Source organism: Acidiphilium multivorum AIU301, from assembly GCF_000202835.1.
Taxonomy (GTDB): domain Bacteria; phylum Pseudomonadota; class Alphaproteobacteria; order Acetobacterales; family Acetobacteraceae; genus Acidiphilium; species Acidiphilium multivorum.
Genome location: NC_015186.1, coordinates 2947501 through 3059742, shown reverse-complemented (window position 1 = coordinate 3059742; position 112242 = coordinate 2947501). Strand labels below are relative to the sequence as shown.

The following is a 112242-nucleotide window of genomic DNA, read 5'->3' as shown; positions in this document are numbered from 1 at the left end:
GGTCGATCACCGTGTCCGCCGCGCTGTCCTGGCGCGTCGCCGCGCCGCTGATCTGGTCCATGGCAAGCTCCTTCGCCGCAGCATATGGGTTTGCCATCGTGGGAAGGTCAAACCCGCGCCCCCCGCGCCGCGCATCCCTGCCCCCATCCGCCGGCCTTGACCTTTCCCCGTGGGCAATCGCCATTTGCATCATGCATCGCATGAAAAGGAGCGAACCATGATCGAGCTCAATGTAGAGGGCATGACCTGCCAGCATTGCGTCCGCGCCGTCACCGAGGCGGTGCGCACCGTCCATCCCGGCGCCGAGGTCGCGGTCGATCTCGAAACCGGCAAGGTGCGGATTCCCGCCGCCGCGGCGCAGGAGCAGCCCGCCCTTGTCGCCGCGATCGAGGAAGAGGGCTACAAGGTGACATCGTCACCCTGAACCCGGAGCCCGGCGCTTGCCCGTCCGTCACCTTCTTCTCGTCGGCGCCGGCCATGCCAGCATCGAGGTGCTGCGCAGCTTCGCGCTGGCGCCGGTGGCCGGCCTGCGGCTGACCGTGCTCACGCCTTCGCCCGCGCTCCGGTATTCGGGAATGCTGCCCGGCATCGTCGCCGGCCATGCCGATCCGGCGGCGGGGACGATCGACACGGCCGGCCTCGCCCGCGCCGCCGGCGCCGCCCTCTGCGTCGACCGCGCGAGCTTCGTCGATGCCGGCCGCCGCCGCGTCTTCCGCGATGGCGGCGATCCGGTCGATTACGACCTGCTGGTGCTCGATGTCGGCGCCCCGCCGGCCACGCCCGACGCGCCGCAGGCGCTGCCCGTCCGCCCGGCGGACGAGCTGCTCGCCCGCCTCGCCCCGCTCGACGAGGCGGCCGCGCGCCCCGCGCCGTTCCGCATCGCCGTGGTCGGCGGCGGCGCGGCGGGGGTGGAACTGGTCTTCGCGCTCGAAACCCGGCTGCGCGCCCGCCGCGCCGAAGCCGGCGCCGACCCGGCGACGCTGTCCTTCGTCCTGCTGCCCGGCCCGTTCGGCCTGCTGCCGACCCTGCCCGCCGGCGTCGCCCGCCAGGTCCGCGCCCTGTTCGCCGCCCGCGGCATCGAGGTCGGCCCGTCCGGCCTCGCCGGCGCGCCGAAGGACGGCGCGATCCCGCTCGATGACGGCTCCCGGATCGAAGCCGACGTCTCGCTCTGGGCCAGCGGCGCCGCCGCCCCGTCCTGGCTGCGCGGCGGCGGCCTCGCCACCGACGCGAAGGGCTTCGTCGCCGTCGCCCCCACGCTGCGCTCCATCTCGCACGAGAATGTCTTCGCCGCCGGCGACATCGCCGGGTTCGGCGGCATGAAGGTGCCGAAATCCGGGCTTTACGCGGTCCGCCAGGGCCCGGTCCTGGCGGAGAATCTCCGCCGCCATGTCGATGGCCGGCCGCTCCGCCCGTTCCGCCCGCAGCGCGCCGCCCTCTACCTGCTCGCCACCGGGCCGGACCACGCGATCGGCACCCGCAACGGCATCGTCTTTTCCGGCGCCTGGGTCCGCCGCTGGAAGGACCGGATCGACCGCCGCTTCATCGCCCGCTTTTCCACGCCCTGACCGGCTTTCCGCGCCCCCGCCCGCCATTCCGCCCCTTGCTCCGCCGCCCGATCCGCGCCAGAGACGTCGCGGTCCAGGAACATCGCAAGGAGGCGGAAAGCCAGACATGAGCGAAACGGTTCACGACATCCTGCGCGCCCATGCAGGCGCCCGCGCCATCGCCGCGCCCGGCCGCGCGCCGCTGTCCGGCCCCGCCCTCGCCGCGCTGGCGGAGGAGGTGCGCGCCGCCCTGAACGCCCGCGGCATCGGCCGCGGCGACCGTGTGGCCATCGTCCTGCCCAACGGCCCCGCCGCCGCCACCGCCTTCGCCGCCATCGCCGCGATGTGCTGCGCCGCCCCGCTCAACCCCGCCTACAAGGACCAGGAATTCGAATTCTATCTCGACGACCTGAAGCCCCGCGCCGTCATCGTCGCCGCCGGCGCCGACAGCCCGGTGCGCGGCGTCGCCGCCAAACTCGGCATCCCCCTGCTCGACCTCGCCGAGGACGAGTCCGCTCCGGCCGGCGCCTTCACGCTCGACGTCTCCGCCCTGCCCGAAACCCCCGCCGCCAACCCCGGCCCGGCCGAGCCCGAGGACGAGGCGCTGGTCCTGCACACCTCCGGCACCACCGCGCGGCCCAAGATCGTCCCGCTGCGGAGCAAGAACCTCGCCGCCTCGGCGCGGCACATCGCCGCCAGCCTGGCGCTCGCGCCGGACGATCTCTGCCTCAACGTGATGCCGCTGTTCCACATCCACGGGCTGATCGCGGCCACCCTCGCCTCGCTGCGCGCCGGCGGCGCCGTCTGCTGCACGCCGGGCTTCAACGCCTTCCGCTTCTTCTCCTGGCTCGAGGAGGAAAACCCCACCTGGTACACGGCGGTGCCGACCATGCACCAGGCGATCCTGCTCCGCGCCCCCGAGGACGACGCGGTCAGGGCGCTCGCCAATCTGCGCTTCATCCGCTCCTCCTCCGCCTCGCTGCCGCCGCAGGTGATGGCGGCGCTGGAGCAGAAATTCGGCGCCCCGGTGATCGAGGCCTACGGCATGACCGAGGCGGCGCACCAGATGGCCTCCAACCCGCTGCCGCCGCGCGCCCGCAAGGCCGGCTCGGTCGGCATCGCCGCCGGCCCCGAAATCGCCATCATGGACGATGACGGCACGCTGCTGCCGCAGGGCGAAACCGGCGAGGTCGTCATCCGCGGCCCCAACGTCACCGCCGGCTACGCCGCCAACCCCGAGGCCAACGCCAAGGCCTTCACCAATGGCTGGTTCCGCACCGGCGACCAGGGCATGCTCGACGCAGAGGGCTATCTCTTCCTCACCGGCCGGCTCAAGGAGCAGATCAACCGCGGCGGCGAGAAGATCAGCCCGCTGGAGGTCGATGTCGCCCTGCTCGACCATCCGGACATCGCCGAGGTCTGCACCTTCGCCATCCCGCACGACAAGCTGGGCGAGGAGGTGGGCGCCATCGTCGTCCCCCGCGCCGGCACCGCGCCCGACCCGCAGGCGATCCGCGATTTCGCCGCCGGCCGCCTTGCCGCCTTCAAGGTGCCCCGCCGCATCCTGATCATGGAGGCGATCCCCAAGGGCCCGACCGGCAAGGTCCAGCGCGTCGGCCTCGCGTCCCGCCTCGGGATCGAGGCATGACCAGCGTCTGCGTCTTCGGCGCCGGGGCCATCGGCGGCCTCGTCGCCGCCCGCCTGCAAGCCGCCGGCACCGATGTCTCGATCGTCGCCCGCGGCCCGCACCGCGCCGCCATCGAGGCCAACGGGCTTCTGCTCCTCTCCGGCGGAGAAAGAATCCTCACCCGCCCCCGCGTGGCCGATGCCGCCGAGCTCGGCCCGCAGGATTACGTTCTCGTCACCCTCAAGGCCCAGGGCATCGAGCCCGCCTTGCCGCAGCTCCGCCACCTGATCGGCCCGCGGACCACCATCATCGCCGCGATCAACGGGATCCCCTGGTGGTACACCTACGGCCTGCCCGCCCCCTTCACCGACCGGCGCATCAAGGCGGTCGATCCCGAGGGCGCGGTCTGGGCCGCGCTGCCGCCGGCGCAGACGCTCGGCTGCATCGTCTATCCCGCCGCCGAGATCGTCGAGCCCGGCGTGGTCAACCACACCTATGGCGACCGCTTCATCCTCGGCGAGCCGGACGGCGCCCGCACCGAGCGCGCCGCCCTGATCAGCCGCCTCATGATCGACGCCGGCCTCAAGGCGCCCGTCCGTCCCCGCATCCGCGACGACATCTGGGTGAAGCTCTGGGGCAACATGGCCTTCAACCCTATCAGCGCGCTGACCGGTGCGACACTCGACGTCATCACCTCCGATCCCGGCACCCGCGCCCTCGCCCGGTCGATGATGCTGGAAGGCGCGGCCATCGCCGAGGCGCTCGGCGTCCGCTTCGCCATCGATGTCGAAAAGCGGATCGACGGCGCGGCCGAGGTCGGCGCGCACAAGACCTCCATGCTCCAGGACCTCGAGCGCGGCCGCCCGATCGAGATCGAGGCGCTGCTCGGCGCCGTGGTCGAGATGGCCGGCTGGGTCGATATCCCGGCGCCGATCTCCGCCTCGGTCCTCGCCCTCGTGCGCCAGCGTGCCAGAATCGCGGGCGTCTGATCACGCTCGCGTGAATTACGCATAAGTGAACGCACGAAGTGGCGATCTGGTAATCCGTCTCGAATATTAAACCTTCGGCGCCGAACAGTCGTCGGACCCGCCCGCGTCGCGCCCACCGCCGGCGCGGGCTCAATCAAACAATAGAGAGACGCCCAGTGACCCCAACATCATTCGCGCTCACGCAATCCGCTTACGTGCCCCTCGGCCTCGCCTTCTTCGGCCTCGGCACCGGCTACCTCATCTTCGGCCCGCAGGAACTCTTCGGCTTCCCGGCGAAATCCGAGTCCAGCGAACTCACCAACGGCTGGTGGGGCTTCTGGATGCCCGGCATGCTGCAATTCCTCTGCGGCACCTACATCCTGGTCGGCCTGACCTGGTTCAACGTCTTCGGCGTCGGCGCGAAATCCACCCCGCTCTACGCCGCCGGCATCGAAACCACCGTCTTCGGCATCCACTGGCTGGCGATGGGCCTCAGCCGCATGCGCGGCGGCTCGATCGTGCCGAACGGCTTCATGAGCGTCGCCTTCTTCCTCGTCGCCCTGCTCGGCCTCATCGTCTTCAAGACCGCCGGCGACGGCCCGGTGACGCTGCTCTTCGCCGGCCTGATGGCGGTGTATTTCTTCGAATTCTTCTACTGCTTCGACCTGTTCATGCCGCTCAGCCGCAAGGCCCTCGGCCTCGTGCACATCCTCACCGGCCTGCTGCTGATGTATCTCACCTACGGCATCGTGCTGAACCTCTCGCTCGGCTGGCACGTCTACATCTGACCCGCACGCCCAACGCCTGAGCACACGGCCGGAGTTCTGCTCCGGCCGTTCTTCATTCCGCTCCGGAGTTTTTGCTCCGGCCGTTCCTCATTCCACGCCCCAAAAACCCGCCCTCGGTTGCCCGCGCGCCGCCCCCCACCTATACGGGCTGCAAACTCCGCACGCGCACAGGAACTCCCGATGGCCAGCTACCAGTACGTCTACGTGATGAAAGACCTCACCAAGGCCTTCCCCGGCGGCCGCGAGGTCTTCAAGGGCATCACCCTCTCCTTCCTCCCCGGCGTCAAGATCGGCGTCCTCGGCGTCAACGGCGCCGGCAAATCCACCCTGCTCAAGATCATGGCCGGCATCGAGAAGGAATTCGGCGGCGAGGCCTGGGCCGCCGAGGGCGTGCGCGTCGGCTACCTCCCGCAGGAACCGCATCTCGACCCGACCCTCACCGTCGGCGAGAACGTCGCCCTCGCCTTCGCCGACATGCGCGCCGCCCTCGCCCGCTTCAACGAGATCTCCGAAGCCTTCATGGAGCCGATGGACGACGAGAAGATGAACGCCCTTCTCGCCGAACAGGCCACCCTCCAGGAGAAGATCGACGCCGGCGACGGCTGGGAGCTCGACCGCCAGATCGACATCGCGCTCGACGCCCTCCGCTGCCCCCCGGCCGACAGCCCCGTCACCAACCTCTCCGGCGGCGAGCGCCGCCGCGTCGCCCTCTGCCGCCTCCTCCTCGAGAAGCCCGACCTCCTGCTCCTCGACGAACCCACCAACCATCTCGACGCCGAATCCGTCGCCTGGCTCGAAAAGACCCTGCGCGCCTACGCCGGCACCGTCATCCTCGTCACCCACGACCGCTACTTCCTCGAAAACGTCACCAACTGGATCCTCGAACTCGAACGCGGCCGCGGCTACCCGTTCGAGGGCAACTACACCTCCTGGCTGGAGCAAAAGCAGAAGCGCCTCGCCCAGGAGGAAAAGGAGGAATCCGCCCGCCAGCGCGCCCTCAAGGAAGAGCGCGAATGGATCGGCGCCTCCCCCAAGGCCCGCCAGGCGAAAAACCAGGCCCGCATCAGCCGCTACGAGGAAATGCTCGCCAAATCGACCGAGCAGGTCTCCGGCGTCGCCGAAATCGTCATCCCCCCCGGCCCGCGCCTCGGCGGCACCGTCATCGAGGCCCAGGACCTCCGCAAGGGCTTCGGCGACAACCTCCTGATCGACGGCCTCTCCTTCAAGCTCCCCCCCGGCGGCATCGTCGGCGTCATCGGCCCCAACGGCGCCGGCAAGTCCACCCTCTTCAAGATGATCACCGGCGTCGAAAAACCCGACGCCGGCACCTTCACCGTCGGCGACACCGTGAAACTCGGCTATGTCGACCAGTCGCGCGACAGCCTCGACGACAACAAGACCGTCTGGGAGGAAATCTCCGGCGGCACCGACGTCATCCACCTCGGCAAGCGCACCGTCGCCTCCCGCGCCTATGTCGGCGCCTTCAACTTCAAGGGCTCCGACCAGCAGAAGAAGGTCGGCATCCTCTCCGGCGGCGAACGCAACCGCGTCCACCTCGCCAAAATGCTCAAGGGCGAACACAACGTCATCTTGTTGGACGAGCCAACAAATGATCTTGACGTCGACACCCTCCGCGCCCTGGAAGAAGCCCTCGCCGAATTCGCCGGCTGCGCCGTCATCATCTCGCACGACCGCTGGTTCCTCGACCGCCTCGCCACCCACATCCTCGCCTTCGAGGGCGACAGTCACGTCGAATGGTTCCAGGGCAACTTCCAGGACTACGAGGAAGACAAACGACGCCGCCTCGGCGCCGACGCCACCGAACCCCACCGCATCAAATACCGCCCCCTCACCCGGTAGCCAGCGGATGCAGGGTCTTGGTTCCGGGCCCACGCAGGGGGTTCCACCCCCTGCACCCCCGCCAAGGGCTGAGCCCTTGGAACCGCGCTCGCGTTTTGGTTTTGGGGAGGGCGTGTCCCTGCCTTTACCAAGGCAATTGCCCGGATGCCCTCCCCAAAACCAAAACGAATGGATTCCAAAGGCTCCGCCTTTGGCGGGGTTCAGGGGCGGCGCCCCTGATGGGGTCCGGGGCAAGGCCCCGCCATCTCCATGACCGCCAACCCCGCCTGGCGCGTCACCACGGCGCGGCTGCGACTGGAGCCGGTGAACTGGGCGGACCGCGACGACCTGGTCGCCCTGAAAACCGACCCCCGCGCCTTCGCCATGATGCTCGGCGGCGTCCGCACCGCCGAGCAGGCCACGGCGGAACTGGCGGAAGACATCGCCGCCTGGGGCGCGCAAGGCTTCGGAATCTGGACCATCCGCGGCCAGTCCACCAACGCCTTCCTCGGCATCACCGGCCTCGCCGACCGCCCGGACGGCCGCGGCATTGCCCTCCGCTTCGCCCTATGGCCCGAAGTCCGCGGTGCCGGCCTCGCCCGCGAAGCCGCCAGCGCCGCCCTCCGCTACGGCCACGACCGCGCCCATCTGCCCCGCATCATCGCCGTCGCCCGCGCCGACAATTTCGCCTCCCGCACCGTCCTCGGCGCCATCGGCATGACCGAATCCGATTCTTTTCTCCGCAACGGCGTGCAGATGCTGGTGTATGAGAGTGCGAGTTAGATGACGTGTTTCGGCTATTGATCAAGAGAATATTGACAAATTTCTAAAAATCTGAGTTGGAAAAAAGGTTGATCGATTCGTTTGAATGAGGTATAAGAGGAATAATCCAATTTCGGTTGGAGGGAGATCGTGAACGCGATCGGCGGGGGCTTTAGGCCCCCGTTGCTTTTACGGAAGCCATTTTTTGCCCCATCCTTCCTTGTTGAAAGTCGTCGGATGACGGGCATATTTCCATCCCTCTAAAATATCGACGATCTTTTTTCCATAATCATTTGGTAATTGATCGCCTTTTTGCTCATATTTCAAAGCTTTAAAGCTAGGATAGGCGATTAAATCTACGATTTGCATCGCTGGACAATTCTCTTTTTTTGAAACGAATTTAATTTCTTTTGAAGTAAGGTGTTTTTGCACAATTTTGGCTGGTATGTGCTCCGTGCCTTGTTCGTATATATTTTGAAAAGCAACTTTTACTTGCTTGTCTGCTTTCGGATACCTTTGCTCAATAACAACATCCCCGACATGCTCATTACGCCTCATCCAAAGAACATACCGCTCAACAAGAGTCTTTAAGCAATAATGATATGGATGAAATAGCCATTCACCGCGCGTTTTCACATATTCGAATTTATCTATAACTACAGTTGATATAAGATATGGAAGCTGACGAAGTAAAATGAGCATTTCAGCATCAAAGCGGTTTCGCAATGCATCGTCATTTAGAATAATGAAGTCCTTTTCGCGGCGTAAAATTTCGCGACGATGTAGTACTATAGCGTCCGATCCATTACCAAAAATGCTTGTTTTAAAATCGGCTAAACGAGGAATAAATCGGCTTTCATAAAGGTCGATCCTCGTAAGGAGAGACGTCAGACTCAGATACCTCTGATTCTCGTCGTGCGACGACGGCTTAAGATCGTCGTTTCCTACCTCATCGATGAAGAGACGGCATCGATTCATTGTAAGCGAACTACTAACGCACTACGTTTTTCAAAAAAGTTGTCTTGCACTTTGATATCGATTTTATGGTTGTGGTGCCTGAATATTTTCAATCAGTAAAACATCATAATCGAAAAACAGCAAGATCAATCCTGAGGCCAACGCCGTTGTTGCCTGCGCGGCGCAAGACCCCGGATGGACGCTGAAGGCGCAAGGATATGACTATGGACGACTTGGAACCCGACCTCGCCGACGCGCTGCAACGGTGCGAGTCTCTGCTCGCCGGGCGTCCGGGCTTGCCGCCCCTCGTCTCCATCCGCAACCAGCTGATCTATCTTCAGCAAGTCTGCGCCGGAACCGCCGGGCCGGAACGGCTCGCGGAGATCATTCTGGGCCTCCTCGCTGTCCGCGAAGTCGAGGGCTGGGACGATGAACTGGCCGACCTCCTCCACTCGATCCAGGCGGCGGTTAACCGGCGCGCCACACCGCTTGCATAAGCGCGCCCAGCCCTGTGACCGCTGTCACAACCAAACCGGCTCGGCCCCGCGCTGCGATTGACGATCGCTGCCGGATCGTAATCATATCCTTGCTCGCGCCCCGAACCCCGGCGCAACCGGTCGCTTCACCGCCCATCACCGGGGCAAGACGCCCCATGGAACTCGTCCATGACCAAGGTAATGTTCATCCCCGCGGACCCGAAAAGTGTCTTCATCACCATGGCCCACCACGAATACGGCAACCAGGCCTTCGGCGGCCAGCCCGGCATCAACAAGGCCCAGCTCGTCGTCGATGACGATCTCCTGAAGGGCCGCTCGTCCATCGTCGTTCGGTACGATGGCGGGTCGGACCCCTATTTCAGCAGCTTCAACACCGCGCAAATCTACATTCGCGGCCACGGCATGCCCGGCTCCCCGACGATCGAGGTCGCCCGCAACGGTGAAAAGATCCATTACACGGAAGTCGTCCAGCGCCTCATCACCACCGGCCTGAAACGCGAATTCTTCGGCGATATCAAGTGCTTCAACTGCCACTCGGCTGAAGGCCGGGTTGATGATTACGGCAACTACCATCCCCCCTTCGCCCAACTCATCGCCGATGAAATGTTCGCCCGCGGTTACAAGTTCTGCAAGTTCTTCGGCTATGCCGACGCCATCGACTCCTTCCCCGCCAGCTTCGACAAGGGCGCCAACCCGCCCGATCCTGTCCTGCACAAATACCGTCGTGGCCCCGCGGGTCTGGGCAATCTCGGCCGTGCCAAAACCGGCCGCAAAGAGTTCTCTCCCAAGCCCCGCCCCCTCTCCCTGAAAGGCCAATTCGCCAGGAAATTCTTCAACTAATGTCCCGCCCCTGAAACTCGTGTGTGAATTTCAGGGACAATCAGGCCACTATACTGTTGTTTTTCCTCGTATCCCGATCGGAGCGGACAACGAAACTCGATTGATGAGGAAGATGGAGCGCCTTACGAGCCGTTTGGATCGGAAGGCGCTCTGGCCCTTGCTTGCTCGGCGGCGGAGCGTTCGTCCGGCCGCCACTGCGTTCCAGAATTTTTTAGAGCATCATCCGATCAGATGGAGTCATCTGATCGGATAAAGATGCTCTGTTTATCAATATGATAGAGCACTACATCCGATCCGAAGGGATCGGAAAGTGCTGTATATGCCGTTTCACGAATTGAGCAGGATCAAGGCGCGCGCGCCGGCGTCGTGGAATACATGCACGCTCGATACCAGTATGGAACGAAGGCCATGCGCACCCTCGTCGTCTATTATTCCCGCACCGGCACCACCGAACGCATCGCCCGCATGCTCGCCGCCGAGTTCGGCGCCGACATGGAGCGCATCCGCTGCCCCGGCTGCGGCCCCGGCGGGCGCGGCCTGCTCCGCACCATCCTGATCGCCCTCGGCCTCATCGAACCGCCGATCTCCTCCGCCGCCTACGACCCCGCCACCTACGATCTCGTCCTCGTCGGCACCCCCGTCTGGGCCTGGTCCGCCGCCGCCCCCGTCCGCCTCTGGCTCCGCCGCGAGGCCCGCAACCTGCCCGAATACGCCATCTTCGCCACCGCCGGCGGCTCGTCCTTCCGCCGCGCCTTCGCCGCCATCGAAACCCTCGCCGGCAAGCCGCCCCGCGCCACCCTCGGCCTCTCCGCCGAAGCCATCTGCTCCGGCCGCGACCACCTCGCCACCCTCCGCTTCTCCGAAGCCCTCCGCCCCGCCCACCAGCGCCTCTTCGCCTGAGCGCGAAACATCGCCCTTGCCCACCCCCGCCCGGTCGTGTTCATGTTCCGTTCATGCACGCCGCGCTGGCCCTCCGCTTCGCCGCCATCGTCCACGCCCTCTGCCGGGCCGTGGCCGCGCGCGGCGCCCGCGGCGCGCTCGCGGCCCCGGTCGTCATCCTGCTCTGGCTCCGCCTCAACCGCGCCTCAAAGCGGATCGACAGCCTCGCCGCCCGGCTCGATGCCGCCGGCGGCGCCCTCCCCGCACCGAAGCCGGATCGCCGGCGCAACCGCCCCGCCCGCCGGAGCAAAACCCTGCCGCGCCGCTTCGCCTGGCTGCTCCGCCCCATCCCCGAGGCCACCGCCGCCGCCTCCCAGCTCCGCCACCTGATGGCGGACCCGGCCTGCGCCGCCCTCCTCGAAGCCGAACCCCGCTTCGGCCGCATCCTCCGCCCGCTCTGCCGCCACCTCGGCATCCGCCCGCCCGCCAGCATCGCCCCCCGCGAGCCACCGCCCGCGCCCAGGCGCCCCAAACCGGCTCCCGACCCCGAATTTATCCCCGAAATCCCGACACACGCCGCCCCGCCCGCGCCCCGAATCCGCCCGCGCGCGCAACGCCCCGTCCGCGCGCCCCCGCGCCCGGCCTGACCCCTCGCTTTTCCCGGAGAAAAAAACCCGTCAGGCCGCCTGCGTGCCGTCCGACGGGCGCGCCCGCACGCCGAAATACTCGATATACGGCGCGAACCGCGGCCGCAGCCGCTCCACGTTGATCCCGAAATCCGCGAGCCGGTAGCGGTTCCGCCCATAGCCGCCGCGCGGCGCGGCATCGAGATGCGCCCGCATCGCCGCCTCCGCCGCGGGCGAGAACGTCTCGCCGAAATGCGCGTAGATGCCCGACACCGCCTTGATCGGGTCCGCCGTCAGCGTCTCGTACTGAATGTTCACCAGCCGCTCCGCCGGCACCGCCCCGCTGCGGTCGAACTCCACCAGACGCCGCGCCCCGTCGATCCACCGCTCCGTCACCTGCCGGCCGATCTCCGCCGGGTCGATCCCGCGCAGGAACGGCCGCCGCAGCACCTCGGTCATGTGCGCGACCGAGGCGAACACATGCACCGGGTCCCGATGCACGACGACGAACCGCGCATCCGGATAGGTCTGCAGGATCGCCTTCACCGAAAACGTGTGCTCCGGGCATTTCAGCGCCCAGAATCTTCCCCCGGTGCCGTGCTGCATCGCCTGCAGCCACTGCCGGTGAAACGCGAAGGCCGGCGCATCGTCCTGGCTGTCGATCCAGGCGGTGTAGCTCGGCACCCGGAACGTCGTGTCGAACCGCAGCGAGTGGAACACATGCGCGGTGATCTCGCTGCATTCCTGCGGACTGTCGGCGTCGATCGGGTGAATCGCCGGAAACTCCGGCGCCATGCCGGCGAACATGTCGAGCTGCCGGTCGGTCTTGCGCGCCACGGCGCTCGCGCGCGGATCGAACCCGCGCGGCCGCGGCGCCGGATACAGCGTCTGCCACACGCGCGGCACCAGCACGTCGGGGTCGAAGCCGAACAGCGTGTGCAGGAACGTGGTCCCCGACCGCGGCAACCCCATGATGAACACCGGCGCCCGCACCGGCTCGCGGCCGATGCCCGGGGTGGCGGCATGCATCCGCCGGATCGTCTCGGCGTTGCGGACCAGCCGCGTGAGGTCGTAGCGGACCGAGACCCGGCCAAACAGCGACAGGCTGGTCTCCGCCGCGATCGAGGCGGTCAGCCGCTCGAGCCCCTCGCGCGCGAAATCCGGCAGCGTGCTGCCGCCGGCGGCCTCGATCGCGCTTGCGTCGATTGCCGGAATGCCGCGCGGCAGCACCGCCTCCGCCGCGCCGAACCCGGCCGAGAGCAGCCGGAAGCGCAGGCTCTTGCCGGGTCGTTTCACGGGCGGTTCGGGTACCGGGTCGCGCGGCATGCTCAGCTCACTTCCGTTCGATCAGCTCGATCTTGTAGCCGTTCGGGTCCTCGATGAAGGCGATCACCGTCTTGCCGAACTTCACCGGCCCCGGCTCCCGCGTGATCTTCACGCCGGCGGCGCGGAGCTTCTCCACCGCACCGTATATGTCCGGCACGCCGAGGGCCAGATGTCCGAAAGCCGTCCCCTGGTCATAGCTGTCGACGCCGTAATTGTAGGTCAGCTCGAGCACCGTGTGCGAGGCCTCGTCGCCATAGCCGACGAAGGCGAGCGTATACTTGCCGTCCGGCACGTCGTTGCGGCGGAGTTCCTTCATGCCGAGCAGTTCGGTATAGAATTTCACGCTCTCGTCCAGGTTCCTCACCCGGATCATCGTGTGCAGATACTGAAAATCGCTCATTCCCGTTTTCCTTCGTCCCATCTTGCGGCGCCGGGGTCGATGCCGAGCAGGAACAGCCCCGCCGCCTCGGCCTCGCGCACCATTACCTCGCGATCCATCAATATGGCGCCCTCGGCCTCGAATGCGATGCCGCGCAACCCAGCCTCCACCGCGCCCCGCACGGTTCGGACCCCGAGCGTCGGCAGATCGGCGCGGCGCTCCTGGCCGGGCTTGACCAGCTTGACCAGCACGCCGCCGGGCCCCGGCCGGCGCAGCGTGGCGGCGCGGGCGAGCATGGCATCAGTGCCTTCCGCCGCCTCGACCGCGAGCACGATGCCCTGCTGCACGACCGCGCCCTGGCCGACATCCACCGCCCCCAGCGCGCGCACCACGGCGATGCCCCGGGCGATGTCGGCCAGCGCCGCCGCATCCGGCGCGGCGCCGGACAGCAGCCCCTCGGGCGCGAAAACCTCGCTGATCACCTCATGCGCGCCGAGCACGGTGAAGCCTTCCTCGCCGAGCACCCGCACGATCGCGGCGAGGAAGCCGTCATCGCCGGCGAAGGCGGCGCGGCCGATGCGCGCGAGCAGCCTGGCGCCCACCGCATCCGGCCGCAGGTCGAACAGCGAGGGGCGCCTGACCGGGCCGGCGAGGACGATCTCGCGGCAGCCGGCGCGTTTCAGCGCGTCGATCGCCGCACCGACGGCGCCGAGGCGGATCGTCTCGTGCGGGAACGGGGCGACGACCTCGGGATCGGCATGGGCGTCGAGGGCGACGATGAACACGCCGCGCCCCGCGGCGCGGGCGGCGGCGGCCACCTGGCCGGGCAGCCTGCCGCCGCCGGCGACGATGCCGAGCGGGCCCGCCGCCGATCCGCTCATGCGCGCGCTGCCGTCATCGGGCGGTCAGGCCTCGGCGTCGGCGTCGTGGCGGGTGGTGCTGCGGATCAGGCCGCGCTTGCTCGGCGCGTCGATGAAGGTGAGGATCTCGGCGAGATAGGGATCGTCGCCGGCCTCGCGGCGCAGCATCTCGACCCGCGCGGCGAAGGTGCCGGCGCCCTGGAACAGCAGGCGGTAGGCGTTGCGCAGCCGGTGCTGGCCCTCCTTGTCGAGCCCGCGCCGGCGCAGGCCGACGATGTTGAGCCCGTGCAGCCGCGCGCGGTTGCCGATCACCGAGCCATAGGGGATCACGTCCGCCTCGACGCCGGAGGCGCCGCCGACCATCGCGCCGGTGCCGATCCGCACGAACTGGTGGATCGCGGTGGCGCCGCCGATGATGGCGCGGTCGGCGATCTCGACATGGCCGCCCATCACCACGTTGTTGGCGATGACGATGTTGTCGCCGAGCGCGCAGTCATGCGCGACATGGACCACCGCCATCAGCAGGCAGCCGGCGCCCACGCGGGTGATGCCGTGCCCGGTGACGGTGCCGCGATGGATCGTGCAATGCTCGCGGATGGTGCAGCCCGGGCCGATCACCGTTTCAGTCGGCTCGCCCCGGTATTTCAGATCCTGCGGCGCGAGGCCGATCGTGGCGAAGGGGAACACCTTCGTTCCCGCGCCGATCCGCGTGTGGCCGTCCGCCACCACGTGGGAGACCAGTTCGACGCCGTCTTCGAGGACGACGTCCGGGCCGACGACGCAGAACGGGCCGACATTGACCCCCGCGCCGAGCGAGGCCCGCGGATCGACTGACGCTGTGGGGTGGATCATCCCTCGCCGGCTTTCTTGTCCATGATCATCGCGGCATAGGTCGCCTCGGCGACGGCGACGCCATCGACCCGCGCGACGGCGTTGAACTTCCACACATTGCCGCGGTTGCGCTCCTTCGCGACATGGATGCGCAGCACGTCGCCCGGCACCACCGGGCGGCGGAATTTCGCGCCCTCGACCGACATGAAATAGACCACCTTGCCGGCTTCCTCGGGGCCGAGGGTTTCCACCACCAGCACGGCGGCGGTCTGCGCCATGCTCTCGATGATGAGCACGCCGGGCATGACCGGGTGGCCGGGGAAATGGCCCTGGAAGAAGCTCTCGTTGACGGAGACGTTCTTCACCCCGATGGCCGAGACGTTCGGCACCAGCTCGACCACGCGGTCGATCAGCAGGAACGGGTAGCGGTGCGGGATCGCGCGCATGATGCCGGCGATGTCGACCGTCCGTCCTTCCGCCTGTTGCGCGCTGGTGTCCGTCGAGGTTCCGTCCATGTCAGAGCGTCCGCGTCCCGTTCCTGTTGTGAATGATCCGGTCAGGATTCCGCATCCCGCTCCGGCTCCGGTTGGGCCGGAGAATGCCTCAAACCGCCGCGCCGTGCAAAGCGCCGGACCGCCGCGACCTCGCGCATGAAGTCCTTCGCCGGCTGGGCCGGGCTGCCGAGCATGTCGATCCCCGGCTTCACGTCCGACATCACGCCGGCCTGCGGGCCGATGCGCGCGCCCTTGCCGAGCGTGACGTGGCCGGAGATTCCGGCCTGGCCGGCGAGGACCACGAAATCCTCCAGCGTGGTCGAGCCCGATATGCCGACCTGCGCGACGATCACGCAGCAGCGGCCGATGCGCACGTTGTGGGCGATCTGCACGAGGTTATCGATCCGCGTGCCGGCGCCGATCACGGTGTCCTGCGCCGAGCCGCGGTCGATCGTGGTGTTCGCGCCGATATCGACGTCGTGCTCGATGATGACCCGGCCGAGCTGCGGGACGGAGAGAAACCCCTGTTTCGTGGTCGCGAAGCCGAACCCGTCCTGGCCGATGCGCACGCCGGGGTGGATCGTCACCCGGTCGCCGATCAGGGCGAAGCCGATGCTGGCACCCGCGCCGACGCTGGTTCCCGCGCCGATCTCGACGCCGGGGCCGATGACGGCGTGCGGGCCGATGCGGCTGCCGGCGCCGATGCGGCTGCCTGCGCCGATCACCGCAAAGGGGCCGATCTCGGCCGAGGGGTGGATCTTCGCGGCGTCGGCGATCACCGCGCTCGGGTGGATGCCGGGCACCGCCTCGGGCGCGGGGTGGAACAGGGCGCAGGCCCTGGCCCAGGCCTCGTAGGGCGCGTCGGTGGCCAGCGTGGCGGCGCCGGCGGGGGAAGCGGCCGCCATGTCGCCGCGCAGGATGACCGCGCCGGCCTTCGTCGCCGCGAGGAGGGGCAGATATTTGCGGTTGTCGAGAAAGCTGACATCCGCGGGGCCGGCGGTTTGCAGCGGGGCGACGCCGGTGAGCTCGCGCGCGGCGTCGCCGGCCGGCTCGGCCCCGGTCGCGGCGGCAAGCTCCGCCACCGTGAAGGGGCCGCGACGGGCGAAGAAGCGGGGGTCGCCCGGCCGCGGGTCCGCCGTGCCGCTCATCCGGCCTACTTCTTCTTCTCGCCCTTCGACAGGTTCGGCACCACGGAGGGCGGCACCGCGACCGAAGGCAGGATCTTGTTCAGCTGCTCGGTGACTTCCTTGGTGATGTCGAAGGCGTTCACGTTCAGCGCGACCTGCGAGCGGTGCAGCACCAGGTTCATTCCGTGCGCCTGCGACACCTGGCGGATCACCGCGATCAGCGAGCTTTCGATCTTGCCGAGCGCCTTGCGCGCCGAGAGCTCGATGGCGACGTTGCGGTTGTGGAAGTCGACCTGCGCCTGCTCGATCTCGGCCTGCAGGTGCTGCTCGCGCGCGGCGAGCGTGGCCTTGGAGAGCTTGCCCTTCTCGGCGGTGATGGTGTGCTGCTCCTGCTCCCAGCGCTTCTGGTCGGCCTGGGCTTCCTCGGCCAGCTTCTTGCGTCGGGCGTTGATGATCTTCTCGACACCCTGGGCGGCGGTCGAATTCTGCATGACGTCGGGCACCGAGAGCACGCCCATCACGGCGGCGGGCGGCGACTTTTCCTTGGGCAGCGGGGCGAGCTGCGGGATGGGCGGGAGCTTCTCGGGCGGAATCTGCTGCACGCCGGGCTGGCCGACGGGCGCGGGCTGCGGCTTGGGCAGCGGCGCGTGGATCGGGGCGGTGTGCGGCGCCTCGGCCTTCGGCTTCGGGATGAAGTAGCCCTTGCCGTTCTCCGACTGGGCGTGGCCGACGCCGAGGCCGGCGCCGAACGCCATGATCAGGGCCGGAAGCGCCAGACCGGCGCGGATTTTCGCGATGCGTGTCACGTGATCAGAACCTCGTACCGAAGGAAACGCGGAATTGCTCGACCTGGTCGTATTTGTATTTCTTGATCGGCTGGGCATAGGACAGGTCGATGAGCCCGAACGGGGTGTTCCAGGCCACGCCGACGCCGGCGGAGATGCGCGGGGCCGCATTGTCGTAGACCCCGAGCGTCTGGCCGTTCACCGTGATCGGCGAGACGCCGGTCAGGCTGCCGATATCGGTGAAGGCGAAGCCGGAGACGCCGAGATCGGGGCTGACGGGCAGCGGGAAGTGCAGCACCGTGTCCTGCGTCCAGATGAAGTTGCCGCCGATGCTGTCGCCATATTGCGTGTCGTGCGGGCCGGCGCCGCCGGTCTGGAAGCCGAGCATGCTGTCGCCGCCGAGGAAGAAGCGGTCGGCCAGGGTGGTGCGGTAGCCCTCGATGCCGAAGATCTTGCCGACATGGCCGTCGAACTCCAGCACCCAGGCCTTGTCGCCGAAATAGCGCTCGAGCGGGATGTAGTAGGCGCCGCGCGCCTCGAGGCGGATGTATTTCGCGGTGCCGCCGAGGCCGGCGAAGTCGCCGGACAGCGCGAGGATCTCGCCGCTCGAGGGATCGATGCGGTTGTTGCGGTAGTCGAAGGTGAGGGTGGTGCCGAGCTGCGAGAGCGTGGTCTTGCCCTCCTCGCTCAGGATGTAGAGGCTCGCCGAGCTGGCGATGTTGTAGATGTCGCGCGTGCTCAGCGTGTAGGTGAAGGCCTGGCTGACATGGTCGTTGTAGCGGAAGCCGAGCCGCAGGTCGCCGCCGATCGAGCGCTCGCTGAACACGTAGGCGGTGGAGTTGTAGGTGTCGGTGCGGAAGAGGTCGAAGCCGGCGATCAGGTTGCGGCCGAGGAAATACGGGTTGGTCACGCCGAGATTGAACTGCGTGCCCTTCTGCGCCAGCAGCGCCGAGATCGAGGCGCTGATGCCTGTGCCGAGGAAGTTGTTCTGGCTCAGCCCGATATTCGCCAGCGCGCCGAGATCGGTCGAATAGCCGCCGCCCAGCGAGAACTGGCCGGTCGCCTGCTCGGCGACATCGACATCGAGGTTGACGCGGTCGGGCGTGCTGGTCGGCGAGGTGGCGATCTTCACCCCGTCCTGCTTCTTGAAATAGCCGAGATTCTCGAGGTTCTGCTTCGACTGGTCGACCGCGTCCTGGTTGTAGGCATCGCCGGGGGCGAGTTCGACCTGGCGGCGGATCACCTGGTCCTCGGTGCGGGTGTTGCCGCGGATCACCACGTCGTTGACGTAGACCTTCGGCCCCTCGACCACGCGGAAGGTGAGGTCGATCGTGTGGTTCGCGTGGTTCTCGTGCACGTCCGGCACCACCTGGGCGAAGGCGAAGCCACGGTTCTGCGCGGCCTTCGAGATGTTCTTCACCGCGGTCTGGATCGCGTCGCCGTCGAAGATGTCGCCCTTCTCGATCGGCACCAGCGCGCGCAGCGACTTCGCCGAAAGGTTCGTCACGCTGCTTTCCACCTTCACCGAGGCGATGTGGTAGCGCGGCCCCTCGTCGACGACGAAGGTGAGGAAGAAGGACTTGCGGTCCGGCGCGAGCTGGGCGGTGGCGCTCTTCACCTTGAAGTCGGCATAGCCGTGGTGGAAGTAGAAGCGGCTGAGCAGCGCCTCGTCGTATTTCACCCGTTCGGGGTTGTATTCGTCGCTGCTGGAGAGGAAGCGGAACCAGGCGTTCTCGCGGCTCGAGATCACCTCGCGCAGGCGGGTCTGGCCGTAGTGGCGGTTGCCGATGAAGTCGATCCGGCTGATCAGCGTCTCCGGCCCGTCATGGCAGCGGAACACCACGTTCACCCGGTTTTCCGGCAGCTTCACGATTTCGGGGGTAACGGTCGCGCTGTAATGGCCCTGCTTGGCGTACTGGTCGAGGATCGTCCGCGTGTCGGCCGCCGCCGCCGCCGGGGTGAACACCGAGCCGGGCTTGAGCGAGACCACCTTTTTCAGGTTGGCGTCGGTCAGCACCGAGTTGCCGCGGAAGAACACCTGGTTGACCACCGGGTTCTCCTGCACGTCCACCACCAGGTCGTTGCCCTGGCGGGTGAGCGAGACGGTGTGGAACAGGCCGGTGGCGTAGAGCGTCTTCAGGCTCAGGTCCATCCGCCGCTGGCTGAAGCGGTCGCCGGGGCGGAGCAGGATGTAGGAAAGGATGGTGCTCGCATCGATGCGCTGGTTGCCGCGCACCTCGATGGCGGCGATGCGCCCGCCCGTCGCCGCCGCCGCGCTGTGCGGCAGGGTCGCGGCCGGGGCGACCGGAGCCAGGAACACCGGAGCGAGGCACGCCGTGGTCATCAGAGCCAACCGCAGTCGCCGCAAGGACTGTCTCCCCATCACACGAAGTCACCAACCGGACGCGGGCCTCTCCCGCATCCGCACAGACAAGCGGCCTAGCCGCAACCGCTCCGCGCCGCAAGGGCAGCGCCGGGCTAGCGTCCGGTCCATCGCGCCTCGATGACGCGCGCGCCGGGCGGAATCGGCATGTCCGCCACCTGCCTTTCCTCGCTCTTGCGGACGGCGTGCAGCAGCACGAAGAGCACGGCGGTGTTCAGCATTCCCGGCGGAATCCACTGGATGATGCCGCCCAGCATCTGGTCCTTCATCGGCGAGACCGAGGGGTAGAGCCGGCCGCAGAGATCGTAGAAATTGTAGAGATTGGTCGAGGTCAGCGCGATGTAGGACGAGGCGGCGATCTGCGGGAACATCGGCAGGAAGCCGGCCGCCATCCGCGTGAGGTAGGAATAGCCGGCCTCGGCCCGGGGCCGCGGGTCGAGCACCACCAGCCAGAACAGCAGGCCGGAGAGGATCATCGCGATGTTCATGAAGGCGTAGAGCGGCGGATTGATCATCGAGGCGAAGTTCACCCCGGGGATCAGCCAGACATCCGTCGTCACCAGCATGATCACGATGGCGACGGGCGGAAAGCGCAGCGCCCGCAGCGCCGCCCGCGCGGCCGGCCGCTCGCAGAGGCGGATCAGCCCGGCCGGCACGCCGGCGGCGAGCACGTCGCGCGGCCAGGAGAAGGCGATCAGGAACGGCGCGAACACGCCGAACGTCGTCTGCTGCACGCGGTTGAGGAAGAACATGTGCTGTGCCGCGTATTCGAACCGCGTCTGCCCGACGAAGTAGATCGCCGCCACCCCGGCATAGAAGGCGAGGATGCGCCAGCGCGCCGGCCGCGTTTCGCACCGGGCGAGGCCGCGGCCGTACCAGAAGGCGGCGAGCAGCGTTCCGGCGAAGATCGGGGCGTTGAAGATGTAGGGCGCGAGATAGGGCAGGCCGGCGGGCACCATCCGCTCCGCGAGATCGAGGGCGGCGCCGAGCACGGCGATGGCGATCAGCCCGCGCGCGTCGGTGCGGTCGAATTCATGCCGGGTCGTGTTCATGCGCCGGGTATGGTCTCAGATCGGCACCCCGGCAAGCACCTTGCTGGTGCGGATGGTCTGCAGGGTCTGCACGCGGGTGACGTTGGGGGCGGCGGTCAGCCGTTCGGTGAGCTGGTTCTCGTGCGCGGCGTCGCGCGCGACCATGCGCAGCAGAAAGTCGCCGCCGCCGCGGATCATGTGGCACTCGCGCACTTCCTCCCAGCCGCCGACCAGCGCCTCGAACGCGTCGAGCACCGCCTGGCGCTGGCTGTCGAGCCCGACGATGGCGAAGAGCTGGATCTGCCAGCCGAGTTTCAGCGCGTCGGTCTCGGCGTGATAGCCGCGGATCAGCCCGGCCTCCTCCAGCCGGCGCACCCGGCGCAGGCAGGGCGGCGGCGAGATGCCGGCGCGGCTCGCCAGCTCCACGTTGGTCATCCGCCCGTCGGTCTGCAGCTCGGCGATGATGCGGCGGTCGATGTCGTCGAGGGGAGGGGCCTCGGCGGCGGAACGCGGCAGGGGCTGGCTGGCCGGGGCATGCGGCATGGATTTCACCGGTGGAAAGAGTTGATCGCGTGACAGAGATAAAAGGGTAATATAATTGCATTGCTTCGGAGTGTGAATGCGGTGCGACGAAAGGTGGAATTCCCGCCATCGCGCCCTTAACTCCGCATCAGAGGTGCATGAAATGGCGGATCAGGCTACGATCGAGACGAAACTGCTGATCATCGGCGCGGGGCCGGCCGGCTACACGGCGGGGATCTACGCCGCGCGGGCGAACCTCGCCCCGGTGATCGTGGCCGGGCTGCAGCCGGGCGGGCAGCTCACCATCACCACCGATGTCGAGAACTATCCCGGCTTCGCCGACGTCATCCAGGGCCCCTGGCTGATGGAGCAGATGCGCGCCCAGGCCGAGCATGTCGGCACCCGGATCGAATACGACATCATCACCGAGATCGATCTCTCCGCCCGCCCGTTCACCGCGCGCGGCGATTCCGGCACGCTCTACCGCGCCGACGCGGTCGTGATCGCGACCGGCGCGCAGGCCCGCTGGCTCGGCCTGCCGTCCGAGCGGCAATACCAGGGCGCCGGCGTCTCGGCCTGCGCGACGTGCGACGGGTTCTTCTATCGCGGCCGCGAGGTCGCCGTGGTCGGCGGCGGCAACACCGCGGTCGAGGAGGCGCTCTACCTCACCAACCACGCCACCAAGGTCACGCTGATCCACCGCCGCGACGCGCTGCGCGCCGAAAAGATCCTGCAGGACCGGCTGTTCGCCCATCCGAAGATCGAGGTGATCTGGGACCATACGGTGGAGGAGATCATCGGCGCGGGCACGCCGGCCGTCGTCACCGGGGCGCGGCTGCGCGACGTGAAGACCGGCGCGGAGCGCACGATCGCGGTGGAGGGCGTGTTCGTCGCCATCGGCCACGATCCGGCGACGGCGCTGTTCCGCGGCAAGCTCGACATGGACGAGGAAGGCTATATCCGCACCGTGCCGGGCACGGCGCAGACCTCGGTGCCCGGCGTCTTCGCCGCCGGCGACGTGCAGGACCGCGTCTACCGCCAGGCGGTCACCGCCGCCGGCACCGGCTGCATGGCCGCGCTGGAGGCGGAGAAATTTCTTGCGCACCACGCGCAAATCGAACAACAGGCTGCATGAGACGATATAAAAGACGGCCCCGAACGCGGCCGGGAAAGGGAAGCTCACCGTGACAGGCAATCACATGGACTGGGACAAGTTGCGCGTGTTTCACGCGGTCGCCGAGGCGGGCAGCTTCACCCATGCGGGCGATGTGCTCAACCTCTCGCAATCCGCGGTGTCGCGGCAGATTTCGGCGCTGGAGGAGGCGCTGGCGGTGCCGCTGTTCCACCGCCACGCGCGCGGGCTGATCCTCACCGAGCAGGGCGAGCAGCTCAACCGCACGGTGCGCGACGTCTTCGCCAAGCTCGCCATGACCGAGGCGCTGCTGGCCGAGAGCAAGGAACGCCCGGCCGGGCGGCTGAAGGTGACGACGACGCACAGTTTCGGCGTGGTCTGGCTCGCCCCCCGCCTGCGCGCCTTCCTCAAGCAGTATCCGGACGTCAGCATCTCGCTGCTGCTCGACGATGTCGATCTCGACCTCGCGATGCGCGAGGCGGATGTCGCGATCCGCATGCATCCGCCCCGCCAGCCCGACCTGGTGCAGCGCAGCCTGGGCGAGATTCGCTGGCAGATCTTCGCCTCGGAGGATTATCTGCGCGAGGTGGGCAAGACCCCCGAGCGGCCGGAGGATCTCGACGATCACCGCCTGATCCTGTTCGGCGACCGCAAGCCGCCGGTGGCAGACGTCAACTGGATCGCCAGCATCGGCCGGCCGGATGGCGCCGCCCAGCGCGCCGGCGCGCTGGAGGTGAACTCGCTGCAGGCCATGCTGGTCGCCATCCGCAGCGGCATCGGCATCGGCGCGGTGCCGGACTACCTGACGGAAGACACCACCGGCCTCGTCCGCATCCTGCCGGAGGTGAAGGCGCCGAAGATCGACATGTATTTCGTCTATCCCGAGGAATTGCGGAACTCGAAGCGCGTCTCCGTCTTCCGGGACTTTCTCGTCACCGAGATCGGCCGCCGCTGAACGCGCCGCCGCCCGCCGCGCGCGGGCGGCGGGCCATTGTCCTGGCCTCATGGGTGGGGCGCACGGCGGGAACTGGCGGGATCTTCCGCCCGGTGCCAGAGTTTCCGCCATGCGAATGGCACCCGACCTGACGTTTCTACCGGCATGTTCATGAGGGTCCCGCGCCAGGCGGCGGCATCGCGCTGGGCCTTGCTCGTGCTTGCGACCGTGGCGCTGTCCCTTCTGCTGGCGCGGGTGGGGGTGCCTTCCGCGGCGCTGTTCGCGGCGCTGTTCGTCGCCACCGCGCTTGCCCTGGCCGGGCTGGCGCCCGAGGGCGTGCCGCGCGGCGCGACGCTCGCGGCGCAGGCAGTGCTCGGCGTCGTCATCGGCGCGCTAGTCCGTGCCTCGACGCTGCGCGCGCTCGCCGCCCATGCGGTGCCGGTGGTGATCGTCACCTTCATCACATTGCTGGTCTCGATCGGCGCCGGGCTGCTGATGGGGCTGCGCCGCGATGTGGACGCGACGACGGGGGCGCTGGCGCTGACCACCGGCGGCGCCTCGGCCGTCGTGGCGCTGGCCGCCGAACTCGGCGCCGACATCCGCATGGTCGCGGTGGTGCAATATCTGCGCGTCGGCTTCGTCACCGCGACGATGCCGCTGGTCGCCGCCTTCGTGTTTCATGCCGCCGGGCATCCGGCGGCGGCGCCGCGGCCGGCCGGGCTGGCGGGGCTTGCCCTCGTCGCCATCGCCGCGCCGGCCGGCCTGGTGCTCGCGCGCCTCACCCGCATGCCGGCCGGGCCGCTGCTCGCCCCGCTGATCGTCGCCGCCGGGATCACCCTCACCGGCCGCACCGGCGGCGCGAGCGTGCCGTTCCCGATCGTCGATCTCGCCTATGCGGCGATCGGCTGGCAGGCCGGGGTGCGCTTCACCCGCGGCCGGCTCGCCGAGATCGGCCGCGCGCTGCCGACGGCGCTGGCGCTCATCCTGCTGGTGAACGTGATCTGCGCCGGGCTTGGCGTTCTGCTCGCGCATCTCGCCGGCGCCTCGGATTTCGACGGCTATCTCGCCACGCTGCCCGGCGGCATCTATGCCGCGCTGGCGATGGCGATCGCCGCCCGGACCGACGTGACCTTCGTGCTCGCCGTGCATGTGCTGCGGGTGGTGCTGGTGATGTTCACCATGCCGCTCTTCGCCCGCCTGCTGCGCCGCCGTGCCGGCTTGAGCGGCTGACTATTCCGCCGCCGCCGGCAGTCGCGGCGCGGCTGCCGGGGCCGGCGCGATGAAGGCGGCCTCGCGCTCCGCCCAGCGTGCCCCGGCGGCGGCGAGGTTGCGCGCCTTCACATGGCCGAAGCCGCGGATCTCGGCGGGAATCGCGGCCAGCGCCAGGGCGGCGGCGAAGTTGTCCTCGGCCAGCATCAGCGCGATCCGCCGCGCCGTGGTCTCGTAGCGGCCGATCAGCGCGCGCTCGCCCCGCCGCTCGGCGCTGTGGCCGAACGGGTCGAGCACCGTGCCGCGCAGCACCTTTAGCGGCGCCAGCGCGGCCAGCGCCTTCAGCATCCAGGGGCCGTATTCGCGCTTTTGCGGCAGGCCGGTCACCTTGTCGCGCCGGGCGAGCAGCGGCGGGGCGAGGTGCAGGCGGATATCCCGCGTGTCGGTGAAGGTGCGCGCGAGCTCGGCGCGGAATGCGGGACGGGAATACAGCCGGGCGACCTCGTATTCGTCCTTGTAGGCCATCAGCCGGTGCAGCGTGCGCGCCACGGTTTCGGCGAGTTCCGTCGAGTTTGGCCGCACCGCCCGCTCGGCCTCGCGCACGGCGGCGACCGTCTCGGCGAAGCGCGCGGCGTAGCGGCGGTTCTGGTAGGCGGCGAGATCGTCGCGCAGCATGTCGAACAGCGCGTCGAACCCGGAAGGCTCGGCCCCCGGCGGTGCCGCCACCGCCGCAACGGTGCTGCGGTCATGCGCCGCGGCGCGGCCCCAGGCGAAGGCGGCGAGGTTGAGGGCGACCGCCTGCCCGTTCAGCTCCACCGCCTGCGCGATCGCCGCCCGGCTCACCGGCACGAGCCCGCGCTGCCAGGCATAGCCGAGCAGGAACAGGTTGGTCGCGATCGCGTCCCCCATCAGCGCGGTGGCGATCGCGGTGGCCTCGATCGTGTCGAGATGCGCCTCGCCCACCCGGCGCGCGAGGGTCTGCCGCAGCCGCGCCATCGGCAGCGAGAAGGCGGGGTTGCGGGTGAACTCCCCGGTGATCGTCTCGTGCAGGTTGACCACCGCCCGGGTCTGTTCGCCGAGGCAGTCGAGCGTCTCCCGCTCGCCGGCGACCAGCGCGTCGCAGCCGAGCAGCAGGTTGGCCCGGCCGGCCGGCACCCGCAGCGCCTGCGCCACCCCGGCCGCCGCCCCGAAGCGCAGATGCGAGACCACGGCGCCGCCCTTCTGCGCGAGGCCGAGCACATCGACCACCGAAACCGGCGTGCCGTCGAGATGCGCGGCCACGCCGAGCAGCGCGCCGATCGTCACCACGCCGGTGCCGCCGATCCCGGCCACCACCATGTCCCATTCCGGCGGCGGCAGCGCGGGTTCGGGCAGGTCATCGGGCGGGGCGGCGCGCGTCGCCTCCGGCCGCTTCAGCCCGCCGCCATGCACGGTGACGAAGCTCGGGCAGAACCCCTCGACGCAGGAGAAATCCTTGTTGCAGGCGGATTGGTCGATCGCCCGCTTGCGCCCGAACGGGGTTTCCACCGGCACCACGGCGATGCAGTTCGACACCAGCGAACAGTCCCCGCAGCCCTCGCAGACGCGCTTGTTGATGAAGGCGCGCTTCGCCGGGTCGGCCATCGTGCCGCGCTTGCGGCGGCGGCGCTTCTCGGTCGCGCAGGTCTGGTCGTAGACGATCGCGGTGACACCGGGGATCTCGCGGATGGCGCGCTGGATCGCGTCCAGCTCGCGGCGATGGGATACGGTGACGCCGGGCGCGAGATCGGCAACACCCCGGTATTTCTCCGGCTCGTCGGTGACCACCTCGATCCGCCGCACCCCTTCGGCGGCGAGTTCGCGGGTGATCTGCGGCACGCTCAGCGGCCCGTCGACATGCTGGCCGCCGGTCATCGCCACCGCGTCGTTGAACAGCACGCGATAGGTGATGTTCACCCCGGCGGCGATGGCGGCGCGGATCGCGAGCAGGCCGGAATGGTGATAGGTGCCGTCGCCGATATTGGCGAAGACGTGCCGCTCGGTGGTGAACGGCGCCTGGCCGATCCAGGCCGCGCCCTCGCCGCCCATGTGGGAATAGACATCGGTCGCGCGGTCCATCCACGTCGCCATGAAATGGCAGCCAATGCCCGCCATCGCCCGCGAGCCCTCCGGCACTTTCGTGCTGGTGTTGTGCGGGCAGCCGGCGCAGAAATGCGGCACCCGGTGGGCGCCGAAATCGAGCGCGTGGCCGGCCTTGATCGTCGCGGCGAGGTGCGCGAGCGCCGCCTCCCGCGCCTCGTCCGGCAGGAGGCGCTGCGCCCGCCGGCCGAGCCCGAGCGTCACATCGGCGGCGGAGAGGTCGCTCTCGGCGCGGAACAGCGTGGCCCCGGTCTCGTCGCGCTTGCCGACGATGCGTGGCGCGCCGGCCATGCCGTAGAGGATCGCCCGCAGCTGGTCCTCGATCACCGGCGCCTTTTCCTCGACGACGACGATCTCCTCCAGCCCGCGCGCGAACTCCCGCACGATCCCGGGCTCGACAGGCCAGGTCATGCCGAGCTTGAGCACGCGGGCGAAGCCGAGCCCGAGATCGGCCCGCGCCTGCTCGACATCGAGAAAGGATTTCCCGGCGGTGACGATGCCGAGCCGCGCGCCGGGGGCGGGTTCGACGATGCGGTTGATCCGGTTGGCGGCGACGAAATCCATCAGCGCCGGCCGGCGCAGGCCGAGCACCCGCGCCTCCTGCGCCAGCACCGGCTCGTGCAGCCGCATCGCGACGCTGTCGGGGTCGATGTCCGGCAGGATGATCGGGACATCGAGGCCGGTCTCGACCGAGGCGGTGCAGTCGATGATTTCCTCGACCGTCTTGAACCCGACATAGAGGCCGGAATGGCGCGAGGCCGCCCAGCCATAAAGCCCGAGTTCGAGAATGTCCGCCACCGAGCTCGGCGCCAGCACCGGCACGCCGGCGGCGATCAGCGCCGGCTCGCTCTGATGCGCGACGGTGGAGGATTTCGCCGCATGATCGTCGCCCGCGACCACCAGCACGCCGCCGTGGCGGGTGGTGCCGGCGTAATTGGCATGCTTGAGCGCATCGCCCGAGCGGTCGACGCCCGGCCCCTTGCCATACCACATGGCGAACACGCCCTGGTGTGTGGCGCCGGGGAAGAGCGGGACGATCTGGGTGCCCCAGATTGCGGTCATCGCCAGGTCCTCGTTCACGCCGGGGCGGAAGACGATGCCCTCCGCCGCCAGCACCGCGGCGGCGGCATGGGCCTGGATGTCGACCGCGCCGAGCGGCGAGCCGCGATAGCCGGAGAGAAACCCCGCCGTGTTCAGCCCCGAGGCCGCATCGCGCCGGCGCTGCGCCAGCAGCAGGCGGATCAGCGCCTGGGTTCCGGTCAGGATCACCCGTCCGGGGCCGGGGCGGTAGCGGATGTCGAGCATGGTGTCGGCGGTCTTCATGCGGAATTTCCCCCGCCCGGCCTTTGCGCCGGGCTTTTTATCCGCTGCGAATTATGCGCCGCGTGATCGAAATTTGCGAGCAAAATCAGGTTTTTGTCCGGATCGTAACGGCTTGCCGATCGCTGCGCGCGGCGGTGCCGCGCGGCAATCCCGCTGCCCTCGCGCCGCGTGGATCGCGAAATTTTATTGCGCGGGGGACGAGGCGGCCCGGATGCCGCGCCGCATCATCACGGAAACGTGATTTCGCCCGCGCCGCGCGGCGCGGGGGCAAAACGTCAGTGGCCGATCGCGGCGGGTTCGGCGTCGGCCTCGTCGGTGTCGGTGCCGTCGGATGCCACGGTTTCGCGCAGCGGCGTGTCCTCCACCCGGATAGCCGCGACGAGGCCGAGCAGGGCGAAGCCGGCGGTGATCAGGAACGCCGCGTGGAATGCCGCCGGCAGCGCCGGGTTCGCCGCCATCGCGCGTTCGGCCGCGGCGCCCGGCGCGTCGATCTGCCGGCCGAGGCGCAGCAGCAGCACCGCGCCGGCGATGGTCGCGCCGAACGCGCCGCCCATCGCCCGCAGCAGCAGCAGCGTCGCGGTCGCGGCGCCGACATCGTGTCGGGTCGCCGCATTCTGCACCGCGACGAGGTTCGAGGGCAGGACGAAGCCGATTCCGAGCCCCATGACGAAGCAGTTGAAGACGACGAGGCCGAGCGGGGTCGCGCGCGGCAGCAGGCCGAGCAGGACGAAGCCGGCGGTGCCGACGACGAGGCCGCCGATGAGCAGCTTGCGCGTCCGCCCGGTGCGCCGCGCCACCTGGCCGGCGGCGTAGGCGCCGATCGTGCTCGCGATCATGAACGGCATGATGTCCCAGCCGGACTGCGCGGCATTGGCGCGGTAGACCAGCTGGAAGAACAGCGGCAGCAGGAAGATCGCCGAGAACATCGCCAGCGCCGTGAGGAACCCGATCCCGACCAGCCGCACGAAGGAGGCGCTGCCGAACAGCCGCATCGGCAGCAGCGGGACGGCGGCGCGCGCCTCCCACCGCCAGAGGGCGGCGATCAGCGCGAAGCCCGCCGCGAAGATGCCGATCACCGGCGCCGAAAGCCACGGATAGTTCCGCCCGCCCCAGGACAGGCCGATCAGGAAGGCGGTGACGGCGCAGGTGAGCAGGGCCGCGCCCTCGTAGTCGATCCGCCCGCCGCGTGCCACCGTCCTGAGCTGGCGCAACCCGATCTGGCTCAGCACCAGCGCGGCGAGGCCGAGCGGCACGTTGAACCAGAAGATCCACTGCCACGAGAGATGATCGGTCACCCAGCCGCCGACCACCGGCCCCGCGGTCGAGGCGACGCCCCAGGTCCCGGCCATGTAGGCTTGGTACTTGCCGCGCTCGCGCGGGCTGACCACGTCGGCGATCGCCGCCTGCGCGATCGCCATCAGCCCGCCGCCGCCCACCCCCTGCAAGGCCCGCCCGGCGATCAGCCAGGGCAGGGTTTCTGCCGTGGCGCAGACGCAGGAGGCGAGGACGAACAGCGCGATCGAGGGGATCAGGGTCTGCCGCCGGCCGAACTGGTCGGACAGCCGGCCGTAAAGCGGGGTCGTCGCCGTCGAGGTCAGCAGATAGGCCGTCACCACCCAGGAGAGATGGGAGAAGCCGTGCAGCCCCGCCGCCATCGCCGGCACCGCGGGGATCACCACCGTCTGGTCGATCGCCGCCAGCAGGATGCACAGGATGATACCGGAGATGACCTGAAGCCGTTGCCTGTGCGTGTATTCCATGGGTCCGTTCGGGTGGCGCCGGGAGGGGCGATGAAAACGAGGCGCGACAGATTGCGCCGGTCTCGCGCGGCAGACAACCGCGCGCGAGGGGCAGCAACCCTGTCATGCATCGCGCCGGAGCATTTGCAAGCCGTCCGGGCAGCGCTTAACCTATTCGTCAACATCGAGATCAGGGAAAGTTTTCGCTCCATGCCCCTCAGCCATGCCGAATCCCGGCAACTGCTCCACCTGCGCGACATCGCGATCCGCGGCTATCTGCGCGCCGACGGCCTCGTGGACATCGAAGCCCACATGAAGGACACCAAGACCTACAGTTTCGGCAATCACGACCGCGGGCGGATCAACGCCGGCGAGGCGCTGCACGGGATGGGTCTGCGCCTGACGATCGACGACAAGCTCACCGTCGTCCGCGCCGAGGCGGCGATGGACGACACGCCGCACGCGATCTGCCCCGGGGTGGCGCCGAACTTCGCCGCGCTGGCGGGGCTGACGATCGGCAAGGGCTTCCTCAAGGGGGCGATGGAGCGCGTCGGCGGCACGGCCGGCTGCACCCATCTGCGCGAGCTGCTCCAGCAGGTCGCCACCACCGCGATCCAGACGATGTTCTCGATCCGCGCCCACAAATCGGCGCGCGAGGGCGGCACCACCGAGGACCGCTGGGACATCCCGAGCGCCCTGCTCAATTCCTGCCACGCCTATAACGAGCAGGGGCCGCTGGTCGCCAAGGTTCGCGCCCGGGCGGAAGAGCGCCGGCGCGAGGCCGAGGCGGCGGCCGAATAGAGCGATGCACGCCGTCATCTTCGAGGTCAGGCCGAAGGACGGCCGGCTGGACGACTATTTCGGCCATGCCCGGCTGCTGCGGCCCGAACTCGAAGGGATCGACGGGTTCATCGAGAACATCCGCTATCGCAGCCTGACCCGGCCGGGCTGGCTGCTCTCGGTCTCGCTCTGGCGGGACGAGGCGGCGCTGATCGCCTGGCGCCGCCACGCCCTGCATCACCGCGCCCAGGAAGAGGCGCGGCGCGCGCTGTTCGCGGATTATCGCCTGCGCGTCGGGGTGGTGGCGGAGGCGGACTCCGCAGGCGTTTCGCTCCTCACCGCGCGGCGCGAGGGGGCGGCGGGCATGACGGCGGAGGCCCTGGCCCGCGACCTCGGGCTCGACCCCGCGGTGCCTGGCCTCGTCGGCTGGGACGTGTTCGAGGCCGTCCTCACCCCGGGCGATGTTTTGCTCCTCAGGAGCGGAACGGGAGCCGGGGCGGGCGAGGGGGCGTCGCACCGGCTGGTGCGCGTCATCCGCGACTACGGCATGACCGACCGGCGCGAGGCGCCGCAGCATTTTCCCGACGAAGCCGGCCGGGCCTGACGGCGGGGAAGGGGATCAGACCCCGAATTTCGCCCGCACCGCCGCCTGCTGTTCTGTCGTCAGCAGCCGCGGGTTGAGCCCGCGGGTGAGCAGGTGCAGCTTCGCCGTCTCCTCCAGCTCCTCCATCGCGAACACCGCCGCCTGGAGCGACGTGCCGGCGACGACCGGGCCGTGATTGGCCAGCAGCACGGCGCTGTGCTTGCCGGCGAGCCCGCGAATGGCATCGCCCACCGCCGGGTCGCCCGGCACGTGGAACGGCACCAGCGCCACCTTGCCGACGCGCATCATCACATACGGCGTCAGCGGTGGCAGCGCCTCCGCCGGGTCGATCTCCGGCAGCATCGAGAGGGCGACGGCGTGGGTCGAATGCAGATGCACCACCGCGCCGGCCTCTGGCCGCGTGTCGTACAGCGCGTCGTGCAGCGGGATTTCCTTGGTCGGCTTGTCGCCGGAAACCAGCCGGCGGTTCGCGTCGAGCCGGGCGATGCGCGCGGGGTCGAGAAAGCCGAGCGAGGCGTCGGTCGGCGTGCAGAGCCAGCCGCCATCCTCCAGCCGCACGCTGATATTGCCCGAGGAACCGGGCGTCAGCCCCCGCTCGAACAGCGACCGGCCGAAGCGGCAGATCGCCTCGCGCAGCGCGCTCTCGCTCATTCCGCCCGTTTCACCCCGTTGGCCTCGGCGATGAAATCGGCCAGCATCGGCACGAAATCGTCGCCCCGCCCGGCGCCCACCGCCTGGGCATAGGAATTGCGCACGGCGGCGGCGAGCGGGTTGGCCGCGCCCTGCGCCACCGCGAAGGCGTTGAGATAGGCGGTGTCCTTCAGCGCGTTGTTCAGCGTGAACTTGTGGGCGTTGCGGTCGCGCCCGACCACGTATTGCATGAAGGTCTGGTAGAAGCCGCAATCCATCCGCCCGCCGGCGATCACGCTGTGGAAGGTCTCGGCCGAAAGCCCGGCCTTGGCGCCGAGCATCAGCGCCTCGGCATAGAGCGCGCCATAGCCCATCGAGAGGAAGTTGTTCAGCAGCTTCATCGTGTGGCCGGTGCCGGTCTGCCCGGTATGGATCACGCGCTGGGCGAAGGTGTCGATCACCGGGCGCACGCGGGCGACATCCTCGGCGGCGCCGCCGATCATCACGTCGAGCGTGCCTTCCCAAGCGTCCTTCGGCGTGCGGCCGAGCGGGGCGTCGAGCAGGGTGATGTTGCGCGCAGCGAGGCTCTCGGCGAGCGGCACCGTGACCGACGGATCGGAGGTCGAGCAGTCGACGATGGTGAGCGTCCGGCCGGCGGCGGCGAGGCCGTTTTCCCCCTCGGTCACGGCGCGCACCTGCGGGCTGCCGGTGACGCAGAGGAACACGATGTCGCTCGCCTCGGCGATTTCGCGCGGGGTTTTCGCTTCCTTCGCGCCGCGGCCGATCAGGTCCTCGACCGGGGCGCGGTTGCGGTGCGCCATCACCGTGAGGGCGTAGCCGGCCTCGACGATGTTCTTCGCCATGCCGTGGCCCATGAAGCCGACGCCGATGAAGCCGATGGAGGGTTTTGATCCGCTGCCCGACATTCCTGTTTCTCCCGATATCCGACCGCTCCTGTATAGGAGCGGCGCGGTGGTAGCGCAACCAGGTTCTGACAGCGCTACCATCTTGCATGGGACGCCGATCTCCGCGATAGTCGCGGCATGAGAGGAACCCGCGCACGCGGTGCCACGGCCGATGAAGCGAAACAGGCGACGGGCGAGGCCTGCGCGGCGCCGCGCCGCACCCGCCGCCGGCGCGCCGCCGTGACGCTGAACGAGGTCGCGGCGGGCGCGGGGGTTGCGCCGATCGCCGTCTCCCGCGCGCTCAACAATCCGGCCTCCGTCTCCCCGGCCCTGCGGAGCCGCATCGAGCAGGCGGTCGAGCAGCTCGGCTACGTGCCGAACCGCATGGCCGGCGCGCTCGCCTCGGCGCGCACCCGCGTCATCCCGGTCATCGTGCCCTCGCTCTCCAATGTCGTCTTCGTCGAGGTGATCGAGGGCATCCAGGAAGCGGTCGAGGCGCAAGGCTACCAGATGCTGCTCGGCAGCACCGGCTACGATCTCGGGCACGAGGCGGCGCTGGCCGCCACCCTGCTCGGCTGGGCGCCGCCGGGCATGATGGTCGCCGGCCTGCGGCACGAGACGCGCACCGCGACGCTGCTGCGCAACGCCGGCATCCCCATCGTCGAATTCATGGAAACCGGCCGCGCGCCGATCGACATGAATGTCGGCCTCTCGCATGTTCGGGCCGGTGCCGCGATGGCCGAGCACCTGCTCGCGCGCGGCTACCGGCGCATCGGCTTCGTCGGCCTGCGCATGAAGGACGATTACCGCGCCCGCCAGCGCTATGACGGGTTGCGCCGCCAACTCGCCGGGAAGGCGGCCGTCGTGCTGTTCGACCGCGAGGGCGGGGCCGGGCAGGGCGGCGGCCAGCAGGTCGGCTGGGACGCGCTGCCGGACCTGCTCGCCATCACCCCGGCGCTCGACGCGCTGTTCTTCGCCAATGACGAAATGGCCGTCGGCGCCCTGCTGCGGGCGCGGCGCGACGGGACCGACGTGCCCGGCCGCATCGCCATCGCCGGCTTCAACGGCCTGCCGATCGCGGCGCTGACGACGCCGACGCTGACCACCATCGTCTCGCCCCGCAAGCAGATCGGCCGCGAGGCCGCCGCCATGCTCCTTGCCCGGATCGCCGGGCGGGAGCCGACCACCCGCCGCCTCGATGTCGGTTTCACGCTCGAGGCGGGCGGCAGCACATGAGATTCAGGAGAACGGCATGACCATCGCTTCAGCGGACGGACGGCAATGAGCGCGGGCGAGGGCAGGGCGGCCGCCGTCATCGGCCTCGGCTCGATGGGGGGCGGCATGGCCGCCGCCCTGCTGCGCGCCGGATTCTCGGTCCGCGGCTTCGACGTCGTTCCCGCCAATCTCGAGCGTCTCGCTGCCGCCGGCGGTGCGCCGGCCGCATCCCCCGAGGCCGCCGCGCGCGGTGCGGAGATCGTCGTCAGCGTCGTCGTCAATGCCGAGCAGACCGAGGCGGTGCTGTTCGGCGCGGCCGGCTGTGCCGCGGCGATGGCGCCGGGCGCGGTCTTCATCTCCTGTGCGACGATGGCGCCGGAGGCCGTCCGCGCCCTGGCCGCCCGGCTGGAGGCGATGGGCATCCACTATCTCGACGCGCCGATCAGCGGCGGCACCGCCCGCGCGGCGGAGGGAAAACTCACCATCATGGCCTCGGGGAGCAAAGCGGCCTTCGCCGCCGCCCGCCCCGCGCTCGACGCGATGGCCGCCACCATCCACGAGCTGGGCGACGAGCCGGGCACCGGCGCCGGCTTCAAGATGGTCAACCAGCTCCTCGCCGGCGTGCACATCGCCGCCGCCTGCGAGGCCGTCGCCTTCGCCGCCTCGATGGGCCTCGACCTGCGCCGCGTCTACGAGGTGATCACCGGTTCCGCCGGCAACAGCTGGATGTTCGAGAACCGCGTCCCCCACATTCTCGATGCCGACTACGCCCCGCGCAGCGCGGTGGACATCTTCACCAAGGATCTCGGCATCGTGCTCGACATGGCGCGGCGCGGCCGGATGCCGGTGCCGATGGCCTCCGAAGCGCTGCAACTCTTCCTGATGACCGCCGCCGCCGGCATGGGGCGGGACGACGATGCCTCCGTCGCCCGGCTCTTCGCCCGCATCGCGCCGATCTCGCTGCCCGAACCGTCCTGACCCCATCTGCCTGATCCGGAGGGCCCCATGCCCCGCTTCGCCGCCAATCTCTCGATGATGTTCAACGAGGTTCCGTTCCTCGACCGCTTCGCCGCCGCCGCGGATGCGGGGTTCGATGCCGTCGAGTTCCTCTTTCCCTATGAACACCGGCCGGAGGAAATTGGCGCCCGCCTCGCGAAGCACGGGCTGACCCAGGCGCTGTTCAACCTCCCGCCGGGCGACTGGGCGGGCGGCGAGCGCGGCCTCGCCGCACTGCCCGGCCGCGAGGAGGAGCTTGCCGCCGGCACCGCCCGCGCGCTCGACTATGCGGCGGCGACGGGTGTGACCCGCCTGCACCTGATGGCCGGAATCGCCGACCCCGCCGACCCCGCCGCCCGCGCGCGCTATCGCGACGCCGTCATCCGCACCGCCGAGACGCTGGCCCATCACGGCATCGACCTGCTGCTGGAGCCGATCAACGGGCGCGACATGCCGGGCTATTTCCTCAACGATATCGACGCGGCGGCCGCGTTCATCGCGGGCCTCGGCATCGGCAATGTCCGCCTCCAGTTCGACATCTATCACTGCCAGATCATCCACGGCGACGTGACGATGCGGCTGCGCCGGCTGATCCGCCAGATCGGCCATGTGCAGATCGCCTCGGTCCCCTCGCGCCACGAGCCGGATGGCGAGGAGCTGAACTATCCCTTCCTCTTCGACGAGCTGGACCGGCTCGGCTATGCCGGCATCGTCGGCTGCGAATACCGCCCGCGCGGCCGCACCGAGGACGGCCTCGCCTGGTTCGCGGGGCGCGGACGATGAGCCTGCGCCTCGCCTGCATCGCCGACGACTATACCGGCGCCTCCGACCTTGCCAACACGCTCAGCCGCAACGGCCTGCGCACGGTGCAGACCATCGGCATCCCCGCCGATGGCCTTGCCCTGCCGGAGATCGACGCCATCGTCGTCGCCTTCAAGATCCGCTCGGTGCCGGCGCGGGAGGCCGCCGCCGCCGCCCTCGCCGCCGCCGAGTATTGCACGGCCCGGGGGGCCGGGCATGTCATGTATAAAATCTGCTCCACCTTCGATTCGACCGACGCGGGCAATATCGGCCCGGTGACCGAGGCGCTGGCGGCCCGTGCCGGCGGCCTCTCCGTGCCGGTCTGCCCGGCCTTTCCCGAAACCGGCCGCACCGTCTACCAGGGGCATCTCTTCGTCGGCGCCGTGCCGCTCGCCGAAAGCCCGCTCAAGGACCATCCGCTCAACCCGATGCGGGATTCCAACCTCCTCCGCGTGCTCGCCCGCCAGTCATCCCGCCCGGTCGGCCTCGTGCCGTTCGAGGTCGTCGAGCGCGGGGCGGCGGCGATTTCGGCGGCGCTCGATGCGGCTTTGGGCGAGGGCAGGGGGGCCTGCATCGTCGATGCCATCGCCGAGCGGCATCTTCTCGCCCTGGGCGAGGCGGCGCTGCGCCGCCCGGTCTCGACCGGCGCGTCCGGCCTCGGCCTCGGCCTCGCCCGCGCCATCGCCGGCGGCGCCGCACCGGCCGCCGCCCCCGATTTCCCCGCGCCGGAAGGGCCGGCCGCAATCATCGCCGGCAGCTGCTCGGCGGCGACGCTGGACCAGATCGCGGCGGTGAGGGGGCGGATACCGATCTGCCATCTCGACGCCGACTCCCTGCTCGCGGGCGACATGTCCGCCGCCCTCGACTGGGCCGGTGAACTGCTCGATTCCGGCCCCGTCCTGCTCGCCAGCTCGGCGACGCCGGAAGCGGTCGCGGCGCTGAAATCCGCCCATGGCGCCGAGGTCGGCGCGCGGATCGAAGCCGCCCTCGCCACCCTCGCCGCGGGGCTCGCCGATCGCGGTGTGCGCCGCCTGATCGTCGCCGGCGGTGAAACCTCGGGCGCGATCGTCGACCGTCTCGGCATCCCCGCCTTCGAGATCGGCGCCGAAATCGCCCCCGGCGTGCCGCTGCTGCGCAGCATCGAGCCCGAGCCGCGTCTCTTCGCCCTCAAATCCGGCAATTTCGGTGGCCCCGATTTTTTCCCCCGCGCCCTCGCCGCCATGGGAGTTGCGCCGACGCCCGGCGCGGACTAAATCTCGGCTCGCGCCATGCGGGTATGATGTAATGGTAGCCTGTCAGCTTCCCAAGCTGAACGTGCGGGTTCGATTCCCGCTACCCGCTCCAGCGCGATCCCCTTGCTTCCTGCCCGAATTGCCGCCGCTGTGATGACCCGGCTTGTTTCGGGTCGGGACGCGTGCTGCCGGGCGCTCCATTGTCCGTTCGGTCGCGGCGGGAGGACCGGGTCGTGAAATGGCGTCTGAAGCGCGCCGCGCCGAGCCGCGCGAGGCCGGTGCTCGGGATGTCGTCATGGGTCGTGCCGGCTTCGGACAGCGTCGTGGCGCCGGCAAGACCGTCCAGCGCCGCGAAGGGCGCTTGCAGGTGATCGTCCTGTAGATCGCGGTTGGCGTCGGTCCGGCACGATAACGGCAGCGGCGCCCCCGGAGCACGATCCGACCGTTCCGGATCTGATCGTGCTCCATGATGTTGATCATCAGAGTGTCTTTATCCGATCGGATGATGCTCCAGGACCAGAAAGGCCGCGCGCTCCGCGATTCACCGCTGCACGTATAGCCGTCGCATCAATCTGTCTCTCCGAATGATCCCACCTTTCGGCGATCCGGTTCGCGCAGGCAAGACGCGGCGCGATTCGGGGGTTTCCGCGCTACTGACGGACCGTTTGCCATTCTGCCCAATCGGCTGGTATTGTCATTTGCATTAACGTTACCGCGGAAAGCCACTCCGCCATTTCACGACGGCCGGCGCCAGGCGGGCCCGAAGATATTTGGAGTTCGAGATGCCGGACCTGTTGCCGGGCCATGTCTTCCGCATGCGGATCGATTTCGGTTCGTCGCGGCCCGACGCCCGCCGTTTGTTCCTTGTCGCGACATTCGTGTTTCTCAGCGGCTGGTGCGGATTGCGCCTGGTCTATGCGACCCCGATGGGCGAGGTGGCGGACGAGCCGTCGCATATCGCCCGGGCCGCCGGGCTGCTCGATTTCGACATTCTTGGTCACCGTGCGGTCATCGGCCATACGCAGGTCTCGGGTCTTTTCGTGAATGACGGGGTCCTCCGCGCCAGCCTGTCGGAATTCCGCCCGCTCCGGCATCGGCTCCTGACCCCGGCGGACCGCGCCAGGGCGGCGGCGATACCCTGGTCTTCCGGCCCGCCCGTCTATTTCGTGGCGAGCGGGAGCATCGAATATCTCCCGGTGCTGTACATGCCCGGCGCGCTGGGGATCGCGGCGGGGCGGCTGATCGGGCTGCGTCCGCTCGGCGCGCTTTATCTCGGCCGCGTCTTCATGCTGCTGGGTTATCTCACGCTGGGCGCGCTCGCCCTGTTCATCGCGCGGTTCGGCGCGGTGCTGCTGTTCGCGCTGCTCAGCCTGCCGATGACGGTTTCGCTCGCGGCGTCCTTCAACCAGGACGGCATGATCATCGCCACCTGCGCGCTCGCCGGCGCCCTGCTCACCCACGACCCGGCCACGCGGCCGGCGTTCCGCTGGCTGGCGGCGGGGCTGCTCGCGATCATGGTCTGCTCGAAGCCGCCCTATGGCCTGCTGGTGTTCTGCGCCGCGATGCCGGTGATGGAGCGCGGCCTGTGGCGGCGGCTCGTCGCGGCCGGGCTGTGCGGGATTCCCGCCACGATCTGGCTTGCCGTGATGATGCGGACGAGCTTCGTGCCGCGCGACGTCACGCCCTACCCGGCCGGACCGCTCTGGCCCGGCCGTCCCGGCCAGATGTTCGACAGCATCGACGTGATGGCGAACCTGCATGTCCTGCTCGCCCACCCGGCGCAGATCGTGGCGATACCGGTCCGCTATGTCGAGACCTATTTCAATGTGCTGGTGGCCGAGTTCATCGGTGATCTCGGCTGGCTGAACGTTCCGATTCCATCCTGGCTGCGCGAGGCCTGGCTGGTCGCCCTGCTGCTGGCCTGCTGCGCCGTGCCGCTCATGCAGCGCCGCGGGGCGCGGCGCTGGACGCTGCCCGATGGCGGCTTCACCCTGTCGCTCGTGCTGGCCAGCGTGATCGCGGTCTGCCTGTCGCTGTATGTGTCATGGACGCCGGTCGGCGCGACGATGCTCATGGGCGTCCAGGGGCGGTATTTCCTGCCGCTGGTTCCCTTCGTTCCGCTGCTGGTTCCGCGCCCGTCGCCGCGATGGCGGGCATCCGCCCTGCCGGCGCCGCTCTCGGCCGCGCTCGGGTTCGTCCTGGTCGCCCCGGTCCTGATCCTGTCGGCCGTCGACATCGCCGTGCTGCCGGCGGTGATCCGGCACAGGTTCTGGTAGGCGGCATCCCGTGGCCCACACTCCACGAGATCCGGCATGATGGACAACTGGCCGCAGGAGCCGCTCCGGTCGCGCTCGCCGGGCCCGCCGCCGCCGCGGGTGGCGCGGATCGCCGTCGTCATTCCGAGCTATCGCGTGACCGCGCATATCCTCGACGTGCTGGCGCGGATCGGCCCCGAGGTTGCGGCGATCTATGTCGTCGACGACCGCTGCCCCGACCGGTCGGGGGATTTCGTGCAGGCGCATTGCGCCGATGCGCGGGTGAGGGTCATCCGCCGCCAGGATAATGGCGGGGTCGGCCTCGCGACCATCACCGGCTACCGTCAGGCCATGGCGGATGGCTGCGACATTCTCGTGAAGATCGACGGCGACGGCCAGATGGACCCGCGCCTGCTGCCCCGCTTCGTGCGGCCGATCCTCGATGGAACCGCCGACTACGCGAAGGGCAACCGCTTCTTCAATCCCGAGGACGTGCGGTCGATGCCGGCGGTGCGGCTCGCCGGCAATGCGGTGCTGTCGTTCATGACCAAGCTCTCGTCCGGCTACTGGAACATCTTCGACCCGACCAACGGCTACACCGCGGTCCATGCGCGAACGCTGGCGCAGCTTCCGCTGGAGCGCATCGCCCCGCGCTATTTCTTCGAATCCGACCTGCTGTTCCGGCTCGGCACGATCAGGGCGGCGGTGATCGATATCCCGATGACGGCGGTTTATGGCGAGGAGCGCAGCCATCTGCGGATATTCCGCGTGATTCCCGCCTTCCTTGCCGGGCATGCGCGCAACTTCGCCAAGCGGATCGTCTACAACTACGTCCTGCGCGACTTCTCGATCGCCACGCTCGAACTGGCATTCGGTGCGCTGATCCTGGTGTTCGGCGTGATCTTCGGCGCGTGGAACTGGGCCATCAACGCCTCCCGCGGCATCATCACCAGTTCGGGCACGGTCATGCTGAGCGCGCTGCCCATCATCGCCGGACTGCAGATGATCCTGTCCTTCATCAATTACGACATTCTGTCGGTGCCGCGGCGCGCGCTCCACCCGTTTCTGTCCGCAGGCGAGGACGAAGGTGATCGATAACCTGATTCTGCTGCTGTTCACGCTGCTGATGGCGAGCGGCCAGCTCCTGTTCCGCAAGGTGGGGCTGGACCTGCGCGGCCATTCCCTGGCCAGCGGCGTGCCCGTGCTGCTGCGCGCGCCGGCGCTCTACGCGGCGCTCGCGCTTTACGGCATCGCGACGCTGATCTGGATCTGGATCCTCTCGCGCGTGCCGCTCAGCCGGGCCTATCCCTATGTCGCGCTGGGCGTCGTCCTGGTTCCGCTGGCGTCGCGCGCCGTCTATGGCGATGCGATCCGCCCGATCTTCTGGCTCGGCGCGCTGCTGATCGTGGCCGGCATCCTGGTGACGCAGCTCGGCAGCTCCGGCTGATCGCGCCTTCGCCTATCCCCAGTCGCCGAGGTTCACCGCGCGCGCCCTGCGGATGACGAAGCCGGCCCAGAGCGCGAAGGGGAGCAGCGGCGCGAAGACCACCAGCGGCTTCCACGCCGTCGCCGCGTTGAGGAACCCGATCACCACAACGCCGCCGAACGCCGCGAACCCCCAGTAGACCACCGCGACGATCCGCGGATCGACCCCGGCGCGGTGGGCGACCTGATACAGATGCCCGCGATGCGCCCGCGCGAGGTTCCTGCCGGCCAGGGCCCGCCGCGCGAGGGTGAAGCTCACATCCAGCAGCACGCCCGAGAGCAGCAGCGGCACCACGAGGAACGAGAGCGGGACGTGCTGGTAATGCGTCGCCGCGAGCCCCAGCACCGCCAGCATGAAACCGCAGAACTGGCTGCCGACATCGCCCATGAAAATCCGCGCGCGCGGCCAGTTGAACGGCAGGAACCCGGCCACGCCGCCGGCCAGCAGCAGGGCCGTGGTGTAGACGAAGAAGCCGCCATGCAGCCCGGCGATGCCGGCGAGGAACAGGCAGGTGACCAGCGTCGTGCCGGCCGCGAGACCGTCCAGCCCGTCGATGAAGTTCATCGCATTGGTGACGAACAGGATCCAGCCGACCGAGAGCACCGGCCCCGCCGCGCCAAGCGCCACCCCACCGATCAGCGGCAGGTCGAACCGCACCGCCGAAATCCCCGATCCCACCGCGACCACGGCGGCGACGCACTGCGCCCCCAGCTTCACCGCGAAGGGAAAATCCTTCAGGTCGTCGAGCAGCGAAACGGCCGCGATGAGCGCGGCCGCCGCGATCACCCCGAGAAACACCGGAGCCGCGAGGCGCGAGACATGGCCGTAGCGGTACAGCAGCAGGATGCCGAGCATGAAGGCGCCGACGATGCCGACGCCGCCGGATTTCGGCATCACCCTGGTGTGCGCCTTGCGGGCGTCCGGCCGGTCGGGAACGCCGATGGCGATCATCAGCCGCACGACGAAGCCTGAAAACAGCGCGAGGCCGGCGAACAGCGCGAGATGGCGCGGCAGGGCGAGTGTCGCAATGCCCGGATGGGCGAAATAGGGAACCGTGTTCATGCGGCGCGGACCATGACCGAAGTTCGGGCCGGCATCAATTGCGTCCGCTCACCCGCTGTTTGCGGCCGCCCCGGTGCCGGGCATGAACGCGGCGCCGTTCTCCCGCAGGAAGCCGAGCAGCGTGGCCGAGGCGGGCATCGTCGTCCGTTCCGCGAGATGCACCGCATACCACTGCCGCACCACCGGCGTGCCCCGGATGTCGAGCCGCGCCAGCCGGCCGTCGCGCAGCTCGGCGTCGACGGTGTGCGCCGAGAGGAACGCGATGCCGAGCCCGGCCATGACGGCCTGCTTGATCGTCTCGTTGCTGCCGATCTGCATGCCGATGCGCGGCGAAATGCCGGCGGCGGCGGCGTAATCCTCCATCAGCCGGCGCGTGCCGCTGCCGGCCTCGCGCACCAGCAGCACCTCGTCGTTCAGTTCCGCCGGCGGAATGTCGCGCCGCCCCGCGAGGCGGTGGCCCGGTGGGGCGATCACCACGTGCGGATGGTCGCCGATCAGGTCGGCGATCACCTTCATGTCGGTCGGCGGCCGGCCCATGATCGCGAGATCGACGTCATGCTGCGCGAGGCCGGCGATGATCTCGTCGCGATTGCCGACCGTCAGCTTGAGCTCGATCCCCGGATGCGCGGCGGCGAAGGCGGCGAGGGCGCGCGGCGCGTAGTATTTCGCCGTGCTGATGATGCCGACATGCACGGCCCCGCGCTCCGCCCCGCTCAACGCCGCGATGCCGGCCTCGGTCTCGCGCAGCACCGCCTCGATCCGCGCGGCCGACTCGGCGACGATCCGCCCCGCCGCGGTCAGCGCCATGCCGCCGGTCGAGCGCTCGACCAGAGGCACGCCGAGCTGGTCCTCGATCGCCTTGATCTGCAGCGTTACCGCCGGCGGGGACACATGCAGGTCGCCCGCCGCCCGCGTCACCGAACCGTGGCGGCCGAGTGCGGCGACGGCGCGCATCTGCCGAAGCGTGATGTTCATCATCCGATGAAAGTAACGCTTAATTTTTCCTCCGGCAAATTAAGCGTTTCAAATTTTTGCTCTTTCGCCATCCTGCTTTAAGGCGGGCGCTTCGGTTGGTGCCCTGGGAGCGGGAATGCGGCAGTTCGACGTGATCATTCTGGGCGCTGGGGCCGCCGGGCTGATGGCCGCCATCGCCGCCGGGCGGCGCGGCCGCCGCGTGCTGGTGCTCGACCATGCGCCGGAAGCGGGCCGCAAGATCCTGATTTCGGGCGGCGGGCGCTGCAACTTCACGAACATCCATACCGCGCCGGACCGCTTCTTCTCGGAGAACCGGCGGTTCTGCGCCTCGGCGCTCGCCGGGTTTTCGCCGCGCGACTTTCTCGCCATGGTCGAGGCGCACCGCATCGCCTGGCACGAGAAGACGCTCGGCCAGCTGTTCTGCGATGGGCCGGCCCGCGCCATCGTCGCCATGCTGCTCGCCGAATGCGCGGCCGCCGGCGTGGAAATCCGCACGCTCTGCACCATCACCGAGGTCGGCGGCGGGCCCGACTTCCGCCTCGACACCTCGGCCGGCCCGTTCGCCGCCGGATCGCTGATCCTCGCGACCGGCGGCCTGTCGATCCCGAAACTCGGCGCGACCGGCTTCGCCCACGACCTCGCCGCCCGCTTCGGCCTTCGCATCGTCGCCCCGCGCCCGGCGCTGGTGCCCTTCGTGCTGGAGGGGGAGGAACGCGCCCGCGCCACCCCGCTGGCCGGCGTGTCGCAACCGGTCGTCGCCGCCTGCGGCCGTGCCCGCTTCCGCGAGGCGATGCTGTTCACCCATCGCGGCCTGTCCGGCCCCGCGATCCTGCAAGTCTCGACCGCCTGGCGCGAGGGGATGACGGTGGGGATCGATCTGCTGCCCGACCAAGGCCCGGATTTTCTGCTCCGCCGCAAGCGCGAGGCGCCGAAATCCGCGCTGCGCACGCTGCTCGGCGGGGTGATGCCGCAGCGCATGGCGGATGCGTTCATGCCCGCCGCGCTGCCTCCCGGCCCGGTCGCGGCCATCGCCGACCGCGCGCTGCTCGACCTCGGCGCCCGGCTCAAGTCCTGGCGGATCGTTCCCGCGGGAACGGAAGGCTATGTGAAGGCCGAGGTCACCGCCGGCGGGGTGGACACGGCCGGCCTGTCGCAGCGGACCCTGGCGGCGACGGGCGTGCCCGGCCTTTTCGTGGTCGGCGAGGCGGTGGATGTCACCGGCTGGCTCGGCGGTTACAATTTCCAGTGGGCCTGGGCGAGCGGCTGGGCCGCCGGCAGCGCCGCCTGACGGTCAATCAGGCCGGAATTCGTGCGGGCCCCCGCAGGATCGGCCCGTTGCCGGCGCCGGTTATCTTGGCCGTGCGCGGCGCTGCGGGGGCGGTTGCCGGGGCGGTTGCCGGATCTGCGGGTGCGGCGGGTGCCGCGCGGCGCGGCTGGTGCGCTGCCGCGAGGGCCCGCAGATCCGTCGCCACCCGGCCGAGCACCTCGGTCCAGTCGCCCTGCGTGCGCTGGCGATAGATCCGCATCGTCGGGTACCAGGGGGTATCCTCGCGATCCTGCATCCAGCGCCAGCAGCCGTCCCGGCGGGACAGCATCCAGACCGGCTTGCCCATCGCGCCGGCAAGATGGGCCACGGAGGTATCGACCGCGATCACCAGGTCGAGCTGCGCGACCAGCGCCGCGGTATCCGCGAAATCCGCGACCCCACCCATCAGGTCGACCGCGTCGAGCTCCGCGGGCAACCCGGCGCGGTCCTTTTGCAGGTTGTAGAACCGCACCCCCGGCACCTCGGCGAGGCGCGACAGCAGGGCGGGATTGCCGATCGAGCGCCTGCGGTCGATGACCTCGCAGTCGATATCGTCGGGGCGCGCTCCGCCGGCCCAGACCAGCCCGACGCGCAGGCGCGGCTCGTCGCCGACCCGGGTCGCCCAGGCGGTCCGCAGCGCGTCCGGCGGGGCGAGATAGGGCAAGGTCGCCGGGATGGTCTGTACCGTGGTGCCGAACAGCCAGGGCAGGCTCATCAGCAGGCAGTGCATGTCGGTGGGCGCGCTGGCGCCGCGCGGAACCACCTCGGCAACGCCGGGCACCGAGCGCAGCAGCCGCTCCAGCCCCGGCTGGGCTTCGAGCACGACCGTGGCGCCCCGCGCGGCGACCAGCGGCGCGTAGCGGACGAATTGCAGCGTGTCGCCCAGCCCTTGTTCGGCCACCAGCAGGATGCGGCGGCCGGCGGGATCCTCGCCGCGCCAGAGCGGCCCGGCCTGCGGGGCCACCGGCTCGCGCCGGCGCCATTCATGCTCGGCCCAGCCGCGTTTGAAATCGCCCGCCGCCAGCATCGCGAGCGCGCGGTTGTAGCGCCAGGTCGGGTTGTCGGGCTCCAGCCGGTAGCAGCGCTCGTGCATCACCAGCGCGGCGTCGACCTGGCCGACGCAGTGCAGCGCGTTCGCCAGATTGTTGAGCACGCCCGCATGCAGGGGATCGAGCGCCAGCGCCTCGCCATAGAACCGCGCCGCCTCGGGGAATTCGCCGAGATCGAAATGCTTGCCGGCGAGGCAGATCAGCGTGTCGACATCGCGGGGCATCCGCGCTGCGGCCTCCTGCGCCATGGCCTTGGCGTCGCCGAACATGCGGAGGCCGCGCAGGGCTTCCGCCAGGGCGCAATAGACGGGGGCGAAATCGGGGGCCATGCGCACGCAGGTCAGATAGCTCTCCACCGACTCGATCAGCCGGCCAGCCTTCTGCAACGCGTTGCCGCGATTGTACAGCGCCTCCACCCGGTCCGGCTCGCGCGCGAGGCAGGACGCGAAGGCCGCCGCCGCATCGTCGTACCGGCCGGCGTTGAAGGCGGCGTTGCCTTCGTCGAACATGTCTCTGGCGTGTGAATCCATCGGCGGCGGACCCTCTTGGTCTTTCGCCGCGAGATTCGCATGAAAGCCTTAACGCGAGGTTTCCGGCGCGACTTCCGCCTGCCTGATCCAGCCGGTCTCGCCCTGCTGCCAGTAGGTCAGCGCGTGGCCGGCGGCGCGCGCGGCCTTCCAGCGGGCGCGCGCGGCGGCCACCGCATCGGGGTCGTTGCCGTCGAACAGGTCGAACACCCGCTCGAAGCGGGCGAGATCCGCCGTCGCGCCATCCACCAGGAACAGGAACCGCGCGTCGTTCGGCACGTCGTCGCCGGTGGTGAGCCAGACCGGCTGGTCGGGGCCATGACCCATCGCGGCGGTGCCGTGCGGCAGCCAGTCCACCCCCGGCGCGAGCCAGAGGGCGGCGTCCAGCGCCTCGATCCGGGCGGGATCGGTGCCGCGCACCACCGCCCGCGCGCCGGCGGCGAGGGTGCGGGCGAGCAGGGCGGGCAGGGCGGCCTCCAGCCCGGTGCGCGTCAGGTGGTAGAAGCCGAGCTGGGCCATCGTCTCATTCGATGACGATGCGCGGCCCGCGCGCCGGCCCGGCGCCGTCGAGCCCCGCCGCCACCGCCGTGGCCACCGCGGCGAAGGCGCGCCCGGCCTCGCTTTCCGGCGCGCTGGCGGCGATCGGCGTGCCGGCATCCGAGGTCTCGCGGATCGGTGCCAGCAGCGGCACCGCGCCGAGGAAGGGCACGCCGAGCCGCTGCGCTTCGGCCTCGGCGCCGCCATGGCCGAAAATATCGGTCCGCGTGCCGCAATTCGGGCAGCAGAAGAAGCTCATGTTCTCGACCACGCCGAGGATCGGCACCCGCACCTGGCGGAACATCGAGATGCCGCGCCGCGCATCGAGCAGCGAGATGTCCTGCGGGGTGGAGACGATCACCGCGCCGGCGAGTTTCAGCCGCTGGGCGAGGGTGAGCTGCACGTCGCCGGTGCCGGGCGGCAGGTCGAGCACCATGACATCCAGCTCGGGCCAGGCCACCTGCGTCATCAGCTGGGTCAGCGCGTTGAGCACCATCGGCCCGCGCCAGACCATCGCGGTTTCCTCCTCGACGACATGGCCGATCGAGATCGCCTTCAGCCCCCAGGCCTCGATCGGCACGAGCTTGTTGCCCGCCATCTCGGGTTTGCCCTTCGTGCCGAGCATGCGCGGCAGCGAGGGGCCGTAGATGTCGGCGTCGAGCAGGCCGACGCGCTTGCCCTGCCGCGCCAGCGCCACCGCGAGATTGACCGCGACGGTCGATTTCCCGACCCCGCCCTTGCCGGAAGCCACCGCGACGATCGAGCCCACCTGGCCGAGCAGCGTGCCCGGCTCCTGCGCTTGGGCCTGTGGTTGCGGGGTGGCGGCGCGCGGGGCGGTGAACATCACCGTCGCGTTGCGCACGCCCGGCATCGCGGCGAGATCGGCCTCCAGCGCCCGGCGCATCGGCTCCTGCCGCGCGGCATCCGCCTTCGCCACCATCAGCGCCACCTGCACCAGCCCCTCGCGGGTGGCGACGCTGTCCACCATGCCGGCGGGAATGCCCGCGCCCTCCGCCGTCCGGAAGGCGCCGATGCGCGCGCGCACCGCAGTTTCGTCTATCGCAGCCATGATCTGTCCTTGTCAGCCTCTGGGTCAGCCTGTGGTCGGGTTTACGCCACGCCGGCGCGTTGGGAAATCTGGCCGCGCAGCAGCGCCGGGTCGCTCACCGGCAGCGAGCAGACCTGGGCGCGGCAGACGAAGGCGGCGGGTTCGGCGGCACTCTTGCCATGCGCCGGGTGGTCGTCCGGCAGCGACGTGGCATCGCCCACCGGCAGCACCACCATCGCCGGGTCGAAATGGGCGAGGGCGGCGCGGTGCAGTGCGGCGAAGCGCGGATCGGCGGCATCGCCGACGATGACGACGCTCGCCCCCTCCTCCAGTAGCGCCGCCGCGCCGAGCAGGGTGGGGAAGGCGGAAAGGGCGCGCCGCTCGCCGGTATGCGCGCCGATCAGCGCTGCCGCCGCGTCGCGATGCGCGGCGCTGCCGGTCAGGTGATGCAGGATCGCCAGCCCCTCGGCGAACAGGCCGGCGCCGGAGGGGGTCGCGTTGTCGAACGAGGCGCGCGGGCGAATGCCGCCGGGCAGGTCGGCCGCGTCCGCGGCGGTGAGATGAAGCCCGCCCTGGCCGTCGCCGAAGGCGGCCAGCGTCGCCGCGGCGATCCGTTCCGCGTGGTCGAGATAGGCGGCGCGCCCGGTCGCCTGGTAGAGGGCCAGGGTGGCGCGCAGCATCGCCGCCTGGTCGTCGAGCAGGCCGGAGGCCGAGATCCTGCCCCGGCGGATCGCATGGTCGAACCGCCCGTCCTCGCGGCCGAGCAGGGCGGTGACGGCACCGTGCGCCGCGATGGCGAGATCGAGCCAGTCAGGCCGGGCGAAGACCGCGCTCGCCCGCGCGAGGGCGGCGATGGCGAGGCCGTTCCAGTCGGCCAGGATCTTGTCGTCCCAGCCGGGGCGGACCCTGCCTTCGCGGGCGGCGAACAGGCGGGCGCGCAGGGCGGCGAGGCGCGCCTCTGTCTCGGGGTGTTCGGGGTGCGTGGCACGGGTGAGGATCAGCTTGCCCTCCCAGTTGCCGGCGGCGGGGCAGGGGTAGTGATCCTCGAACAGCGCCATCTCCGCCCCGAGCACGGATGCGATCTCGTCGCGCGTCCAGACATAGAACTTGCCTTCCTCGCCCTCGGAATCGGCGTCTTCCGAGGCGGCGAAGGCGAGGGTGCCGTCCGGCGCGGGGTCGTGCCGCGCCCGCATGTCCCGCCGCAGCCACTCGACCAGTTCGGCGGCGCGGGCGGCCAGCAGCAGGTCCGGCTCGGCGGCATGGGCGAGGGCGAGCAGGTCGAGCAGCTGCGCGTTGTCGTAGAGCATCTTCTCGAAATGCGGCACCAGCCAGCTTTCATCGGTGGCGTAGCGGGCGAAGCCGCCGCCGAGATGGTCGCAGATGCCGCCCTGGGCCATCCGCGCGAGCATCAGCGCGACGACCGCGCCCGCCTCGTGCCGGCCGGTGCGGGCATATTCGCCCCAGAGGAAGCGGAAGATCGGCGCGTTGGGGAATTTCGGCGCGCCGCGCAGCCCGCCTTCCTCCCAGTCCATCATGCCGAGGAACCGCTCGGTCACCGCCGCGAGGTCGCCGGGGGCGATCGGCGCGCCGGGCTTCAGCTCGGCATGGGCGGCGATGCGCCTGAGCAGCGAGGCGCCGCTGCGGGCGAATTTCTCGCCGTCCTTTTTCCAGGCATCGGCGACCATTTCCAGCACCTGCCGGAACGAGGGCCGGCCCCAGCGCGGCTCGGGCGGGAAATAGGTGCCGCCGAAGATCGGCGCGCCATCCGGCGTCATGATCACGGTGAGCGGCCAGCCGCCCTGCTCGCCCATCGCCTGCACCGCGGTCATGTAGATGCCGTCGATGTCCGGCCGTTCCTCGCGATCGACCTTGATGTTGACGTAGAGCCGGTTCATCAGCGCCGCCGTCGCCGGGTCCTCGAAGCTCTCATGCGCCATCACGTGGCACCAGTGGCAGGCGGCATAGCCGATCGAGAGCAGGATCAGCCTGTTCGCCGCCCGTGCTGCCGCCAGCGTCGCGTCCGACCACATCTGCCAGTGGACCGGATTGTCGGCGTGCTGGAGCAGATAGGGCGAGGTGGCGTCGGCGAGGGTGTTGCGGTCGAGCGTGCTGGACATGGAGCTGCGGACTTTCTGAAGCGTTTCTGCTCCGGTAGATAGCAGTCCGGCGCCCGAACGCGAGGGCTCTTCCCGAGATTGATATGAAAGCTGAACGACATGAATGATGTTCCGGCGCAGCCTCCGTATTTCGCCCATCACGTCTTCGTCTGCGGCAATCACCGCCCGGAGGGACATCCGCGCGGCTCCTGCGGCGGCAAGGGATCGGAGAAACTGCGCGACTACATGAAGGCCCGCGCGAAGGAACTCGGCCTGCAGGGCGTGCGCATCAACGCCGCCGGCTGTCTCGACCGCTGCGAGCACGGGCCGACCGTGGTGATCTACCCGGCGGGGCGCTGGTATCGCGTGCCGGACCGCGACGCGGTGGACCGGATCCTGACCGAGGATGTGCAGGGCGGCCGCCCGGTCGCCGAGCTGATGCTGCCGGGCGAGGTCGCGCCGGCGAAATGAGTCTCGCTCCGCCCGACGTGATCTTCGCGCCGGCGAGCGGCGTCGGCGGCGCCATTTCGCTCCTCCGCCTCAGCGGGGCGGGGGTGGCGCGGGTGATCGGGGCGCTGGCCGGCAGCCTGCCGGCGCCACGCCGCGCCAGCCTGCGCAGTTTTCGCGATGGGCGGCGCGGAATCATCGACCGCGGGCTGCTGTTGTGGTTTCCCGGCCCGGCCAGCGTGACCGGCGAGGATTATGCCGAGTTCCACCTGCATGGCGGCCGGGCGGTGCGCGCGGCGATCACCGCCGCCCTGCTCGATCTCGGCGCGCGGCCGGCGGAACCGGGCGAGTTCTCCCGCCGCGCCTTTCTCAACAGCCGGCTCGACCTGCTGGAGGCCGAGGGCATCGCCGACCTGATCGACGCCGAGACCGAGGCGCAACGGCAACTCGCGCTCGACCTCGCGGGCGGGGCGATGAGCCGCGCGGTCGCGGCCTGGCGGGAGGCGCTGATCGGGCTGATGGCGCAGCTCGCGGCGCTGATCGACTTCGCGGATGAAGACCTGCCGGCGGAGGTGGAAGCCGCGATGCTGGCTTCGATGGCGCGGCTGCGCGACGAAATCGTTGCCGCCATCGGCGCCGGGCTTGCGGCCGAGCGGCTGCGCGAGGGGGTGGAGATCGTCGTGCTCGGCGCGCCAAATGCCGGCAAGTCCACCCTGGTCAACGCGCTTGCCGGCGAGGAGGTTGCGATCGTCTCCGACATTCCGGGGACGACGCGCGATGCGATCGGCGTGCGGCTCGACCTTGGCGGGGTTCCGGTCCGGCTGGTGGACACGGCGGGGCTGCGGCGGTCGGACGACGCGATTGAGGCGGAGGGCGTGCGCCGCGCCGAGGCCCATGCGCGCCGGGCGGATCTTTTGATCCTTTGCGGTGCTGCCCCCGATTTCGCGTTTCCCGACGCGCCTGCGGATGTGCCCGCGCTGCGGATCGCCACCAAGGCGGATCTGGGCGGCGCGGTACCGGCGGCGATGCTGGCGGTGAGTGCCCGGACAGGCGCGGGGCTGGCGGATCTGCTGGCCGCGTTGCGCGCGCGGGTGGAGGCGCTGGTCGAGCGCGGCGCCGGGCCGGCGCTGCCGCGGCCCCGGCAGATCGCCTGCCTGCGCGACGTGGCGGCGGCGCTGGACCGGGCGCTTGCCATCGACGTGCCGGAATTGCGGGCCGAGGAGATGCAGGCGGCGGCGGTGGCGCTGGCCCGGCTGACCGGGACGATCGGCGTCGAGGACGTGCTCGACCAGGTATTTTCCAGCTTCTGCATCGGCAAATAGCCTTCCATCCGGCAAATGGTGCTATAGGCCCGCGCATGACGAGCTTGCGGGATATGTTCGATGTTGTGGTGATCGGGGGCGGCCATGCCGGCACCGAGGCGGCGGCGGCGGCGGCGCGGATGGGAGCGCGGACTGCGCTGCTGACCCACCGGCGGGACCGGATCGGCGAGATGTCGTGCAATCCGGCGATCGGCGGGATCGGCAAGGGGCATCTGGTGCGCGAGATCGACGCGCTGGATGGCATCATGGGCCGCGCCGCTGATGCCGCCTGCATCCATTTCAAGATGCTCAACCGCAGCAAGGGGCCGGCCGTGTGGGGGCCGCGCGCGCAGGCGGACCGGGGCCTGTATCGCGCGGCGGTGCAGGCGCTGCTGGCCGCGCAGGATGGGCTGACGATCCTCGAAGGCGAGGCGGCGGACCTCGAACTGTCGGCGGATGGCGCCCTGGCGGCGGTGATCACCGGTGCGGGCGCGCGCATCGCCTGCCGGGCGGCGGTGCTGACCACCGGGACCTTTCTGCGCGGCGTGCTGCATTTTGGGGAGCGCACGGAGGAAGGCGGGCGGGTTGGCGATGCGGCGTCGAACGCGCTGTCGGCGCGGCTGCGCGGGCTGGGCCTGGCGCTCGGCCGGCTCAAGACCGGCACGCCGGCGCGGCTGGACCGGCGCTCGATCGACTGGGAGGCGCTGCCGGAGGACCGGGGCGAGGCGGAGCCCGCGCCGTTCAGCCTGCTGACCGGGCGGATCGCCAACCCGCAGATCTCCTGCCGGATCAGCGAGACGACGCCGGAGACCCATGCGATCATCAACGCCAACCTGCACCGCTCGGCGGTGTATGGCGGGCGGATCGACGGCGCGGGGCCGCGGTATTGTCCCTCGATCGAGGACAAGGTGGTGCGCTTCGCCGAGCGGCCGCGGCATCAGGTGTTTCTGGAGCCGGAGGGGCTGGAGGACGAAACGGTCTATCCGAACGGGATTTCGACCAGTCTGCCGGAAGAGGTGCAGGAAGCGTTCATCCGCACAATGCCGGGGCTTTCCCGCGCCGTGCTGCTGCGGCCGGGCTATGCGGTGGAATATGATTATGTCGACCCGCGCGAGCTCACCCATGCGCTGGCGCTGAAGAAGGTGCCGGGCCTGTTCCTGGCCGGGCAGATCAACGGCACCACCGGGTATGAGGAAGCCGGCGCGCAGGGGCTGCTGGCCGGGGTGAACGCGGCGCTGGTCGCGGCCGGACGGTCGATGGTCACGGTGCGCCGGCACGAGGGGTATATCGGCGTGCTGGTGGATGATCTGGTCACGCGGGGGGTCAGCGAGCCGTACCGGATGTTCACCTCGCGGGCGGAGCATCGGTTGAGCCTGCGGGCGGACAATGCCGATCTGCGGCTGACGCCACGCGGGCTGGACTGGGGATGTGTGGGCCCGGCGCGGCAGGCGGCGTTCGCGGCGCTGGCGGCAGCGGTTGCCACGGTTCGCGACGGTGGAGCCGGGAGCGAACAGGCGGCGGCGATCGTCGCGGCGGACCGGCTCTACGAGGGATATCTGACCCGGCAGGAAAGCGAGATCCGCGCGCGGGCCAAGGATGACGCCGTGCTGATTCCGCCGGATTTCGATTTTTCCGTGGTCGGCGGATTGTCGGCGGAGATCCGCGCCCGGCTCGAACGGGTCCGCCCGGAGACGCTGGGGGTCGCCGGGCGGCTTGAGGGCATGACGCCGGCGGCCCTGGGCGCGCTGTTCGCCGCCCTCCGCCGGCCGCGGCCGCTCGCGGCATGAGCGGCGGGGGCGGCGCGTCGGCGGGCGATGTTTCACGTGAAACACGGGAGCGGATCGAGGCGCTTGTTTCACGTGAAACATTGTCGCGGCTCGAAGCCTTCGCGGCGCTGATTCTTCGCTGGACCGCGCGAATCAATCTGGTCTCGCGCAAGGATGCCGCCCCTGCCGAAATCTGGAGCCGGCACATTCTCGATTCGCTCCAGATGCTGCCGCTCGTCCCGCAGGGCGCCTTCCGCGCCGCGGATCTCGGCTCAGGCGGCGGATTGCCCGGGCTGGTGCTGGCGATCGCCCGGCCGGAGATCGGTTTCACCCTGATCGAATCCGACCGGCGCAAGGCCGCATTCCTGCAAACCGCGATCGCCGAGCTGAAACTGAACGCCACCGTGCTGTCGGTGCGAATCGAGCAGGCCCGGCTCGAGCCCTCGCCGCTGGTGACGGCGCGTGCCCTGGCGGCTTTGCCCGTGCTGTTCGGCTATGCGGCGCCGCTGCTGGCCCCCGGCGGGGTTTGCCTGTTCCTCAAGGGGCGTGGCGCCGATGCCGAATTGACCGCGGCCGCCGAGGGCTGGCAGATGAGGGCGGAGCGGTTCCCCAGCCAGACGGATGCGGGCGCCGCGATTCTCCGGATCAGCGAGTTACGCCGTGCAGCCTAAGATCATCGCGATCGCCAACCAGAAAGGCGGGGTGGGCAAGACCACCACCGCGATCAATCTCGCGACGGCGCTGGCCGCGACGGGTGAGCGCGTGCTGCTGATCGATCTGGACCCGCAGGGCAATGCCAGCACCGGTTTCGGCATTGGCACCGACGAGCGCGGGATCGGCAGCTACGCGCTGATGACCGGCGAGGCGCCGGCGGCCAGCCTCGTGCTGCCGACCGAGGTGCCGGGCCTGCTGATCATTCCCGCGACCGAGGACCTGATCGGCGCCGATATCGAGTTCGCCGGCGCCGAGGGGCGGGAACATCTGGTGCGGCGCGCGCTGGGCGAGCCAGGGTTGGCCGGGCAGTTCGGCTATGTGTTCATCGACTGTCCGCCCGGCCTCGGCCTGCTGACGCTGAATGCGCTGGTGGCCGCCTCCTCGGTGCTGATCCCGCTGCAATGCGAGTTCTTCGCGCTGGAGGGAATCAGCCAGCTGATGCGGACGATCGATCTGGTGCGCCACTCGCTCAATCCGGGCCTGGCGCTGGAGGGGGTGGTGCTGACCATGCTGGACCGACGCAACAATCTCGCCCAGGCCGTGTCGGACGACGTGCGCGCCTATTTCGGCGGCCGCGTGTTCGACACCGTGATCCCGCGCAATATCCGCATCACCGAATCGCCGAGTCATGGCAAGCCGGTGCTGCTCTACGATTTCCGCTCGGTCGGCGCGCAGGCCTATGTGGCGCTCGCGGCTGAATTCCTGCAGCGGCAGAAGCCGGTGGAGGCTGGCGTATGAGCGCGCGGGAGACGCCGCGCCGGCTCGGCAAGGGGCTGGCGGAGCTGCTCGGGCCGGGCACCGTCGCGGCGGCCGGGCAGGCGGCCATGGGCGAGGGCGTGCGGCATGTGCCGGTCGCGGCGCTGCATCCCGGGCCGTTCCAGCCGCGCCAGGCGATGGACGAAACGGCGCTCGAGGAGCTGGCCGCCTCGCTCAAGGCGCAGGGTGTATTGCAGCCGCTGCTGGTGCGGGCGGTGCCCGACAAGGCCGGGCAGTATCAGATCATCGCCGGAGAGCGCCGGTGGCGGGCGGCACAGCGGGCGGGGCTGCACGAGGTGCCGGTGCTTGTGCGCGCCCTTTCCGACAGCGACGCGATGGCCGCGGGGCTGGTGGAGAACCTGCAGCGCCAGGATCTCGACCCGATCGAGGAGGCGGAAGGGTATCGCCGCCTGGTCGAGGAATTCGGCCTGATCCAGGAGGAACTGGCGCGCGTGGTGGCGAAATCGCGCCCGCATGTCGCCAACATGATGCGGCTGCTCAACCTGCCGACCTCGGTGCAGAAGGCGTTGCGCGGCGGCGACCTGAGCGCCGGCCACGCCCGCGCCCTGTTGCAGCACCCCGATCCCGAAGCGGCGGCGCGGGCGATCGTCGCGAAGCGGCTGACGGTGCGGCAGACCGAGGCAATGGTGCAGGCGGCGCTGGTGCCGAAGCCGGGCCGGTCCCGCCGCGAGGCGACAGAGAACAGCGTGACGCGCAGCCTCGAAACCGAGCTCACCGCGTTGCTCGGCCTCCGGGTCAGGGTGACATTCGATGGCAAGGGCGGGTCGGTGTCGCTCGCCTATCAGGATCTCGACCAGCTCGACGGCATCCTCGCCCTGCTGCGCGGCGGCCAGTAAGCCGCCGCGGCGGGCGGCATCAGCCCATGTCGAGAAAGCCCGCCATCTCGCGGATCGGCCGCGCGGCGGCGAGCGATTCGATGTCCGGCACCGGTCGGGAGAGTTCCGGTCCCATTGCCGCGCCCATCGCCTCGATCGCCTTCGCGGTCTCGATCACCGCGCGGTCGCCGTGGCGGCGCCCGATGATCTGCACGCCGAACGGCATGCCGTCGGCATCGGTGCCGAGCGGCAGGCAGACCGACGGATGGCCGGCCAGGGTGACGGCATAGGCCAGCGCCAGCCAGTGGTAATAGGATTTCGTCGCCACGCCGTCGATTTCGGCGGGGAACAGCTCGGTCCATGGCCGGGGCTGGATGGTCACCGCCGGTGTGATCAGCACGTCATGCGTCGCGAAGAAGCGCTGCCAGGCTCCGTAGAGCGTGGTCTGCGCGTGCAGGGCGCGGGCGACGTCGGCCGCGGTGTAGCGCAGCCCTTCCTCGACATTGGCGCGGACATTGGGGCCGAGCCGGTCGGGGTCGGTGTGGTAGGTGGCGCCGAAGGAGGCCAGGAAATTGACGGCGCGGAGGATGGCGAAGGTCTCGTCCGCGTGGCGGCAGTCGGGGGTTGCGTCCTCGGCGCTGGCGAAGAGCGGGGCAAGGCGCGCGGCGCGGTCGGCGAAGAGGGCGCGGGTCTGACGCGAGGTGGGCGCGAAGCCGAAATCCGGGGTGAAGGCGGCGCGCAGCGTGCCGAGATCGGCGGCGGCCCGGGAAGCTGCCTCGTCGGTCGAGAGCGGCGCCGAGAGCATGTCGCGCGGATCGTGGCTGGCGGTGGCGTCGAACATCAGGGCGAGGTCGGCGGCGGAGCGCGCCATCGGGCCGAGCACGCCGAGGCCGGAGGGGCCGAGCAGGCGCTTTTCCGAGGGGAACAGGCCGGGCGAGGGGCGCATGCCGACGATGCCGCAAAACGACGCCGGGTTGCGCAGGCTGCCGCCCATGTCCGAGCCGGTGGCGAGCGGGACCATGGCGGTGGCGAGGGCGACGGCCGAGCCGCCGGAGGAGCCGGCGGCGGATTTCGTGGGATCGAACGGGTTGCCGGTGGCGCCATAGACGAGGTTGCGGGTATTGCCGCCGGCGCCGAATTCCGGCGTGTTGGTCTTGCCGAGGACGATGCCGCCCGCCGCCCGGATGGTGGCGACGAGGTGCTGGTCGGCCTTCGGCACATTGTCGCGGAACATCAGGCTGCCATAGGTCGTGCGCAGCCCCTCGGTATCCTCCAGGTCCTTGATGCCGAGCGGCAGGCCATGCAGCCGGCCGAGGCGGTTGCCCGCCATCACCGCGTCCTCGGCGGCATGGGCAGCGGCGCGGGCGCGCTCGAAATCGCGCGCGACCATCGCATTGACGGCGTGATCGACGCGCTCGATGCGGGTGATGCAGCTTTCGGTGAGTTCGACGGAGGAGAGCTTCCGGCTGCCGATCAGGCGGCGCGCTTCGGTCGCTGGCAGGTCGCAGGGTTCGGTCATCGCGGGCGAACATCCTCTGGCTGGGGTCGGATGCGATAACGCCCCGGCGATGCCGCCTGGTCAAGCCGGTCTGCCGCCGCTTTCGTGCATCGGCCGGAACGGGTAATCTCCGCCGCGCCGGGCCTCGGACGCCGCGGCGGGGGAGAGACGGACGTGCGGGAAGCGAGCAAGTCGATCATGCGGCGCCTGACCGATTCGCGATTCGCCACGCGATATTTCGTGGGCGAGGGGATCGATATCGGCTCGGGCCCGGACCCGATTTCCTTCTATGCCGAGCTGTTCCCGCTCATGCGCGAGGTGCGGAGCTGGGATCTCGCGGACGGCGATGCCCAGTATCTCGAGGGTGTGCCGGACGCGAGCTTCGATTTCGTGCACTCCTCGCACTGCCTCGAACACATGCGCGACCCGCTGGTGGCGCTGCGCAACTGGCTGCGGGTGCTCAAGCCGGGCGGGCACATGGTGGTTCTGGTGCCCGATGAGGATCTGTACGAACAGGGCGTTTTCCCCTCGACGTTCAACGCCGATCACAAATGTACCTTCACGCTGTACAAGAAGACGACCTGGAGTCCCCGCTCGGTGAACGTGCTGGCCCTGATTGCGCAGCTCGACGGCGTGATGCCGCTGAAGGTCGAATTGCTGGATTCGACCTTTCTCTACCGCATGGAGCGCATGGACCAGACGATGCTGCCGGCGTCCGAATGCGCGATCGAGGTCGTGCTGCGCAAGGCCACCGCGGCGGAGGCTGCGCGTGGCGGGCGGCTGCCGGAGCCGCGGAACTGATATTGCCGCCGGCGGGCGGGTTTGCTCTTCTGGCGGGAAGGCGACGGACGGACAAAGGAGCAGGACAATGGAAATCTGGCGAAGCGGCGCGCGGGACTCAACGCCTGGACCCCAGGCGTATTTTACCGGATCGGTGCGGATCGATCCGGTCAACACGGCGCCGGAGCCGGCGCGGGTCGCGGCGGCGCATGTCACCTTCGAGCCCGGGGCGCGGACGGCCTGGCACACGCATCCGCTCGGGCAGACGCTGATCGTCACGTCGGGGCTCGGCTGGGTGCAGCGCGAGGGCGGGCCGGTCGAGGAGATCCGGCCGGGTGACGTGGTGTGGTTCGCGCCGGGCGAGCGGCACTGGCATGGCGCCACGCCGACGACGGGAATGAGCCATTACGCGATCCAGGAGCGGCTCGATGGCTCGGCCGTCACCTGGCTCGAGCATGTGACGGACGACGAGTATCGCCGCTGACGTCCGAAATGCGTCTCCGCGGTTGCGGCCGCGGGAGATTGGAGAATATATATAAAAGGTAGAAACGTCGCCCTGACCCGTGTTGAGTGGCGCGGGCCGGCGGCGGCATGAGGCAAGACAGACGGGAATGCGCGCAGGCGCGATCAACGGCGGAGGAACGGAGCGGATATGCAGGTGATGATCATCGGGGCCGGGGGCATGCTCGGCCGCAAGCTGGCGGCGCGGATCGCGGCCGACGGGGCGCTGGAGGGCAAGCCGGTCGAGGCGCTGAGCCTGATCGACGTGGTCGCGCCGGAGGCGCCGGCGGGGTTTGCGGGAAAGGCGTCCTGCGAGGCGGCGGATCTTTCGGCGCCGGGCGTTGCCGCCGCACTGGTCGCCGCACGGCCGGAGGTGATCGTGCATCTCGCCGCCATCGTCTCGGGCGAGGCGGAGGCGGATTTCGACAAGGGATATCGCATCAATCTCGACGGCACCCGGCTGCTGTTCGAGGCGATCCGGGCGGAGGCGGCGAAGGCGCCCTACCGGCCGCGCGTGGTGTTCACCTCGTCGATCGCGGTGTTCGGCGCGCCCTTCCCGGAGGTGATCGACGACGAGTTCTTCTGCGCGCCGCTGACCAGCTATGGCGCGCAGAAGGCGATCGGCGAGCTGCTGCTCAACGACTACACGCGGCGTGGCTTCATGGACGGCATCGCGATCCGGCTGCCGACGATCTGCATCCGTCCCGGCAAGCCGAACGCGGCGGCCTCGGGCTTCTTCTCGAACATCCTGCGCGAGCCGCTGGTGGGGCAGGAGGCGGTGCTGCCGGTGGAGGAGAGCGTGCGGCACTGGCATGCGAGCCCGCGCGCGGCGGTGGGCTTCCTGGTCCGCGCGGCGTCGATGGATCTCGCCCCGCTCGGCAACCGGCGGACGCTGAACCTGCCCGGCCTGTCGGCCACGGTGGGCGAGCAGATCGAGGCGCTGCGGCGGGTGGCCGGCGAGCGGGCGGTGAAGCTGATCCGCCGCGTGCCTGACCCGACCATCGCGCGGATCGTCGCCGGCTGGCCGGAGAATTTCACCGCGACACGGGCGAAGACGCTGGGCTTCGCGGCGGAGACGACATTCGACGAGATCATCCGCGTGCATATCGAGGATGAGCTTGGCGGCAGTCCGCCGGGCTAGAGCATCATCCGATCGGATGGAGTCATCTGATCGGATGAAGATGCTCTAGGTATCAACGAGATAGAGCACGACATCCGATCGATCAGGATCGGAACGTGCTCTAACGGCGCAACGGGACGGGAGCGGGATGATGAGCAGGATCGCGATGGTGACGGGGGCCGGCAGCGGCGTGGGGCGGGCGGCGACGCTCGCGCTGCTGGCCGATGGCTGGACGGTGGCGCTGGTCGGGCGGCGGCGCGAGGCGCTGGAGGAGACGATTGCCGAGGCGGGCGCGGGGGCCAAGGCCGAGGCGTTTCCGGCGGATATTACCGATCCTGACGCGGTGGAGGCGCTGTTCGCGGCGGTGCGCGCACGGTTCGGGCGGCTCGACCTGCTGTTCAACAACGCCGGCAACAACGTGCCGACCACCAATTTCGGCGACATGACCTGGGCGCAGTGGCGGCACGTCATCGCGGTTAATCTCGATGGCGCGTTTCTCTGCGCCAACGCCGCCTTCCGGATGATGCGCGACCAGGCGCCGCGCGGCGGGCGGATCATCAACAACGGCTCGATCTCGGCGCATGTGCCGCGGCCCGGCTCGGCGGCCTATACCGCCAGCAAGCACGCGATCACCGGGCTGACGCGCACCATCGCGCTGGACGGGCGGGCGCATGATATCGCCTGCGGTCAGATCGATATCGGCAACGCCGCCACCCCGATGACGCGGCGGATGACCACCGGCGTGCCACAGGCGGACGGCTCGATGAAGGCGGAGCCGACGATGGATGTCGAGTCGGTGGGGCGGACGCTGGTCTACATGGCCGGGCTGCCCGCGGATGCGAACGCGCTGTTCGTCACCGTGATGGCGACCAACATGCCCTTCGTCGGCCGCGGCTGATGTTTGCATCCCCCGCACCCGGCCCGGCGCGAGGAGGGTCGGGTGCGGCGGGTTCGGGAAACCGTCAGTTCAGGCGGTCGAGGATCGAGACGTAGTTGGCGACCCCGGCGCCGCCCATGTTGTAGATGCCGGCGAGGTCGGCGCGGGGGAGCTGCATGTCGCCGGCGGTGCCGGTGAGCTGCATCGCCGCCATCACATGCATCGAGACACCGGTGGCGCCGACCGGGTGGCCCTTGGATTTCAGCCCGCCGGAGCGGTTGACCGGCAGCCTTCCATCCGGCGCGGTGATGCCCTCCAGCACGGCGCGCGCGCCCTGGCCGCGCGGGACGAGGCCCATCGCCTCGTATTCGATCAGCTCGGCGATGGTGAAGCAGTCATGCGTCTCGACGAAGGACAGGTCGTCCAGCGTGAGGCCGGCGGCGGCGAGCGCCTGCGCCCAGGCGCGTTCGCCGGCTTCGAACCTTGTCGGGTCGCGGCGGGAGAGCGGTAGGAAATCATTCACATGGGCGGCGGCCCGGAAACGCACGGCCTGCGGCAAGGCGCGGGCGGTGTCCTCGTCGGTCAGAATGATGGAAGCGGCGCCGTCGCTGACCAGCGAGCAGTCGGTGCGCTTCAACGGGCCGGCGACGATAGGATTTTTTTCCGATTCACGGCGGCAGAACTCGAAGCCGAGATCGCGGCGCATCTGCGCGTAGGGATTGTCGACCCCGTTGCGGTGGTTCTTCGCGGCGATGGCGGCCAGCGCGTCGGACTGGTCGCCGAAGCGCTGGAAATAGCTCTCGGCGATGCGGCCGAACACACCGGCGAACCCGGCCTGGATGTCGCCCTCCTCGCGCCGGTAGCAGGCGCCGAGGAGGTTTTCGCCGACCTGTTCCTTGGGGCAGGCGGTCATCTTCTCACCGCCGAGAACAAGCGCGATGCGGCCGCGGCCCGCGGCGATGAAATCCCGCGCCGCATGGATGGCGGCGGAGCCGGAGGCGCAGGCGTTCTCGTAACGCGTCGCCGGCTTGAAGCGGAGTTCGGGGACGGCCTGCATCGGCAGCGAGGAGGGGAAATCCTGCCTGGTGAAGCCGTTGTTGAAATTGCCGACGAAGACGGCGTCGATCTCGTTCGGGTCGATCCCGGCATGGGCGATGGCGCCGGTGGCGGCCTCGGCCAGGAGATCCTCGAGATCGGGGCTGTCGGATTTGCCGAAACGCGTGTGCGCCCAGCCGGCGATGGCGGTGCTGGTCATGGTGGTCTCCTCGCGGTGCCGCGCAAGCGCGCGGCGTTTTCACGAATATGGGACGCGCCTGCCGCCGAGGGCAAGATGGTGGATCAGAGCTCCGCCACCTCGGCGACGCCGCGGATCATCTTCATCGCCTGGGCGAGGCGGGGCGAGACGTTGAAGCCGCCGGGCAGTGCGATGTCGAGCCGGGCAGCGGTGTCGATCCGCGGGGCGAGCAGCACGCGGCCCTTGCCGCGGCCCTCGCGCTCCAGCAGCGCGCGGATCGAGCCGAGCGCCTCGCGCCCCTCGACGGTGATGCGCAGCCCCGCGCCGGCATTGGCCGCCGCCTTGTCGAGCGGTTCGACATCGACCGCGGTGACGCGCAGGCTTTCGCCATCGAGCCGCAGATCGGCGGTGACGAGCAGCATCGCGCCCTCGGCGAGCAGCTCGCGCGCGGTGGCGAGGAGTTCGGAGAACAGCGTGACCTCGAAGCCGCCGGCCTGGTCGGACAGCATGACCCAGGCCATGCGGCTACCGGTGCGGGTGGTGCGCTCCTTGCGGCCGACCACGGCGCCGGCGAGCTTGACCCGGCCGATGCCGGCCTTCGCCCGTGCCTCGATCAGGTTCGAGGGAACGACGCCGAGGCGGCGCAGCACGGTGTCGTAGGCATCGAGCGGGTGGGCGGTAAGGTGATAGCCCACCGCCTCGGCCTCGAAGCTCAGCCGCTCGAAGGCCGGCCAGTCCGGCACGTCGGGCAGGGGCAGGGGTTCGGGGGCGGCGGCGTCGCCGAACAGGTTGATCTGGCCGGAGGCGCGGGACTCGGCCTCGGCCTGGGCGCGGCGGACCAGCAGCTCGGCGCCGGCGGCGACGCGGGCGCGGTTGGGGTCGATCCGGTCGAAGGCGCCGGCGCGGGCGAGCTGCTCGATCTGCGCCTTGTTGAGCGCACGGGGATCGACGCGGGCGGCGAAATCGGCGAGGTCGGCGAAGGGGCGGTTGGCGCGGGCGCGCACCACGTCCTGCATCGCGCCGGCGCCGACGCGCTTGATCGCGGCGAGCGCGTAGCGGATGGCGAGCGTGCCGTCCGCCTGGCGTTCGACGGTGAAATCGGCCGCCGAGGCGTTGATATCGGGCGGCAGGACGGGAATGCCGATCCGCACCGCGTCCTGTTTGAGGGCGGCGAGTTTCTCGTGGTTGGCCTGGGACAGGCTCATCGAGGCGGCGATGAAGGCGGCGGGGTGGTTCGCGCGCAGCCAGGCGGTCTGGTAGGAGACCAGCGCGTAGGCGGCGGCGTGGGATTTGTTGAAGCCGTAATCGGCGAATTTCGCCATCAGGTCGAACACCTCGACGGCCTTGGCCTCGGCGGTGCCGCGCGCGACCGCGCCCTCGACGAAGATTTTCCGCTGCGCCTCCATCTCGGCGCGGATCTTCTTGCCCATGGCGCGGCGCAGCAGGTCGGCGGCGCCGAGGCTGTAGCCCGCCATTTTCTGGGCGATCTGCATGACCTGCTCCTGGTAGACCATGATGCCGTAGGTCTCGGAGAGGATCTCGTGGATCGACGGGTCGGGGCTTTCCCAGGATTCGCCGTGCTTGCGGGCGCAATAGGCGGGGATGTTGGCCATCGGGCCCGGGCGGTTGAGGGCGACGGCGGCGATCAGGTCCTCGAACCGGTCGGGGCGCATCTGGCGCAGCACGTCGCGGAAGCCCTGGGTTTCGAACTGGAACACGCCGCCGGCCTCGGCGCGGGAGAGCATTTCGTAGGTTTTCGCATCGTCGAGCGGGATCTTCGCGATGTCGACCGGGGTACCGAGGCCGTCGAGGAAGTTCAGCGCGCGGCTGATGATGGTCAGCGTGGTCAGGCCGAGGAAGTCGAACTTCACGAGGCCGGCCTGTTCGACATGCTTCATCGAATACTGGGTGATGAGCATGTCCGAGCGCGGGTCCTTGTAGAGCGGGACAAGCTCGTTCAGCGGGCGGTCGCCGATGACGACGCCGGCGGCATGGGTGGAGGCGTGGCGGTAGAGGCCCTCGACCTGCATCGCGATCTCGATCAGGCGCTTCACCGATTCATCGGAGTCCCGCATCTCGCGCAGGCGGGGTTCGGCATCCACGGCCTCGGCCAGCGGGATCGGCTTGGCCGGGTTGTTGGGCACGATCTCGGCGACCTTGTTGACCTGGCCATAGGGCAGGCCGAGCACGCGGCCGACGTCGCGCACCGCGGCGCGGGCCTGGAGCTTGCCGAAGGTGATGATCTGGGCGACGCGGTCTGCACCGTATTCGCGGCGGACATAGGCGATCACCTCGTCGCGCCGCTCCTGGCAGAAATCGATGTCGAAATCCGGCATCGAGACGCGCTCGGGGTTGAGGAAGCGCTCGAACAGCAGGTTGAAGGGGATCGGGTCGATATCGGTGATCAGCAGCGCCCAGGCGGCGAGCGAGCCGGCGCCCGAGCCGCGGCCGGGGCCGACCGGGATGCCCTGGGATTTCGCCCACTGGATGAAGTCGGCCACGATCAGGAAGTAGCCGGGGAAGCCCATCTGCTCGATGATGCCGAGTTCGAGGGCGAGGCGCTCGCGGTATTTCGCCGCCGTCGCCGCATCGGCGTTCATCGCGGCGAGGCGGAGCGCGAGGCCTTCCTCGGCCATGGCGCGGAGGGTTTCCGCCTCGGTCGCGCCGTCGCGCACCTTGGGGCAGATCGGCAGCAGCGGCTTGCGGGTGGGGGCGGCGATCGCGCAGCGCCGGGCGATGGCCAGCGTGTTGTCGCAGGCATCGGGCAGGTCGGCGAAGCGGCGGCGCATCTCCGCCGCCGGCTTGAACCAGTGATGCGGTGTTACGCGGCGGCGCTCGGCCTCGGAGAGAACCCGGCCTTCGGCGATGCAGAGCAGCGCGTCATGCGCCTCGTGCATCGTCTCGGTGGCGAAGAAGCATTCGTTGGTGGCGACGAGCGGCAGGCCGGCTTCGTCCGCCAGCGTGATCAGCCCTGGCTCGACCGCGCGCTCGGTTGGCAGGTCGTGACGTTCCAGCTCGACGGCGAGACGGTCGGGGAAGGTTTCGGCGAGGGCGGCGAGCAGGCGCGCGGCCTCGGGGCGCTGGCCGTCGCCGAGCAGGCGGCCGACCGGGCCGAAGCGGCCGCCGGTGAGGAGGAACAGGCCCTCGTGATGGTCGCGCAGCGTATCGAGGCTGATTTGCGGGCGGAGGCCGGGTTCGGTGTCGAGAAAGCTGCGGGAGGAGAGTTTCGAGAGATTGGCGAAGCCGGTGGCGTCCTTCGCGAGCAGCACCAGCGGGTCGGGCGGCAGCCGCGGCAGGTCGGTTCGGGCAAGGCCGATCTGGCAGCCGACGATGGGCTGCACGCCCTTGCCCATGCAGGCCTGGGAGAACTCGATCGAGCCGAACAGGTTCGAGGTGTCGGTGATGGCGACGGCGGGCATCGCGTTGTCGCGCGCGAGGGTGGCGATCTTGTCCGGCTTGATGGCGCCTTCGGAGAGGGAATAGGCGGAGTGGACGCGGAGATGGACGAAATCGGCGTGCGGCATGAGGCCGCTCTAGCACGAACCGGCCGGGCCGGTCAGCCGGCCAGGTCGAGTTCGCTGCAGACGCGGTTGCGGCCGAGTTCCTTGGCCCGGTAGAGTGCCGCATCTGCGCGGCTGACCCAGCTCGCGAGGTTTTCGCCGCCGATGAACTGGGCGACGCCGGCGGACAGGGTAACCTGGGTCAGCTGCTGGCCCGAGGAACGCTTGACCAGTTTGCGATCGGCCATCGACTGGCAGATCTGCCGTGCCACGGAAATGGCCGATCTGAGATCCGCTCCGGCGAGCAGCACCGCGAATTCCTCGCCGCCATAGCGGGCGACGGTGTCGCGGCCCTTGACGCTGTCGGACAGCAGGCGCGCGACGAGGCGGAGGATCAGGTCACCGGTCTGGTGGCCATGGACGTCGTTGAACCATTTGAAGTTGTCGATATCGAACAGGACGAGGCAGGCGACGAGCGGGGCCGCGCCGCGCGTCTGGGTGATGAACCGCCGTGCCTTGGTGTCGAAGGCGCGGCGGTTGGTGATGGCCGTCAGGGAATCGGTGGTGGCTTCCGCCCGGGCGACGCTGAGGGACTGCCTTAGCCGGTTGATCCGCTGGACCGAGTTCGCGAGTTTTTCCTCGAGCGCACGGTTGCGCGCGGCGGCGCGGGTGGTTTCCGCCGTCAGCGCCGCGACCGCGGCAACGAGACTCGCGATGGTCGGCTCATGGTCGAGGCGTTTCGCCCAGCCGGCGAGCGTGTCGCCATAGTCCCTGAGCGCGGACTGATTGCCGGTGATATGGCCGACAAGCGTGTCCGCGGCTTCCTGCAGACCCAGCACGTTGCTCGCGAGGTCCTCGCTGACGGACGAGTCATTGAAGAAGCGCGCGTGCAGCGACTCGATCGCGTCCGGCGTGAGGTTCGCAAGATTCGGGTGGTGCTGGTCGATAAAGTCGCAAAGGGTCGGGTTGTCGCCCCTGCGATAGGCGAAACAGATCTCATAGGCGTGCGGCGTCGGCACGATGCCATGCAGCGCCATCTCGGCCCAGACGGCCTGCGCGACGCCGATGATCGCGACATTGCTGTCGTCGTCGGGCGCGTTGTCAGAAAGAGGAGACCGGTTGATCACCTGTTGCATGAGTCATTGCTATCATCCACAGGTAAAGCCCCGGTTAAATCCGGCGATGACAACAAGTCATTCTTGGCTGTTATACAATAATAAGAAAATAGTCGCATATTGAGACGCGCCGTTTCCGTCCCGCGCATGGAACGGAAACGGTCACGGTTCAGCGGGACAGGCCGTCGAGCCGGCCTTCGAGGGCGGCGGCGAGGATGCGGCGCAGGGCGGCGGTGTCGGCCGGGCGGGGATTGTCCGGCGTGTTCGGATCGCGGAAGGCTTCCTCGGAAAGCTGGTCGAGCATCGGCGCGGTGACGCCCAGCGCCTCCACCGTGTGCGGGATGCCAAGCGCCTTCCGCAGGTCGATCACCCAGTCGCGGAAGCCCTCGAACCCGCCCCCGATGCCGAGGCAGCGCGCGACCTGCACGATTTTCGGCTCGATCGCCGGGCGGTTGAATTCCAGCACGTAGGGCATCAGCACGGCGTTGGTCAGGCCGTGATGGGCGTGGCAGTGCGCGCCGATCGGGTGGCTGAGCGAATGGATCGCGCCGAGGCCCTTCTGGAAGGCGGTCGCGCCCATCGAGGCGGCGGCGAGCATGGTGCCGCGGGCGGCGAGGTTGCGGCCATCGGTCGTCGCGGTGACGAGGCTGCCATGGATCAGCCGCATCCCCTCGACGGCGACGCCGTCCGCCATCGGGTGCCAGGCGTCGATGCAATAGGCTTCGAGATTGTGGGCGAGCGCGTCCATCCCGGTCCAGGCGGTGAGGGTCGCGGGCAGGCCGATGGTGAGTTCGGGATCGAGCACGACGAGGCGCGGCAGCATCTGCGGGTGCAGCAGGATCACCTTGCGGGCGGCCTCCTCGTCGGTGATGACCGAGGCGCGGCCGACTTCCGAGCCGGTGCCGGCGGTGGTCGGCACCGCGAGAATGGGCACCATCGCCCGGTCGAGCGCGGGGGCGGCGAGGGTGATCTCGAAATCCCAGAGCGGCCGGTCGGTCGCGGCGGCGAGGGCGATGGTCTTGCCGCAATCGAGCGCGCTGCCGCCGCCGATCGCGACGACGAGGTCCGCCTCGTGCGCGCGGAAGGCGGCAACGCCGGCGGCGACGTCGCTCGCCAGCGGGTCGGGGTGGGTGCCGGTAAAGCGCGCGGTGGCGATGCCGGCGGCGGCGAAGCCGGCCTCCAGCGGCGCGAAGAAGGGCAGTTTCGCCACCTGCGCGTCGGAGACGAGCAGCGCGCGGCGGGCGCCGAGATCGCGCGCGCGGGCGGCGAGTTCGCCGATGCGGCCCGGCCCGGCCAGCACCTCGGTGGGGAAGCGCCAGGTTCCCTGCAGAATGGTCATCGCGGGTTACATCCTTTCAAAGCAGCGTGTGCGTTCCCAGTCGGTCACCGCGGCGGCGAAGGTCTCGACCTCGACCTCGGCCATCCTTGCGTAATGCGCCACCACCTGCTCGCCGAACGCCTCGCGCGCGAAGGCGCTGTGGCGCCAGAGGGCGAGGGCGTCGGAAAGCGTGCGGGGCACGCGCGGCAGGTCGCCGTGATAGGCGTTGCCGGTGAAGGCTGGTTGCGCCGGCAGGCGGCGTTCCATGCCGTCGAGCCCGGCGGCGATCATGCCGGCGAGCGCGAGATAGGGGTTCACGTCGCCGCCCGGCAGCCGGTTCTCGACGCGCAGCGACCGCCCGTGGCCGAGCACGCGGAAGGCGCAGGTGCGGTTGTCATGCCCCCAGACCAGGCCGGTCGGCGCGAAGCTGCCCACGGCGTAGCGCTTGTAGGAGTTGATGTTGGGCGCGAACAGGACGGAAAGCTCGGCGGCGTGGGCGGCGAGGCCGGCGAGGAAATGGCCGAATTCCGGCGCGTGGCCCCCGCCTGCGGCGAAGACCGGACGGTTCGCGGCGTCGCGCAGGCTGAGATGGATGTGGCAGGAATTGCCCTCGCGCTCGTTGAACTTCGCCATGTAGGTGATGGCGTGGTCCTGCGCCTGGGCGATTTCCTTCGCGGCCTCCTTGTAGATCACGTGGCCATCGGCGGCTTCCAGTGCCGTGGCGTAGGCGAAATTGATCTCGTGTTGGCCGAGATTGCACTCGCCCTTGGAGTTCTCGACGCGGATGCCCGACGCCTCCAGCGCGTTGCGGATGGCGCGGATGACCTTCTCCACCTTGGCGGTGCCGAGGATCGAATAGTCGACGTTGTAGAGATTGGCGGGATCGAGGTCGCGATAGCCGCGCCGCATGCACTCTTCATAGGTGTTGCGGAAGAGCATGAATTCGAGCTCGGTCGCGGCGAGGGCGGTGAGGCCGGCGGCGGCGAGGCGGTCGAGCTGGCGGCGCAGGATGCTGCGCGGGGCGACCGGCGCCGGGGAGCCGTCATGCAACGCGATGTCGCAGAGCACGATCGCGGCTCCTTCCTGCCAGGCGGCGCGGCGCAGGGTCGAGAGATCGGGGCGGAAGACGAAATCGCCATAGCCGCGGTCCCATGAGGCGAAATCGTAGCCGGAGACCGGCGTCATCTCGACATCGACGGCGAGCAGGTAGTTGCAGCCCTCGGAGGCGTCGGCCAGGACGTTGTCGAGGAAGAAACGCGGCATCACCCGCTTGCCCTGCAGCCGTCCCTGCATGTCCGGCGCCGCCATCACGATCGTGTCGATCGCCCCGGCATCGACCGCCGCGCGCAACTCGTCGAGCGTCATGCCGCCGGACGCGGTGATGTTTTGTGCAGAAAGATCGTTGTTCATGATCGCACCTCCCGGCGGAACATCGCATGGCCGCAGTGTGACGATCTTGACATTCGGCGACAAGCGGGGGCCGCGCGCGGGATTGTGTTCTAATGTCAAAGCCGGCCGGGGTGGAATTTGCCACAGTCGGCACGCTGCCGAATTTCGTTGCGCAACCGCCGCGCCGCCCGGCATTCTGGTGCGGCATCGTCGGATTTGAAGGGGATCATGGGTCTGCCTGCCGCCGCGTCCGGATCGACATCCTGCCATGTGCTCGCCGCCGCGGCGTCGGGTGTGACGGCGTTCATCCGCGGAGCCGGGGCAGATCCGGACCTCGTGCTCGGCGAGGCGGGGTTCGATCCGCGCGACCTCGAGGACCCGCGCGCGACCGTGCCGCTCGCCCGCTATGTCGCGATGATGGAACGGGCGGCGGCGCGCAGCGGGGATTCGCATTTCGGCCTGCGCTTCGGCCAGCAGTTCCAGCCGGAGGCGCTCGGGCTGATCGGCGAGCTTGCGCTGGCGGCGCCGGATGTCGGCACCGGGCTTGCCGCCTTCGCCCGGCATTTCATCCAGCACCAGCAGAATACCGAAACCCGCCTCGCGCGGGAGGGCCGCTCGCTGCGGCTGGAATACCGGATCGTCGATCCGCGGATCTGGTCGCGCCGGCAGGATGCCGAGCTGACGATGGGGATGTTCGCCAACCTGCTGCGGCGCGCGCTGGGCGGCGCGCTGGAGATCGAGGAGGTGTGGTTCGAGCACCCGGCGCCGGAACAGGCGCAGGCGCATGCGGCGGCGTTCGGCGCGCCGGTGTTCTTCGCCGCCCCGGCGAACGCGATCAGCTTTCGCGCGGCGGGGCTGGAGCGGCCGATGCCGGCGCGCGACCCGGCCCGCTTCGCAGCACTGGCGGAGGAGCTGCGCCGGATCGGCGGCGGCGGCGCGCCGCGCGACCTGCTCGGCGCGGTGACGAGCGAGATCCGCCGGCTGCTGCCCGAGGGGCCGGCCGGGATCGACCGGGTGGCCGCAAGCCTCGGCCTGCCGCGCTGGACGCTGCAGCGCCGGCTCGCCGAACACGGAATCACCTATTCGGAATGCATCGACCAGGTGCGCGCGCGGCTGGCGCTGATGTACCTCGCCGAGCCGCATCTCTCGATCGCCGCGGTCGCCGAACTGCTCGGCTATTCCGAGGTGAGCGCCTTCTCGCGGGCCTGCCGCCGGTTGCACGGCGCCTCGCCCGAGACGGTGCGCCGCAAGCTCGGCGCCCGCGCGATGCCTGACAGCACGACCGGGCGGCCAAGCCCGGCACACACGGCCTGACGGTCAACATGGGAGACGGAGATGTCGAACAACCAGGATGAGGCGCGGATCCTCGCCGAGGATACCGCAACGCTGCACAAGATGGGCTATGCGCAGGAACTCTCCAGGCGCATGCACGGATTTTCCAACTTCGCCATCGCCTTTTCGATCATCTGCATCCTTGCGGGCGGAATCACCTCGTTCCAGGCGGCGTTCTCCGCCGCCGGGCCGGGGGGCGTGTTCGTCGGCTGGATCGTGGGGTCGATCTTCTCGATGGTGATCGCGCTGTCGATGGCGCAGATCGCCTCCGCCTATCCGACGGCCGGCGCGCTCTATCACTGGTCCTCGATCCTGGGCGGGCGCGGCTGGGGCTGGGCGACCGCCTTCGTCAACCTGCTCGGGCTGATCTTCGTCGTCGCCTCGGTGAATGTCGGCGCCTATGACCTGTTCACCAGCCTGATCCTCGGCAACATGTTCCATATCGACACGTCGCACTGGGGGTTCTGGCAGCAGACCATCGCGGTCATCCTGATCACCGCGAGCCAGGGCGCGTTCAACCACATGGGCATCCGCACCACCACGCGGCTGACCGATTTCTCCGGCTACCTGATCTTCTTCATCGCCATCGTGCTGACCATCGCGATGCTGGTGGGCGCGCAGCATTACGATTTTTCGCGGCTGTTCACCTTCATCAACTATTCCGGCAAGGCCGGCGGCGGGGTGGTGCCGCATAGCGGCAACCTGTTCTATCTCTTCATGCTCGGCCTGCTGCTGCCGCTCTATACTATCACCGGGTTCGACGGCGCGGCCCACACCTCGGAAGAGACGGTGAACGCAAGGCGCACCGTGCCGCGCGGGATCATCAATTCGGTGTTCTGGTCGTTCGCGTTCGGCCTGGTGATGGAGGCCTCGATCCTGCTGGCGATGCCGGATCTCGGCAAGGCGGCGGCGCAGGGCGGCAACGTGTTCTTCAACCTGCTCGCCGGGCTGCCGGTGATCCTGCCGGTGAAATACCTGCTCTATGTCGGCATCGTCGTCGCCAACTATCTCTGCGCGCTGGCAGGGGTGACCTCGACCTCGCGGATGATCTTCGCCTTCGCCCGCGATGGCGGGCTGCCGGGCCACGCGATCTGGCGGCGGGTGAGCCCGACGCACCGCACGCCGGTCGGCGCGATCTGGCTGACGGCGGTGCTCTCCGTCGCGGCCACGCTGTATTCGCCGGCCTTCGCGGCGCTGGCGGCGGGCTGCGCGATGTTCCTCTACATCTCCTACGCCATGCCGGTCGCGGCCGGGCTGCTGGCGGAGGGCAAGACCTGGACCGAGTTCGGCCCGTTCCGCCTCGGCGCGCTCTCGAAGCCGCTTGCGGTCATCTCGATCATCGGCGTGTTCGTGCTGATCTATATCGGCATCCAGCCGCCCAACAATATCCTGATCACCTACGGTCTCGGCCTGATCGTGCTGATGCTGGTGCTCTGGTTCGGCGTGGCGCGGGTGCGCTTCCCCGGCCCGCCGATCAGCCGCGAGGCGATCGCCAGCCGGGCGGCGGAAATCGCGGCCGAGGAACGCGCGGTCCATGAAGGGACGGGAGGCTGAGATGGCTGCAACGCTGCCCACGCAACTGCTGATCGGCGGCGCGTTCGAGGCGGGCGCGGGCGCGCCGGTGCCGGTGGTCAATCCCCGGACCGGCGCCGTCATCGCCGAGATCGCCGAGGCGGATGCCGGCCAGGTGGCCCGCGCGGTGGAAGCCGCCGGGCGCGCCTTTCCGGCCTATGCGGCGCTGCCGCCGGCCGAGCGCGCGGCGATGCTGCTGCGCCTCGCCGATGCGATCGAGGCCGAGGCGGAGGACTTCGCCGCGCTGGAGGCGCTGAACTGCGGCAAGCCGCGCCCGGCCGTGCTGCGCGACGAGATGCCCGCCATCGTCGACTGTTTCCGCTTCTTCGCCGGCGCCGCCCGCTGCCTGTCGGGCAGTGCGGCGGGCGAGTATCTCGCCGGTCATACCTCGATGATCCGGCGCGATCCGGTCGGCCCGGTCGCGCAGATCGCCCCGTGGAACTATCCGCTGATGATGGCGGCGTGGAAGATCGCCCCGGCACTCGCCGCCGGCAACACGGTCGTGCTCAAGCCCTCGGAACTGACGCCGCTGACCGCGCTGAAGCTCGCCCGGATCGCCGCCGGCATCCTGCCCGAGGGCGTGCTCAACGTGATTTCGGGCCGCGGGCCGAGCACCGGCCAGGCGCTGATCGACGCGCCGGGGATTGCGATGATCTCGCTGACCGGCTCGATCGGCACCGGCGAGCGGGTGATCCAGGCGGCCTCGGCCTCGATCAAGCGCACCCATCTCGAACTCGGCGGCAAGGCGCCGGTGATCGTCTTCGACGACGCCGATATCGACGCCGCCGTCGCCGCGGTGCGGGACTTCGGATACTACAATTCCGGGCAGGACTGCACGGCGGCCTGCCGGGTCTATGCCGGTGCGAAGGTCTATGACCGGTTCGTGGCCGACCTCGCTTCGGCGGTGACGCAGCTCCGCTACGACCGGGCGGATGATTCGGAGAACGATATCGGCCCGGTGATCTCGGCGCGCCAGCGCGAGCGGGTGGGCGGCTTCGTCGCCCGCGCGGCGGCGCTGCCGCATGTCGAGGTCGTCGCCGGCGGGCGCGATGCGGCGGGGAGCGGCTTCTACTACGAACCCACCGTGGTCGCCGGTGCCGCGCAGGACGACGAGATCGTGCGCCGCGAGGTGTTCGGCCCCGTCGTGTCAGTGACGCGCTTCACCGATCCGGAGCAGGCGATCGTCTGGGCGAACGATTCCGATTACGGCCTCGCCTCGTCGGTCTGGACCCGCGATGTCGGGCGGGCGATGCGCCTGGCCGCCGGGCTGCGCTATGGCGCGACCTGGGTGAACTGCCATTTCATGCTCGCCAACGAAATGCCGCATGGCGGGCTGAAGCGGTCGGGCTACGGCAAGGACCTCTCGGCCTATGCGCTGGAGGACTATACCGTGGTCCGCCATGTCATGGTCCGGCTGGACTGATCCCGCCCGCGCCGGACGATGCGTCAGGGTGCTTCTTTCAGGTGGAAGGATTTCGGCCGGGTGAGATGCTCGAAGCCGATCCGCGACAGGGTGCAGCCGCGGCCGGAATCCTTCACCCCGACCCAGGCCAGCGCCGGGTCGAGATAGTCGCAGCGGTTCATGAACACGGTGCCGGTGTCGATCGCGCCGCCGATGCGCGTCGCGGCCTCGATGTCGCGGGTCCAGACCGAGGCGGTGAGGCCATAGGGGCTGTCGTTCATCAGGCCGATCGCCTCCGCGTCCGAGCCGACCTTCATGATGCCGACGACCGGGCCGAAGCTCTCGCTGCGCATCACGTCCATCCGGTGATCGACATTCACCAGCACCTGCGGCGCGAGATAGGGCGTGCCGGGCCGGCTTTCGGGGAACCGCGCCTCGTCGATCAGCGCGGTGGCGCCGGCGGCGAGGGCTTCGGCGATCTGCCCGCGCACGAAATCGGCCCCGGCGGCGTTGACCATCGGGCCGAGCGTGGTTGCGGGGTCGAGCGAATGGCCGAGGCGATAGGCGTTGGTGGTCTCGACGAAGCGGGCGATGAAGTCGTCATACACCGCGGCGTCGACATAGATGCGCTCGATCCCGCAGCAGGACTGGCCGGAATTGAAGAAGGCGCCGTCGACCAGGTTGTCGGCGGCGTGGACGATGTCGGCATCGCGGCGGACATAGGCGGGGTCCTTGCCGCCGAGTTCGAGGCCGATGCCGGCGAAGCGGTCGGCGGCGGCGCGGACGACGCGATGGCCTGTCGCCACCGAGCCGGTGAAGGCGATGAAATCGACGCGCGGATCGCGGATCACCGCCTCGGCGTCGGCATTGGCGAGGTGGAGCACCTGGAAGACGTGCTCGGGCAGGCCGGCGGCGGCGAAGGACTCGGCGAAACGCTCGGCGCAGAGCAGCGTCTGCGAGGCCTGTTTCAGCACCACCGCATTGCCGGCAAGCAGCGCGGGGACGACGCTGTTGACGGTGATCAGATAGGGATAGTTCCAGGCGCCGATGACGAAGACGACGCCGAGCGGCTCGCGGGTGATGAACCGCTCGAAGCCGGCGACCGGCGCGGGCCGGACCGGCGCGAGCGACTCCGCTGCAAGCGAGATCATCATCCGCGCGCGTTCGGCAACACCGCGGATTTCTCCCGGTGTCTGGCTTACCGGCCGTCCCATCTGCGCGCTGATCTCGGCGGCGATCGCAGCACCATTGGCGGTGAAATGCGCGACGAAGCGCTCGCAGATCGCCATCCGCTCGGCGAGGCCGACGCGCCGCCAGGCCTTCTGCGCGGCGGCGGCCCGCTCCAGCGCCTGCTCGATCTCCGCCGGCCCGGCAAGGGCGCGGGCGGCGACCTCGGTGCCGTCGGCGGGGGAGAGGATGCGGTGAATCCGGGGATGCTCGGCCACGGCGGGAACTCCATTCTGCGCCCGCGCAGTCTGCCACGCCGCCGCGCGGCCCGGCAATGACATCAGAGCGCAGAATGGCGGGCCGGCCCGTCAGCCTTGCGGGACGAGCTTGTCCTGCGTGCGGGTTTCGAAATCCGAGGCGTCGTGCCGCTCGTGCAACTGCTCGGCGGGGTCGCCGAAGGTGCGGTTGACCATGCGGCCGCGGCGGACGGCGGGACGCGCCAGGATCTGTTCGGCCCAGCGCACGACGTTGCGGTATTCATGCACCTGCAGGAATTCGGCCGCGTTGTAGAGCCAGCCCAGCACGAGCCCGCCATACCAGGGCCAGACGGCCATGTCGGCGATCGTGTATTCCGTGCCCGCGAGGTACTCCGCCTCGGCGAGCCGGCGGTCGAGCACGTCGAGCTGGCGCTTGGTTTCCATCGCGAAACGGTTGATCGGATATTCGAACTTCTCCGGCGCATAGGCGTAGAAATGGCCGAAGCCGCCGCCGAGATAGGGGGCGCTGCCCATCTGCCAGAACAGCCAGGAGAGGCATTCGGTTCGCGCGTCGAGGTCCTTCGGCAGGAATTCGCCGAACTTCTCCGCGAGATAGAGCAGGATGGCGCCGGACTCGAACACCCGGCGGGGCTTGCCGCCGCCATGGTCGACCAGGGCGGGAATCTTGGAGTTCGGGTTGGCGGCGACGAAGCCGCTGCCGAACTGGTCGCCCTCGCCGATGCGGATCAGCCAGGCGTCGTATTCGGCGCCGGCATGGCCGCGGGCGAGCAGCTCCTCGAGCATGACGGTGACCTTCACCCCGTTCGGCGTCGCGAGCGAATAGAGCTGGAGCGGATGCCGGCCGACCGGCAGTTCCTTCTCATGGGTGGGGCCGGCGATCGGGCGGTTGATGCTGGCGAAACGTCCGCCGCTGGGCTGCTCCCACGTCCAGATTTTCGGGGGTGTGTAGGCGGTCTCGCTCGTCATGGTCTGTCTCCACGTTTCAAATTCTGGAATCGTCAGCCCGGCGGGGCTGCGCCGATTGTGCCGGATGGCACGCGCGACGGGAGATGGGGCCAGGAGGCGCGTTTTTCAGGCCCCTGGCGCGGGGTCGATCAGGCGGGCACGGGCACCGGGTGCGGCCGCGCGGCACTGCGCCGGATCGCAGTGGGCGGCGCGTCCTGCGCCGTGCGGAAGCCCGCCGCCTGCGCGGCGAGCTTCGCGGTTTCCTCCTTCAGCGACACGGTGGCGGCCGCGGTCTGCTCGACCATGGCGGCGTTCTGCTGCACGGCCTGGTTCATCTGCCCGGCGGCGGCATTCACCTCGGCAAGGCTGCGCGCCTGGCGGTTGGCGGAGCCGGAAATCTCGGTGATGAGCTGTTCGAGCGCGACCACGTTCTGCGCAATGGTCTCCAGCGCGGCGCCGGTCTCGCCGACCAGGCGAACCCCGTCGCCCACCTGTTTCGAGGACCGGGCGATGAGTTCCTTGATCGATTTCGCGGCCTCGGCCGAGCGGTGGGCGAGGGCGCGCACCTCGGAGGCGACGACGGCGAAGCCCCGCCCGGCATCGCCGGCGCGCGCGGCCTCGACCCCGGCATTGAGCGCGAGCAGGTTGGTCTGGAACGCCACCTCGTCGATCAGGCCGATGATCTGGTCGATCTCGCGCGAGGAGGTTTCGATCTGCCGCATCGCGGCGACGGCGTTGGCGACGATATTGTGTGACCTGTCGGCGGCGGCGTTGGCCGTCTGGGCCGCGGTGTTCGCGCGCGCGGCGTTCTCCGCCGTGCTCTGCACGCCGGAGGTGATCTCGTTGAGCGCGGCACTGGTCTGTTCGAGGCTGGCGGCCTGCTGCTCGGTGCGGCGGGCGAGATCCTCGGCGGCGCGGGCGATCTCGTCGACGCCGTTGTTGATCTCGCCGGTGCTCTTGCGGACGCCCGAGAGACTGTCCGACAGGCGGCTGAGGGCGCCGTTGAAATCGTCGGCCAGGCGATGATAGTCCTCCGGCAGCCCTTCGGTGATGCGGTAGGACAGGTTGCCCTCGGCAAGCGCGGTAAGGGCGCGGCCGAGCGTATCCATTACCACGCGGTTGGTCGCGGCCGCCTTGTCCTCGGCCTCGCGGCGCCGGCGGTCGAGTTCCTCGAGATAGACGGCGATCGCGAGATCCATGTCGAGGAAGGTGGCCTTGACCAGCGCGCCGAGATCGGCGGCCGGGCTGGTTTCGGCGTCGCGGCGGAACAGGGGGCGCCGTTTCGGTTTCCGCGAATCGAGCACGCCGGCGATGATCTGTTCGAGGATGAGCGCGTAACCGGCGATATACCAGCGCGGCTCGAGCCCGATCCTGGCGTGCACCTCGCCGACGCGGGTGACGGCGTCGACATAGTCGGTGTCGAACCGCGCCTCGGCGATGCGGGTCCAGTGGCCGGCCTGGCGGGATCGGGCCGTGCCGATCGAGGCGTCGGTGGCGAAGAAGGCACGGGCTTCCGGGCTGCGGCGGATGCGCTCGTAGAAATCCGCGAGTGCGGCCGGCACCGCCTGCGCAAGCACCGGCTGCATGTCCCGCAGACGGCCCCTGACCTGTTCGTCGAGCCCGATGAATTCCAGTCGCTGCGCGAACGTTTCCCGGCAAGTGTTCATCGTGGTTGACCCATTCTGTTGAATGCAAATATCTATGTTTTCGAATAATTAAGAGCCGCCTAACGTTACAATTTTAATTTCGATTATTGAGATACTGCATTCGACCAGGCTTGATCTGCACGGCAGGCGAATGTTCGAATTCCGGAAAACGAACATTGAAGCCGAGGATCGGGATGTTCGTTTCGGGCGGCTGGCATTCGGCGGCCCGCTGCGCGACAAAGGCTACCGCGGAAGGGAGACACAGATGACCATGACGATGAGCACCAATTCGGACCTGCAGCGGGCGCGCCGGTGATGGACGGCGCCTCGCCCCGCGCGGGAAGCCGCCGACAGGCCGAGATCATGAGCCTGTTGCAGGAAGCCGGGCGGGTCTCGGTCGAGGATCTGGCGGCGCGCTTCGGCGTGACGCCGCAGACGATCCGGCGCGATCTCAACGAATTGTGCGAGGTCCACCGCCTGACCCGGGTGCATGGTGGCGCGATGATCGCCTCCAGCGTCGCCAATCTCGCCTATGACGCGCGCAAGCTCGTGGCGCAGCCGGTCAAGCAGCTGATCGGCGAGGCGGCGGCGCGGCTGATCCCGGACAATTCCTCCCTGCTGATCAATCTCGGCACCACCACCGAGGAGGTCGCCCGCGCGCTCGCGCAACACAGCGGCCTGCTCGTCATCACCAACAACCTGCATGTGGCGGCGGAGCTGTATCGCCTGCCCGGCGTCGAGCTCATCATGGCGGGCGGCACGGTGCGCCGGGCCGATGGCGGCATCGTCGGCGCGACGACGGTGGAGCAGATCCGCCAGTTCCGCGCCGATTTCGCGGTGATCGGCACCTCGGCGATCGACCGCGACGGCACGCTCCTCGATTTCGACAGCCGCGAGGTGCAGGTCTCCCGCGCAATCATCGAATGCGCCAGGCGGGTCATGCTGGTGGCCGACAGCAGCAAGTTCACCCGCTCCGCGCCGGTGCGGATCGCGCATCTGAAGGATGTCGACGTGCTGGTGACCGACCGGCTGCGCACGCCCGAAAGCCGCGAACTCTGCGAACGTCTCGGCATCGAGGTGGTGGAAACGGCGGGGGAGGAAGACGCCGACACGGCCGACTGAGTCGGTCGATATTCGTTTCATATTTCGTTTTGAGTGTTGACGCCCGGTTTTTGTTCGTATTAACGTTCGCTTCGACAAGCGATCGAATACGAAACGCAAACGCGGGAGGTTTGCCTGATGGCGTCCGCAACGGACACTTCAGTGGTCCACGACATCGCGATCATCGGCGGTGGCATCAATGGCTGCGGCATCGCGCGCGATGCGGCGGGGCGCGGCTGGTCGGTCTTTCTCTGCGAGGCGGGCGATCTCGGCGGCGCCACCTCGGCGGCCTCGACCAAATTGATCCATGGCGGCCTGCGCTATCTCGAATATTACGAGTTCCGGCTGGTGCGCGAGGCGCTGATGGAGCGCGAGGTGCTGTGGGGCATCGCGCCGCACATCATCTGGCCGTTGCGCTTCGTGCTGCCGCACCACAAGGGGTTGCGCCCGGCCTGGATGCTGCGGCTCGGCCTCTTTCTCTACGATCATCTCGGCGGGCGGAAGAAACTGCCGCCGACGCGCGTGGTGCGGTTGCGGCGCGATCCCGCCGGCCGCCCGCTCGATCCGCGCTTTGTCCGCGCCTACGAATATTCGGATTGCTGGGTGGAGGATTCGCGCCTCGTCGTGCTGAACGCGCGCGATGCGGCGGATCGGGGCGCGGTGATCGAGCCGCGCACCCGCTGCATCAGCGGCGCGCGCGAGGGCGGGCTGTGGACCCTCACCGTGCGCGACGAGCGCAGCGGCGAAACCCGCACGGTGCGCGCCCGCGCCCTGGTGAACGCCGCCGGGCCCTGGGTCGCCGAGGTGCTGCAGAAGGTGCTGCGGGCGAACACGCCGGCCTCGGTGCGCGCCGTCCAGGGCAGCCACATCGTCGTTCCCCGGCTCTACCCCGAGGATCATTGCTACATCTTCCAGAACGCCGATGGCCGCATCTTCTTCGTCATCCCCTATGAGCGGGATTTCACCCTGATCGGCACCACCGATCGCGACTATCAGGGCGACCCCGCCGAGGTGCGTGCCTCGGCTGACGAGATCGCCTATCTCTGCGAATCCGCCAGCGCCTATTTCACGAAGCCGGTCACGCCGGCAGATGTCGTCTGGGCCTATTCCGGCGTCCGCCCGCTCTATGACGACGGCGCCTCGAAAGCCCAGGCCGCCACGCGCGACTACGTGCTGGAGATGGACGCCCCGGCCGATGGCCCCGCCCTGCTCTCAGTCTTTGGCGGCAAGATCACGACCTACCGCCGCCTGGCCGAATCGGTGCTCGGCAAGCTCGCGCCGCACCTGCCGCCCGCCACCGCGCGGAAGCAGGGCTGGACCGGCGACGAGCCCCTGCCCGGCGGCGACTTCCCGACCGACGGGTTCGACGCCCAGGTGGCGGCGCTGTTGCGCGACTATCCGTTCCTCGCGCCGGCCACCGCGGCGCGGCTGGTCAGGGCCTATGGCACCCGCGCGCGCGTCCTGCTCGGCGATGCGCGGCGGGCGGAGGATCTCGGCGCCATCTTCGGCGCCGACCTGACCGAGGCGGAACTGCGTTACCTGCACGCCCACGAATTCGCGCTGACCGCGGAGGACGTGGTCTGGCACCGCAGCAAGTTCGGCCTGCGGCTGAGCGATGCCGAGATCGCCGCTGTCGAGCGGTTCATGCAGACCCTCGCCGCACAGGACGCCCACGCATGATGCGCGAGGCGCAACAGAAATTCCGGAGTCCGGCGGAATCCGGCGCCCGCCGCGCCAGGGGCGCGCCGGAGCCGGCTGCACTGCTACCCGGACGTTAGTTCACATCGTTGCCAGCAAAGGGAGGAATAAAATGTCGCGCTATGTAGGGGCCATAGACCAGGGCACGACGAGCTCGCGCTTCATCGTGTTTGACAAGGGCGGGAACATCGTTTCCGTCGCCCAGAAGGAGCACCGGCAGATCTATCCGAAGCCGGGCTGGGTCGAGCACGACCCGATGGAGATTCTCTCCAACACCAACGAGGTCATCGGCGCCGCCCTCGCGCGGGCAAACCTCACCGCGTCCGACCTCACCGCCGTCGGCATCACCAACCAGCGCGAAACCACGGTGGTGTGGGACCGCAAGACCGGCCAGCCGCTCTGCAACGCGCTGGTCTGGATGGACACCCGCACCGACCAGCTCGTCCAGCAGTTCACCCGCGATGGCGGGCAGGACCGCTTCCGCGCCAAGACCGGCCTGCCGCTGGCCACCTATTTCGCCGGGCTGAAGCTGCGCTGGATTCTCGACAATGTCGAAGGTGCGAAGGCCAAGGCCGAGGCGGGCGACGCGCTGTTCGGCACCGTCGATTCCTGGCTGACCTGGAACCTGACGGGTGGCGTGAATGGCGGCCACCACGTGACCGACGTGACCAACGCGAGCCGCACCATGCTGATCGACCTCGCGACCTGCGCCTGGGATGACGACATGCTGAACGCGTTCGGCATTCCGCGCGCCTGCCTGCCGAAGATCGTGCCGTCCTCCGCCGTCTATGGCGAAATCCGCACCGCCCCGCTGCAAGGCACGAAACTCGCTGGCATGCTGGGCGACCAGCAGGCCGCCCTGGTCGGACAGACCTGCTTCGCCCCCGGCGAGGCGAAGAACACCTATGGCACCGGCTCGTTCCTGCTGATGAACACCGGCACCGAGCCCGTGCAGTCCAAGGCCGGGCTGCTTACCACGCTCGCCTACCAGCTCGGCGACGAGAAGCCGCGCTACGCGCTGGAGGGAGCGATCGCCATCACCGGCGCGCTGGTGCAGTGGCTGCGCGACAACCTGAAACTGTTCGACGTCGCCCCGCAGATCGAGCCGCTCGCCCGCAGCGTCGAGGACAATGGCGATGTGTATATCGTGCCCGCGTTCTCCGGGCTCTACGCGCCCTACTGGAAGGACGACGCCCGCGGCGTCATCGCCGGGCTGACGCGCTATGCGACCCGCGCCCACCTCGCCCGCGCCGCCCTCGAATCCACCGCCTACCAGGTGCGCGACGTCGTCGAGGCGATGCAGGAGGATTCCGGCATCCGGCTCGCGGCGCTGAAGACCGATGGCGGCATGGTCGCCAACGAATTGCTGATGCAGTTCCAGGCCGACATCCTGAACGCCCCGGTGGTCCGCCCGAAAATGACCGAGACCACCGCGCTGGGTGCCGCCTACGCCGCCGGCCTCGCCGTCGGCTACTGGGCGAATCTTGAGGATCTGCGCGCCAACTGGGGCGTGGACAAGACCTGGGAGCCGTCAATGCCCGCCGAGACGCGCGAAAAATACTATCGCTCATGGAAGAAGGCCGTGCAGCGTTCCTTCGCCTGGGTCGATTGACGAAAAACAAACCAGTCATCAAGAGAAATCAAGAAATGTCCATTTTCACGGGTGAATTCCTTGGCACCGCGACACTGATCTTGTTCGGTGACGGTGTCGTGGCCGGTGTGCTGCTTAACCATTCCAAGGCCCAGAATTCGGGCTGGATCGTCATAACGACGGGGTGGGCCTTCGCGGTGCTGGCGGGTGTGTTCGTCGCCAAGGCCTGCGGTAGTCCGGCTGCGTATATCAATCCGGCCTTCGCGATCGGCATCGCGGTGGATCACAATAACTGGACCGGAATTCCGCAGGCCATTGCGGGGGATTTTCTGGGAGCATTCTTCGGCGGCATTCTCGTCTTCCTGCAATACCTGCCGCACTGGAAGGAAACGCCGGATCAGGGTCTGAAGCTCGCGGTGTTCTGCACTGCACCGGCCATCCGGAACACGGTCGCGAACCTGATCAGCGAAATTATCGGCACCTTCGCACTGACGTTCATCATCGGTGCGATCTTCTCGAAGGCGGCCTCGCCCCACGGGATTGCGGATGGCATCGGCCCCTATCTGGTCGCGGCGCTTGTCTGGGGGATCGGTTTGTCCCTCGGTGGCACGACCGGTTATGCGATCAACCCGGCGCGTGATCTCGGGCCGCGCATCGCCCATGCGGTATTGCCGATCCCGGGCAAGGGCGGGTCGGATTGGGGCTATGCTGCAATCCCTGTCGTCGGGCTACGGCATTCACGGATTTTACTTGCGCAGGTAGCTTGCGCCTGATTCTCCATGATTTTGAGGCTGATGGAGAAGATGGTGGCGTTACGTGCTGGAGATTTGGGTTACTTCGGAGATGCGCGACGTGCGGCGATGGGCAGCACGCTGGTTGAACGGGTGGTGGAGACCGGGTCTCTGGTCATCCGCAAGCTTGGTGGCACACGAGCGCGGGAGATTGCGATCCATCGCTTCCTGTCAGCCCCGTCGGTCACGTGTGCGGAGATGGTGGAGACGCTGGCGGATCGCACGGCCGCTGCCTGCCGGGGGCGTCGGATTGTGGCCGCGCAGGACACGACGGAGATCAATTTTTCCGGCCGTGAGGCGCGTCGCCGTGGGCTTGGACCGGCCGGTGATGGGGTATCGGCGGGATTTTTCCTGCATCCGGTGATCGCCATCGACAGTGAGACGGAGGCGGTGCTCGGCCTGGTGGACGCGAAGATCTGGACCCGTTCGGATGAGTTCGATGCGACCCCTGCACGCGAGCGGGCGCTGGAAGACAAGGAGAGCATGCGGTGGCTGGACGGTGCTGCGCGCGCCGCCGGGCGTCTGAGCGGTGCCGCCTCGGTCGTGGTCGTGGCCGACCGCGAGAGTGACATCTATGCGGGCTTTGCCAGGCGTCCGGCATCGGTCGACCTGATCGTCCGTGCCGCCCAGGATCGTGTTCTGGATGACGGTCGCCGCCTGTTCACCGCCCCGGCAGCCTGGCCCGAACTGACCCGGACCTCGGTTCGTGTCGCCCCCTCGCGCACCGGCGTCGCCGCACGGATCGCAACCGTGGCGCTGCGGGCTGGAACAGTGACGATCCGCAGGCCGCGCCATGCCAGCGACACGGAAGGGCCAGAGCATCTGTCCCTGACCATGGTCGAGGCGCGCGAGGTTGACGGGAATGGCGAAAGCGTCCCGCTCTTGTGGCGCCTGCTGACCACGATCGAGACCATCGACGCAGACGGTGCCGCCGAAATCGTACGCCTCTACCGGCTGAGATGGAGAATCGAGGAAGTGTTCCGGTCTTTGAAAAGTGACGGTCTCAGGCTTGAAGAAACCCAGATGCAAGATGCCGGACGGCTGTTCAAGCTGGCCCTGATCGGCCTCGCCGCTGCGACCCGCACCGTACAACTCGTCGATGCCCGCGACGGCAGCAACCGGCCGGCAACCGATGTCATCGATCCCGGATTACTCCCGGCCGCCGATGCCATTGCCCCCACTCTCGAAGGCAAGACGCCGCGACAGAAAAACCCCCATCCACCCCGATCCCTCGCATGGCTCGCCTGGATCATCGCCCGCCTCGGCGGCTGGAATTGCTACTACAAGCCGCCAGGACCAAAGACCATGCGCGCAGGGTGGGCACGCTTCGCTTCTATGGCCACAGGCTTCTTCATCGCAGCTCAGTCAAATCCGTGAATCCCGTAGGTCGTCGGGCCGGTGATCGGCGCGGCGCTGGCCGGGCTTGCCATGGCCGCTTTCCATATGTGAGCAGAAATGCCGCCAGCTATCCGCTCCTGAAATTCTCGCGTGAATTTCGGGAACAGTCAGAGTCACGTACGCTCGCGTGATCGCGCCCGCCCGGAGCAAACCTCCGGGCGGGTTTTTCACATCGCCTCGGCGATGACGGGAATGGATTTCGCCGCCGGCGTCAGCGCAAGCTCGTCGTGGTGGTAAAGCGGCAGCAGCGGGTTGGCTTCGGGATAGTAGGCACCGATCGACCCTTTCGGAATATTGTAGGGCAGGGCGGTGAGATTCCCGACCGACCGGTCCACGCCATCCTCCGAGACGGTTCGCAGCCGGATCCTGTCGCCCGCGGCGATGCCGCGTTCGGCCATGTCCTGCTCGTTCATGAAGGCCACCATCCGGTCGCCCTTCACGCCGCGATAGCGGTCGTCCAGGCTGTAGATCGTGGTGTTGTACTGGTCATGGCTGCGAAGCGTGGCAAGGCGCAGCGTGCCGGGATTCCGCTCCCGCGCCGGATCTTCCGCCACGCCGCGGAAGACGAGAAAATTCGCCCGGCCCGTATCCGTCTTCCACACCCGCTCGCTGGCCGGGTTGTAGAGGCGGAAGCCGCCGGGCTGGCGGAGGCGTTCGTTGAAATCATGGAACAGATCGGGATAGACCGCCTCGATATCGTCGCGGATGCGGGCATAGTCCGCGACATAGCCATCCCAGTCGATCCGGGGGGGCCGGTCGGCGAGGATCGCCTTCGCCATGCCGCAGACGATCGCGACCTCCGAGCGCAGCTGCGGGCTCGCCGGCTCCAGCAGGCCGCCGGAGGCATGGACCATGCTCATCGAGTCCTCGATCGTCACCGATTGCAGGACGCCGTTCTGCGGGTCGAGCTCGGAGCGGGCGAGGCAGGGCAGGATCAGCGCGTCTTGCCCGTGCACGACATGGCCGCGATTGAGCTTGGTCGCCACGCTGACGGTCAGGCCGATGCGGCGCATCGCGGCATCGGCCAGCGGCGTGTCCGGCACGGCGGCGGCGAAATTGCCGCCCATGCCGATGAAGACGCGAACGTCGCCGCGCAGCATGGCCTCGAGCGCGGTGACGACATTATGGCCATGTTCGCGCGGCGGCTCGAAGTTGAAGACCTTGCCGAGACGGTCGAGATACGCCGCCGAGGGCTGGTCGTCGATGCCGACGGTGCGGTCGCCCTGCACGTTGGAATGGCCACGCACCGGCGAGATGCCCGTCCCCGGCCGGCCGATATTGCCGCGCAGCAGCAGCAGGTTCACGCATTGCTGGATGTTCTGCGAGCCGTGACGGTGCTGGGTGATTCCCATGCCGTACATCAGGATGACGTTCCTTGACGCCGCGTAGATGTCGGCGATCTGCTGCAGGGTCTCCCGCGAGAGGCCGGACGTCTCGAGAATGGCGTCCCAGGCCGTGGCGTCGAGATCGGCAACGAAAGCGTCGAATCCGCTGGTGTGGGCCGCAATGAAGTCGTGATCGAGAACCGGGGTGCGGCCGTTCGCCCGAGCGTCGCGGTCGGCCTCGACCAGCAGCTTCATCACGCCTTTCAACGCCGCAACGTCACCGCCGACTTTCACCTGGCAATACAGATGGGCGATGCGCTGGCCGCGATTGGTGAGAATGTCGCCCGCGTCCTTCGGGTCGGCAAAGCGTTCGAGCGCGCGCTCGCGCAGCGGGTTGAGCACAACGATGCGCGCGCCGCGCCTTGCCGCGTCGCGCAGCGTGCCCATCGCCCGCGGGGAATTGGTGCCGGGGTTCTGGCCGATCGAGAGGATCATGTCGGCATGTTCGAAATCCTCGAGGGTCGAGGTGCCCTTGCCGATGCCGATCGACTGCGGCAGGCCGCGGCTGGTGGGCTCGTGGCACATGTTCGAGCAATCGGGGAAGTTGTTGGTGCCGATCAGGCGGCCGAGCAGGGCGAAGAGGAACGCGGCCTCGTTCGAGGTGCGGCCGGAGACGTAGAACTCCGCCTGGTCGGGGTGGTCCATCGCGGCGATGTGACGGGCAATCATGGCGAAGGCGTCGTCCCAGGCGATGGGGACGTACCGGTCGGTCGCGGGGTCGTATCGCATCGGCTCGGTCAGGCGGCCCTGGCTTTCCAGCCAGTGGTCGGACTGCTTCGCGAGATCGGCGAGGGTGTTTTGCGCGAAGAAATCGCGGGTGACGCGGCGGTCGGTCACTTCCCATGCGACGGCTTTTGCGCCGTTCTCGCAGAATTCGAAGGAGGAGGTGTGGCGCGGGTCGGGCCAGGCGCAGCCGGGGCAGTCGAAGCCTTCGGGCTGGTTGGTGGCGAGCAGGGCGCGGCTGCCGCGGGCGACGGCACTTTGCTGGCGCAGCGCGCGGGCGGTGGCGGCGAGCGCGCCCCAGCCTCCGGCGGGAGCATCGTAGGGGGCGAAGATATCGTCGGGATTGGCCATCCTGTCCTCCTTCCGTGGCCCGATTCACATGGAGGGCGGAGGTGGCGATGCAACCGGCGGCGGAACACGATCCGCCTCGGCAACAATGGCGTCGGCCTCAGCCGAACAGGCGGCCCGAGCTGGGGACGAGGCGGAGTCGGAGCCAGTCGTGCAGGGCCTCGCCGCTCATCGGCATCGCGAACAGGCTGCCCTGTCCCTCCTCGAAACCGAGTTCGATCAGGCTGACGCGGTGATGATCGGTTTCCATGCCCTCGGCGGTGATGGTGAGGGCGACATCGCGCGCCATGCGGCCGATATGGAAGAGAATGGTCCGCCGGCGGGGATCATCCATCGCGTCCTTGATCAGGGAACGGTCGATCTTCAGCCGGTCGAAGCGGAAATAGTACAGGGTCGAAATCGAGGAATAGCCGGAGCCGAAATCGTCGAGCGCGAGGCGGCAACCGAGTGCCGTGATCGCCTCAAGGATGCGGCGGGTCTCGGGCGAGACGTCGAGGATCGCGGTTTCGGTCAGTTCGAACTCGATCCGGCCCGGGCCGAGGCGGTGGCGGACGAGGGCGGCGCCGATCCGCTCGATCAGCGCCGGATCGTGAAGCTGGACAGGCGAGAGATTGACCGCAACCGCGATGTGATCGGGCAGGGTGGCGGCGTAGGCGCAGGCGGCCTCGATGACGAAGGCGCCGATGCGAATGATGGCGCCGTTATGCTCCGAAGCCCGAATGAACTGGTCCGGCGGGAGAATGCCGTATTCCGGATGCTTCCAGCGGACCAGCGCCTCGACGGTGGTCACCGCGCCGCTGTCGAGCCGGACGATCGGCTGGTATTCGAGGAAGAAAACCTGCTTTTCGAATTCGTTCACCAGCGCGGCATCGATCTGGCGGAGGCGGGTCGTGTGCCGGTCGTTTTCCGGATCGAACAGGCGGGCGGAGCCGCGGCCGCTCGCCTTGGCGCGGTAGAGCGCGAGGTCGGCGGCGTGGCGGGCATCCTCCGGCAGGATGCCGGGGCGGGTGATCATCGCGATGCCGGCGCAGGAGCCGATCGCCACCGTGACGTCGGCGAGGCGAAAGGGATCGGCCAGCCGATCGATGATACGGCCGGTGACCGCCTCGGCATCGGCGATCGTCGCATCGGGCAGGAGGATCGCGAATTCGTCGCCGCCGAGGCGGAAGCAGCGATCATGGCTGCGCACGCATGACAGGATGCGGCGGGCGACCGCATGCAGCAGTTCGTCGCCGGTCTTGTGGCCGAAACGGTCGTTCACCGACTTGAAATGGTCGAGGTCGAGACAGATCAGCCCGGTGCCGACACCGACCGGCCCCGAGCAGGCCGCCTGCAGCGCCTCGTCGAAACTCATGCGGTTGCCGAGGCCGGTCAGGCTGTCGTGGCTGGCGATGTGGGCGATCTTGCGTTCGGCCAGGCGGTGGGCGGTGACGTCGGACCCGACGCCGCGATAGCCGATGAAGACCCCTTCGCGGTCGAACACCGGCTTGCCGGCAATCGACCAGCACCGCTCCTCGTTGCTGAAATGCAGCGGGGTCCGGGGTTCATTGAAGGTTTCCCGCCGCCCGATCCGGTGGATCAGGTTGCCGACCGCGGCGTTGCACGAATGATCCGGCCCGGCTCGGCCGTGTTCGACGAGAAAGCGGATGATCGACATGCTGGCGAGTTCCGCCGGCGTCGAACGCGCGACCTCGGCGAAGCGCAGCGAGGGGCGGATCAGCGTCAGCGAGGCATCGGTCTCCCAGAGGAAGTCGCTCGCCCCCTCCTCGAAATCGCGGAGGAGGAGGTTGATCACCTCGCTCTGGCGCTCGGCCTCGAGGCGGCGCAACTCGCGCTCCATCGTGTTGGCGTTGACGTAGAGGATGGTCGAGAAGGTGAGGAAGGCGTAGCTCGCGAGACCGATCAGCGTCGCGGCCGGGGGGATTGCCGAGTCCGCCATGATGGCGATGACGGAGCCGATCGTCACCGGTGTCCAGAGGGCGAGGGCGTAGAGTGCTGGGCCCGAGAAGGCCGAGGTCGACATCAGCCCGATCGCGACCGCGTAGAGCATGCTCGTCTGCACCGGATCGGCATGGTGCAGCCCGCCGATCAGGATGAACGACCAGAATATGCCGATCATGAGGGCCAGGCCGGAAAAGGCGAGCTTGAAAACGACGGGCCGCACGTCCGCCGGTCGGCGGGCCCAGAGAATCGCGGAGATCGAGAGCAGGACGTAGCCGGTGAACAGGCCGGCGAAGCCCCCGGTCAGCAACGGCGCGCCATGCAGCCGGTTCCAGAAGCTCCAGCACAACGCACCCGAGACGAGCCCGCCTGTGACCACCATCCGGGGGACCAGCGCGGTTCTCATGTCCAGTAGCGATATGTCGATCTGACGTCGTGTTTGCGGCAACAGATCGAGGGTAGTCTGGCCTGACTGTCTCAATTTCAGTTTCTTTGCGACAGCGAATGGAAAATGATCAAATTCAAAATCCATCTTCCGACAACTTGCAAACCACTATAGGTTGAAATGATTTGTTAAATCTTAAAGCAGATCGGTTAAATTGCAAACGCGAACAACTTTCGGTGGAGACCAAAATGGTGTATTCCCCCTTGGATACCGATGTCGAGCCGCGCACGGGCGTGAAGCGGCTGCGCGAGACCGGCAATATCATCGAGGCACAGCTGGTCACGTCGCCGCAGCAGGCGCGCCTGGCCTACGGCATGCGCTACGACGCCTACCGTGAATACGGCTTTGTCGGCGAACGGCCGGATGGCCTGTTCAGTGACGAATATGATACGAGGCCGAATTACTCCACGATCCTGGTATTCCGCAACGGAACGCCGGCGGCGACGATCCGCGTCGCGCTGTTCGATCCGGGCCACCCTGATCCGGTGTTTCATCGGACCCAGGCCATGGAGATCTTCGAGACGGAGATCCGGGCGGTCGTCGCGGCCGAACGCCGGCCCGGCACCGCGGGCAGCGCGATCGAGCTTGGCAAGCTCGCGCGGGCGGCCGATGCGGCGAACGATGTCGAGGTGCTGTTCGCCGCCTTCCGCGCGGCGGGCTATATCGGGTTGCATCACGACGTCGATGCCGTGCTGAACGCGGTGCGCGCGCATCACATGCCGATGTATCGCCGCTGCGGTTTTCGCGTGCTGGAGCGGCCGCGGCCCTATCCGGGACTGACCTTCCAGACCGGGCTGATGGGGCTGTTCAGAGACCAGTATGCCGTGGCGCAGCATACCGTTCCGTTCATGGCCGGGATGGCGGCCGGCGACCCGACGCATCAGGCGCTGATGGCGGGCGAACCAGCGCGGCTTTCGGTGTTCTCTGCCCTCGAATCCTTGGCGGCGCGTGCGGCACCCCTGGCGATGCCGGCCGTTGCCGCGTCCTGAGGCGGCGGTACTCAGCGACGGGCGACGAAGTTCTCGAGCCAGTGGATCGTGTATTCACCGGAGCGGAAACCGGGGTCGTCGAGGATACGCAGGTGCAGCGGGATCGTCGTCCTGATGCCTGAAAGGGCGAATTCCTCGAGCGCGCGGCGCATCCGGGCGATGGCTTCGGCCCGGCTGCGCCCATGCACGATCAGCTTGGCGACCAGGCTGTCGTAATGGGAGGGCACGCGATAGCCGGCATAGATCGCTGAATCGAGCCGCACGCCGAGGCCGCCGGGGGCGTGGAACACCTCGACCTTGCCCGGCGAGGGGGCGAAGGTTTCCGGATCCTCGGCGGTGATGCGGCATTCGATGGCGTGGCCGTTGAACGAGATGTCGGCCTGGCCGTAGCCGAGCGTCTCGCCGGCGGCGATGCGGATCTGCTCGCGCACGAGATCGACGCCGGTGACCATTTCGGTGACCGGATGCTCGACCTGCAGGCGCGTGTTCATCTCGATGAAGGCGAACTGACCGTCCTGATACAGGAATTCGAGCGTGCCGGCGTTGCGGTAGCCAAACTTCGTCAGCGCCGCGGTGGCGATCTCGCCGAGCCGGTCGCGCTCCTCGCGGGTGATGCCGGGCGAACCCGCCTCTTCCAGCAGCTTCTGGTGGCGGCGCTGCAGCGAGCAGTCGCGCTCGCCGAAATGCACCACGTTGCCGTGATTGTCGCCCAGCACCTGAAGCTCGACGTGGCGCGGCCGGTCGAGATATTTCTCGATATAGACGGCGTTGTTGCCGAAGGCCGCACCGGCTTCGGCGCGGGCGGTGCGGAAGGCTTCCTCGACCTCTTCAAGGGTGCGGGCGACCTTCATGCCGCGCCCGCCGCCGCCGGCCGCGGCCTTGATCAGCACCGGGCAGCCGATTTCCGCGGCGACGCGCTTCGCCGCCTCGACATCCGGCACCTCGCCGTCCGAGCCGGGGACGAGCGGCACACCGAGATCCGCCATCGTCGTCTTGGCGGTGATCTTGTCGCCCATCATGCGGATATGGGTGGGCGAGGGGCCGATGAAGGCGAGGCCATGGGCTTCCACCATCTCGGCGAAATCGGCGTTCTCGGAGAGGAAGCCGTAGCCGGGATGCACCGCCTCCGCCCCGGTGATCAGCGCGGCACTGATCAGCGCCGGCATGTTGAGGTAGGAGTCGCGCGCGGCGGGGGGGCCGATGCAGACACTTTCATCGGCCAGGCGCACATGCATCGCATCGGCATCGGCGGTGGAATGCACCGCGACGGTGGCGATGCCCATCTCGCGGCAGGCGCGCTGGACCCGGAGCGCGATTTCGCCCCGGTTGGCGATCAGGATCTTCGAGAACACGGGCACCGGCCGTTTATTCGACGATGACGAGCGGTTCGTCGTATTCGACCGGCTGGCCGGAGGCGACGAGGATGGACTTCACGGTGCCGGCGCGCGGCGCCTTGATCTGGTTGAAGGTCTTCATCGCCTCGATCAGCAGCAGCGTCTGCCCGGCCTCGACCGTCGAGCCGACGCTGATGAACGGTGCCGCCCCCGGCTCCGGCGAGAGGTAGGCGACGCCGACCATCGGCGACTTCACCGTGCCCGGATGGCTCGCCGCGGTGGCGGGGGCGGCCTCGGGCGCCGCGGCGGCCGGCACTGGCGCCGGGGCGGCCTGCGGCATCGCGTAGGGCGGCGCGGGATAGGCGGGCGCGGCGACGAACTGTGCCGCCTGCGCGCTGGCGCGGGCCAGGCGCAGCCGCCGGTCGCCTTCCTCAAGCTCGATCTCGGCCAGGTCGCCGTCCTTGAGAAGGGCGGCGAGTGCGCGCAGCACCTCGGGGTCGAAGGAGAGACTCATGCTTCCTGCTCCACAATCTCGGCGATCGCCTGAAGCGCCAGCCGGTAGCCGGTGAAACCAAGGCCGCAGATCACGCCGCGCGCGGCCTGCGATACGTATGAATGATGGCGGAACGCCTCGCGCTGATGGATGTTGGACAGATGCACCTCGATGACCGGCAGGTCGACCGCGTGCAGCGCGTCCATCAGCGCGATCGAGGTGTGCGAGTAGCCCGCCGGGTTGATGATGATGCCGGCGGCGCGGCCGCGGCATTCCTGCACCCAGGTGATCAGCTCGCCTTCGCCGTTGGTCTGGCGGAAATCGATGGCGAGGCCCAGCTCCTCGGCCGCCTCGGCGCAGAGCGCCTCGAGATCGTCAAGGGTCTGGATGCCGTAGATTTCCGGCTCGCGCAGCCCCAGCATGTTCAGGTTCGGGCCGTTCAGCACGGCGATCAGCGGTACAGGCATGATGCGCGCCTATCACAGGCCGGCGGAAAGGGAAACCGGCGAGGGTTCGAGCGTGGTCTTTCCGGCGGGCGAATCGAGGATATAGGTCGGCAGGGCATGGCCGGAAATCGTGCCGCGCAGGGCGGCGATCAGCGCCCGCCCCTCGGTGATCGGCACGTGGAAGCGGGCGGTGCCGGGGGCGGGGTCGAGCTGGTGCAGGTAATATGGTTTCACGCCGCATTCGAGCATGGTCTCGAACAGGGCGCGCAGCGTGTCCGCCGAATCGTTGACGCCGCGCAGCAGCACCGACTGGCCGAGCAGCGGAATCCCGGCGCGGCGCAGCGCCCTCAGCCCGGCGCGGGCCTCGGCGCCGAATTCGCGCGCGTGGTTGGCGTGCAGCACGAGGAAGAGCGGCGGGTCGAGATCGAGCGCCGCGAGCAGCGCCGGCGTGATCCGCGCCGGATCGGCCAACGGCACGCGGGTGTGCAGCCGCAGCCGGCTTATATGCGGGATCGCGCGCAGCCGGGCGAAGATCGCGCCAAGGCGGCGGGGCGAGAGGATGAGCGGGTCGCCGCCGGTCAGGATTACCTCGCTCACCGCATCGTGATCCGCGAGCCAGCGGAACGCCGCCTCGAGCTCTGCTTCGGACAGCACGCCACCCTCCGGGCCGACATGCTCGCGGCGGAAGCAGAACCGGCAATAGACCGGGCAGGCAAGGGTGGGCTTGAGCAGCGCGCGGTCGGGGTAGCGGTGGACGATGCCGGGCACCGGGGAGAGCGCGTCGTCGCCGATCGGGTCGGCGCGCTCGTGGGGGGCGGTTTCGAGCTCGGCGGGGTCGGGGATGAACTGAAGGCCGATCGGGTCCGCCGGATCACCGATCAGGGCGGCGAGCGGTGCCGGGATCGCGGTGGCGTAGCGCGCGGCGACGGCCTCGAGCCCCGCGCGGGCGGCGGGCGGGGCGAGCCCGGCCTCGATCAGCTGGTCTGCGGTGCGGAGCGTGGGAGTGGCCATGCGGCGGTGCTATCCTGCGGCGCATGGCCAGACAAGCATGGGACCCCGACCGCCTCGCCGCCCGGCTGCCCTTCCTGCGGCGGCGCGGGCTGCTCGCGCAGGCGACGCGCGCCTTCTTCACCGCCCGCGGATATATCGAGGTGGAGACGCCCTGCCTCGTCCCCGCGCCGGGCGAGGAGGTGCATCTCGCCGCCCTGTCGACCATTGTGCATGCGCCGGATGGCGCGGCGGCGCGGAAATGGCTGCATACCAGCCCCGAATTCGCGATGAAGAAGCTGCTCGCCGGCGGCGCCGGGCGGATGTTCCAGCTCGCCCGGGTCTGGCGCGACCATGAGGGGTCGGACACGCATGCGCCCGAATTCACCATGCTCGAATGGTATCGCCCGGGGGCCGATTTTTCCTCCATGATCGAGGAGACGACGCAGCTCCTCCGCGCCGTGCTGCCGCCGGTCGTGACGTGCCGGGGGGTGACGACCGATCTTGCCGCGATCGAGGTGCTGAGCGTCGCCGAGGCCTTCGCGCGCCATTGCGGTGTCGATGTGCTGGCGAGCGTCGGCGATGCCGACCGGCTGGCCGCCGATGCCGGGGTGGCGCGCCGCGACGGCGAGGACTGGGAGGACCTGTTCTTCCGCCTCATGCTCGGGCGGATCGAACCGCATCTCGGTCGCCAAAATCCGACCTTCCTGACCGACTGGCCGGCGCCGCTCGCCGCCCTCGCGCGGCGGCGGGCGGACGATCCGCGCGTCGCCGAGCGCTTCGAGCTGTATGTGTGCGGGATGGAGCTTGCCAACGCCTTCGCCGAGCTGACCGATCCGGTCGAGCAGCGGGCCCGCTTCGAGGCCGACCGGGCGCGGCGGCACGCGCTCTATGGCCGCGAGGACTGGCCGCTCGATGAAGATTTCGTGGCGGCGGTGGGGCGGATGCCGGATTGCGCGGGGATTGCCCTGGGGTTCGACCGCCTGGCGATGATCGCCGCCGGCGCCGCGCGCATCACCGATGTGTTATGGCTCTGATATAAGCCGGAAACGGACCCACTGTAGACATTCCACATCACCAACGGGCCAAGGCCCGGAGACGAGGAGCGTGCGATGCGAAGGAAGCTTGTTCTGGCTGCGCCGGTCGTGGCCCTGGTTCTGGCCGGCTGCGCGGTGGGGCCAAGCCTTGCCGAGCGGATGTCGGCCTATGTCGGGCGGCCGGAATCGGCGCTGGTGGCCGCACTCGGCGTGCCGGACCGCAAGATCACGGTCGATGGCAAGACCTATTTCGCCTATGTCGAGCGGTCGTATTCCTACCAGCCGGGCTTCGTGCCGCCCTATCCGGGCTTCTACGGCCCCTATTACGGCCCGTTTTTCCAGCCCGATACCTATACGCGGCAATGCACCGTCACCTTCGCGCTCGAGGGCGGCATGGTGAAATCCTTCACCTTGCGCGGCAACGATTGCTGACCGCCCCGCCGCCGGCGCTGCCTGCCTCGCCGCTCTGGCTGCCCTTCGCGCCCGGCCCCTACCGGCCGGCGATGGGGCTGATCGCCCGTCCGCCCGCGGAACTGACCGCCTTCGGCGCCGACTACCCGGCGCAGATGGCGGAGCGCCGGGCGCTGCTCGGCCTGCGCCGGGCCGAGGTGTTCGCCGCGCTGCCGGGCAGCGAGGCGGCGCGGCGCGAGACATTGCTCCTGGTGGCCGGCCACCTGCTCGCCGATCGTGCGCCCTGGTTCGCCCAGGCCGGCGCGATGCTGGAAAACCGCCTCACCGGCGAGCGGTGGAACCTTGCGGCGCCGGAATGCGACCCGCTCGAACTCGCCGGAAGGCTGGTGCAGGAGGATCTCTGCCTGCTCGACCCGGCGACGGCGACGCTCACGGCGGCGGTGCTGTGCTTTCCCTCGCGCTGGCGGCTGGCGGACAAGCTGGGCCGCGACCTTGCCGCCATCCATACCCCGGTACCGCTCTATGCCGAGCGGCTGGACCGCCCGGTGGCGCGGTTCATCGCCGCGCTGGCGCCAGGCCGGCTGGTCGAGCGCTTCAACTGGACGATCCATGACGGATCGGACCTGTTCCAGCCGGAGCCGCATATCGCCCCCGGCCCGGCGGTCACCGCCGGCACCGCTCCGGCGCGGCTGCATCTGCGGGTCGAACGCCAGACTCTGAGCCGGCTGCCGGAGAGCGGGGCTGTGCTGTTCACCATCCGCACCCGGCAGGCGGCGCTGGCCGAGGTGATGGCGGTGCCGGGCGCCGCGGCGGCGCTGGCCGAGGCTGTGCGCGGGCTGCCCGAAACTGTGGCGGCCTATCGCGGCATCGCCCCGTTCCGTGCCGCCCTGCTCGCCGCGCTGGACCGGGTTGCCCCGCCGCGCTAGAGCAAGGCCCGGCCGGCGGGGCCGGAATGCCCGCGTTGTCAGACGGATAGAGCCTGCTGCCCGGAACGGGCGGCGTGGCTGCGGGCCGAGCGGAAAGGAAAAGCGGCATGAGTGAGGGCGATCTCGACCTGTTGCGGCGCATGTTCGCGGCGGCGGTAGACGCTGCCGCGCCCTCGCGCTGCGTGCCGCCGCATCTGCCGCCGCCGCCGAAGGGGCGGACCGTGGTGATCGGCGCCGGCAAGGCGGCGGCGGCGATGGCCGAGGCGGTCGAGGCGCACTGGCCGGACGAAGCGCCGATGTCCGGCCTCGTGGTCACCCGCTACGGGCATGGGAGCAAAAAGCCGCTCGGGCGGATCGAGGTGGTCGAAGCATCGCACCCGGTGCCGGACGCGGCCGGGCAGGCGGCGGCGGCGCGCATCCTCGCGATGGTGCGGGGGCTGACCGCGGACGATCTGGTTCTCGTGCTGATGTCCGGCGGCGCCTCTTCGCTGCTGGCGCTGCCGGCGCCGGGGATTTCGCTGGCCGACAAGCAGGCGGTGAACCGCGCCCTGCTGAAGAGCGGTGCGAACATCCAGGCGATGAACTGCGTGCGCAAGCATCTCTCGGCGATCAAGGGCGGGCGGCTCGCCGCCGCGGCGGCGCCGGCGGCGATCGTGACCCTGATGATTTCCGACGTGCCGGGCGACGATCCCTCGGTGATCGGCTCGGGGCCGACCGTGCCGGACGCGACCACGGCGGAGGATGCGCGGGCGATCCTGCGCCGCGCCGGGATCGCGGTGCCGGAACCGGTTGCCGCGTGGCTGGCGCGGCCGGAGGCGGAGACGCCGAAGCCCGGCGATCCGGCCTTTGCCCGCGCCCGCGAAATCATGATCGCCACCCCCTTCGCCTCGCTGGAGGCGGCGGCCGCGGTCGCGCGGGCGGCCGGGGTGACGCCGCTGATCCTCGGCGATGCGATCGAGGGCGAGGCGCGCGAGGTGGCGGCGGTGATGGCCGGCATGGCGCGGAGCTGTGCCGCGCATGGCGCGCCGCTCGCCCCGCCCTGTGTGCTGGTTTCGGGCGGGGAGACGACGGTGACGGTGCGCGGCGGTGGGCGCGGCGGGCGGAATCTGGAGTTCCTCGCCGGTCTCGCGGTCGCCCTCGGCGGGGCGCCGGGGATTCACGCCATTGCCGGGGATACCGACGGGATCGACGGCACCGAGGACAATGCCGGAGCCGTGCTCGCGCCGGACACGCTGGCCCGCGCCCGGGCGATCGGCCTCGATCCCGCGGCACGTCTGGCCGACAATGACGGCTACGGCCTGTTCGCCCCGCTCGGCGACCTCGTGGTGACCGGGCCGACCCGCACCAATGTCAACGATTTCCGGGCGATCCTGATCCGCTGAGTGTTTTTTCTCCGGCGAGGGCGAGCGGGCTCTGGGCGATGCCCGCCGCCGCACCTTTCGGGCCACAGATCGTCGCGGCGAGCGGGAGGGTCGTCTCGCCGCCTGGCCAGGCGATGCGCAATGCGGCCACCTTCATGCAGGCATTGCGGGTGTAGACCGGATCGGCCACCCAGCGCAGCGCGGTCGTCGCCGCAGCGCCCGCCTCAAGGCGGACCGGCAGCACCACGGGGCCGGGGTGCATCCCGACGGGCGGGCGGCGGACGACCGGAAGCTCGTGATCCGCGGCATCGAGAAAGACGAGGCGCGGCAGGCCGGGCAGGGTGCAGGGCGCCGGCCCCGGATTGCGCAGCACCACTAGCGTGCCGGAATGCGACATGCCGTCGAACGCGCCGCCTTCGGAATCGGTGCGTGCCACGATCCGCGCGCCGGAGCAGACCGTCACCGCCGCCGGCCGCGCGCAGCCCGCCACCAGCAAGGGCAGGGCGAGTCCGGCGGCGGCTCTCATTTCGGCTCGTAGCCAGGCTTCTTGTAGAGCGTCTCCGCCCTGGCGCGAATGTCCGGCTCGAAAACTTTCTCGTTCCAGTGCTCGGGATCGACGTCTTCGATACTGACCGACACCGCAGCCTCGCTGCTCCCCGCCGAGGCCATCACCGCCTGCGCGACCGCCTCGGCGATCTGGTGCTTCTGCGCCTCGCTGCGGCCGGCATAGAGCTTGATAATGACATGAGGCATGGCGCGGGTCCTTCTCTGGCGGGCGATCAGCCTACACCAGCCCGTCAGGTGCGGGCAGGGGGGAGTGGACCGGTGGAATGATATAACATATCATTTCTGGCGAAGGGGCGCAGGAGGACCGGGGGACATGGCGAAACGGCGGGGACTTCTGGCCGGGCTGGTGGCGGCGCCGTGGATCGCCCGCGCCGCCGGTCGCATCCCGGCGGTGGGGATCGAGAGCCAGTATGCCGACGTGATCGCCGCGATCGGTGGCGACCGGGTCGAGGTTGCCGCCATCGAGACCAATCCGAACGCCGATCCGCACGGCTTCGAGGCGAGCCCGGCGGTGGCGCGGCGAATCGCCGCAGCGCGGCTCGTGGTGCTCAACGGGCTTGGTTACGATTCCTGGGCGCGGCGGATCATCCGCGCGACGGCGGGCAGCGCGCGGGGGCGGCATGTGATCGCCGCACAGGACGTGCTCGGCCTGCCGGATGCGACGCGCAACCCGCACATCTGGTACGATCCGGCGGCGATGCCGAAAGTGGCGGCGGCGATCGCGCAGGCGCTGGCGGCGATCGACCCGGCGGGGGCGGCCGTCTATCGGCGGAACCTCGCCGCGTTCGAGGCCTCGCTCGCCCCGTGGCGGGCGGCGATCGGCGCGTTCCGGGCGCAGCATGCCGGCATCCGCGCGGCGGTGACCGAACCGGTGGGCAATGACCTGTTCCGGGCGATGGGCATCGCGGTCGCCACACCCTGGAGCCTGCAGGCGGCGGTGATGAACGGCACCGATCCCGCGCCGCAGGACATCGCCGCGCAGGAGAAGCTGCTGCGCCGGCGGGAAGTGTCGTTTCTCGGCTATAACCGGCAGGTGATCGGCCCGCTGACGCGGGCGATGCTCGATGCCGCGCGGGCGGCTCAGGTGCCGGTGGTCGCGCTGTATGAGACGATGCCGGCGGGGTACCATTTCGGCGGCTGGATGCTGGCGGAGACCGCGGCGGTGACCGGGGCGGTTGCGCATGGCACCTCCACCAGCGCGCTCGTGGCTGGCGAGGTGAGGGGGGCGAGGTGAGCGGGGACGCGCTCGCGCTGGAGGGTGTCGCGGTCGGCCATGGCGGGCGGGCGGTGTTGTCCGGCGTGGGGTTCAGCCTCGCGCCGGGGAGTTTCGCCGGGCTGATCGGGCCGAACGGCTCGGGCAAGACGACGCTGCTGCGCGCGATCCTCGGCCTCGTGCCGCTGCTGGACGGGCGCGTGACGATCGGCGGGCGCGGGCAGGTGGGCTATGTGCCGCAGAGCATCGCGCTCGACCGGTTCATGCCGGTGCGCGCGCGCGACGTGATCGCGCTCGGGCTGGATGGGCACCGGCTCGGCATTCCGCTGCCCTCGCGCCGCCGCCGCGCGCTGGTGGACGAGATGATCGACGCGGTGGGTGCTACCGGCTTCGCCGATCGCAGGGTGGGCGACCTCTCGGGCGGGCAGCAGCAGCGGGTGATGATCGCCCATGCGTTGATCCGCCGCCCCGACGTGCTGCTGCTCGACGAGCCGCTGGCCAGTCTCGATCTGCGCAGCACCGCCGAGGTGGTGTCACTCCTCGCCCGTCTCGCCCGCGAGGCGAAGGTGGCGGTGCTGATGTCGGCGCATGACATGAACCCGCTGCTGCCGGCTATGGACCGCATCGTCTATGTCGCCGAGGGGCGCGCGGTGGCCGGCACGGTGGCGGAGGTGGTGCGCGGCGCGGTGCTGAGCGCGCTGTATGGCGCGCATATCGACGTGCTGCGCGTGCATGGCAGGGTGCTGGTGGTTGCCGCCGGCGGCGGGCCGCACGACCATGACCATGATCACGCGCATGGCGAGGATGCGATGCATGTCGTCCGCATTCCCTAAGTGCGGGTCATGACCGGGGCGGGATGGTTCGCGCTCGGGCCGGTCGGCGTGGCGCTGGCGGTGAGTTTTGCCGCCGCCCTGGTGTCCGCCGTGGTCGGCGTGTTTACCGTGCTGCGGGGGCAGGCCTTCGCCGGGCATGCGCTGGGCGATATTTCCGGCGCGGGTGGGGCGGCGGCGCTGCTGTTCGGCATCCGCCCGCTCGCCGGCTTCGTGGCGATGGCGCTGGCCGGGGCGGCGGCGATGGCGCTGGCCGGCGGGCGGCGGATCGCCGAGCGGGATCTGGCGAGCGGCGTTGTGCTGGGCGCCGGACTCGGGCTTGCGGCGCTGTTCCTGTATCTCGACGCGACGATGAGCGGCGCCGGCGGTGCGGCGAGCACTGTGATGTTCGGCTCGATGTTCGCGATCCCGCCGGGGATGGTGCTGCCGGCCGCCCTCTGCGCGGCGGCGGCGCTGGCGGCGATGGCCGCCCTGGCGCGGCCGCTGGCGCTGATCGCGATCGGCCCCGATCTCGCGGCGAGCCGGGGGGTTCGGGTGCAGCTGGTCGGGTTCGCGCATCTCGCCGTGCTGGCGCTGGCGGTCGGGCTCGCGGCGATGAGTGTGGGGGCGGTGCTGGCGACCGCGCTGCTGATCGGCCCGGCTTCGGCGGGGCTGCGGGCGGCGCGCACCTTGGCGGGGGCGGTGGCGCTGGCGGCGGCGATCGGTGTCGGCGCGAGCTGGGGCGGCATCGCGCTGGCCTATGAAAGTTACGGCTGGGGCGGGCGGCATGGCTGGCCGGTGAGTTTCTTCGTGGTGGCGCTGGTCGTCGTTGCCTACGCCGCGGCCGGGCTCGTCGCGCGGGCGCGGCGCTGAGATGTTTTCCGCCTTCATGCTCAACGCCTGGGCGGCGGGCCTCATCGTCGCGGTCACGGCGGGGGTGGTGGGGTTTTTCGTGGTGCTGCGCGGCGCCTCCTTCGCCGCCCATGCGCTGCCGCTCGGCACGTTTCCGGGGGCGGCGGCGGCGGTGCTGCTCGGCATCGCGCCCTCCGCCGGGGTTGCGGGGTTCGGGCTCGCCGGCGTGGTCGCGATCTGGGCGCTCGGCCGGCGCGGCCGGCCCGAGGTGGCGACGGCGCTGACTTTGGTGATGCTGCTCGCGACCGGCGCGTTGCTACTTTCCTGGACCGATCGCTATGCCGCCCAGGTCTATGCGCTGCTGTTCGGCCAAGTACTCGGCGTTTCGCGGGCGGCACTCGACGGGATGGCGCTGGCCGGGGCGGGTGCGGTGGCGGCGGTGTTGGCCGGCTTCCGCCCGCTGCTGCTCGGCGCGATCGGGGCGGATCTCGCGGCGGCGCGCGGCGCGCGGCCGGCGCTATGGGAGTTCGGCTTTCTCGCCGCCATCGCGCTGGCGGCGGCGGTTGCCGTGCCGGTGGTGGGCGCGCTGCTGACCTTCGCGCTGATGGTCGGCCCGGCCTCGTGCGGGCGGGCGGTTTCGGCGCGGCCGGGGGTGGCGCTTGCCGCCTCGGTGGCGATCGCGCTGGCGCTGATGGCCGGCGCCATCGCGCTCTCTTATCTCACGAACTGGCCAGTCGGATGTTTCGCCGGGCTCGGCGGCGCTGGCTGCTACGCGCTGGGCCGGGCACTGCTGTGATCAGGGCAGGTCGACGACCTCGACCCGGCGGCCGCGCGCGGCGAGCGCGATGCGCCCGCCCTTGAGGCGCAGCGCGTCGTTGCCGAACAGTTCGGCGCGCCAGCCTTGCAGGCAGGGCAGGTTCGGCGCGTCCTCGCTGGCGAGGCGGTCGATATCCTCGGCGGAGGCGATCAGCCGGGCGGCGACGTGGTTCGCCCCGGCCCGCTCGGCGAGCAGGACCTTGAGCAGGGCCACGAGGCCGGCGGGCGGGCGGGCGCTTTCGGGGGCGCGCGGCGCCTCCGGCAGTTCGGCATCGGGGATCGATTTCGTCGAGGCGATCACCTCCAGCAGCGCCCGGCCGGACTTGCCGCCGGCGAAGCCGCTGGAAATGCCGCGCACCCGCGTCAGCCCCTCGGCATCCGCCGGGGCGAGGGCGGCGAGTTCGGGGATCTGCTCGTCGCGCACGATGCGCTGGCGCGGCACGTTCACCCGCATCGCCTCGCGCTCGCGCCAGGCGGCGATCGCCTTGACCAGCGCGAGCTGCCGGCGATTGCCGCCGCGCAGCTTGAGCCGGCGCCAGGCATCCTCGGGCTCGGTGCGGTAGGTCGCGGGATCGGCCAGCACCGCCGCTTCCTCGGCCACCCAGTCGAGCCGGCCTTCCCGCGTCAGCCGGGCGCGCAGGCCTTCATAGACCGGGCGCAGCCAGGTGACATCCGCCGCGGCATAGGCGATCTGCGCGCGGGAGAGCGGCCGGGCCGACCAGTCGGAGAAGCGGTGCGCCTTGTCGATCCGGCCGCCGGCAAGCGAGGAGACCAGCGTGTCATACCCGACCTGGTCGCCGAAGCCGGCGACCATCGCCGCGACCTGGGTGTCGAACAGCGGGGTGGGGACGGCGCCGAATTTCAGCAGGAAAATCTCGATGTCCTGCCGGCAGGCGTGGAATACCTTGGTCACCGCCGGGTTGGCGAACAGCGCGCCGAGCGGGGCGAGGTCGAGCCCCTCGGCCTGCGCGTCGATCACCGCGACATCGTTCGCACCGCCGAGCTGGACCACGCAAAGCTCGGGAAAATAGGTCTTTTCCCGCATGAACTCGGTATCGACGGTGACGAAGGGCTCGGCCGCCAGACGGTCGCAAAGGGCGGCGAGGGCCTCGGTTGTCGCGATCAGCACGGGTTCGGGAAAGCTCGGGCTCGGTTTCATGTGCGATCAACTGGCACGCAACGTCTTGACAGGAAAGACCCGCGCCGCTCATTTGCCGCTGTTTTCTGTCAGGACTGGCCCCCCATGCACGAATATCGCACCCATGATTGCGGCGCCCTGCGCGCTGCCGATGCCGGCATCACCGCGCGCCTTTCGGGCTGGGTGAACGTGAAGCGCGACCATGGCGGGCTGCTCTTCATCGACCTGCGCGACCATTACGGCATCACCCAATGCGTGTTTCCCGCCGGCTCGCCGGTGTTCGCCGCGGCCGAGGTGCTGCGGGTGGAGAGCGTCATCACCGTTACCGGGCGGGTGGTGAAGCGCGACGCCGACACGGTGAACCCCCGCCTGCCGACCGGCGAGATCGAGCTGGTGGCCGAGACGGTCGAGGTGCAGTCGACCGCCGACGTGCTGCCGATCCAGGTGGCCGGCGAGGCCCAGTTCCCCGAGGAGCTGCGGCTGCGCTACCGCTTCCTCGACCTGCGCCGCGAGAAGCTGCACCGCAACATCATGCTCCGCGCCAACGTGATCGCCTGGCTGCGGCGGGAGATGACGGCGCGCGGCTTCACCGAGTTCACCACGCCGATCCTGACCGCCTCCAGCCCCGAGGGCGCGCGCGACTTCCTCGTGCCCTCGCGCGTGCATCCGGGCCAGTTCTACGCGCTGCCGCAGGCGCCGCAGCAGTTCAAGCAGCTGCTCATGGTCGCCGGCTTCGACCGCTATTTCCAGATCGCGCCCTGCTTCCGCGACGAGGCGAGCCGCGCCGACCGCGCGCCCGGCGAGTTCTACCAGCTCGATTTCGAGATGAGCTTCGTGACGCAGGAGGACGTGTTCGCCACCATCGAGCCGGTGCTCGGCGGGCTGTTCCGCGAATTCGGCGGCGGGCGCAGCGTGACGCAATGGCCGTTCCCGCGCATCGCCTATGACGAGGCGCTGCTGAAATACGGCTCGGACAAGCCGGACCTGCGCAACCCGCTGCTGATCACCGACGTGACCGAGGCGTTCCGCGATTCGGGCTTCGGCCTGTTCGCGAAGATCGTCGCCGGCGGCGGCGTGGTCCGCGCCATTCCCGCGCCGGGCACGGGGGGCAATCCGCGCTCCTTCTTCGACAAGCTCAACGACTGGGCGCGGTCGGAAGGGGCGGGCGGCCTCGGCTACATCATCTTTGCTCCGGACGGGGCCAAGGGGCCGATCGCGAAGAACCTCGAACCGGCTCGCGCCGAGGCCATCCGGGAGGCTACGGGCGCCAGCGTCGGTGACGCCGTCTTCTTCGCCGCCGGCAAGCCGCTTGAGGCGGCGAAATTCGCCGGCACGGTGCGCACGAAGCTCGGCACCGATCTCGGCCTGATCGATGGTGCAAAATTCGAGTTCTGCTGGATCGTCGATTTCCCGATGTACGAGCGCGACGAGGAGACCGGGCAGATCGTGTTCAGCCACAACCCGTTCTCGATGCCGCAGGGCGGGCTGGAGGCGCTGAACGGGCAGGACCCGCTGACGATCAAGGCGTTCCAGTACGACATCGTGTGCAACGGCGTCGAGCTGTCGTCGGGGGCGATCCGCAACCACCGGCCGGACATCATGCTGCGCGCCTTCGAGATCGCCGGCTATGGCGCCGAGGAGGTCGAGGCGCGGTTCGGCGGCATGCTCAACGCCTTCCGCTACGGCGCGCCGCCTCATGGCGGCTCGGCGCCGGGGGTGGACCGCATGGTGATGCTGCTGGCCGACGAGCCCAATCTGCGCGAGGTCATCGCCTTCCCGCTCAACCAGCAGGGCCAGGACCTGCTGATGGGCGCACCGGCGCCGGTCCCCGCCGCACGGCTCAAGGAACTCTCGCTCGCCATCGCGCTGCCGCCCGCGCCGAAGAAGGGCTGAGACGCCGCCGTCCCTGTGCATCGGCGCCGCCGCCCGCTAAACCGGGGGTAGAACGCCGATCACCGGTGAGGAGGAGCGAACATGTCCGACGAATTCCGCGCCCTGGTCATCCGCAAGGACGAGTCCGGCCAGAGTTGCCGCGCCGAGACCCTGCGCGATGCTGATCTGATGGAGGGCAGCGTCACCGTCGCGGTCAGCCATTCCACGGTGAACTACAAGGACGGGCTGGCGATCACCGGCAGCGCGCCGATCGCCCGGCGGTTTCCGCTGATCCCGGGGATCGACTTCGCCGGCACCGTCACCGCCAGCGCCGATCCCCGCTTCAAGCCGGGTGACGCCGTGCTGCTCAACGGTTTCGGCGTCGGCGAGACGCATCACGGCGGCTATGCCGGGCGCGCCCGCGTTCCCGGCGACTGGCTGATCCATATCCCCGCCGGGCTCAGCGCCGCCGAGACCATGGCCATCGGCACCGCCGGCTACACGGCGATGCTCGCCGTCATGGCGCTGGAGGCGCAGGGGATCAGCAAGGAGAACGGGGATATTCTCGTCACCGGTGCGGCGGGCGGCGTGGGGTCGATCGCGATTTCGCTGCTCGCCCATGCCGGGTATCGCGTGCTCGCCTCGTCGCGCCGGGCGGAGCAAGAAGCCGATTACCTGACCTCGCTCGGGGCGGCCGAGATCATCGATGCGGCGACGCTGTCGGCGCCCGGGCGGCCCTTCGGCAAGGAGCGCTGGGCGGGGGCGATCGATTCCGTCGGCAGCCACACGCTGGCCAATGTGCTGGCGCAGACGCGCTATGGCGGGGTGGTCGCCGCTTGCGGCCTCGCCCAGGGGAGCGACCTGCCGGCGACCGTGCTGCCGTTCATCCTGCGCGGGGTTACCCTCGCCGGGATCGATTCGGTGATGGCGCCGCGGGCGAAGCGCGAGGCGGCCTGGTCCCGCCTTGCCGCCGAACTCGACCGCGCGACGCTGGCCCGGCTGACCACGACGATCGGCTTCGAGGCGATCGGGGCGGCGGCGGCGGAGATCGTCGCCGGCAAGGTGCGCGGGCGCATCGTCGTCGAGATCTGAGGCGCTGTCTCAGGTCCGCTTCGGGTGAGTCCGCGGGCCGAGACGCAGCGCGAGAAGGGCGGCGGCGAGCAGGATCGCGACCAGCAGCCAGAGAATGTGCAGCGGCGGGACGGCGGAGGAGATCAGCCCGAGACCCATCAGCCCGACCGCCGCCAGCCCATTCGAGAGGCCGAGTGCGATGCCCGAGCCGAGCGAGCGGTTCTCGGGGAAGATGTCCTGCCCCACGAGGATGCCGACCGGCAGGGTGGCGAAGAGGGCGATGCCGAGCAGGCCGAGCGCGATCCATTGCGCCGCCCCGCTGGTGAGCAGGAAGACCGCGAGCAGTGCCGCGCCGGCGAGGCTGGAGCCGGCGAGGATCGGGCGGCGGCCGATCCGGTCGGCCAGGTGCCCGCCGCCGACATTGCCGATGATGCCGACCACGAGCATCACCGTGATCAGCGCCGCCCCCGCGGTCAGGCTGTGGCCGCGCAGGTGCCAGAGCACGGGCAGGAAGGTGGTGGTGCCGAAAATCGCCAGTGCACGCAGCGACTGGAAGGCGACGAGCGCGCTCATCGGCCCGAGATGGCGCCGCCAGGCGATCGGCTGTGCCGCGACATGGCGCGGCGGCTGCACCGGCAGCACCGCCCAGAGCAGCAGGATGCTCGCCACCGCCGGGATCGCCAGCAGCGAGAGCGCCTTCAGCCCCCAGGTGACGACGACGAAGCTCGCGATCAGCGGCCACAGCCCGCGCCCGACCTCGCCGCCGACCAGGAACAGCGACATGCCGAGCCCGACGCGCGGCCCGCTGAGCTGGCGCGCCCCCGCCAGCGCCTGCGGGTGGAACATCGCGTTGCTGATCCCGATCAGCACGAGTGCCGGGAGCAGCAGCGCAAGACTGCCGGAGCGGCCGATCAGCGCCGCCGCCAGCGCGGTGCCGAGCACGCCGGCGGCGATGAAGCCCCGGCCGCCGAAATGGTCCGCCAGCAGGCCGGTGCCGACCTGCAACGCCTGGCCGATCAGCAATGCCGCCATCACCGTGCCGGCGAGGGAGACGGGTTCCCCCATCGCCAGCAGCACCGCCGGCAGCACGCCGGGCAGGTAGTTGGCCGAACCGTCATTGAGGAAATGCAGCCAGCTCAGCGCCGCCAGCCGGCCATAGCGCACCGTGCCGCCGACCGTCCGCAATCCCTGGTCCATCACCACCGCCATTGGTTTTCTCCGCCGGCCGCCGCGCCGGGGGCCGGGATTTCACAAAAAGGGGAAGTTTGCATGACCAATCCGGCGGGGATTTGCAACCCGGCGGGCGGCGAGCCCTGGGCGGAGCCGCTATCCGCCAGCCTCGCGCTCCATCGCCTCGCGCATGATGAATTTCTGGATCTTGCCCGTCACCGTCATCGGGAACTCCTCGACGATGCGCACGATGCGGGGTATCTTGTAATGCGCGATCCGCCCCTCGCAGAAGCCGATCACCTCCGCTGGCGTGAGGGTCTCGCCGGGGTTGGGCTTCACCCAGGCGCAGGGCACCTCGCCCCACTTTGCATCCGCGATGCCGAAGACCGCGACGCTGGCGATCCTGGGGTGGGTGAACAGGAATTCCTCCACCTCGCGCGGGTAGATGTTCTCGCCGCCGCGGATCACCACGTCCTTGCTGCGGCCGACGATGGTGCAATAGCCCTCCTCGTCGATCACGCCGAGATCGCCGGTATGCATCCAGCCGGCGGCGTCGATCGCCTCGGCCGTTTTCGCAGCGTTCCCCCAGTAGCCGAGCATCACCGAATAGCCGCGCGTGCACAGCTCGCCCCGCTCGCCGCGTTTTACGATCCGGCCCTCGGCGTCGATCGCCTTGACCTCGAGATGCGGGTGGATGCGCCCGACCGTCGCCACCCGGCGCTCGGGCGTGTCGTCGGTCGCGGACTGGAAGCTGACCGGGGAGGTCTCGGTCATGCCGTAGCAGATGGTGATTTCGGGCATGTGCATCCGGTTCATCACCCGGCGCATCACCTCGATCGGGCAGGAGGTGCCGGCCATGATCCCGCCGCGCAGCGAGGAGAGGTCGAATTCCTCGAACCCGGGATGTTCGAGCATGGCGATGAACATGGTCGGCACGCCGTAGAGATGGGCGCAGCGCTCCTCGGCCACGGCGGTCAGCGTTGCCAGCGCATCGAACCCGGCGGCGGGGTAGACCATCGTCGCGCCATGGGTGATGGCGGCGAGATTGCCCATCACCATGCCGAAGCAGTGATAGAGCGGCACCGGGATGCAGATCTTTTCTCCGTCCCGCAGGCCGATGCCCTGGCCGACGAAATAGCCGTTGTTGAGGATGTTGTGGTGCGAGAGCGTGGCGCCCTTGGGCGCGCCGGTCGTCCCCGAGGTGAACTGGATGTTGATCGGGTCGTCGAATTGCAGGTCGGCGCGCAGGGCTGCCAGGGTGGCGCGGCTCGCCGGCGTCGCGGCGGCGGCGATGGTGGCGAAGGGGGCCATGCTGGCGGGCAGATCCGCGGCGCTTTCCGCCGGGACGCCGATGACGAAGCGGTATTCGAGATGCGGCAGGCGGTCCGGCGGAATGCTGTCCAGCATCGCCACATAGTCGCTCGACTTGAAGGTCCGGGCGAGGACGAGGGCGCGGCACTGCACGTCGTTCAGCACGTATTCGAGCTCGGCGGTGCGATAGGCCGGGTTGATGGTGACGAGGATGATCCCCGCCCGCGCGGAGGCGAATTGCAGGATCGCCCATTCGGCATTGTTGGGCGACCAGATGCCGATGCGGTCGCCGCGGCGCATCCCGAGCGCGAGCAGGCCGGCGGCGACATCGTCCACCGCGCGGTCGAACGCGCCATAGGTGAAGCGCTCGCCGGTCTCGCGCACCACCAGCGCCTCGCGGTCGGGGTGGCGCCGCGCGGTTTCGGCCAGCGCCTCGCCGATGGTCACGCCGAGGCGCGGTGTGTCGCCCGGTCCCTGGACGTAGCTGATGCTCGTCATGGCTCGTTCTCTCCCTCCTGCCGAGCGTAATGCAGCCGCCGGGCGGCGCAAGGGGGCGGGTGGCAGTGCCGCTTCAGCCGCTCTATAACGGGGCGATGATCCCCCCGCCCGACCGCGCCTGATGCCGGCCCGCCCCAGCGCCACGATCGAGCGCCGGCTGGATGAAGCCGCCGCCGCCTGTGCTGCCGCCGGCCGGCAGCTCACCCGGCAGCGCCGCGCCGTGCTTGGCCTGATCCTTGCCGCTGACGGGCCGCTGACAGCCTACGAACTGCTCGACCGGCTGCGCGAGAGCCATCGCGGTGCGACCCCGGCGACGATCTATCGCGCGCTCGAATTCCTCATCGCGGCGGACCTCGTGCACAAGGTGGAGAGCCTGAGCGCCTATGTCTCCTGCGCCGACCCGGCGGGCGAGGCGCAGGGCCACACCCATGCGGCGCAGTTCTTCATCTGCCGCCAGTGCGGCGCCGTCGCCGAGCTGGAGGACGAGGCGGTGGCCGCCGCCCTTGCCGCCGCCGCGGCGCGGATCGGCTTTGCCGCCGGCAGCGCGATCGTCGAGGTCGGCGGGCTCTGCGCCGCCTGTGCTGCGGGTTAGGATACCTTTGCGCGGGTCGGCGTAGACCGGCGGGCTGGATTGCCGATTTCCGTGGCGGAAGTGATGCGGACGGTGGGGCCTGGGGGCGCTGCGGCGATTTGCCGGCGGGGTGGGGAGTGTGGCGCTGGTGCTGGTCCCGGCAGTGGCGCTGGCGCTGCCGCAGGGCGGGCAGGTGACGGCGAGATCGGCGAGCATCGCGCACACCGGCAACACGCTGACGGTCACGCAGACGAGCGGCAAGACCGCGATCGACTGGCAGGGGTTCAGCATCGGCGCCGGGCAGAGCGTGAAGTTCCGCCAGTCCGGGGCGATCATCGCTCAAGGCGGCGTGGTCCTGCTGAGTGCTTCGGCGAAGGCCGCGCTGCTGCGGACGGTGGTGAGCGAGACCGGGCTCGTCGAGGCCGGCAGTGCTGTGTGTCGCAGCGCGGGGCGATCACGCTGCCGGGCGGCGCGTCGGGCGCCGTGGCGGTGTCGGGCACGCTTGATGCGCACTCTTCTGCCGGTGCGGGCGGATCATGGCGACGGGTGCGATCCGCGGCGGGACGATCGCGGTGCGCGGCGGCGCGCTGGGCGGGTTTGTCGAAACCTCGGGGGCATCACCTCGATACCTCGATGTCACCGGCGCGTCGGTGCGGACAGCCCGCTCCTGACCTTCTCCGGCACGTTCGAGGGCCTGGGCCACACGATCTCGAACCTCAAGGTTACGGGCGGTAGCGATGTCGGCCTGTTAGAGAATGAATCTGAATGATAGTGTGGCTATCGGTTGCGTGCGATTTTCCTTGTGAGCAGGCGGATATGTGCGAGGAAGAGCCATGCGGTGGCGCTGGTAATGGTTGCCTCGAAATCCTTTGCGAGGCGCCGGCATCTGCCGAGCCAGGCGAAGGTTCTCTCAGCCACCCAGCGTCGCGGCAGGAGTTCGAACCCGCTGGCGGCGTCGGAGCGCTTGACGATCTGTATGGTCCATTTGCCGATTTTGGCGAGGCGTCCGTTGAGTTTGGGACCGGGATAGCCGCCGTCGGCGAACACGTGCCGCAACAAGGGATACAGGGATTTGACGGATTTGAGCACGTCGGGCGCCCCATCCCGATCCTGAATACCGGCATGATGAACGACGGCACCGACGAGGTGGCCAATTGTATCGGTGACGATGTGGCGCTTGCGCCCCTTGATCTTCTTTCCGGCATCGAACCCGCGCGGGCCCCCGGCTTCGGTGGTCTTGACCGACTGGCTGTCGATCACATCGGCTGTGGGCGACGCCTGGCGTCCGGCCATTTCCCGCGCTTGCATGACCAGGACGTGATTGATGCGATCAAACGTGCCGTCGCGACAGAAGCGGTAGAAATACCCCTGCACGATGGTGAACAGCGCGAATTCCTTCGGGATCTGCCACCTCCGGCGGCATTCCACCTGCTCCGCAGGCGGAACCTTGAGCCGCCTCCGCCACTGACAGCCGGTCGACAGCATGTAGAAGATGGCCTCCACAATCCTTCGCAGCTCCACCGTTCGGGGCCGGCCTCGATGCGGCGGCGAGGGCATGAACGGTTCGATCAAGGCCCATTCGGCGTCGGTGAGGGCGCTTGCGTAGTGCAATACGGCCCGGCAATATCGTGCCGGGCGATTTCAGTCCAGGCCATCGTGTCTCCGTTCGTCTTCGCAAACGAAGTGAATCACAACCCGCGGAAATTGCTCAACTTATCTTTTGCGGTCCGGCTCTGAGAGATGCTGGCGTCTGCTTTTCCATAGGTCCTGGCTGGAGTCCGGCGTCAGTATTTGAATATCTCCGCGAACAAGGTTTGGTAATCGGCTCCTGCCAAAGGGCATTTTGGCGTGGGCCCAATAATTATTTCATAGAAGAAATAAAATAGCTTTACTCATTTTTACCGAATTTGCTTACCGACGTGGAGGACTGCCGCGCCGGCTGACGCCGACGATAGCTGAGCGGTCGCCCGAGAACCCGCTTATGGAGCCGCTTGGCAGTCCCGCAAAGGCATTGGCAATTCGGGATCTGATTAGGTAACATTATCACATATATGCTCACGGCGGGTTGGCGGCCTTATCTATTGCAGGTCCGGTCCGATGCACCATATCTCCAACAGCCATGCGCAAGATCGCCGCATTGACTTCGCTCCTTGTCCTTGGAGGATGTTCCGTGTTCGGAATCCGGTCCGGCACGCCGCAGCCTGACTATACCGTCACCGGACGGGTTGGCGCGGTGCAGCTTCGCGCCTACGGACCGCGGCTCGCGGCGGAAACGACTGTCAAGGGCGGAGAAATCGACTCCCGTTCCATCGGCTTCCGCAGGCTTGCATCCTATATCTTCGGCGCCAACACCAAGCCGGGCGGCGGCAGTGGCAAAATCGCGATGACCGCCCCCGTCGAACAGGATGGCGCCGGCAGCAGCCGGATTGCGATGACTGCGCCGGTCGCCCAGCAAGGCGGCGACGGTAGTTGGACCATCCGCTTCTTCCTGCCCGCCGGCATGACGATGGCCACGGCCCCGCGCCCGCGGGACCCGTTGGTCCACCTCGTCGAGGTTCCCGCCGTAACGATGGCGGTCCTGCGCTTTTCCGGCAGTCCTGGCGCCCGCGTGGTCGCGGCGCACAGCGAAAGGCTGCTCGCGACGCTGGCCCACTCCCCCTGGAAGCCCGACGGCCGCGTCGTCGCCTGGTTCTACGATCCGCCCTGGACACTGCCCTGGCTGCGCCGCAACGAGGTCGCCGTCCCCGTCGAGCGCCGCTAGAAGCGCTGGGAATTCGATTCTTACGCATGATAATGCTTTTATCATGCAGAGAAGTTGCAGCGTTTCGGCTGATCTCTCCAGCTATTCGCTCGCGCGCAGGTCAGCGCCGTTGAACAATCCCGCCCGCTGGTCCGCTGTCCGCCCACGACGGCTGCGCAATCGCGCGGACACCGGAGGTGACCTCCGAATTGCGCGGCAAAGCCACTGTCGTTTTCATGGTAATATTATTTAAAATGCGGCCCGAGGGCCTGCTCCATCTGTCGAAGGCCATCGTCGGGCGATCGAAGACAGCCTGGAGACCACGAAGAACGAATTCGCCTTGACCACAGCGAGACCCGGTCCTGGCACGGGTGGCATCGTCACGTCTCGTTCGTGATGCTCGCCTTCGTCGCGATGGCGGTGGTCCGATATCGAGCCAACGATACGACGTCCCCAAAAAAGAAGGCCGAGCATGCCGACCCTCAGGAACGGATACTCTGGCCTGTTCAGGAAGTCAGCTGTATCGCGCAACAAGCGCGCTCAGCGCCGGATCGAACCCGCCGACATCATCGCGTGGCTATGTTGGCGATGCACTCACCATGCCGCACCCAGACGGGCTCATCAAAATCTGAAATGCGACCGCAATGCCAGCTTCAACTCGGACCACTCACTGGGGGCCGGTCACTACATCCCGTCGGCATCGGGGCACTCCTCGTGCTTCACCAAATTGCTTTGTCGCATTAGAACTTTCGCCGATTCAGGGCCCTGATGCGGCTGCCCCATGAGAAATGCGGGTTAACCCCTCAAGCCCTCTTGAAGCGCTGTGCTCCATGGCGCAGAACGATTCGACACTGACATTGGGGGTACCCGTGAGTCTCAGGGGCAAGGTTGCGCTGGTAACCGGTTCGACCAGCGGTATCGGTCTTGGCATTGCGCGTGCGCTGGCTGCACAGGGTGCGGACATCATGCTGAACGGGTTCGGCGACACAGCGAAAATCGAGGATTTGCGGGCCTCTCTTGGCGGGGAGTTTGGTGTACGCGTCGCATTCGACGGGGCGGATCTGACCCGCCCGGCGGAGATCAGGCGACTGGTCACGCGGGCCGAAGCTGACCTCGGCTCGATCGATATTCTGGTGAACAATGCCGGGATCCAGCATGTGGCACCGGTCGAGGATTTTCCCGACGAGAAGTGGGATGCAATCATCGCGCTCAACCTTTCCGCCGTATTTCACGCAATGAAGTCCGCGGTGCCGCTGATGCGCCGGCGCGGTTGGGGGCGGATCGTCAATATTGCCTCCGCTCATGGACTGGTCGCGAGCGGGCAGAAGATCGCCTATGTCGCGGCGAAGCACGGCGTGGTCGGGGCGACCAAGACGGTTGCGATCGAGTGCGCGAACGACGGCATCACGGTAAATGCGATCTGTCCCGGCTGGGTCCTGACGCCGCTCGTCGAGGCGCAGATCGAGGCACGGGCGGCATCGAACCGCACCACGGTGCAGGACGAGGCCAAGGCGTTGCTCGCAGAGAAGCAGCCGATGCTCGAATTCACCACGCCAGGCAAGATCGGCGCCTTTGTCGCTTTTCTCTGCTCAGAAGCGGCTTCGACCGTCACAGGCGCGGCCCTTTCCATCGACGGTGGCTGGGTTGCCCACTGAGCGGGGTGAAGCGGCGCATATCGCCGCGCTGCTCCG

104 protein-coding genes, 1 tRNA gene and 1 pseudogene (2 of these 106 cut by a window edge) are annotated in these 112242 nt (G+C 69.2%); 63 read left to right on the top strand and 43 right to left on the bottom strand.

What is annotated here, in order from left to right; genetic code table 11:
• Nucleotides 1-61, bottom strand: the start of a protein-coding gene (locus ACMV_RS13835; RefSeq protein ID WP_013640836.1) for a heavy metal translocating P-type ATPase. 2177 nt of this gene lie to the left of the window's left edge; the window shows 61 of its 2238 coding nt (coding positions 1-61); it begins with the start codon at nt 59-61; its stop codon lies off the left edge, out of view.
• Nucleotides 62-217: 156 nt separating this feature from the next.
• On the opposite strand from ACMV_RS13835, the gene ACMV_RS13830 reads away from it, so the two are divergent.
• The 7 genes from ACMV_RS13830 to ACMV_RS13800 all read left to right on the top strand — a co-directional run bounded on the left by ACMV_RS13830 (nt 218) and on the right by ACMV_RS13800 (nt 7549).
• Nucleotides 218-424, top strand: coding sequence for a heavy-metal-associated domain-containing protein (locus ACMV_RS13830; protein WP_007423852.1), 207 nt, complete (start codon nt 218-220; stop codon nt 422-424).
• 16 nt (nt 425-440) lie between these two features.
• A complete protein-coding gene (locus ACMV_RS13825; RefSeq protein ID WP_013640835.1) occupies nt 441-1565 on the top strand; it encodes an FAD-dependent oxidoreductase in 1125 nt (374 codons plus the stop codon).
• Nucleotides 1566-1671: 106 nt separating this feature from the next.
• Nucleotides 1672-3192, top strand: a complete 1521-nt coding sequence (locus tag ACMV_RS13820) for an acyl--CoA ligase (protein ID WP_012040080.1) — start codon at nt 1672-1674, stop codon at nt 3190-3192.
• Complete coding sequence (locus tag ACMV_RS13815; RefSeq protein WP_013640834.1) at nt 3189-4160, top strand: 2-dehydropantoate 2-reductase; 972 nt, start codon at nt 3189-3191, stop codon at nt 4158-4160. The genes ACMV_RS13820 and ACMV_RS13815 overlap by 4 nt, the downstream gene beginning before the upstream one ends.
• 155 nt (nt 4161-4315) lie before the next feature.
• Complete coding sequence (locus ACMV_RS13810) at nt 4316-4927, top strand: hypothetical protein (RefSeq protein WP_012040078.1); 612 nt, start codon at nt 4316-4318, stop codon at nt 4925-4927.
• 180 nt (nt 4928-5107) lie between these two features.
• A complete protein-coding gene (gene ettA, locus ACMV_RS13805; protein WP_007424154.1) occupies nt 5108-6787 on the top strand; it encodes an energy-dependent translational throttle protein EttA in 1680 nt (559 codons plus the stop codon).
• A gap of 249 nt (nt 6788-7036) precedes the next feature.
• Nucleotides 7037-7549 (top strand): GNAT family N-acetyltransferase, encoded by a 513-nt coding sequence (locus tag ACMV_RS13800; protein WP_013640833.1) that lies wholly within the window; start codon nt 7037-7039, stop codon nt 7547-7549.
• 168 nt (nt 7550-7717) lie between these two features.
• Here ACMV_RS13800 and ACMV_RS20010 read toward each other — a convergent pair whose 3' ends face one another.
• On the bottom strand, nt 7718-8506 hold the full coding sequence (locus tag ACMV_RS20010) for a DUF3800 domain-containing protein (protein ID WP_013640832.1): 789 nt from the start codon (nt 8504-8506) through the stop codon (nt 7718-7720).
• Between the two features lie 203 nt (nt 8507-8709).
• On the opposite strand from ACMV_RS20010, the gene ACMV_RS13795 reads away from it, so the two are divergent.
• The 4 genes from ACMV_RS13795 to ACMV_RS13780 all read left to right on the top strand — a co-directional run bounded on the left by ACMV_RS13795 (nt 8710) and on the right by ACMV_RS13780 (nt 11348).
• Nucleotides 8710-8982, top strand: a complete 273-nt coding sequence (locus ACMV_RS13795; protein ID WP_013640831.1) for an immunity protein Tsi6 family protein — start codon at nt 8710-8712, stop codon at nt 8980-8982.
• 168 nt (nt 8983-9150) lie between these two features.
• Nucleotides 9151-9822 (top strand): hypothetical protein, encoded by a 672-nt coding sequence (locus tag ACMV_RS13790; RefSeq protein WP_013640830.1) that lies wholly within the window; start codon nt 9151-9153, stop codon nt 9820-9822.
• Between the two features lie 408 nt (nt 9823-10230).
• On the top strand, nt 10231-10722 hold the full coding sequence (locus tag ACMV_RS13785) for a flavodoxin family protein (protein WP_012040073.1): 492 nt from the start codon (nt 10231-10233) through the stop codon (nt 10720-10722).
• Nucleotides 10723-10775: 53 nt separating this feature from the next.
• Complete coding sequence (locus tag ACMV_RS13780; RefSeq protein ID WP_013640829.1) at nt 10776-11348, top strand: hypothetical protein; 573 nt, start codon at nt 10776-10778, stop codon at nt 11346-11348.
• A 30-nt stretch (nt 11349-11378) separates the two neighbouring features.
• Here ACMV_RS13780 and ACMV_RS13775 read toward each other — a convergent pair whose 3' ends face one another.
• From ACMV_RS13775 to ACMV_RS13730, 10 genes are all read right to left on the bottom strand, one after another.
• On the bottom strand, nt 11379-12623 hold the full coding sequence (locus ACMV_RS13775; protein WP_231844427.1) for a sulfotransferase family protein: 1245 nt from the start codon (nt 12621-12623) through the stop codon (nt 11379-11381).
• 37 nt (nt 12624-12660) lie between these two features.
• Complete coding sequence (gloA, locus tag ACMV_RS13770) at nt 12661-13053, bottom strand: lactoylglutathione lyase (protein WP_007424147.1); 393 nt, start codon at nt 13051-13053, stop codon at nt 12661-12663.
• Complete coding sequence (locus ACMV_RS13765) at nt 13050-13913, bottom strand: LpxI family protein (RefSeq protein WP_013640828.1); 864 nt, start codon at nt 13911-13913, stop codon at nt 13050-13052. Before ACMV_RS13765 ends, gloA begins: the two co-directional genes overlap by 4 nt.
• 24 nt (nt 13914-13937) lie before the next feature.
• The gene (gene lpxA, locus ACMV_RS13760) at nt 13938-14744 is read right to left on the bottom strand and encodes an acyl-ACP--UDP-N-acetylglucosamine O-acyltransferase (protein ID WP_007423397.1); all 807 of its coding nucleotides are present in this window, start codon (nt 14742-14744) and stop codon (nt 13938-13940) included.
• Nucleotides 14741-15238 (bottom strand): 3-hydroxyacyl-ACP dehydratase FabZ, encoded by a 498-nt coding sequence (fabZ, locus tag ACMV_RS13755; RefSeq protein WP_007423396.1) that lies wholly within the window; start codon nt 15236-15238, stop codon nt 14741-14743. Before fabZ ends, lpxA begins: the two co-directional genes overlap by 4 nt.
• A gap of 41 nt (nt 15239-15279) precedes the next feature.
• Nucleotides 15280-16365 carry a UDP-3-O-(3-hydroxymyristoyl)glucosamine N-acyltransferase gene (gene lpxD, locus ACMV_RS13750; protein ID WP_013640827.1) on the bottom strand — a complete coding sequence of 362 codons (1086 nt, stop codon included), beginning with the start codon at nt 16363-16365 and terminating at the stop codon, nt 15280-15282.
• 5 nt (nt 16366-16370) lie between these two features.
• The gene (locus ACMV_RS13745) at nt 16371-17150 is read right to left on the bottom strand and encodes an OmpH family outer membrane protein (RefSeq protein ID WP_012040068.1); all 780 of its coding nucleotides are present in this window, start codon (nt 17148-17150) and stop codon (nt 16371-16373) included.
• Between the two features lie 4 nt (nt 17151-17154).
• Nucleotides 17155-19473 (bottom strand): outer membrane protein assembly factor BamA, encoded by a 2319-nt coding sequence (bamA, locus tag ACMV_RS13740; protein ID WP_007422944.1) that lies wholly within the window; start codon nt 19471-19473, stop codon nt 17155-17157.
• Nucleotides 19474-19607: 134 nt separating this feature from the next.
• The gene (locus tag ACMV_RS13735) at nt 19608-20564 is read right to left on the bottom strand and encodes a cytochrome c oxidase assembly protein (protein ID WP_231295280.1); all 957 of its coding nucleotides are present in this window, start codon (nt 20562-20564) and stop codon (nt 19608-19610) included.
• A gap of 15 nt (nt 20565-20579) precedes the next feature.
• Complete coding sequence (locus ACMV_RS13730; RefSeq protein WP_012040065.1) at nt 20580-21086, bottom strand: Lrp/AsnC family transcriptional regulator; 507 nt, start codon at nt 21084-21086, stop codon at nt 20580-20582.
• Nucleotides 21087-21228: 142 nt separating this feature from the next.
• Here ACMV_RS13730 and trxB point away from each other — a divergent pair, with 142 nt between their 5' ends.
• From trxB to ACMV_RS13715, 3 genes are all read left to right on the top strand, one after another.
• Entirely contained in the window at nt 21229-22200 is a 972-nt protein-coding gene (gene trxB / locus ACMV_RS13725) for a thioredoxin-disulfide reductase (protein ID WP_172637332.1), read from the top strand.
• Nucleotides 22201-22264: 64 nt separating this feature from the next.
• Nucleotides 22265-23152: a LysR family transcriptional regulator gene (locus ACMV_RS13720; RefSeq protein ID WP_007421320.1), complete on the top strand. Its 888-nt coding sequence runs from the start codon at nt 22265-22267 to the stop codon at nt 23150-23152.
• Nucleotides 23153-23302: 150 nt separating this feature from the next.
• Nucleotides 23303-24361 carry an AbrB family transcriptional regulator gene (locus ACMV_RS13715; RefSeq protein ID WP_231844426.1) on the top strand — a complete coding sequence of 353 codons (1059 nt, stop codon included), beginning with the start codon at nt 23303-23305 and terminating at the stop codon, nt 24359-24361.
• Here the strand turns inward: ACMV_RS13715 and ACMV_RS13710 are convergent, their stop codons facing one another.
• Nucleotides 24362-27781 carry an indolepyruvate ferredoxin oxidoreductase family protein gene (locus ACMV_RS13710; protein ID WP_013640824.1) on the bottom strand — a complete coding sequence of 1140 codons (3420 nt, stop codon included), beginning with the start codon at nt 27779-27781 and terminating at the stop codon, nt 24362-24364.
• On the opposite strand from ACMV_RS13710, the gene ACMV_RS20900 reads away from it, so the two are divergent.
• Nucleotides 27762-28022 (top strand): hypothetical protein, encoded by a 261-nt coding sequence (locus ACMV_RS20900; protein ID WP_148360988.1) that lies wholly within the window; start codon nt 27762-27764, stop codon nt 28020-28022. The two genes, ACMV_RS13710 and ACMV_RS20900, sit on opposite strands and share 20 nt — an antisense overlap.
• 34 nt (nt 28023-28056) lie before the next feature.
• Here ACMV_RS20900 and ACMV_RS13705 read toward each other — a convergent pair whose 3' ends face one another.
• Nucleotides 28057-29541 carry an MDR family MFS transporter gene (locus tag ACMV_RS13705; protein WP_013640823.1) on the bottom strand — a complete coding sequence of 495 codons (1485 nt, stop codon included), beginning with the start codon at nt 29539-29541 and terminating at the stop codon, nt 28057-28059.
• A 189-nt stretch (nt 29542-29730) separates the two neighbouring features.
• Here ACMV_RS13705 and ACMV_RS13700 point away from each other — a divergent pair, with 189 nt between their 5' ends.
• Both ACMV_RS13700 and ACMV_RS13695 read left to right on the top strand, forming a co-directional pair.
• A complete protein-coding gene (locus tag ACMV_RS13700; protein WP_007423225.1) occupies nt 29731-30321 on the top strand; it encodes a DUF2889 domain-containing protein in 591 nt (196 codons plus the stop codon).
• A gap of 4 nt (nt 30322-30325) precedes the next feature.
• On the top strand, nt 30326-30904 hold the full coding sequence (locus ACMV_RS13695; RefSeq protein ID WP_012040058.1) for an antibiotic biosynthesis monooxygenase family protein: 579 nt from the start codon (nt 30326-30328) through the stop codon (nt 30902-30904).
• Between the two features lie 15 nt (nt 30905-30919).
• Here ACMV_RS13695 and otnC read toward each other — a convergent pair whose 3' ends face one another.
• Nucleotides 30920-31555 (bottom strand): 3-oxo-tetronate 4-phosphate decarboxylase, encoded by a 636-nt coding sequence (otnC, locus tag ACMV_RS13690; RefSeq protein ID WP_013640822.1) that lies wholly within the window; start codon nt 31553-31555, stop codon nt 30920-30922.
• Complete coding sequence (locus ACMV_RS13685; protein ID WP_007423222.1) at nt 31552-32460, bottom strand: NAD(P)-dependent oxidoreductase; 909 nt, start codon at nt 32458-32460, stop codon at nt 31552-31554. Before ACMV_RS13685 ends, otnC begins: the two co-directional genes overlap by 4 nt.
• 117 nt (nt 32461-32577) lie before the next feature.
• On the opposite strand from ACMV_RS13685, the gene ACMV_RS13680 reads away from it, so the two are divergent.
• From ACMV_RS13680 to ACMV_RS13645, 9 genes are all read left to right on the top strand, one after another.
• Entirely contained in the window at nt 32578-33675 is a 1098-nt protein-coding gene (locus ACMV_RS13680) for a LacI family DNA-binding transcriptional regulator (protein ID WP_013640821.1), read from the top strand.
• 45 nt (nt 33676-33720) lie between these two features.
• Nucleotides 33721-34632: an L-threonate dehydrogenase gene (gene ltnD / locus ACMV_RS13675; protein ID WP_012040055.1), complete on the top strand. Its 912-nt coding sequence runs from the start codon at nt 33721-33723 to the stop codon at nt 34630-34632.
• A 27-nt stretch (nt 34633-34659) separates the two neighbouring features.
• Nucleotides 34660-35433, top strand: a complete 774-nt coding sequence (gene otnI / locus ACMV_RS13670) for a 2-oxo-tetronate isomerase (RefSeq protein ID WP_013640820.1) — start codon at nt 34660-34662, stop codon at nt 35431-35433.
• Nucleotides 35430-36704 carry a 3-oxo-tetronate kinase gene (gene otnK, locus ACMV_RS13665; protein ID WP_013640819.1) on the top strand — a complete coding sequence of 425 codons (1275 nt, stop codon included), beginning with the start codon at nt 35430-35432 and terminating at the stop codon, nt 36702-36704. Before otnI ends, otnK begins: the two co-directional genes overlap by 4 nt.
• A gap of 17 nt (nt 36705-36721) precedes the next feature.
• Nucleotides 36722-36795: transfer RNA gene (locus ACMV_RS13660), tRNA-Gly, on the top strand.
• Between the two features lie 126 nt (nt 36796-36921).
• On the top strand, nt 36922-37065 hold the full coding sequence (locus ACMV_RS20895) for a hypothetical protein (RefSeq protein ID WP_154653546.1): 144 nt from the start codon (nt 36922-36924) through the stop codon (nt 37063-37065).
• Between the two features lie 400 nt (nt 37066-37465).
• Nucleotides 37466-38959: a DUF2142 domain-containing protein gene (locus ACMV_RS13655; RefSeq protein ID WP_013640818.1), complete on the top strand. Its 1494-nt coding sequence runs from the start codon at nt 37466-37468 to the stop codon at nt 38957-38959.
• A gap of 36 nt (nt 38960-38995) precedes the next feature.
• Nucleotides 38996-40036, top strand: a complete 1041-nt coding sequence (locus ACMV_RS13650) for a glycosyltransferase family 2 protein (RefSeq protein ID WP_013640817.1) — start codon at nt 38996-38998, stop codon at nt 40034-40036.
• Nucleotides 40026-40385 carry an EamA family transporter gene (locus tag ACMV_RS13645; RefSeq protein ID WP_012040042.1) on the top strand — a complete coding sequence of 120 codons (360 nt, stop codon included), beginning with the start codon at nt 40026-40028 and terminating at the stop codon, nt 40383-40385. The genes ACMV_RS13650 and ACMV_RS13645 overlap by 11 nt, the downstream gene beginning before the upstream one ends.
• A 12-nt stretch (nt 40386-40397) precedes the next feature.
• Here ACMV_RS13645 and ACMV_RS13640 read toward each other — a convergent pair whose 3' ends face one another.
• Both ACMV_RS13640 and ACMV_RS13635 read right to left on the bottom strand, forming a co-directional pair.
• Nucleotides 40398-41486 (bottom strand): MraY family glycosyltransferase, encoded by a 1089-nt coding sequence (locus ACMV_RS13640; RefSeq protein WP_007422536.1) that lies wholly within the window; start codon nt 41484-41486, stop codon nt 40398-40400.
• Nucleotides 41487-41534: 48 nt separating this feature from the next.
• Nucleotides 41535-42461, bottom strand: coding sequence for a LysR family transcriptional regulator (locus ACMV_RS13635; protein WP_231844425.1), 927 nt, complete (start codon nt 42459-42461; stop codon nt 41535-41537).
• A 115-nt stretch (nt 42462-42576) separates the two neighbouring features.
• On the opposite strand from ACMV_RS13635, the gene ACMV_RS13630 reads away from it, so the two are divergent.
• Nucleotides 42577-43749: a BaiN/RdsA family NAD(P)/FAD-dependent oxidoreductase gene (locus tag ACMV_RS13630; RefSeq protein WP_013640815.1), complete on the top strand. Its 1173-nt coding sequence runs from the start codon at nt 42577-42579 to the stop codon at nt 43747-43749.
• 7 nt (nt 43750-43756) lie between these two features.
• Here ACMV_RS13630 and ACMV_RS13625 read toward each other — a convergent pair whose 3' ends face one another.
• From ACMV_RS13625 to ACMV_RS13610, 4 genes are read right to left on the bottom strand one after another with little or no spacing between them, the layout of a single operon-like run.
• On the bottom strand, nt 43757-45346 hold the full coding sequence (locus tag ACMV_RS13625) for a tetratricopeptide repeat protein (RefSeq protein WP_041665118.1): 1590 nt from the start codon (nt 45344-45346) through the stop codon (nt 43757-43759).
• Between the two features lie 48 nt (nt 45347-45394).
• Entirely contained in the window at nt 45395-45862 is a 468-nt protein-coding gene (locus tag ACMV_RS13620; RefSeq protein WP_012040038.1) for a DNA polymerase III subunit chi, read from the bottom strand.
• Between the two features lie 4 nt (nt 45863-45866).
• A complete protein-coding gene (locus tag ACMV_RS13615) occupies nt 45867-46949 on the bottom strand; it encodes an Mrp/NBP35 family ATP-binding protein (protein ID WP_013640813.1) in 1083 nt (360 codons plus the stop codon).
• 41 nt (nt 46950-46990) lie between these two features.
• Complete coding sequence (locus ACMV_RS13610) at nt 46991-49045, bottom strand: thioredoxin domain-containing protein (RefSeq protein ID WP_013640812.1); 2055 nt, start codon at nt 49043-49045, stop codon at nt 46991-46993.
• A 99-nt stretch (nt 49046-49144) separates the two neighbouring features.
• Between ACMV_RS13610 and ACMV_RS13605 the strand changes: the two genes are divergently transcribed.
• From ACMV_RS13605 to ACMV_RS13580, 6 genes are read left to right on the top strand one after another with little or no spacing between them, the layout of a single operon-like run.
• Nucleotides 49145-49495, top strand: coding sequence for a (2Fe-2S) ferredoxin domain-containing protein (locus tag ACMV_RS13605; RefSeq protein WP_013640811.1), 351 nt, complete (start codon nt 49145-49147; stop codon nt 49493-49495).
• Nucleotides 49492-50793 (top strand): tRNA uridine-5-carboxymethylaminomethyl(34) synthesis GTPase MnmE, encoded by a 1302-nt coding sequence (gene mnmE / locus ACMV_RS13600; protein WP_013640810.1) that lies wholly within the window; start codon nt 49492-49494, stop codon nt 50791-50793. Before ACMV_RS13605 ends, mnmE begins: the two co-directional genes overlap by 4 nt.
• 35 nt (nt 50794-50828) lie before the next feature.
• A complete protein-coding gene (gene mnmG / locus ACMV_RS13595) occupies nt 50829-52559 on the top strand; it encodes a tRNA uridine-5-carboxymethylaminomethyl(34) synthesis enzyme MnmG (RefSeq protein WP_041665115.1) in 1731 nt (576 codons plus the stop codon).
• Nucleotides 52556-53209, top strand: a complete 654-nt coding sequence (gene rsmG, locus ACMV_RS13590) for a 16S rRNA (guanine(527)-N(7))-methyltransferase RsmG (RefSeq protein ID WP_013640808.1) — start codon at nt 52556-52558, stop codon at nt 53207-53209. The genes mnmG and rsmG overlap by 4 nt, the downstream gene beginning before the upstream one ends.
• Nucleotides 53199-53990: a ParA family protein gene (locus tag ACMV_RS13585; RefSeq protein WP_013640807.1), complete on the top strand. Its 792-nt coding sequence runs from the start codon at nt 53199-53201 to the stop codon at nt 53988-53990. The genes rsmG and ACMV_RS13585 overlap by 11 nt, the downstream gene beginning before the upstream one ends.
• On the top strand, nt 53987-54865 hold the full coding sequence (locus tag ACMV_RS13580; RefSeq protein ID WP_013640806.1) for a ParB/RepB/Spo0J family partition protein: 879 nt from the start codon (nt 53987-53989) through the stop codon (nt 54863-54865). Before ACMV_RS13585 ends, ACMV_RS13580 begins: the two co-directional genes overlap by 4 nt.
• 19 nt (nt 54866-54884) lie before the next feature.
• Here the strand turns inward: ACMV_RS13580 and ACMV_RS13575 are convergent, their stop codons facing one another.
• Complete coding sequence (locus ACMV_RS13575; RefSeq protein ID WP_013640805.1) at nt 54885-56363, bottom strand: amidase; 1479 nt, start codon at nt 56361-56363, stop codon at nt 54885-54887.
• Nucleotides 56364-56516: 153 nt separating this feature from the next.
• Here ACMV_RS13575 and ACMV_RS13570 point away from each other — a divergent pair, with 153 nt between their 5' ends.
• From ACMV_RS13570 to ACMV_RS13555, 4 genes are all read left to right on the top strand, one after another.
• Complete coding sequence (locus ACMV_RS13570) at nt 56517-57143, top strand: methyltransferase domain-containing protein (RefSeq protein ID WP_007424359.1); 627 nt, start codon at nt 56517-56519, stop codon at nt 57141-57143.
• Between the two features lie 67 nt (nt 57144-57210).
• Nucleotides 57211-57606 carry a (R)-mandelonitrile lyase gene (locus ACMV_RS13565; protein WP_012040029.1) on the top strand — a complete coding sequence of 132 codons (396 nt, stop codon included), beginning with the start codon at nt 57211-57213 and terminating at the stop codon, nt 57604-57606.
• Nucleotides 57607-57774: 168 nt separating this feature from the next.
• Entirely contained in the window at nt 57775-58764 is a 990-nt protein-coding gene (denD, locus tag ACMV_RS13560) for a D-erythronate dehydrogenase (RefSeq protein WP_013640804.1), read from the top strand.
• A gap of 127 nt (nt 58765-58891) precedes the next feature.
• A complete protein-coding gene (locus ACMV_RS13555) occupies nt 58892-59641 on the top strand; it encodes an SDR family oxidoreductase (protein ID WP_012040027.1) in 750 nt (249 codons plus the stop codon).
• Between the two features lie 64 nt (nt 59642-59705).
• On the opposite strand, the gene ACMV_RS13550 is transcribed toward ACMV_RS13555, so the two are convergent.
• From ACMV_RS13550 to ACMV_RS13530, 5 genes are all read right to left on the bottom strand, one after another.
• On the bottom strand, nt 59706-60875 hold the full coding sequence (locus ACMV_RS13550) for an acetyl-CoA acetyltransferase (RefSeq protein ID WP_013640803.1): 1170 nt from the start codon (nt 60873-60875) through the stop codon (nt 59706-59708).
• A gap of 83 nt (nt 60876-60958) precedes the next feature.
• The gene (gene dnaE / locus ACMV_RS13545) at nt 60959-64378 is read right to left on the bottom strand and encodes a DNA polymerase III subunit alpha (protein WP_013640802.1); all 3420 of its coding nucleotides are present in this window, start codon (nt 64376-64378) and stop codon (nt 60959-60961) included.
• 32 nt (nt 64379-64410) lie between these two features.
• On the bottom strand, nt 64411-65490 hold the full coding sequence (locus ACMV_RS13540) for a GGDEF domain-containing protein (RefSeq protein ID WP_007424365.1): 1080 nt from the start codon (nt 65488-65490) through the stop codon (nt 64411-64413).
• A gap of 148 nt (nt 65491-65638) precedes the next feature.
• Entirely contained in the window at nt 65639-66808 is a 1170-nt protein-coding gene (locus ACMV_RS13535; protein ID WP_013640801.1) for an iron-containing alcohol dehydrogenase, read from the bottom strand.
• Nucleotides 66809-66814: 6 nt separating this feature from the next.
• A complete protein-coding gene (locus ACMV_RS13530; RefSeq protein WP_197535787.1) occupies nt 66815-68197 on the bottom strand; it encodes a glutamine synthetase family protein in 1383 nt (460 codons plus the stop codon).
• Between the two features lie 207 nt (nt 68198-68404).
• Here ACMV_RS13530 and qhpR point away from each other — a divergent pair, with 207 nt between their 5' ends.
• From qhpR to ACMV_RS13510, 3 genes are read left to right on the top strand one after another with little or no spacing between them, the layout of a single operon-like run.
• Nucleotides 68405-69490: an AraC-like transcriptional regulator QhpR gene (qhpR, locus tag ACMV_RS13520; protein ID WP_048857857.1), complete on the top strand. Its 1086-nt coding sequence runs from the start codon at nt 68405-68407 to the stop codon at nt 69488-69490.
• A 21-nt stretch (nt 69491-69511) separates the two neighbouring features.
• Nucleotides 69512-71062 carry an amino acid permease gene (locus ACMV_RS13515; protein WP_007423697.1) on the top strand — a complete coding sequence of 517 codons (1551 nt, stop codon included), beginning with the start codon at nt 69512-69514 and terminating at the stop codon, nt 71060-71062.
• Entirely contained in the window at nt 71043-72503 is a 1461-nt protein-coding gene (locus ACMV_RS13510) for a gamma-aminobutyraldehyde dehydrogenase (RefSeq protein ID WP_048857856.1), read from the top strand. The genes ACMV_RS13515 and ACMV_RS13510 overlap by 20 nt, the downstream gene beginning before the upstream one ends.
• 23 nt (nt 72504-72526) lie before the next feature.
• On the opposite strand, the gene ACMV_RS13505 is transcribed toward ACMV_RS13510, so the two are convergent.
• The 3 genes from ACMV_RS13505 to ACMV_RS13495 form a co-directional block, all read right to left on the bottom strand.
• Nucleotides 72527-73927, bottom strand: coding sequence for an aldehyde dehydrogenase family protein (locus ACMV_RS13505; RefSeq protein ID WP_013640797.1), 1401 nt, complete (start codon nt 73925-73927; stop codon nt 72527-72529).
• 90 nt (nt 73928-74017) lie between these two features.
• On the bottom strand, nt 74018-74893 hold the full coding sequence (gene yghU, locus ACMV_RS13500; protein ID WP_012040020.1) for a glutathione-dependent disulfide-bond oxidoreductase: 876 nt from the start codon (nt 74891-74893) through the stop codon (nt 74018-74020).
• Between the two features lie 128 nt (nt 74894-75021).
• Nucleotides 75022-76539, bottom strand: a complete 1518-nt coding sequence (locus ACMV_RS13495; RefSeq protein WP_012040019.1) for a methyl-accepting chemotaxis protein — start codon at nt 76537-76539, stop codon at nt 75022-75024.
• A gap of 130 nt (nt 76540-76669) precedes the next feature.
• Here ACMV_RS13495 and ACMV_RS20890 point away from each other — a divergent pair, with 130 nt between their 5' ends.
• From ACMV_RS20890 to ACMV_RS13470, 6 genes are all read left to right on the top strand, one after another.
• A complete protein-coding gene (locus ACMV_RS20890) occupies nt 76670-76834 on the top strand; it encodes a hypothetical protein (RefSeq protein ID WP_013640796.1) in 165 nt (54 codons plus the stop codon).
• Nucleotides 76834-77640 carry a DeoR/GlpR family DNA-binding transcription regulator gene (locus ACMV_RS13490; protein WP_012040018.1) on the top strand — a complete coding sequence of 269 codons (807 nt, stop codon included), beginning with the start codon at nt 76834-76836 and terminating at the stop codon, nt 77638-77640. The genes ACMV_RS20890 and ACMV_RS13490 overlap by 1 nt, the downstream gene beginning before the upstream one ends.
• A gap of 117 nt (nt 77641-77757) precedes the next feature.
• The gene (gene glpD / locus ACMV_RS13485) at nt 77758-79299 is read left to right on the top strand and encodes a glycerol-3-phosphate dehydrogenase (RefSeq protein WP_012040017.1); all 1542 of its coding nucleotides are present in this window, start codon (nt 77758-77760) and stop codon (nt 79297-79299) included.
• A gap of 130 nt (nt 79300-79429) precedes the next feature.
• Nucleotides 79430-80929 (top strand): glycerol kinase GlpK, encoded by a 1500-nt coding sequence (glpK, locus tag ACMV_RS13480; protein ID WP_013640795.1) that lies wholly within the window; start codon nt 79430-79432, stop codon nt 80927-80929.
• 35 nt (nt 80930-80964) lie between these two features.
• Nucleotides 80965-81681 (top strand): MIP/aquaporin family protein, encoded by a 717-nt coding sequence (locus tag ACMV_RS13475; RefSeq protein WP_013640794.1) that lies wholly within the window; start codon nt 80965-80967, stop codon nt 81679-81681.
• A 6-nt stretch (nt 81682-81687) separates the two neighbouring features.
• Complete coding sequence (locus ACMV_RS13470; RefSeq protein WP_013639304.1) at nt 81688-83076, top strand: IS4 family transposase; 1389 nt, start codon at nt 81688-81690, stop codon at nt 83074-83076.
• Between the two features lie 188 nt (nt 83077-83264).
• Here ACMV_RS13470 and ACMV_RS13465 read toward each other — a convergent pair whose 3' ends face one another.
• Nucleotides 83265-85556 carry an FdhF/YdeP family oxidoreductase gene (locus tag ACMV_RS13465; protein WP_013640793.1) on the bottom strand — a complete coding sequence of 764 codons (2292 nt, stop codon included), beginning with the start codon at nt 85554-85556 and terminating at the stop codon, nt 83265-83267.
• 97 nt (nt 85557-85653) lie between these two features.
• Nucleotides 85654-87900: a putative bifunctional diguanylate cyclase/phosphodiesterase gene (locus tag ACMV_RS13460; RefSeq protein ID WP_231295276.1), complete on the bottom strand. Its 2247-nt coding sequence runs from the start codon at nt 87898-87900 to the stop codon at nt 85654-85656.
• A gap of 227 nt (nt 87901-88127) precedes the next feature.
• Here ACMV_RS13460 and ACMV_RS13455 point away from each other — a divergent pair, with 227 nt between their 5' ends.
• The gene (locus ACMV_RS13455) at nt 88128-88928 is read left to right on the top strand and encodes an N-acyl amino acid synthase FeeM domain-containing protein (RefSeq protein ID WP_013640792.1); all 801 of its coding nucleotides are present in this window, start codon (nt 88128-88130) and stop codon (nt 88926-88928) included.
• Nucleotides 88929-88939: 11 nt separating this feature from the next.
• Here ACMV_RS13455 and accC read toward each other — a convergent pair whose 3' ends face one another.
• From accC to ACMV_RS13435, 4 genes are read right to left on the bottom strand one after another with little or no spacing between them, the layout of a single operon-like run.
• Entirely contained in the window at nt 88940-90280 is a 1341-nt protein-coding gene (accC, locus tag ACMV_RS13450; protein ID WP_172637330.1) for an acetyl-CoA carboxylase biotin carboxylase subunit, read from the bottom strand.
• 13 nt (nt 90281-90293) lie between these two features.
• Nucleotides 90294-90776, bottom strand: coding sequence for an acetyl-CoA carboxylase biotin carboxyl carrier protein (gene accB / locus ACMV_RS13445; protein ID WP_013640790.1), 483 nt, complete (start codon nt 90774-90776; stop codon nt 90294-90296).
• The gene (aroQ, locus tag ACMV_RS13440; RefSeq protein WP_013640789.1) at nt 90773-91222 is read right to left on the bottom strand and encodes a type II 3-dehydroquinate dehydratase; all 450 of its coding nucleotides are present in this window, start codon (nt 91220-91222) and stop codon (nt 90773-90775) included. The genes accB and aroQ overlap by 4 nt, the downstream gene beginning before the upstream one ends.
• Before the next feature lie 12 nt (nt 91223-91234).
• Nucleotides 91235-92212: a lysine-2,3-aminomutase-like protein gene (locus tag ACMV_RS13435; protein WP_013640788.1), complete on the bottom strand. Its 978-nt coding sequence runs from the start codon at nt 92210-92212 to the stop codon at nt 91235-91237.
• Between the two features lie 23 nt (nt 92213-92235).
• Between ACMV_RS13435 and epmA the strand changes: the two genes are divergently transcribed.
• The 4 genes from epmA (at nt 92236) to ACMV_RS13415 (ending at nt 95944) form a co-directional block, all read left to right on the top strand.
• A complete protein-coding gene (gene epmA / locus ACMV_RS13430; RefSeq protein WP_007423441.1) occupies nt 92236-93225 on the top strand; it encodes an EF-P lysine aminoacylase EpmA in 990 nt (329 codons plus the stop codon).
• 75 nt (nt 93226-93300) lie between these two features.
• Nucleotides 93301-93657 (top strand): hypothetical protein, encoded by a 357-nt coding sequence (locus tag ACMV_RS13425; protein ID WP_007423439.1) that lies wholly within the window; start codon nt 93301-93303, stop codon nt 93655-93657.
• The gene (locus ACMV_RS13420) at nt 93651-94562 is read left to right on the top strand and encodes a heme-dependent oxidative N-demethylase family protein (protein ID WP_013640787.1); all 912 of its coding nucleotides are present in this window, start codon (nt 93651-93653) and stop codon (nt 94560-94562) included. Before ACMV_RS13425 ends, ACMV_RS13420 begins: the two co-directional genes overlap by 7 nt.
• 107 nt (nt 94563-94669) lie before the next feature.
• Nucleotides 94670-95944, top strand: a complete 1275-nt coding sequence (locus tag ACMV_RS13415) for a glycerate kinase type-2 family protein (protein WP_013640786.1) — start codon at nt 94670-94672, stop codon at nt 95942-95944.
• Here ACMV_RS13415 and ACMV_RS13410 read toward each other — a convergent pair.
• Both ACMV_RS13410 and ACMV_RS13405 read right to left on the bottom strand, forming a co-directional pair.
• Complete coding sequence (locus ACMV_RS13410; protein WP_007422864.1) at nt 95913-96449, bottom strand: DUF4232 domain-containing protein; 537 nt, start codon at nt 96447-96449, stop codon at nt 95913-95915. The two genes, ACMV_RS13415 and ACMV_RS13410, sit on opposite strands and share 32 nt — an antisense overlap.
• Entirely contained in the window at nt 96446-96676 is a 231-nt protein-coding gene (locus tag ACMV_RS13405) for a tautomerase family protein (protein ID WP_013640785.1), read from the bottom strand. Before ACMV_RS13405 ends, ACMV_RS13410 begins: the two co-directional genes overlap by 4 nt.
• A gap of 127 nt (nt 96677-96803) precedes the next feature.
• Here ACMV_RS13405 and ACMV_RS13400 point away from each other — a divergent pair, with 127 nt between their 5' ends.
• From ACMV_RS13400 to ACMV_RS13385, 4 genes are read left to right on the top strand one after another with little or no spacing between them, the layout of a single operon-like run.
• Complete coding sequence (locus ACMV_RS13400) at nt 96804-97724, top strand: metal ABC transporter solute-binding protein, Zn/Mn family (RefSeq protein WP_013640784.1); 921 nt, start codon at nt 96804-96806, stop codon at nt 97722-97724.
• Nucleotides 97721-98536: a metal ABC transporter ATP-binding protein gene (locus ACMV_RS13395; protein WP_012040007.1), complete on the top strand. Its 816-nt coding sequence runs from the start codon at nt 97721-97723 to the stop codon at nt 98534-98536. Before ACMV_RS13400 ends, ACMV_RS13395 begins: the two co-directional genes overlap by 4 nt.
• A gap of 9 nt (nt 98537-98545) precedes the next feature.
• Complete coding sequence (locus tag ACMV_RS13390) at nt 98546-99385, top strand: metal ABC transporter permease (protein WP_041665401.1); 840 nt, start codon at nt 98546-98548, stop codon at nt 99383-99385.
• Nucleotide 99386: 1 nt separating this feature from the next.
• Nucleotides 99387-100160: a metal ABC transporter permease gene (locus ACMV_RS13385; protein ID WP_013640782.1), complete on the top strand. Its 774-nt coding sequence runs from the start codon at nt 99387-99389 to the stop codon at nt 100158-100160.
• Here the strand turns inward: ACMV_RS13385 and rnd are convergent, their stop codons facing one another.
• Nucleotides 100161-101339: a ribonuclease D gene (gene rnd, locus ACMV_RS13380; RefSeq protein WP_013640781.1), complete on the bottom strand. Its 1179-nt coding sequence runs from the start codon at nt 101337-101339 to the stop codon at nt 100161-100163.
• An 84-nt stretch (nt 101340-101423) separates the two neighbouring features.
• Here rnd and aspS point away from each other — a divergent pair, with 84 nt between their 5' ends.
• Both aspS and acuI read left to right on the top strand, forming a co-directional pair.
• A complete protein-coding gene (gene aspS / locus ACMV_RS13375; protein WP_013640780.1) occupies nt 101424-103211 on the top strand; it encodes an aspartate--tRNA ligase in 1788 nt (595 codons plus the stop codon).
• Between the two features lie 81 nt (nt 103212-103292).
• Nucleotides 103293-104282, top strand: a complete 990-nt coding sequence (acuI, locus tag ACMV_RS13370; RefSeq protein ID WP_013640779.1) for an acrylyl-CoA reductase (NADPH) — start codon at nt 103293-103295, stop codon at nt 104280-104282.
• 9 nt (nt 104283-104291) lie between these two features.
• Here the strand turns inward: acuI and ACMV_RS13365 are convergent, their stop codons facing one another.
• Together ACMV_RS13365 and ACMV_RS13360 are read right to left on the bottom strand one after the other, a co-directional pair.
• On the bottom strand, nt 104292-105470 hold the full coding sequence (locus tag ACMV_RS13365; RefSeq protein ID WP_013640778.1) for an MFS transporter: 1179 nt from the start codon (nt 105468-105470) through the stop codon (nt 104292-104294).
• A gap of 117 nt (nt 105471-105587) precedes the next feature.
• Nucleotides 105588-107240, bottom strand: coding sequence for an AMP-binding protein (locus tag ACMV_RS13360; protein ID WP_013640777.1), 1653 nt, complete (start codon nt 107238-107240; stop codon nt 105588-105590).
• Nucleotides 107241-107361: 121 nt separating this feature from the next.
• Here ACMV_RS13360 and ACMV_RS13355 point away from each other — a divergent pair, with 121 nt between their 5' ends.
• On the top strand, nt 107362-107832 hold the full coding sequence (locus ACMV_RS13355; RefSeq protein WP_012039999.1) for a Fur family transcriptional regulator: 471 nt from the start codon (nt 107362-107364) through the stop codon (nt 107830-107832).
• A gap of 127 nt (nt 107833-107959) precedes the next feature.
• On the top strand, nt 107960-108580 hold the full coding sequence (locus ACMV_RS13350; RefSeq protein ID WP_231844424.1) for a hypothetical protein: 621 nt from the start codon (nt 107960-107962) through the stop codon (nt 108578-108580).
• An 8-nt stretch (nt 108581-108588) separates the two neighbouring features.
• Here ACMV_RS13350 and ACMV_RS13345 read toward each other — a convergent pair.
• A protein-coding gene (locus ACMV_RS13345; RefSeq protein WP_085947340.1) for an IS5 family transposase occupies nt 108589-109466 on the bottom strand; the annotation gives its coding sequence in 2 pieces (ribosomal slippage) (nt 108589-109442 and nt 109442-109466; 879 coding nt in all).
• A 515-nt stretch (nt 109467-109981) separates the two neighbouring features.
• Between ACMV_RS13345 and ACMV_RS13340 the strand changes: the two genes are divergently transcribed.
• The 4 genes and pseudogenes from ACMV_RS13340 to ACMV_RS13330 all read left to right on the top strand — a co-directional run.
• Nucleotides 109982-110572 carry an SOUL family heme-binding protein gene (locus ACMV_RS13340; protein ID WP_007422997.1) on the top strand — a complete coding sequence of 197 codons (591 nt, stop codon included), beginning with the start codon at nt 109982-109984 and terminating at the stop codon, nt 110570-110572.
• Nucleotides 110573-110831: 259 nt separating this feature from the next.
• Nucleotides 110832-111010, top strand: a pseudogene (locus ACMV_RS20885) (IS701 family transposase); the annotation flags it as partial.
• Nucleotides 111011-111381: 371 nt separating this feature from the next.
• Nucleotides 111382-112206: a 3-hydroxybutyrate dehydrogenase gene (locus tag ACMV_RS13335; protein ID WP_048858214.1), complete on the top strand. Its 825-nt coding sequence runs from the start codon at nt 111382-111384 to the stop codon at nt 112204-112206.
• On the top strand, nt 112187-112242 hold the 5' end (the start) of the coding sequence (locus tag ACMV_RS13330; RefSeq protein WP_241763129.1) for a D-sedoheptulose-7-phosphate isomerase. The gene runs 553 nt beyond the window's last position; only the first 56 of its 609 coding nucleotides appear in the window; its start codon is at nt 112187-112189; the stop codon falls past the right edge of the window. Before ACMV_RS13335 ends, ACMV_RS13330 begins: the two co-directional genes overlap by 20 nt.

Excerpts from the sequence above, each read along its gene's own strand:
- ACMV_RS13655 (WP_013640818.1), top strand. The coding sequence starts at position 37,466 with ATGCCGGACCTGTTGCCGGGCCATGTCTTCCGCATGCGGATCGATTTC.
- ACMV_RS13580 (WP_013640806.1), top strand. The coding sequence starts at position 53,987 with ATGAGCGCGCGGGAGACGCCGCGCCGGCTCGGCAAGGGGCTGGCGGAG.
- ACMV_RS13830 (WP_007423852.1), top strand. The coding sequence starts at position 218 with ATGATCGAGCTCAATGTAGAGGGCATGACCTGCCAGCATTGCGTCCGC.
- ACMV_RS13410 (WP_007422864.1), bottom strand. The coding sequence starts at position 96,449 with ATGAGAGCCGCCGCCGGACTCGCCCTGCCCTTGCTGGTGGCGGGCTGC.
- otnK (WP_013640819.1), top strand. The coding sequence starts at position 35,430 with ATGAGCCTGCGCCTCGCCTGCATCGCCGACGACTATACCGGCGCCTCC.
- ACMV_RS13625 (WP_041665118.1), bottom strand. The coding sequence starts at position 45,346 with ATGGATTCACACGCCAGAGACATGTTCGACGAAGGCAACGCCGCCTTC.
- ACMV_RS13530 (WP_197535787.1), bottom strand. The coding sequence starts at position 68,197 with ATGAACAACGATCTTTCTGCACAAAACATCACCGCGTCCGGCGGCATG.
- ACMV_RS13360 (WP_013640777.1), bottom strand. The coding sequence starts at position 107,240 with ATGACGAGCATCAGCTACGTCCAGGGACCGGGCGACACACCGCGCCTC.
- ACMV_RS13815 (WP_013640834.1), top strand. The coding sequence starts at position 3,189 with ATGACCAGCGTCTGCGTCTTCGGCGCCGGGGCCATCGGCGGCCTCGTC.
- ACMV_RS13790 (WP_013640830.1), top strand. The coding sequence starts at position 9,151 with ATGACCAAGGTAATGTTCATCCCCGCGGACCCGAAAAGTGTCTTCATC.
- fabZ (WP_007423396.1), bottom strand. The coding sequence starts at position 15,238 with ATGGACGGAACCTCGACGGACACCAGCGCGCAACAGGCGGAAGGACGG.
- ACMV_RS13710 (WP_013640824.1), bottom strand. The coding sequence starts at position 27,781 with ATGAAGACCGCCGACACCATGCTCGACATCCGCTACCGCCCCGGCCCC.
- ACMV_RS13715 (WP_231844426.1), top strand. The coding sequence starts at position 23,303 with ATGAGGGTCCCGCGCCAGGCGGCGGCATCGCGCTGGGCCTTGCTCGTG.
- lpxD (WP_013640827.1), bottom strand. The coding sequence starts at position 16,365 with ATGAGCGGCACGGCGGACCCGCGGCCGGGCGACCCCCGCTTCTTCGCC.
- ACMV_RS13565 (WP_012040029.1), top strand. The coding sequence starts at position 57,211 with ATGGAAATCTGGCGAAGCGGCGCGCGGGACTCAACGCCTGGACCCCAG.
- ACMV_RS13465 (WP_013640793.1), bottom strand. The coding sequence starts at position 85,556 with ATGGCCAATCCCGACGATATCTTCGCCCCCTACGATGCTCCCGCCGGA.
- ACMV_RS13820 (WP_012040080.1), top strand. The coding sequence starts at position 1,672 with ATGAGCGAAACGGTTCACGACATCCTGCGCGCCCATGCAGGCGCCCGC.
- ACMV_RS20895 (WP_154653546.1), top strand. The coding sequence starts at position 36,922 with ATGGCGTCTGAAGCGCGCCGCGCCGAGCCGCGCGAGGCCGGTGCTCGG.
- ACMV_RS13605 (WP_013640811.1), top strand. The coding sequence starts at position 49,145 with ATGAATGATGTTCCGGCGCAGCCTCCGTATTTCGCCCATCACGTCTTC.
- aspS (WP_013640780.1), top strand. The coding sequence starts at position 101,424 with ATGCACGAATATCGCACCCATGATTGCGGCGCCCTGCGCGCTGCCGAT.
- epmA (WP_007423441.1), top strand. The coding sequence starts at position 92,236 with ATGGCCAGACAAGCATGGGACCCCGACCGCCTCGCCGCCCGGCTGCCC.
- ACMV_RS13390 (WP_041665401.1), top strand. The coding sequence starts at position 98,546 with ATGACCGGGGCGGGATGGTTCGCGCTCGGGCCGGTCGGCGTGGCGCTG.
- glpK (WP_013640795.1), top strand. The coding sequence starts at position 79,430 with ATGTCGCGCTATGTAGGGGCCATAGACCAGGGCACGACGAGCTCGCGC.
- ACMV_RS13540 (WP_007424365.1), bottom strand. The coding sequence starts at position 65,490 with ATGCAACAGGTGATCAACCGGTCTCCTCTTTCTGACAACGCGCCCGAC.
- ACMV_RS13640 (WP_007422536.1), bottom strand. The coding sequence starts at position 41,486 with ATGAACACGGTTCCCTATTTCGCCCATCCGGGCATTGCGACACTCGCC.
- mnmG (WP_041665115.1), top strand. The coding sequence starts at position 50,829 with ATGACGAGCTTGCGGGATATGTTCGATGTTGTGGTGATCGGGGGCGGC.
- ACMV_RS13650 (WP_013640817.1), top strand. The coding sequence starts at position 38,996 with ATGATGGACAACTGGCCGCAGGAGCCGCTCCGGTCGCGCTCGCCGGGC.
- ettA (WP_007424154.1), top strand. The coding sequence starts at position 5,108 with ATGGCCAGCTACCAGTACGTCTACGTGATGAAAGACCTCACCAAGGCC.
- dnaE (WP_013640802.1), bottom strand. The coding sequence starts at position 64,378 with ATGCCGCACGCCGATTTCGTCCATCTCCGCGTCCACTCCGCCTATTCC.
- ACMV_RS13435 (WP_013640788.1), bottom strand. The coding sequence starts at position 92,212 with ATGGCCACTCCCACGCTCCGCACCGCAGACCAGCTGATCGAGGCCGGG.
- ACMV_RS13490 (WP_012040018.1), top strand. The coding sequence starts at position 76,834 with ATGGACGGCGCCTCGCCCCGCGCGGGAAGCCGCCGACAGGCCGAGATC.
- ACMV_RS13400 (WP_013640784.1), top strand. The coding sequence starts at position 96,804 with ATGGCGAAACGGCGGGGACTTCTGGCCGGGCTGGTGGCGGCGCCGTGG.
- ACMV_RS13730 (WP_012040065.1), bottom strand. The coding sequence starts at position 21,086 with ATGCCGCATGCCCCGGCCAGCCAGCCCCTGCCGCGTTCCGCCGCCGAG.
- ACMV_RS13800 (WP_013640833.1), top strand. The coding sequence starts at position 7,037 with ATGACCGCCAACCCCGCCTGGCGCGTCACCACGGCGCGGCTGCGACTG.
- aroQ (WP_013640789.1), bottom strand. The coding sequence starts at position 91,222 with ATGCCTGTACCGCTGATCGCCGTGCTGAACGGCCCGAACCTGAACATG.
- ACMV_RS13720 (WP_007421320.1), top strand. The coding sequence starts at position 22,265 with ATGGACTGGGACAAGTTGCGCGTGTTTCACGCGGTCGCCGAGGCGGGC.
- ACMV_RS13405 (WP_013640785.1), bottom strand. The coding sequence starts at position 96,676 with ATGCCTCATGTCATTATCAAGCTCTATGCCGGCCGCAGCGAGGCGCAG.
- ACMV_RS13355 (WP_012039999.1), top strand. The coding sequence starts at position 107,362 with ATGCCGGCCCGCCCCAGCGCCACGATCGAGCGCCGGCTGGATGAAGCC.
- ACMV_RS13535 (WP_013640801.1), bottom strand. The coding sequence starts at position 66,808 with ATGACCATTCTGCAGGGAACCTGGCGCTTCCCCACCGAGGTGCTGGCC.
- ACMV_RS13495 (WP_012040019.1), bottom strand. The coding sequence starts at position 76,539 with ATGAACACTTGCCGGGAAACGTTCGCGCAGCGACTGGAATTCATCGGG.
- ACMV_RS13735 (WP_231295280.1), bottom strand. The coding sequence starts at position 20,564 with ATGAACACGACCCGGCATGAATTCGACCGCACCGACGCGCGCGGGCTG.
- ACMV_RS13555 (WP_012040027.1), top strand. The coding sequence starts at position 58,892 with ATGATGAGCAGGATCGCGATGGTGACGGGGGCCGGCAGCGGCGTGGGG.
- ACMV_RS13455 (WP_013640792.1), top strand. The coding sequence starts at position 88,128 with ATGGTGTATTCCCCCTTGGATACCGATGTCGAGCCGCGCACGGGCGTG.
- ACMV_RS13765 (WP_013640828.1), bottom strand. The coding sequence starts at position 13,913 with ATGAGCGGATCGGCGGCGGGCCCGCTCGGCATCGTCGCCGGCGGCGGC.
- accB (WP_013640790.1), bottom strand. The coding sequence starts at position 90,776 with ATGAGTCTCTCCTTCGACCCCGAGGTGCTGCGCGCACTCGCCGCCCTT.
- mnmE (WP_013640810.1), top strand. The coding sequence starts at position 49,492 with ATGAGTCTCGCTCCGCCCGACGTGATCTTCGCGCCGGCGAGCGGCGTC.
- ACMV_RS20010 (WP_013640832.1), bottom strand. The coding sequence starts at position 8,506 with ATGAATCGATGCCGTCTCTTCATCGATGAGGTAGGAAACGACGATCTT.
- trxB (WP_172637332.1), top strand. The coding sequence starts at position 21,229 with ATGGCGGATCAGGCTACGATCGAGACGAAACTGCTGATCATCGGCGCG.
- lpxA (WP_007423397.1), bottom strand. The coding sequence starts at position 14,744 with ATGATCCACCCCACAGCGTCAGTCGATCCGCGGGCCTCGCTCGGCGCG.
- ACMV_RS13475 (WP_013640794.1), top strand. The coding sequence starts at position 80,965 with ATGTCCATTTTCACGGGTGAATTCCTTGGCACCGCGACACTGATCTTG.
- ACMV_RS13510 (WP_048857856.1), top strand. The coding sequence starts at position 71,043 with ATGAAGGGACGGGAGGCTGAGATGGCTGCAACGCTGCCCACGCAACTG.
- qhpR (WP_048857857.1), top strand. The coding sequence starts at position 68,405 with ATGGGTCTGCCTGCCGCCGCGTCCGGATCGACATCCTGCCATGTGCTC.
- ACMV_RS13550 (WP_013640803.1), bottom strand. The coding sequence starts at position 60,875 with ATGACCAGCACCGCCATCGCCGGCTGGGCGCACACGCGTTTCGGCAAA.
- ACMV_RS13700 (WP_007423225.1), top strand. The coding sequence starts at position 29,731 with ATGCCCCTCAGCCATGCCGAATCCCGGCAACTGCTCCACCTGCGCGAC.
- ACMV_RS13610 (WP_013640812.1), bottom strand. The coding sequence starts at position 49,045 with ATGTCCAGCACGCTCGACCGCAACACCCTCGCCGACGCCACCTCGCCC.
- ACMV_RS13680 (WP_013640821.1), top strand. The coding sequence starts at position 32,578 with ATGAGAGGAACCCGCGCACGCGGTGCCACGGCCGATGAAGCGAAACAG.
- ACMV_RS13515 (WP_007423697.1), top strand. The coding sequence starts at position 69,512 with ATGTCGAACAACCAGGATGAGGCGCGGATCCTCGCCGAGGATACCGCA.
- ACMV_RS13630 (WP_013640815.1), top strand. The coding sequence starts at position 42,577 with ATGCGGCAGTTCGACGTGATCATTCTGGGCGCTGGGGCCGCCGGGCTG.
- ACMV_RS20900 (WP_148360988.1), top strand. The coding sequence starts at position 27,762 with ATGGTGTCGGCGGTCTTCATGCGGAATTTCCCCCGCCCGGCCTTTGCG.
- ACMV_RS13425 (WP_007423439.1), top strand. The coding sequence starts at position 93,301 with ATGCGAAGGAAGCTTGTTCTGGCTGCGCCGGTCGTGGCCCTGGTTCTG.
- otnI (WP_013640820.1), top strand. The coding sequence starts at position 34,660 with ATGCCCCGCTTCGCCGCCAATCTCTCGATGATGTTCAACGAGGTTCCG.
- denD (WP_013640804.1), top strand. The coding sequence starts at position 57,775 with ATGCAGGTGATGATCATCGGGGCCGGGGGCATGCTCGGCCGCAAGCTG.
- ACMV_RS13385 (WP_013640782.1), top strand. The coding sequence starts at position 99,387 with ATGTTTTCCGCCTTCATGCTCAACGCCTGGGCGGCGGGCCTCATCGTC.
- rsmG (WP_013640808.1), top strand. The coding sequence starts at position 52,556 with ATGAGCGGCGGGGGCGGCGCGTCGGCGGGCGATGTTTCACGTGAAACA.
- ACMV_RS13620 (WP_012040038.1), bottom strand. The coding sequence starts at position 45,862 with ATGGCCCAGCTCGGCTTCTACCACCTGACGCGCACCGGGCTGGAGGCC.
- glpD (WP_012040017.1), top strand. The coding sequence starts at position 77,758 with ATGGCGTCCGCAACGGACACTTCAGTGGTCCACGACATCGCGATCATC.
- gloA (WP_007424147.1), bottom strand. The coding sequence starts at position 13,053 with ATGAGCGATTTTCAGTATCTGCACACGATGATCCGGGTGAGGAACCTG.
- ACMV_RS13685 (WP_007423222.1), bottom strand. The coding sequence starts at position 32,460 with ATGTCGGGCAGCGGATCAAAACCCTCCATCGGCTTCATCGGCGTCGGC.
- ACMV_RS13460 (WP_231295276.1), bottom strand. The coding sequence starts at position 87,900 with ATGAGAACCGCGCTGGTCCCCCGGATGGTGGTCACAGGCGGGCTCGTC.
- ACMV_RS13365 (WP_013640778.1), bottom strand. The coding sequence starts at position 105,470 with ATGGCGGTGGTGATGGACCAGGGATTGCGGACGGTCGGCGGCACGGTG.
- ACMV_RS13795 (WP_013640831.1), top strand. The coding sequence starts at position 8,710 with ATGGACGACTTGGAACCCGACCTCGCCGACGCGCTGCAACGGTGCGAG.
- ACMV_RS13635 (WP_231844425.1), bottom strand. The coding sequence starts at position 42,461 with ATGAACATCACGCTTCGGCAGATGCGCGCCGTCGCCGCACTCGGCCGC.
- ACMV_RS13470 (WP_013639304.1), top strand. The coding sequence starts at position 81,688 with ATGATTTTGAGGCTGATGGAGAAGATGGTGGCGTTACGTGCTGGAGAT.
- ACMV_RS13705 (WP_013640823.1), bottom strand. The coding sequence starts at position 29,541 with ATGGAATACACGCACAGGCAACGGCTTCAGGTCATCTCCGGTATCATC.
- yghU (WP_012040020.1), bottom strand. The coding sequence starts at position 74,893 with ATGACGAGCGAGACCGCCTACACACCCCCGAAAATCTGGACGTGGGAG.
- ACMV_RS13695 (WP_012040058.1), top strand. The coding sequence starts at position 30,326 with ATGCACGCCGTCATCTTCGAGGTCAGGCCGAAGGACGGCCGGCTGGAC.
- ACMV_RS13780 (WP_013640829.1), top strand. The coding sequence starts at position 10,776 with ATGCACGCCGCGCTGGCCCTCCGCTTCGCCGCCATCGTCCACGCCCTC.
- ltnD (WP_012040055.1), top strand. The coding sequence starts at position 33,721 with ATGAGCGCGGGCGAGGGCAGGGCGGCCGCCGTCATCGGCCTCGGCTCG.
- ACMV_RS13615 (WP_013640813.1), bottom strand. The coding sequence starts at position 46,949 with ATGGCTGCGATAGACGAAACTGCGGTGCGCGCGCGCATCGGCGCCTTC.
- ACMV_RS13785 (WP_012040073.1), top strand. The coding sequence starts at position 10,231 with ATGCGCACCCTCGTCGTCTATTATTCCCGCACCGGCACCACCGAACGC.
- acuI (WP_013640779.1), top strand. The coding sequence starts at position 103,293 with ATGTCCGACGAATTCCGCGCCCTGGTCATCCGCAAGGACGAGTCCGGC.
- rnd (WP_013640781.1), bottom strand. The coding sequence starts at position 101,339 with ATGAAACCGAGCCCGAGCTTTCCCGAACCCGTGCTGATCGCGACAACC.
- bamA (WP_007422944.1), bottom strand. The coding sequence starts at position 19,473 with ATGACCACGGCGTGCCTCGCTCCGGTGTTCCTGGCTCCGGTCGCCCCG.
- ACMV_RS13335 (WP_048858214.1), top strand. The coding sequence starts at position 111,382 with ATGGCGCAGAACGATTCGACACTGACATTGGGGGTACCCGTGAGTCTC.
- ACMV_RS20890 (WP_013640796.1), top strand. The coding sequence starts at position 76,670 with ATGTTCGAATTCCGGAAAACGAACATTGAAGCCGAGGATCGGGATGTT.
- otnC (WP_013640822.1), bottom strand. The coding sequence starts at position 31,555 with ATGAGCGAGAGCGCGCTGCGCGAGGCGATCTGCCGCTTCGGCCGGTCG.
- ACMV_RS13415 (WP_013640786.1), top strand. The coding sequence starts at position 94,670 with ATGAGTGAGGGCGATCTCGACCTGTTGCGGCGCATGTTCGCGGCGGCG.
- ACMV_RS13575 (WP_013640805.1), bottom strand. The coding sequence starts at position 56,363 with ATGACCGAACCCTGCGACCTGCCAGCGACCGAAGCGCGCCGCCTGATC.